A 115343-nucleotide genomic window follows, 5' to 3' on the forward strand; every position below is an offset into this window, starting at 1 on the left:
TAAAACCGATAGAGTCATTGTTAAATTGAAATTGAAAAACAGGCTGCAAGTTATCATTACAACAGAAGCAGTTGTGTTTGTCTTTAGAGACATCGATACCGATATAGAACATAAGAATACCACCTTTCAAAAAGAAAATATTGATACTGTAAAACCACAAACTCTTTGCGAATGTAACCTCGTTCTATATAAACCGTCAAGCGGTATCTAACTAATTAACAATTTAACAAAGAGACTGTGGCTAGAGCCTTTTTAAAACCATCAAGTGGTAGGAGGAGATTAACTAATCCACAGTATCTTAATAATAGTATATTACAAAATCCTTGAAGAGGGATGTAAAAAACTACAAATATATTATACGAGGAAGGTATTAAAATGTATATAAATCCAATTATTGAAGGAATTGAGATTTCTGATATTAGAAAAATTCATGAAAGACTAGTAAACTATAAAAATGTGATAAATATGACGATTGGGGAGCCTGATATTGATGTTCCGCAGGAAGTGAAGGAGGCTGTGGCTTATCACGCCTTAAATAGCAGAATAAAATATTCTCCTGTGGGAGGGATGCCTGAATTAAGAGAAAAGATTGCCAAATACTATAATGAGCAGTTTTTGGGAAATTACAATACTCAAAATGTTTTGGTCACAGTTGGTTCTACAGAAGGGCTTGCTTCGGTTTTGAAAACTATTTTAGCAAAAGATGATGAAGTGATTATTCCGACACCTGCGTATGTGGGATATGAGCCATTGATTACGATTTCTGAGGCGAAAACTAAATTTCTTGACTTGGAAGAAAATAATTTTGTTTTGACGAAAGAGATTTTGGAAGAAAATATTACTGATAAGACTAAATTGATAATTTTGACATATCCGAATAATCCATCTGGAATTACGCTTGCGGAAGAAGAAATGGTTAAAATTGTGAAATTTTTGAAAGATAAAAATATTTACTTGATAAGTGATGAAATTTATGCAGCAATTACTTTTGAAAAATTTACTTCCTTTGCAAAATTTTCTGATGAATTGAAGGAACAGCTTATTATAATTAATGGATTTTCAAAATCGCATTCAATGACAGGTTACAGACTAGGGTATATTATTGCTGATGAAAAATTACAGAATCAAGTGAAGAAAGTTAGCCAGTACAACGTAACAAGTGCATCAACATTGTCACAATATGGAGCGATTGTAGCCCTTGATAAATGTTCTGATACAACAAAAATTTCTGAAATTTATAAAAAAAGAGTGGAATATTTTGTAAATGGATTGGAAAAATTAGGTTTTGAATGTCTGAAACCTAAAGGGGCGTTTTATGTTTTTGCAACTTATAAAAATATTGAGAAGTTTAAAAATATGAAATCATTTGATTTTGTTCTTGATTTATTGGAAAAAACGGAACTTGCGATTGTACCTGGAATTACATTTCAAGTGGAGGGATACGTAAGATTTTCAATTGTGCATGATATTCCTGTATTGGAAGAGGCGATTGCAAGGTTGGGAAAATATATAAAAGAAAAGTAGAAATGATAATTTAAAAAAATGGAGAAATTGATGGAAAAAATGGAAAAGAAAAGTTTGAAAAAAGGGGACTTGATACAGTTAAAAATTGCGAATCTTGATACTAAGGGCAGAGCTTACGGATTTTTTGATGAAAATAAAATTTATGTGAATATTAATGCGGCAGAAAATCAAGTTGTTGAAGGAATTTTTGTAAAAAGACGGAGAAAGTATGAACTGATACATTGCAAAATTATTGACTTTGCTGGGAGACAAAATGTGATATATGATGATATTGCAAGACAAAATGGAGGCTGTAACTACCAGTATTACATGTATGATGAACAGCTTGAAATAAAGGCAGAGCATATAAAAAAAGAATTAGATAGAATTATTAAGTATGATTATATTTTTGAAGAGCCTGTTAGAAGTGTAAAGCCTGATAAATATAGAAATAAAATGGAATTTAGTTTTGGAAATGCTGCAAAAGGCGGGCCTATAATTTTAGGGCTTCATAAGCAGAATAGTTTTCACGACATTGTAGAAGTTGATGGGCTGAAATTAATGGATGATAATTTTAATAAAATTTATATTTTTTGTAACGAATTTTGTAAAAAAACAGGCTTTGATTTTTATCATAGGCTAGATCATATAGGTTTTTTTAGAAATCTTGTAATTAGAAAAGCAGAATTCACAAAACAGATTTTGGTAAATATTGTAACAACGACACAAATTAGTGAGATAGAAAAGAAAAAATTTCAAAAGGAATTTAAGGAAGGATTGTTAGCCTTAAATTTGGATGATGGTTTTAAAATTACTGGAATTTTACACACATTTAATGATAATTTTTCGGATATGGTTATTTCTGAAAGTGAAACGATTTTGTATGGAGAACGTGATTTGACAGAGGAAATTTTTGGATTAAAATTTAAAATCAGCCCATACAGTTTTTTTCAGACAAATTCCCAGACAGTAGAAAAATTATACGGAAAAGTCTTAACATATCTTGAAGAAATTGAAAATATTAAAATTGATGAAGCAACAGTTTTTGACTTATTCAGCGGTACTGGTACAATTGGACAAATTGTTTCAAAAAAGGCAAAGCAAGTTTATGGAATCGAATTAGTGCCAGAGGCGGTGGAAAAAGCTAATGAAAATGCAAAATTAAACAGTATCCAGAATGCACATTTTATCGCAGGAGATGTCTTTGCAAAATTAGATGAATTTGACAATGACGGAATCAAGCCAGATATTTTAATTTTGGATCCTCCACGAGCTGGAGTAGGTGAAAAAACTATCACAAAGCTGGTAAAATACAATACTAAAAATATAATTTATGTGTCTTGTAATCCAAAAACTTTGATGACAGATTTGATAAAGTTTGGGGAGTTTGGGTATAGGCTGGTTAGGTGTTCGGTGGTGGATATGTTCCCGGTAACCCAGCATTTGGAGGTTGTGTGTTTGCTGGAAAGGAGAAGTTTTGAATAAAAAAAAGGAATTAGAGAAATTATATTATGATTATTTAGGAAAAAGAAAAAAAACTAAGTTATATTGGTATAAAATAATAGCTAGCACATTTATTTTGACAACTCCTTTAATAATTTTTATTTTAACACAATTTGTTTTTAAACAAAAAGCAGAAGAATTAACGATTGAATGCTATAAATATATAATAGATAAATTAATTAAATTTTTTTCATTAAAAGAAGAATACACTAATGATGTACAAATAATAATAAAAATAATTTTAGAATTTTTTATTTATATAATACCAACTACAGTTGTTGCCATACTATTTATAATGTTTGATGAACAAGAAACAGAAGACATTTTTTCATTTTATATATACTTAAAGGAAAACAATAAAAATATTGAAAATATTTTAGAAGATATTGATAATAAAAACTCAAGTATAATAAAGGTAATGAATAAAGGAACAAAAAAAATTTTAGATGGTGGTATTATTCAAATGTTAATAAGAATTTTTAAATTATTAACATTTATGTTAGTTTTTTTATTTGGAATTGAAGAATTAAATACTGAGAAAATAAAATCTATTATAGATAAATTAATTAATCTTCAAAAAAATTGGAAAGTATTTTTTATTATTGGACTTTTATGGATTGTTATTATAGAAGGTGGAAAAAATATATTGAATATTAATTTTAGAAGAGAAAAAATGTATAATAAAAGAATTAGATGGATAGCAAATTATGAAAAATTAAATTCATACTTATCAAAAATTTTAGAATATGATTTGAATAATAAAAAATTTAAGTACAAGGATAGTATTTCCGTTGAATTAATAGAAGTTCCAGGAATCATAATCTGTAATAAAAATAATAAAAGAAGTATAATAATTACTACAAGTATTGAATATTTAAAATTATTTATGTTTCTAAAAGAGAAAGAAGAGAAAGATAAAATAAATGAAAAGATAGATTGGGAAACAATCATTGAAAATTACAAAAAGTTTGAAAAATCAGATGAAGATAAATTTAAAGATATAAATTATTCATATACAAATAAAGAAATTGCTATAGAAATAAAAATATAAAATTTCCGTTTTTTAATAAAATTAGTATTGAACAAAATATCGACTTATTAGTAAACTCTAACTTAATAAATCGATATTTTTTATTTTAATTAAAATGGATTTTAATCTTTTAGTAATTCCATCGCAGCCCCATAAATATGCTCTGCAGTCAACTCATATTCATTCATCAAAAAGTCCAACGAACCAACTTGTCCAAATCTTTCCTTTATTCCAATTCTTCTTAATTTTGCGTTTCCAGTTTCAGCAATTACCTCGGCAACTGCACTACCTAAACCATTGTGAATGCTGTGATTTTCGCAAGTTACTATTTTCCCTGTTTTTTGTGCATATTTTTTGATTAATTCCTTGTCTATTGGATTTAAAGTGAACATATCTATTACAGCAACACTTATTTTTTCTTTTTCTAATTTTTCTGATGCTTTTATGGCTTCTGATACCATAATCCCGTTAGCAATTAAAGTAATATCAGCCCCATCTTTTAACAAATTTCCTTTTCCAATTTCAAACGTTGAGCCTTTTTCATAAATTGTTGCTGCATTTTTTCTGATTGTTCTAATCCAGTAGAAACCATCTTTTGTGGCAATTTGTTCGAGAATATTTTCAAACATTACAGCATCTGTCATTTCCATCACAACAGTATCAGCAAGTCCTCTCATTATTCCCATGTCTTCAAAGGACATATGCGTACCACCATTGTAAACGGCAGTCACTCCAGCGTCGGAGGCAATTACTTTGATGTTGTTTTTTTGATATGCTCCAGACATAAAGAGCTGATCGAAGCATCTTCGACTTGCAAATGCTGTAAAAGTGTGAGCAAATGGATATTTCCCAGCGATAGACATTCCAGCCGCAATACCAATCATATTTGCTTCCATTATTCCACAATTTATTACTCTTTCAGGATACTCTTTCTGTATTTTGTCCGTTGTAATTGCGTTCATTAAATCAGCTTCAAGAGCTACAATTTCATTGTGTTTTCCCATTAATTCACCAAGTTTGGAAGAATAAACTTTTCGCATTTCTATTTCATCTTTTTTTGGAGTTCCATTATAGATTTTTAACATTTATTCCACCTCACTTTCTAATTTTTTTATCACTTTTTCAATTTCCTGCTTCATTTCATCAGTTAATCTCAAGTGATGAGAATTTTTCATATTTTCAATGTATTTGACACCTTGCCCTTTAATAGTGTCAAGTATTACAAATAGTGGTTTTTCATTGTTTTTACGAGGTACTTTCAAAATATCATACATTTTTTCAATATCATTTCCTTTTACAGTAACAGTATCAAAGCCGAATGTTTTCATTTTTTCCTCAAAAGAGAATGGTTTTATTATTTCATCCAAAGCACCATCTAGCTGCTTTTTGTTGTAATCGAGGAACACAGTTAAATTATTTAAATTATGATGAGCGATAAACTGAAATGCTTCCCAGCACTGTCCTTCATTTATTTCCCCATCTCCAACAATGCAGAATACCCTATTAGACTTTTTATCCATTTGCAAGGCTTTTGCAATTCCTGTAGCAATTGAGATTCCTTGTCCCAGAGAACCTGTTGTTGCGTCAACTCCTTTTGTTTTGAGTCTGTCGGGATGGCTTGGTAAATTTGTTCCATTCTGATTTAACGTATAAATCTCTTCAAGCGGAAAAAATCCTTTTAAGGCTAAAGTTGCGTATAATGCAGGGCCTGCGTGCCCTTTTGACAGCACAAAGTAATCTCTTTCTTCCCAATGTGGATTTTTAGGATTGATATTCATAATGCCGCCATACAGTACCGCCAATATTTCAACGATTGATAAACTTCCGCCATAATGCCCAAATCCTAGATTGGTAAGGGATTTTAATGTGTTTATTCTAATATTGGTAGCTAATTTTTTCATTTCTTTCACTTTTTCATTATAATCACTATTCATTTTTGGCTCCTTCCAAATGATAGTTTTTTTTTTAACATTAATTTATTCTGATTTTTTTGATGATACAAATCCGAAAGCTACTAAAATAGCAGTTATTCCAACAATTATTCCAGAAACTACTATTGGAGATACATATTTTGCCATATTTCCTAATACGATTCCAACTGTTACGAAATCTGCATCAGAGAATGTAGTATTTGCAAATCCTAAATTTCCTAATACTGGTAATAAAATTACAGGTAGGAATGTCAGTAATAGTCCGTTTGCAAAAGCTCCGATTGAAGCTCCTCTTCTACCACCAGTAGCATTTCCAAATACACCTGCTGTCGCTCCACAGAAGAAATGAGGTACAACTCCTGGTAAGATAAGAGTCCATTTTAACATACCAAGTATAAATAATCCAACAATTCCTCCTAAAAAGCTACATAAAAATCCGATTAATACGGCATTTGGTGCATAAGGGAATACAATTGGGCAATCTAATGCGGGTTTTGCATTTGGTACAAGTTTTTCAGAAAATCCAACAAAGGCAGGTACTATTTCTGCAAGGACAAGTCTAACACCTGATAAGATAATATAAACTCCCGCTGCGAATGTTATAGCTTGAATAACTGCAAATACCAAATAATTATCTCCGCCGCTTAGTTCCTTTTCAACATAGCCTTTTCCTGCAACTAATGCCAAGATCAAGTAAATCATCATCATAGTCAATGAGATTGAAATAGAGCTGTCTCTTAAAAAACTCAAGTTTTTAGGCAATTTCATTTCTTCTGTTGATTTTGAACCTTTTCCAACTAAAGAGCCAACAAATCCTGATAAAACATATCCTATTGTACTAAAATGTCCAAATCCAACATCATCGCTTCCAGTAATTTTTCTAACATAAGGTTGTGCCAATGCAGGAAATATTGCCATTACAAGTCCTAATGTCAATGAACCAATGATTACTAGTAAAGGTCCTTGAAATCCTCCAACTTTTAATATTATTCCAATCATACATGCCATATATAAAGTATGGTGTCCTGTCAGGAAAATATATTTTAATTTTGTAAATCTTGCGATAAATATGTTCCAGAACATTCCAAGTGCCATTATTAACGCTGTTATTGTTCCGTATTCTTTTAATGCCAATGAAACAATTGCTTCATTGTTAGGCACTATTCCTTGAACGTGGAATCCTTGTTCAAACATGCTTCCCATAGGTGCTAATGAGTTTACAACCAGTCCTGCTCCTCCACCTAATACCAAAAATCCTAAAATAGTTTTTATTGTACCTTTTACTATGTCTGTAAATGGTTTTTTCTGAACTAATAACCCAATCATTGCTATTAATCCGACTAAAATTGACGGGACTTTTAAAATGTCCACAATAAGAGTTAATAAGCCTTTCATTTTGTCCTCCTAAATTTTACATTTTATTTTTTTGTTTTACTTTTTGAAATAATCTGTTAATTTTTCTTCCAGTTCAGGCATACTTATAATGCTGTCTAAAACAATTAATTTATCAGCTGGAATTGTTGCACTTTCTGCAATATCCTTTCCCATTACAAATACATCTGCTGCTCCAGGAAGTGCTGATGCCAAGTCGGAATGCTCAACTTCAGCTTCTACACCAATTTTTTTAAGAACCTTTTTTATGTTCATTTCCACCATAAAGCTGCTTCCCAATCCTGATCCACAAACTGCCATAATTTTCATAAAAATCTCCTCCTAATTTTTTATTATTTGTTTTCCACTTTTTATCAATATTTTTTTATAATTTTTTCTATTTCTGCATAATTTTTTGAGTTTATAAGTTTTTCAATACTTTCATCATCTTGAAACAATTCAACTAACTTCATAAGTATTTCCATATGACTATCAGCATCCTTAGTTGCCAGCACAAACACCAGCTGAACTTTAGAATCACCATAATATACTGGTTTGTTAAGTTTCAAAAGGCTTACTCCAGTGCCTATTGCTCCTTCTTCGGGCCTTGCGTGTGGCATTGCCAGATTTTCTCTTAGAATGACGTAAAAACCTAGTTTTTCAATGCTTTCTATCATAGCTGTTATGTAATTTGCTGTTATTATATTTTTTTGTAGCAGAGGTTTTCCTGCGATTTTGATACTTTCTTTCCAGTCAGATACTGAATCTATTATTTGTATATTGCCATCAAGTATTTTTTCTAACATATGAGTTCCTTTCTGAAGTATTCTTCCAATTCTTCATATTCAGTTATTTTTGAGATTTTTTCAATAAATTTATATTTTGTAATTAATTCAAATAAGTCATTTAAAATGCCTAGATGCTCTGTCTTGTTGGCAGTTGCAAAACTTAAAAATATGTTTGCGCCTTTTCCATTTGGAAATAGAACTTTTTCTTTTACAACTAATAATGAAATCCCCGTTTTTAATACATTTTCTGAAATTGGTGCGTGCGGAATTGCAATCCCTTCTTCAATAATGATATAAGCGCCGTGCTTTTCAATCATTTTTATCATTTCGCTTATATAGTCATGTCGTATAATTTCATTTTCTTCAAGTATATTTCCTGCCTTAGTTATCGCTTCTCTCCAATCTTTAACTTTATTTATAAACTGAAAATTGTTTTTGTTAAGCATTTTTTTTAAAATAATTCCAACTTCTAATAAATCGTCGATAACTTTATTTCCAAGTTCATTTTTCAAATCATTAATAAGTTTATTTTTATCTATTATAGTTGTATTATTTTTTATTATCTCCATCAGCTGTTTTAGTGAAATTTTTGTTATATTTTTTCGTATTCCGTATTTTGATAAAAGAATAAAATCTTCCTCTTTAAGCAATGGATTTATTTTTACAACAGGAATATCGTAACTTTCTTCCAAGTCAATAGTAGACAAAATTAAATCAATATTCGCATAATTAGGCATTGAAGTTTTTATCAAGTAGTATGGCAAAACATCCACAATATCCAAGTCATAATTTTCCTTGAGGCTCTGCTCAAGCACCTTTGAACTGCCATAACCCAGTCCACAAATTAAAATTACTTTTTTAGTTTTTTCAGAAGTGTTTCTTTCAATGGAAGCCTTTATATGAAAGCCCATAAGAGCAATTTCATCTTCTGGAAACTTTACTTCAAAAAGTCCTTCAATTTCCTTTATAGCTTTATTTACTACATCCAAAATAGGATCTTTTTCTAAAATTAATTCCTGAAAAACCGAATTTGTAATTTGAATATTATTTTTTATTCTATACATAGCAGGCTTTATATGGTACAAAAGTCCGTTATATAGTATTTCATCACGTGTCAAGTCAGTTTTTACAATTTTGCTCACTTTGGAAATCATTTTTTTTATAATCAGTTCCTCGTTTATCCAGTCTTCAAACGAATTATTTTTTAAGCTATTTATATTTATCCCCATTATTAAATCTGTTATTTCAATCAATATCTCAGTCTTTATTTCATTTTTATTCAAAATATTTTTTAAAATTTTTTCAATTTTTTTGTATTCTTCCGTATTAATTAAAAATTTCTTTGCAGTCAAATCATTGCTGTTTTCATAAATTTTCTCAAAATTTAATAAAATTAACACATAAGAAAATATTTTATTATAGCTTTCCTCATTTATATTTAAAAACATCACTTTTTCAATTTCTACAATAAATTTTTTTGTATTTTCAATATTTTTTTGTTTGATATATTTGAAAAAATAACGATAAACCTGTGCCTTTATTACTTTTGAAGAATTTTTATCATTAAGGGAGTCAAATATTTTCTCCAAAAGTTCAATTTTTTTTATGAGAATGTCTCGAAAATTACCATTAAGGCGATAACCATTAGCATTTTTATAAACTAGCTCAATTCCCTGCATTTTAAATTCTTCTGACATTAATTTCAAATCTTTTTTTATTGTTGTTCTGGAAATTTCAAGCTCTTCACATATCTTTGTAATATTAAGTCCTTTTCCATCAAAAAATAATACTAACTTCAAAATATTTATTCTATCTTCTACAGATAACTTATGAATTTTTTCCAAAATCTCAAATAGATTTTTAAAATCCTGATTAGTATCAAGATAAATACTATTTTTAGCCTTTTTAGTAATTTTATAGTCAAGTAACCGTAAAATGCTGTCGATATTATTAATATAATATCTGGCTGCCCTGTCTGAAACTCCATATTTCTCAGATATTGACTTAAAATTATATTTTTTCCCTTTAATAAGGTTATTTAATATTTCAGTTTCCCTATAATTTAACATATTATTCACCTTTCTATAATAAGGATACCTCGAAAATTTGAATAATCAATCTAAATTACATTTCAAAGATATTTGAAAAAATGTTACCATCTGCAATTTTGTTTATAATTTTATTATTTTCTTATTTTTTTTAAGCTTATTAAAAATTACGGAAAAAACATTACTTTAAAAATTGACGTTATAACAAAAATGTGGTATAATAATATTGTGTTAAAAGGATATTTTGGATTTGAACATTACTTTAATCAAATAGGTAAAATGTCAAGAATTATATTTTCAGTGAAAATAAATGGAAGGAATGATAAATATGAAAAAAATATTAGTGTTAGCCATAATGGCTATAGGAATTAGTACAAATGTATTTGCTTGTTCTGGTAATAGTATGATTGAGGATATAATGGCTGATCGAATTATTCGTTCAAAAGAACTGGAAGACATAACAAAAAAAGAAATGAAACTTATTAAAAAATGTCGCCTGGAGGATTCGTTAGCATATAAAATTGCCAGTTCAAAAACTCCAGAAGAAATAACAGAAAAAGAGATGAAACTTATTAAGAAACATGGATATGAATTTTTGCTATCAGATGAATTTAGAAAACAAATAAAAAAAGAGATGAATAAAAATCTTGAAAAAAAGAAATGAGTAGATTTTTATAAGGATTAAAAGTAAAAAGGGTATTTTTTATGAATAAAATCTTTTAAATTTCTTCAAATGAAAAAATATCAAGGAAATTCACTTGACAAGTAAAAGGAAATGATATATAATTAACTAATATGAGCCTTTCCCACAAAGGACCGTTATTCTATAAAATAGAGAATAAAAACAGGAGGAAACAAAGTGAGTAAATACACTGTAATGCAAAAAAAAGAAGAAGTTGTAAGAAACTGGTATGAGATAGACGCAGAAGGAAAAGTGCTTGGAAAACTAGCTACTGAAATCGCAGTTAGATTAATGGGTAAACATAAGCCAAGCTACACACCGCACGTTGACGGAGGAGATTTTGTTATCGTATTAAACGCTGATAAAATTGCTGTAACGGGGAATAAATTATTAGACAAGAAATATTACAGACATAGTGGATATCCAGGTGGATTGAAAGTAAGAAATTTAGAAGAAATGTTACAAAAACAACCTACTGAAGTAATCAGAAAAGCTGTAGAAAGAATGTTGCCTAAAAACAAATTAGGAAGCCAAATGATTAACAGATTGAGATTATTCACAGGAACAGAACATACGCATACAGCGCAAAAACCAGAAAGAATAGAGTTATAGGAGGTAAATTTTCGTGGCAGAAAAAATTCAATATTTAGGAACTGGAAGAAGAAAAACTTCAGTAGCAAGAGTAAGATTAGTACCAGGTGAAACTGGAGTAACAATAAATGGAAAAGATATGAGAGAATATTTTGGTGGAAGAGAAATTTTGGCCAAAATAGTAGAACAACCATTAGAATTAACAGAAACTTTGAACAAATACGGAGTAAAAGTTAATGTAATCGGTGGAGGAAACACAGGGCAAGCAGGAGCAATCAGACATGGTGTTTCAAGAGCTTTATTAGTAGCTGACGCTGAATTAAGAGGAGCTTTAAAAGAAGCAGGATTCTTAACAAGAGATTCAAGAATGGTTGAAAGAAAGAAATACGGGAAAAAGAAAGCAAGAAGAAGCCCACAATTCTCAAAAAGATAATTGTATTATTTTATATGCCCTTGGAAACACTGGTTTTCAGGGGTTTTTATTTTGGAAAAAGTATGGAAAAGTATAGAAATGTATGGCTACAATATACAAGCAATATACAAAATTCTATATCTTTTACAATAAAACTAAATTTAAAAGTTTACTCAAACCCATTAGTATTTAATTAACAGTTTAATATTAAAGGAGTTTGAGTTTACTTTATAGTAATCCTTTTTTCTATTATTTTAATATATAATAATTATATTTTTAATATTTTAATGAAATAAATCAATATTTTCAAAAGGATGTCTTATTTTTTTCTTTAGTTCACTTTTACGTACATATCCATATGTGAAGTCAGGATATGTATTACGGTAATATACAAAAACCCATTCTCCAAAATCCTGTATTTCTCCTACAATATCATTTTGTCCAATTTTTTTTATAATTTTAGATTTTTCACTAGGTTTTTCCATAGTATTTGCAGAATTATTTGGAGATTTCACAGTGTATCCGACAGTAAAATGCCCATCCAATTTTGTATAATATTTTTCTTCCAAAGGCTGCTGGATTATCTGGAATAAAATACATTTTTATCAATCCAAGATAATCACAGTCATGGGAATCTTTCCATTCAATTTTTAATGTTCCTGTTGTTTCAAAAATATTATTCTCATTTCCGCTTGAAATTATGGTTACTTTAGAAGCATTTGAAATAGAGCAAGTTGTAAATAGAATAATAAACATTATTTTTGTCTTTAGAATATTCATAGTTGATCTCGTTAAAAGTCTTAGCATCTGCTCCTTTGATTATTTTGTCTTCAAAATAGACTTTATTATTTTTTATTGAATAATCGGAAAATAACTGTATTCCTGCTAAAATCATAACTACAAATAATAACATTTTTTTCATATTAAACTACCTTCTTTCTTCATTTATTTCTACAAATTTTCAACTTTTAATTCAACTTAATCTTTATTATAAATTACACCTTATATTTTATAAAAGTCTCGATTTTTCTTGGTTAAGAAATCAATTTTTTTATGCAGGAAATATAAGAAAAAGAAATATGTTTTGAAAATTTAAAAAAATGGGGTATAATTAATTTAAATAGATAACTTTAGGAGGACAGATGAAAAAAATAAAATTGTTATTTCTAGTTGTAATTTCAATGATAATTTTTACAGCTTGTGGAAATAAATATAGTGTTGAGAATTTGAAAAAAAATGACAAACTGTTGAAGGAAGCAGTTTTAAAATGTAAGGAAAAACGTGATGAAAAGATTTGTAAAAATGTTGAGCAGGCACAGAATGAGTTGGCATTAGAGGCTTGGAATAAGGTAAAATCTGAAATTAAAGCAAGACTTGATAAGGTTTCAAAAGCAATGGAAGCTGGAGATTTTATGGCGGGTATGAATGAAGTCCCAGAAAAATATTTGAAGTATCAGGCTGATAAGGCTTCAATATCAGTGGAACAATTAAAGGAAATGTCAAAAAAGCTGTTTAATAATTTGACAAAAGGAATGAAAGTTACGAAAAATAGCTATGATATTGAAAATGCAAAAGTTGGGAGAACTGAAACGGGAAGAAATTACGCTATTATTCCTACGACAGTTGCGATGGAAGTCAATGGACAGGTAGTAGAAACGAAAGGTAAATCAATGGCATTTGAAGATGAAAATAAATGGTACATTATTAATTTTGATAAAGATTTTATATTTTTTATCAAAGGCGTGTATCCCGATTTAGCAGAAGTAAAAGTAGATTAGTTAAAAATTTTAGACAATTTAATAAAAAAATACTGGGGAGCAATTTTGCTGAGAATTAAACCCATATAACCTGTACAGATAATGCTGTCGGAGGGAGTATTTTATATAAAATAAGAAATAATTTTAAAGTTGTTTTGCATACCTTTTCAAATTATTTTAGAAAATTTATAAAAATATAGAATCTCCTTGTGATAAGGGGATTTTTTTATACAAAGAAATTTTAAATAAAAAAACAGTTTTAAGGAAAGGGATGATGGATTATGGAAAAAAAAGAAATTAATGCGAGTATTGCAATTCAGGTATTGCCAAATGTTGTCGGAAATGAGGAAATTGTAAGAGTTGTTGATGAAGTTATTGAATTTATTAAAAGCAAAGGGTTAAAAATGAATGTTGCTCCATTTGAAACGACGATAGAAGGGAATTTTGACGAACTTATGGAAATTGTGAAGGAATGTCAAGTTGTGGCTGTGAAGGCAGGAGCTGATGGTGTAATGTCGTATGTAAAAATAAATTATAAACCGAAGGGAGACATTTTAAAGATTGATGAAAAAATTTCAAAATATAACAGATAAAATTGCACCAAGTATTATTATTGCTGTATTATTGATGATTTGGCAAATTTTGTCAATGGTGAACATTATACCAAAATTTATGTTGCCATCGCCATTTGAAGTTGTAAAAGCGTTTGTTTATGATTTTCCACTGCTTATGGAGCATACAAAAATTACTTTGCTTGAAGCATTTTTGGGACTTGGCCTGGGAATAATTCTTGGATTTGCCGTGGCGGTTATTATGGACAGGTTTGAATATGCATATAAAATGATTTATCCTGTTTTGATAATTAGTCAAACAATACCTACAGTTGCGATTGCACCGCTTTTGGTACTTTGGCTGGGATATGGAATATTGCCAAAGATTACGCTTATTGTTATGACTTCGTTTTTTCCGATAACTATTGGGCTTCTGGATGGATTTCGTTCGGCTGACAAGGATATGTTGAATTTATTAAAAACGATGGGAGCAACGCCACTTCAGAACTTTATTCATGTCAAATTGCCAGGCTCATTAGGATATTTTTTCGCAGGGCTTAGAATTTCTGTTTCATATTCTATTATTGGAGCAGTTGTGGCTGAATGGCTCGGTGGATTTAGCGGACTTGGAGTTTATATGACAAGAGTCAGAAAATCGTATTCATTTGATAAGATGTTTGCAGTAATTTTTCTTATTTCTGCAATAAGTCTGCTACTTATGTATCTTGTAAAAAAAATACAGAAATGGTGCATGGTTTGGGAAAAGTAAATTTTTAAATAAAAAAATTCAAAATAAAAAGTGAAAAGAGGTATAAAAAATGAAAAAAATTTCAAAAATCTTAATTTTATGTTTAATCTTGGTTTTGGCTGTTTCGTGTGGAAAATCTAAAAATAATCAGAAAATAAAAATTGTACTGGACTGGGTGCCAAATACTAATCATACAGGACTTTATGTGGCAAAAGACTTGGGATATTTCAAGGAGGAAGGACTGGATGTGGAAATTGTGCAGCCACCTGAAGGGAGTACAACGGCACTTATTGGAGCTGGAGGAGCAGAATTTGGAATAAGTTTTCAGGATACATTGGCAAAATCGTTTGCAAAGGAGAATCCTGTACCAGTAACGGCTGTTGCGGCAATTCTTCAACATAATACATCTGGAATTATTTCATTGAAGGAAAAAGGCATTGATTCGCCAAAAAAACTGGAAGGTAAAAAATATGCCACTTGGGAAGATAATATTGAGCAGGCTATTTTGAAAAAATTAGTAACAGATGATAAAGGTGATTTTTCTAAAGTAAAATTGATCCCTTATACTATAACAGATGTTGTAACTGGCTTAAAGACTGATGTTGATGCTGTCTGGGTTTATTATGCATGGGATGGAATTGCTACAGAAAGGGCAGGACTTCAGACAAATTTTCTAAAAATTCGTGACTATGGAGAGGAACTTGACTATTACAGCCCTGTAATTATCGCAAATAATGACTTTCTGAAAAAAAATCCTGAAATTGCAAAAAAAGTTTTGAAGGCAATAAAAAAAGGGTATGAATACGCAATGAAAAATCCAGAGGAATCAGCAAAAATTTTGGTAAAAAATTCTCCAGAACTAGACATAGACTTGGTAACAGCAAGCCAAAAATGGATTTCTAAAGAATATCAGTCTGATGCAAAGGAATGGGGAATAATTAATGCAAGCCGCTGGAACAGATTTTATGAATGGCTTTACAAAAATAAGGCTGTAGAGCGTGAAATACCAAAGAATTTTGGATATAGTAATGAGTATCTGAAATAGAAAATTTATTAAAAGGAGAAATATTAAGTGAAGAAAAACAAAAAGCTTGAAATAAAAGATATTTCCATTTCTTTTGAAAATAAAAAAGTTTTGGAAAATGTTTCGATTGATTTGTATGAAAATGAGCTGGTTTGTATTCTAGGAGTGAGTGGTGCCGGGAAAACAACGTTGTTTAACATTATTGCAGGACTTTTAAGGCCTGATGGCGGGAATGTGAAAATGAACGGAGAAGATATAACTGGAAAATCTGGAAAAATAAGTTACATGCTGCAAAAGGACTTGCTTTTACCTCATAAAAAAATTATTGACAATGTAGCACTTCCGCTTGTAATAAGAGGTGAAAATAAAAATAAGGCACGGGAAATTGCAAAGCCGTATTTTAAAGATTTTGGATTGGAAGGTACAGAAAATTTGTATCCAAGTAAACTATCAGGTGGAATGAAACAAAGGGCGGCATTGCTTAGAACATATTTATTTTCCAGCGAAGTTGCTCTTCTTGACGAGCCTTTCAGTGCATTGGATGCCATTACAAAGCATAAAATTCATAGCTGGTATCTGAACATAATGAACAAAATTAAGATGTCAACTTTGTTTATTACTCATGATATTGATGAGGCGATACTACTTTCTGACAGAATTTATATTTTGGCAGGAAGTCCAGGTAAAATTGCTGCACAAATAAATGTTGACTTGAAAAATAGTCAAGACAAGAGTTATAATAATGAAGAAGTTATAATGTCTGAAAAATTTATTCAATATAAACGTGAAATATTGAAATATTTGTAAACTTTTTAAATTTGATTTTGAAATGATTTTACTATATAATAAAATAAAATATTGAAAGGAAGTTTGAAAAAATGGAAATAAGACATGTAGTAAATGAAGGATTTTTTATATTTGGAGAAAATGGAGATGAACTTGCAAAATTGACTTATAGAAAAGAAGAGGAAAGGCTATACTTTGAATCGACAGTTGTATCGCCTGAGTTAAGAGGACAAGGGATTGCTGGGAAATTATTTGAAGCTGGTGTGAAGTATGCGAGGAAAAATGGGTATAAAATTGTTCCGATTTGTAGTTACATTGTGAAAAAGTTTGAAAGTGGGGAATATAATGATTTAAAAGCATAAAGTAGCGACTAATTTATCGAAAATATAAAAAAAGCCTTAAACTAAGAATTTTACAAAGAATAAATTATTTTCAAAAAGTAAAAATTTTATTTAAGGCATTTTTATTTCTTATGCATAATCAAGTATTTTCACATCGAATTTAAGTAGATATTCAAAACTTTTAAGTTTAGTTTAAAAGTGATTCTATTTTGAAAAATCATGTTTAATAAGTTCAATAAATGTAAATTTACCATCTTCATACTCATATTTGAAAATGGCACAGTTTGGAAGTCCTGTAAATGGAACATCTGGAGCATTTTTCAAAAAGAAATTATAGCATGCACCACCATGACTCACAGCAAGAACAGTATTATTTCCATCCTTTTCCATAATTTCAGTCAAAGTTTCCTGCATTCTTTTTTCAACTTCCTTATTACTTTCCCCACCAAAATTCACAAAAAAATCCCCATAAGTTCTTTCATTTGGATGTTTCGGATTCAAATCTTCACTTTCCCCCTCAAACAATCCAAAATTCCATTCCTTCAAACCTTTTAACCTCTCATATTTCATCTTATTATCAGTCACAATTTCAAGCGTATCACAAGCCCGTTCCTGAGTAGAAGAATAAGCTGCATCAAAAATAATCCCATTATCCGTAAAATATTTTCCAGCCACTTTAGCCTGTCTAATCCCCTCATCAGTCAGTGGAGAATCACAACTTCCTTGAATCTTTTTACGTAAATTGAATAAAGTCTGTCCATGTCGCATTAAATATAAAATTTTTTTCATAATTAACTCATTCCTTTCTATTTTTTGTAAATATTCTATTTTAGTTACTGTTTATTTTTAGTATTATTATACCATATTTTTTCATAAGTATTGAAAATTTAATAATGTTGATTTTAAGATATAAGTTTGGTATAATATGCTCAAATCCATTTAAAACTAAGTTAGATATGCCTAAAGTTAAAGTAAATTGTGATTTTTGAATCTAATTTTAAAGGGAAATTGGTACTAAAATATGTATAAAAAGGAGAAAATTTAGAAAATGAATAAAAATAAAATTGTAAAAATATTGCTGTTATTCGTTATTATATTGTTTGGGCTAGGAAAACTGTATTTAAGCAGAAATAACAGTATAAATGCAAAGGAAAATTCTTCAAAGGAATTTGTTACGCAAAATAAGAGAAATAGCAAAAAGAATGCTATTAAACAGAAAAATATAGAAAATAAAAATGGAAAACGTACTCAAAATACTTCAAATCAAGGAAATAGAAAATATCAAATTGATTATGATCATGTAATTGGTGGAGATGAAAATTCCCAAGGGAAAGTTACTGGTGGACATTCACTTTTGCGTGGAGATGTGAGAATTATGAAAAAAATTGGAAATCCAGCTAAAAATGGAGTGTATAGAGCAAGTATTGAAGTAAAGAAAAAAGATGGAACTTGGCAGGCAAAAACTTCTAATGGCGGTGTAAATACGATGTTTCCAGAAAACTGGGATGAAGCGAGAATTATTGATGAGATAAATTCAGCTTGGGAAAATAAAAAAGATTTAAAAGGCAGAGATAATAATATGTGGCAGGGAATCAGCAAAAGTGGAGTTTTGATTCGTGGCTACAAAAGTCCTAGAATAACAGCCTATCCAGTTTATGAAAATCGTTAAAAGCAAGTCGAGGAAAGGAGAAGTGTGATGATTATAAAATTTGGTTATTACGACGACGAAGATTTTGGATTGACTGCATTTCCAGAAATAGAGTCTAATGAAAATGAAATATTTGAAAATAAAAAAATAAATAAAATAAAAAACAAAGATTTTAAAAAAAAGAAAAAAGAATATACGAAATATTTAATAACTGGAATAATGGAAGACTTTCCAGATATAGAAATAATTGATATTTTTTTACCACAGCTAGAAAAAGTTGAAACTGGAAAATTGCAGGAAGCTGTTTGGGATGGACAGGCTTTTCAGCATAAGATTAATAAAGCAAAAGTGGAATTTGAACATACAATTTTTGGGGTTTGTGAGGAATATCCGCTGTGGGAATGTAAGTTTGAAGAATATAGAAAGGTTTTTGAGGGCTGGAAAAAGTTTTTGGGGATGGAAGTTGATTTGAAAAGTGAAGTTGTGTTGGTGATTTGAAAATAATAGAGGAGGAGAAATTTGATGAGAAGGAAAGGTAAACATATACATACAGTTTTTATAATTATACTTATTATTATTTCTGTTGTGATGTATTATTTAATTAGAAATGAAGAAAACAAGATAATAGCTGTTTTTTTCTTAGGGTATGGATTAAAGAACTTATTTAAAGAATGGATTGAAAAAGAAAGTAAAAAAATAGTGAGATATAGAAATAGTTCGTGTTATTTAATCTTATTATTTTTTGAGTTATTTTTAGTAAATTTATTTGAAGTATTACAATGGTTGTTTCTAAATAATAAGTTTTTTATAGGTGTAAATAAATATTTCTTTATTACTTCGATTATTATAAATATAGTATTTTTAGGTATAATATTCTTTAGAAATAAAAAAAATGTCAAACTGATTATTAAATTATTTTTTTTAACGTTTATTACAAATTCATTTATTTATTTAAAAAAAGATTTAGTATTCATCATGTCAACAATTATTTTAATAACCACTATTTTTATGTTAATGCTGTATGGTGTATTATATAATTTACATAAAGATAAAAAGAAAATATGGAAAGAATTTATGCAAAAGTCAATTTTTATTATTACTTTTATATTTGTTCCATTTATATTCTCAATAATATTTTTCTTTATAAGTAAAATTTTAACAGACGATGTAAAAAAAATAATTACTGACTTATTCAGTTTAAGTTTTTGTGCTGGGTTTTATACAGAAATTTTAAAATATTTTCTAGATAGTTTAAAAAAAAATCCAAAATCTTATGAAAAATAAATTCATAAGTTGTATGATATGTTATGACAAATTTAAAAAATAGAAGCTTAGAAAGGTAATTATGATAAAAAGAATAGATACGAAAAGCGGGAAAATAATTTCTTATGTGTATAATTTGAAGGATGAAGATTATAAAATTTTATCGGAAAGATTGGAAATTGAAGAGGAAAAGATAAAAAATGTTATTGATGAGGAAATTTTTACTCCAAGAATTTCAAAATCGGACTGGGAGATTTATAAACTGTATTATCCAGCTGTGAAAAAATCGACAAAAGATAAAGAATTTACATCTTATGAGATTAATCCGATTGTGATTTTTTTGAAGGAAGATAAAATTGTTATTTTAGATGATGATTATTATAGGGATTTTTACGAATTTGTTGAAGAGTATGCTGAGTTGAGGGATGAAGTTCTTGAAGAAAATCGTTTTTTTCTAAATATGCTTCATAAAATTTCTCAAAGCCTTTATAAATATGTGAGAATTTTAATTGGAGAACACGATAAGATAGAAACTGTTTTGAGGGAGCAGCAAAGTAATGAAAAATTAATTTCTCTTGCGGAAGTGGAACAAGGATTTTATGTTTATAATATTGCATTGAGAAATTTGGATTATGTTGTTGAGAATTTGAAAGAGGATGAACAGTTTGAACAATATGAAGATTATATGACGAGAATTTTGCAGGAGATAAATTTTACACTTGATTTATCGTCTTCATACTGTGAAATCTGTAAAACTACGAGAGAAACATATTCATCATACATTGGAAATAATATGAATATCACAATGAAATTTTTAGCTGCAGCAACAATATTAATTACAGTTCCAAATATGATTTTTGGATTTTATGGAATGAATGTGAAGTTACCGCTTCAAGATATGGGATTTTGGGCGTTAGTAATAATTTTTATAATAATGATGTTGCTAATGCTAGTTTTGTGGAGATATATGAAAAAGAAAGTTTTATAGTAAAACTGCTTTAAAACTAAACTCAAAAGTTATGACTATTTTACTCAAATCCTAAATTTATATAATTTTTAGTAGTTTAATTTTAAGTAGGTTTGAGTATATAATGTAAAAATAGAAATTATAGTAGTTTATTTTTGTTAAAATAAAAAAATCAAAATAAATATGTATAAATACAATTATACTTTTAAAGTAAATTTATGTATAATAAAAGACTATCTAAAAGAATATTTTTTCTAAAAGATAGTCTAATTTTTTGTTATTTATTTTTGTAAATTTTTGAAATTAAGGTTTTAATTTAGCTAATTCATCTAAATCAACATCAGCGTCATAATCCACATTATCAAAGTCAAATCCATTTAATTGCATAAATTCTTCTCTTGCTCCAGCGTAATCACTTATTTCCTTAAAGTTTTCCGGAGTAACTTTGTCCCAAAGAGCTTCTACTTCAGCTTGAACGTCTTCACGCATTTCCCAGTTATCTGGACGTAATCTTCTTTCTTCGTCAATAACAGGATTGTTTCCATAAACCATTTGAGTCAAAAGTCTGTGTTTTTGTTCTATTGTACCTTCGTGGATACCTTTTTCCTTCATTACTTTGTAAAGCAATGCTGCGTATAATGGGAAAATAGGGATAACTGCACTTGCTTTTGTCATTAATGCCTTACTTAATGAAACGTATGCTTCTCCATTGTATTTTTCTTTTAAAAAGTCATTTAAAACATCAGAAGTATGTTCCAAATCTCTTTTTGCAGCTCCAATTGTACCTTCTTTATAGATTCCATAAGTTACTTTTGGGCCTAAATATGAGTAAGCTACTGTTTTGAAGCCTTCCGAAAGAACTCCACCTTTATCAAGTGCTTCAATCCATAATTTCCAATCTTCTCCACCCATAACTTTTACAGTGCTTTTGATTTCTTCTGGAGTTGCGACACCCATTGTTGTTTCTTCCATGATTTCTTTTTCAAAGTTGATAGTTGGACCTGTGATGTCCTTTGTTGTAGATTTTAGGGCTGAACGGTAAGTTACACCGTCGATTGGATCAGTTCTGACTGCACTTGCTAAGCTGTAAATTAACAAGTCGATTTTTCCACCAAATTCTTCTTTAATAAATTTTATTACGTCATCTTTCATTTCCATTGAGAAAGCGTCACCGATGAAATTTTTAGAAACCAAACCTTCTTTTTCAGCAACTTCGTTAAAGGCAATTGTATTCCACCAACCGGCAGAACCTACTCTTTTTCCTTCCACACCTTTTTCAAATGCTACTCCGATAGTTTCAGCTCCAGCACCAAAGGCAAGTGAAATTCTTGTTGCAAGTCCATATCCAGATGAAGAACCGATAATTAGTACCTTTTTTGGCCCTTCATATTTATCTTGCGATTTTACATAGTCAATTTGCCTTTTTACAAATTCTTTTGCTCCAATTGGATGGTTTGTAAGTGCTAAACCACCCTTTAATCTAGGTTTTATAACCATTTTTTATTTTCCTCCTAAAAATTATTTATTATAATTATTTTTCTTTTTTAAAAAAGCTATACATTTAAAATGATACCATATTTTACGGCATTTTTTCAAGAAATATTTTAAATTAAAAGAAAATAAATAACTTTGATAATCAAAATAATTTTTAGAAAAAATTTTGTATAAAAATTGTAAATTATAATTGTGCTGTTGGATAAAGCGTGATTTCATTCATGCTTACCTCTTCAGGCAAATCAATAGCAAATTTTACAGCTTCGGCGACTATTATCGGATCTGCTCCAATTGTATCGTAAAGAAATTCAATTCTTTCCTTAATTGTTTTATTTGTGATACGTGTTGCAAGTTCAGTTCTGAATGCTCCTAGATATAGAGTTGTTGTACGGACATTCATTTTTTCGTTGGCACTTTCTTTTCTCAAAACTTCCATTAGTGCTTTTACACCATGTTTTGTAGCACAGTAAACTCCTGCTCCAAGATATGTATTTAGTCCAGCAACAGAAGATGTGCTAATAACGTGTCCAGATTTTTGCTTTGTAAAATGAGGAAGTACAGCTTCTATGCCGTTTAAGACACCTTTTAAATTTACATCAATCATTTCGTCCCATTCGCTATTTTTTAGTTCAGACAATGGTGCATTTGGCATTAATCCTGCATTATTGAATATAACATCTATTTTTCCGTATTCAGAAATTGCAAAATCAACCAATGCTTTTACTTCCTCTCTTTTTGATACGTCTGTCACTTTGTAAGTGGCTTCCCCTCCTTTTTCTTTTATCTCGGTAACAGCTTCCTGTAATTTGTCTTCATTTCTTGCAGCAAGTACAACTTTTGCCCCGCTTTCTCCTAATAATTTCGCAGTAGCCCTTCCAATTCCTGAAGAAGCTCCTGTAACAATAACGACTTTGTTTTTAACAGCCATTTTAATCATCTCCTTTAAATAATCAATTTTTATTACAAACAAATTATAGCACATCTTTTAAAAAAGTCAATAGATATATATAGATGTATTTTAAAATGATTAAGATATGTTGTAGTTGTTATTTTAAGTATTTTAAAGTATAATTATAATAAATTAACTTTAAAAGTTATGATTATTTTAAGTGAATTAGAGATATACGATATAATTTTGGAAAGGTAAAAAAATGAGTAAATATAAAGAAGTATATAACAATATAAAAAAACAAATTAAAGACGGGAAATTGGAACCAAAAGATTATTTGAAAAGGGAAGCAGATTTTGCCAAGGAGTATTCCTGCTCTGTGCTTACTGTTAGAAAAGCTCTTGCTTTGCTGGAATCAGAAGGATATATTCAAAAAATAAAAGGTAAAAGGTCAATTGTGGTTGAAAAAGGGGATTTGAAAAATATTTCGCTTACTTCAATACAGACATTTCAGGAATTGAATAAGATAAAAAATATAGATGTCAAGGCAAATTTAGTTAGTCTATATATAATACAAGGTGTCGAAGAACTGATGGAAAAATTTAATGTTTCTAAAACAGCTGATTTTTACAAGGTTGTCCGTACTTATTCCTTGGATGGCGAAACTGTGCAGTATGCTACATCTTATTTTGATAGAAAAATAGTCACTTATCTGAATGATGAAATAGCTAGCAAGTCTATTTATGAATATCTGGAAAATGAACTGAATTTAAAAATATCGTATTCAAGGCGGGAAATAAAGTTCAGAAGTGCGACAGATGAGGAAAGACGGCATATAAATCTTGAAAATATTGACAGAGTTGTAGTCATTGAAACTTACGCCTATTTATCCAACGGGAATCTTTTTCAATATGAAACAATAACGTACCATCCTGATAAATTTACTTTTACTGCAATTGCTAAAAGATAGTTGATAAAAATATAAAAAGTGGATATAATATAAGTAGACAAAAATATAAATAATAAATAAAGAAGGGAAATGGTAACAATGGAAGTAAACAAATTTATTGATCACACTATTTTGAAAGCGGCGGCTACAAAGGAAGATGTGAAAAAATTATGTGATGAGGCAAAAAAATATGGATTTTATTCAGTTTGTGTAAATGGGGCGAATGTTGAATATGCTTTTAGTCAAGTTAAGGATAGCGATGTGAAAGTTGCGGCAGTAGTTGGATTTCCTTTGGGAGCGATGGCGACAGATGTGAAGGTGTTTGAGGCGAAAAAGGCGATTGAAGATGGTGCTTCAGAAATTGATATGGTTATCAATGTCGGGGCATTGAAGGACAGGGATTATGATTTTGTGGAAAATGAAATTAGAAAAATAAAAAAAGCGATTGGAAACAATGTGTTGAAAGTTATAATTGAAACTTGCTATTTGACAGATGATGAAAAAGTGAAAGCATGTGAATTATCAGTTAATGCAAATGCTGATTTTGTAAAAACTTCGACAGGATTTGGAACAGGAGGAGCAACATTTGCTGATGTGGAACTTATGAAAAAAACTGTTGGGGATAAGGCACAGGTAAAAGCCAGTGGAGGAGTAAAAGACTTTGAAACTGCAAAAAAATACATCGAACTGGGAGCAACAAGACTTGGAACAAGCTCTGGAATTGCTATTGTAACAGGAATGAGTGGGAAAGCTGGATATTAAATTTTAGTAAAAAAGAGGGGGTAAATGAAAAGCTGTAAAAAAAATGAACTTAAAAATTATGATTATTTTTATTTAAATTTTAATATTATTTAGTTAAATCTTGGTACATTTATTTTTTTGCAAAAGAGGAGGATTGGTTATAATGAAACTTAAAAATTTTTTCTTTTGTTATTTTTTTCTATTAATTTCTATAATTTCTTTTGGACAAAATAAGAAATCTGATGAAATTATTTTGATAGATGACGGTGTAATTTTGGATTTGAAGGGAACATTTAAAATTAATTGGGATAAAAGTGATCCAGATGTACCATGTTCTGCAATAGAATATGGAGAAATGCTGTTTTATCCTGATAATAAGGACATTGTGAATGAAAAAGCTATAGTTTTGAAGCCTAGGGATTTTGATTATCATAACTGGGATGAAACCAGAAATGCTGAAAAGGAATTTGCTGATATGGAAAAGGCTAAAGTTGAAATATTAAAAAAAACTTTTCCAGAAGAAGTTAAAAAAATGGAGAAAATTCAAAAAGGGGAATTGCAGTCTCCGGTAAGAGTTAAAATAAAAAAAGTAACTCCATACACAGAATGTGATTTTACAACAGTTTATGCACAAGTTATTGAATTAAAGAAAATTGAAGGAGCGAAACCCAAAATTACAAAACTTAAAGTGAAAAAATCGGATGAATCAGATGATTTTGATGAGCCGCATCTAGATGAAGTGGGCTACCTGCAAGAATACGAAGTAAAAACAAAAGATGAATATGTAAATATGCGTGAAAAGCCAACTACAGATTCAAAAATTGTTTTGAAATTAAAAAATGATGAAACTGTTAAATATATTATGTCAGATGGAAATTGGTATTATGTTTATAAAGTTGTGTATCCGAGTAAAAATAATAAGGATTCTAAGATTAGGGAGTTTAGAGGATTTGTACATAAAAGTCAACTGAGAAAGATTAATTATTAAATTTGCTTTTGGATTATTTTCCTTTTGTGGAGTAAAAATAATACCTGAAGATACTTTGATTATTTTCGATGAAATTCAGGAAGTGCCAAAAGCAGTTTCAAGCCTTAAATATTTTTATGAAAACGCACAGCAATATCATATTATTTGTGCAGGTTCATTGCTTGGAGTCGCACTTCACAAAGGAACATCATTTCCAGTGGGGAAAATTGACTTTTTAAAATTGTATCCTCTGTCATTTAAAGAGTTTTTACTTGCTACAGGGAATGAAAATTTTTTGAAACTTATTGAAAATAATGATTATCAGATGTTAAAAGTTTTTAAACAAAAATTTATTGACATACTTAAACATTATTATTTTGTAGGTGGAATGCCTGAATGTGTACTTCATTTTTCAGAAAATAAAGATTTCAATGAAGTCAGAAGTATTCAGGAACGAATACTTTTAGCTTATGAACAGGATTTTTCAAAACATGCTCCAAATGAAATTGTACCTAGACTAAGAATGTTATGGAACAGTATTCCTTCGCAACTTGCTAAGGAGAACAAGAAATTTATTTACGGTTTAGTCAGAGAAGGTGCGAGAGCAAAAGAGTATGAAATGGCATTGATGTGGCTCATTGATTGTGGACTCGTTTATAAAGTGAATAGAGTTACCGCTCCTAAACTTCCGCTAAAAGCATATCGGAATTTAAAGGCGTTTAAATTGTTTCTGCTTGACATTGGACTTCTTACTTGCATGACAGGATTAAATCAGAGTACGCTTATTGATGGGAATGAGTTATTTGTAGAATTTAAGGGAGGGTTAACAGAGCAGTTTGTATTACAGCAATTTGTTACAATTAAAAACTTAGATACATATTATTACACAAATAATCGTGGCTCATGTGAAATTAATTTTCTAATAGATGATGGAGAAAATGTAATTCCTGTAGAAGTAAAAGCCGAAGTAAATTTAAAGGCGAAAAGCTTAAAAGTATACAAAGAAAAATATAATCCCAAAATATCAGTAAGAGTATCAATGAATGATTATAAGAGAGAAGAATGGTTATTAAATTTACCATTATACATGGTAGAAGAAACAGCAAATATAATAAAAAAAGAAAAAATGATACTAACTAATAATTAATTTGTTTTAATAGTATTTATAGTATTTGTTATTAAAATAGTTGGAAATTATAAAATGTATTCAAAGAAAGATAGGAAATAAAAAATGGAATTTAGAATAATGACTTACAATATTTTTGGTGCAAGACTTGCAGATGGGAAGAAACTGGCACAGAGCGTGAAAAAGTATAAGCCTGATTTTATAGCATTGCAGGAAGTTGATAAAAATACGAAAAGAAGTAACTTTCGTGATGTAACGCAGGATTTTGCACTTGAACTTGGGTATAATTATTATTATTTTCAAAAGGCGATGGATTTTGACAAGGGAGAATTTGGAATTGCGTTTGTTTCAAAATATGATGTGAAAAATATATATGTTCACGAGCTGCCGTCAGCTGGAAATGAAAAAAGACAGGTTTTGGCGGCACAAATTAACAGTTCAAAATATAAAAAACATATTTTGGTTATAAATACACATCTAGATTATGAGCCTATTGTAAAAAGCACTCAAATTGATAATTTGATGACAGTTGTAGATTATTTTAAGGGAGATGTGAAAATTTTGTGTGGAGATTTTAATCTTTTGCCAACAACAGAGTATTATCAGAAAATTATTGAAAACTGGAATGACACTTATTTTGAAGGCAAGGACTTGGAAAATGAATCAGATGTGGAAAACAGAAATCTTGAAACGCAGAGAATTGACTATGTAATGGTAAAAAAAGGTGGAGATTACAGAACTAAGGAGAGTTTTTTCGTAAATGATAATTCGCAGGAATGGACAAAGCTGTCGGATCATTTGCCGTATGTGGCGGTGTTGGAGATTGAGTGAGAAAAAATATAAAAAATAAAGGATAATTTAAAATATGGAAAAAGAATGTGATTATAATCCACCATTTGAAATTACAAATGAGATAATCGACCTTGTTGCTCAAATTAACGAATTAACAGGAATGATTATAGTTTCAGAAAAATTATCTTCAAATCCAGTTTTAAGAAGAGAAAATAGAATAAAAACAATTTATTCATCACTTGCGATAGAGCAAAATACACTAACATTTGAGCAGGTGACAGATGTGATTAATGGAAAAAGAATTTTAGCTCCGCCAAAGGATATAAAAGAAGTTAAGAATGCTTATGAAATCTATGAAAAATTGACTTTATTAAATCCATATTCGATTAAAGATTTATTGAAGGCACATAAAATTTTGACTGCTGATTTAATAAATGAAAGTGGCAGATTTCGTACAAAAGGAGCAGGAGTTTATCAGGGCAATCAACTGATTCATGCAGGAACACCACTTCAATATATTCCTAAATTAATTGACCAGCTTTTTTCGTGGTTAAAAAAAAGCAAAGTTCATCCACTGATAAAGGCTTGTGTATTTCATTATGAATTTGAATTTATTCACCCATTTCAAGATGGAAATGGAAGATTAGGACGACTTTGGCATACATTAATCCTATCAAAATGGAAAGAGTTTTTTGCTTGGCTTCCGATTGAAACTTTGATTCAGAAAAAACAGCAGAAGTATTATGAAGCTATAAATTTATCGAATAATATTGGAGAATCTACGCCATTTATTACATTTATTCTCGAAATCATAAAAGAAACTCTGGAAGAATTGCAAAAAAATGACTTAAAAATGACTGATATTTTGACTGATAAAATGACTGATAAAGAGTTACAAAGGCTGAAAATACTGGAAGAATATTTTGAGAAAAATAATTATATTGAAAATAGTGAGGCTCAAAAGATTTTGAATGTTTCGGATTCTACGGCGAGAAGATTTTTGAATAAACTTGTAAAAAATAGAATTTTGGAGACGGTTGGAGAGAAGAAAGGGAGAAAGTATCGGAAGAAATAAAATTTAAATTTTTAAATATTTAAGAATTATAAAAAATTATGATAATTCAAGAATAAATTAATTAATATAAACAGGATGAGATAAAATGGATGTAAGTATAATTACTTGGGATGAAAATTATTATGATTGTTGTTATGAGGATTATCTTCAAATTATGAAAAATAATGAAATTGTTTATTATGGATATTAGTATGAATTAATTTCTTATAATGAAAAAGCGCGATATAAGTTTGTGTTTGAATTTAATTATGGGAATATAAAAAATAAATGTGATACAGGCATAGTAAAATTTGAAAATAATTTTTTGATGGTTCCATATCGAGAAAAAATTTATCAATACAATTACAAATATTTACCTTTAAAATTTACTGAACAACAGTTATTGAGGTTAATCTCTAAAGAAGAAATAAGTTTAATAAATAAAATTTCTTGCTCAGATATTTTATTACAGTGGTTAGGATTGAGTAATTTTAAAGGATATTTTGATATATTTGAAGAATATAAAAAACAATTATTTTATGATATATATTTTGTTGATATAGATAAATTAGATGATAATATTGAAAATTTTTTTAAAGAAGTATCGAAACTAGAAAATAGAGAAATAGTAACAATTTTAAAAAATAGTTTTGAAATTGTTACGGTTTATTTGAATACAGGAAAAATTTGGGAAGCATTTTTGAAAAAGGATGATAAAATATATTTGAATACAGGACTGGATGTAAGCATAGATATAACAGATATTGCAAAGAAGTATTATAAAAAATTTTAAAATCAATTGCTTTTAAAACAGATAAAAAAGTAATAATTAATTATAAAAATACAAATTTTAATAGTGTAAAATTTAATTTTTATTATTTTCAGAATAATGTTATGCCTAAAAATTATAAAAAATATGATAATTAAAATTATAAAAATAATGATTTACAGGAATGAATAAAGTTATCAGATTATTTATCATTCATAGCGGTGTTGGAGATTGGTTAAAAATAAAATGAAGAAAAGAAGGAGAAATTTATGAAATATGTAGCAATTGATGAGCAAGATGAAAAAGGGTTTGAGGAATATATTGAAAGTTTGAAAAAAAGTGGAATGGAACTTTCAGAAGAAGAAATACAGGAAATAAAGAATGATATTAACGATCAAGTAGCCTTTTGTCTAATGAATAATGATAAAAAATTTGATGAAATTTTTGAAAAAGTATCTGAAATTAATGAAGAAGCCTATTTAAATGGCTATGGATGGGCAGCTTTAATTGAAAGTTATTTAGAGAATAATTATCCAGAACTTTATGAAGATTATGATTCTGATCCTGAAGCTGGGGAATATGTTGGACGCTATTTTGGAAATACTGAGGAAAACTGGGAAAAAATTCGGAAAGTGGCTGAAATAGTTGAGGATTTGATTGAAAATGAAGATAAAATTTATAAGTATATTGAAGAAAATGGAGATGACATTTTCTGGGATTCATTTTAGATGAAAATTGAAGTTAGGAAAAATGAAAATGGTATTTAAATAAATGATAATGGCGAAATTGAGGATTTTGAAGTTGATTGGCTTGGGAAAAAAGTGTATGTATCAATGGAAGAAGCTGAAATTTATGATAAGGAACTGGAAAAACAGATGTCTCTTATTCTTAATAATATAAAAGAATGGGATGCCAAAATAAAAAATAGCATTGTAAAAAAATATTTAGGTATGGCAAACAGCCGTTTAAAAGAGAATAAATTGTCTGTTCCACTGGAGAAGGTTATTCAAAAATTGGGAAATAGCTTAACTAAATACGATGTAGAAAATGCTAGAAATGGAATTATTACAGAAAACTTTTTTTTCCAAAATTTAACAATTGATGAAATAATGCCATATTCTAGTAGTCAATTTGGTGTGTGGGCTTACGATGAAGTACTTTTTGATGGATATATGTTTATAACTGATGCTGAAATTTATGAGAAAGTTGTTTTTGATGATTTGACAAATATTTATAAAAAATCATAATTTTGAAAAGGAATTATCACAATGAAGAATAGGGATTACATTGAAGGGTTTATTGAAGGTCTTTCAATGTGTTGGAATAATGGAATGAAGGTTTGTCCTGAATATACGGTAATATATATTGATACATTTTTTATTGACAATGATAAAAATAATGATTTGAATGAAATAATAAAGAAAAAATTATTGCAATATTATGAAAGTAGTTCATCTGAGAAAAAAGATGATAATACTAGAAAAAAATTGGAAAAATTGAATATTGTTTTCAAAAAAAATAGAAAATATGAAAAATTGATAAAACAAAATGAAACAAAAGCTGGTTACGATAGAATTTCTGAATTTATTAAATTGCAAACAGAATTTACTGTTGAGGAAATAATTGAAAATTTAGAAAATAAAGCAGATAAAAAGGAACAATACTGGAATGTAAGATGTTTTTTCAATCAAATAACACATTGGTTTGGTGAGCCTGTAAATTTTTATGTAGCGATAAAGAAATATGAAGCTATTTTAAGTGAATTTTATGCATACAATGTTTTTTCAGCAGGAATAATACGGTATAAAGAATATTTATTAATGATTGTTTATGGCTCTGATGAATAAAAAAAATCTTAAAATCAATTGCTTTTAAAACAGATAAAAGATATAATTAAATAAAAAAGAAAGGAAGATAAGAAAATGAAAAAAATAGAAAGAATAACAATAATAGTTTTAGACAGTGTTGGAGCAGGAGAATTGCCTGATGCAAATTTATTCGACGACTGCGGGTCAAATACTTTAGGAAATATGGCGAAAGCTTATGGGGGAATGAGCTTACCTAATATGGGGAAATTGGGACTCGGAAATATTACTGAGATTGAAGGGACTCCAGCTGTGGAAAAGGCTGAAGGGGCTTATGGAAGAGCGATTGAAGTATCACATGGAAAAGATTCTACAACTGGACACTGGGAAATTGCTGGTGTACCGCTAGAACGTCCATTTCCAAATTATAAAGATGGATTTTCAGATGAAGTTATAAAGGAATTTGAAGAAAAAACTGGAAGAAAAGTTATGTTAAATAAGCCACTTTCAGGAACTGTCGCAATTGATCAATATGGAGAAGAGCAAATAAAAACAGGTAACTGGATAGTTTACGGTTCAGCAGATCCTGTATTCCAGATTGCTGCAAATGAAGAAATTATACCATTGGAAGAACTTTACAAAGCGTGTGAAATTGCACTTGAAATTTGTAATGAGAAATCACCTGTTGCAAGGGTAATTGCAAGACCTTATGTTGGTAAGAAAGTTGGAGAATTTAAGAGAACTGCGAACAGACACGACTTTTCGATTGATCCGCCAAAGGAAAGTATGCTTGAAAGATTGGAAAAGGCTGGGTTTGATGTGATTGGAATTGGTAAGACGAGTGATCTATTCAATGGAAAAGGAATTACAGACAACAGAAAAGCTAATCAGGATAATTTGGATGGAATTAAGAAAACAATAGCTGCATTGAAGGAAGATACAAAAGGACTAATTTTTACAAATTTAGTTGACTTTGATGCAGTTTATGGGCATAGAAGAAATGTCGAAGGATATGTGAAGGCTCTAATCGAATTTGATAATTGGCTACCTGAAATTGAGAAAAACTTGAAAGATGATGAAATCTTGATTATCACAGCTGATCACGGAAACGATCCTACGTACAAAGGGACAGACCATACAAGAGAGTATATACCTATAATGATTTGTGGTAAAAATGTTAAGAAGAATGTAAATATTGGAACAAGAAAAACTTTTGCCGATATTGCGGCAACTGTTGAGGAAATTTTATTGGGAACTGAAAAAGAAGGAAGTTTTGCAAAAGAAATTTTGGAAGACTAAAAAATAGATAAATATGGGTTAATTGAGGTTGAAAATTAGATGAAGAGAGAGAGTTATGCTGAAAACACCTTTTGGAAATATACGAATGTTTTTGGATAAAAAAGAAGTTGAGTTTAATTTTTCTAAAATTCGAAATTCTAAATCTTTTTTGAAAACTGAAACATATTTATTGAAGTATGAATTTAAAAAGGAAAAAGTAGATAAAATAAACAAACATTTTTTAAAATGTATTTTAGAAATAGATTTTGGATGTAAAAGTTACATTGAGAGTGGAGAGAGACTGGAAGCAATTTCTTTTGAAATTAATAATGAGAAATTGACGATAGGGACAACTTCTGGATTGTCTATGGCAGAGTCTGATGGGAATAATAATGATTTTGATATTGAATATTTGGAAAATGGAATTGAAATTGTAATTTTTGAAAAAACAAGGAATCAAATTTTTAGTTTTGGAGTTTCGTTTCTAGAAAATATAAATTTAGAAAATGAAGTTCAAACATGGCTTGCAGCTGATTATGCAATAAATTTAAAAGAAAGGGTAAATAAATGCCAAAATTAATAATAAACAACCTGAACATAAAAGAAAAAAATGCCGATAAAAACGGAACAACTGGTTACAGAGTAAAAATAGATGGTGGAAATCCGATAGAATTTAGGAAAAAATATTTGGAGATTCAAGTTTCAAAAGGGGAGCATGAAGTTACAATATTTAGGACTGGACTTAAAAAGGTTGTGAAGAAAATTAAGGTAGCGGGGAAAGATGCCAAGGTTTCTGTAAGGATTGATGTTAGTTTGCCGATAATGACGGTAATACTTCAATTAATAATAAATAATTTTATTTTACCGAAACCATCTATTTTGAGAACAATTATTAGTGTTATTTTTTTAATTTTGTTTTTGTATTTGATGTTTATGAGGGAAGTAATAAAAGTGGATGTTGAAGAGTAGACAGCAAGAAATTTTAGCAGAGGATGATGATTTATGAAAGATGGAGAGACAAAAGATAGGGAGCAGGAAGAAGAAAAGTGGCTGAAATGGGCGATTGAACTGCAAAGTCTGGCTCAGGCGGGACTGGCTTATGGCAAGGATAAGTTTGATATTGAGCGGTTTGAGAGAATAAGGGAGATTTCAGCCGAGATGGTGTCTCATAAGACTGATATTTCGATAGAAAAAGTAAAAAATCTGTTTTGCAATGAAGTTGGATATCAGACTCCTAAGATTGATACAAGAGCTGCAATTTTTGAGAATAATAAAATTTTACTTATTCAGGAGAGCAATGGAAAATGGGCATTGCCAGGTGGCTGGGCAGATGTATTTCTTTCTGTTCGGGCAAATGTATTGAAGGAAGTTAAGGAAGAAGCTGGGATTGAAGCCGGTGCCGAAATGATTATAGCTTTGCTGGATGTAACGAAAAATCAGGAAAAGGAAATACCGTATGGTATAACAAAAATTTTTGTATTATGTAAATATATCAGTGGAAAATTTGAAAAGAATATAGAAACGATTGACAGCAGATATTTTGGAATTGATGAATTGCCAGAGCTTGCAACTAATAAAACTACAACTGAGCAGATACAGATGTGTTTTAAGGCGAATGAGAACAGGGATAATTGGAAAGTAATTTTTGATTAAATAAAAAATATAAAAAATAGATACTAGAGCTGTGGACTATATCTTTTAATTTTTATTAAGAGTAGTCCATTTTTAAAAATTTTTAATTTTCTTTAATTTTTAGAATTGTAAAAATCACGAAAAAATGGTATAATTATAAAAATTTTAAGAAGGTTTTTTGAGTAAGTAATTGTAAAGTTTTTTATCAAAAATGGATGAAAGATTTTACTATTATTTGCTCCCTTCTTAAAAAATAAAGAAATTTTAGGAGGAAAAATGTTTGAAGAGAAAATTTATGGTTTTAATTTAGGAAACCAGAAAATTAAAATAAGTACAGGAAAAATTGCACGTCAGGCTGGAGGTTCAGTTGTTGTTCAATGTGGGGGAACAATGCTGCTTGTTACGGCGACTAGAAGTAAGGACGTCAAGGAAGGGCAGGATTTTTTCCCGTTGACTGTTGATTATATTGAAAAATTTTATGCATCAGGGAAATTTCCAGGTGGATTTATAAAAAGGGAAACTAAGCCAGGAACTGATGAAGTCCTGATTTCAAGATTGATTGACAGGCCAATCAGGCCATTATTTCCAGAAGGATTTTTAAATTCTGTCCATATTGTAATTACAGTGCTTTCCTATGATGAAGTGAATTTTCCTGAAAATCTTGCTACAATCGGTGTTTCTGCCGCTTTGGGATTATCAGATATTCCGTTTGCGGGAACTGTGGCTGGAGTTACAGTTGGATACATTAACGGGGAATACATCTTAAATCCTACAGGGGAGCAGCTGTTAGAAAGTGAAATTCAATTATCAGTTGCAGGTACAAAAGATGCCGTAACAATGGTAGAGGCTGGAGCTAAGGAAGTTTCTGAGGAAGTAATGCTGGAAGCGATTATGTTTGGGCATGAGAGAATTAAGGAAATTTGTGCAGAACAGGATAAGTTCCTGGCACAGTTTGATGTACAGAAATATGAATTTGAGAAAAAGGAAGTAGAGCCTGAAATCAAGGAATTTATTGATGGCTTTGAAAGTGAAGTTGAAAATGCGATTATGACGCCAGGCAAACTGGAAAAATATGAGGCAATTGACAATTTGGAGATAGAACTTTTTGAAAGATATATTGAAAAACTTGAAAATGAAGAAAAGGAAATTGACGAAAACACTGAAAAAGAGTTTAAGAAATATTATAGAGATGTGGAAAAAAGACTTGTCAGAGATGCTATTTTGTACAAGCAATACCGTGCTGATGGGCGTCAAACTACTGAAATCCGTCCAATTGATGTGGAAATAGACACACTTCCAGTGCCACACGGTTCTGCATTATTCACACGTGGGGAAACTCAGGCATTGGTTGTTGCAACGCTTGGAAGTAAGGAAGATGAGCAAATTATTGATGGAATGGAAGATGAAACACGTAAAAAATTCTTCCTGCATTATAATTTCCCGCCATATTCAGTTGGAGAAGCTGGATTTATGCGTGCACCTGGGCGTCGTGAACTGGGACATGGAAACTTGGCTGAAAGAGCGTTAAAATACGTTATGCCGGAACAAGACAAATTCCCATACACAGTAAGACTTGTTTCTGAAATCACAGAATCAAACGGATCTTCATCCCAAGCTACAATTTGTGGAGGATCACTTGCATTAATGGCGGCTGGAGTGCCTATAAAGTCAACCGTTGCAGGAATTGCAATGGGACTTATAAAAGAAGGGGATACATTTACTGTTCTTACTGATATTCAGGGACTCGAAGATCATTTAGGAGATATGGACTTTAAAGTTGCAGGGACAAAGGATGGAATTACTGCGATTCAGATGGATATAAAAATTGAGGGAATTACAAGGGAAATAATGGAAATTGCTTTAAGACAGGCATTGGAAGGAAGATTGTTCATTATTGATAAAATGGAAGCTGTAATTAGTGAGCCAAGAGCGGAAGTTTCTGAAAATGCACCAAAAATTGAGATTCTTAAAATCAACCCTGATAAAATTGCTGGGCTTATTGGGCCAGGTGGAAAAGTTATCAGAGCGATTATTGATGAAACTGGAGTTTCAATAGATATCGAAGATGACGGAACTGTTTCGATTTTTGGAAAAGATTTGGAAAATATGAAAAAAGCATTGGAACTTGTAAAAAGACAGACACAATCCGTTGAGTTAAATGAGGTTTACGAAGGAAAAGTTACAAAATTGATGAAATTTGGTGCATTTGTAGAAGTGCTGCCAGGGAAAGAAGGGCTTTTACATATTTCTGAAATAAGTAACAAGAGAGTGGAAAAAACAGAAGATGCCTTAAAAGAAGGGCAAAATGTAAGAGTTAAAGTAATCTCGATGGAAAGTGAAGATAAATTTAACTTAAGTATGAAGACATTGTTATAATTAAATTCAGGATTTTACTATATATTCAAGGAGTGTGGGAAGAATGAAAATGAATTTACCTAATAAATTGGCAACATTAAGAATAATTCTAGTTATTCCGTTTGTAATTTTTTTGAGTTTGGCTCTGGAATTTTCTGAAAATACAGCGATTGCTGTAATAATGAGAATATTTGCAGCCATTATTTTTGTGGGAGCTGCCATTACAGACTATTATGATGGAAAAATTGCAAGAAAATACAATTTAATTACGAATTTAGGAAAACTGCTGGATCCATTAGCTGATAAAATTCTTGTTATTTCGGCTCTAGTAACACTTGCAAAATTTAATCAGATAAGCCTTTGGTTTGTAATAATAATAATTTTTAGGGAACTGCTCATAACTGGACTTCGTTCAATTGTAGCTGCTGAAGGTGTAATAATAGCTGCTGAAAGTCTTGGAAAATGGAAAACTGCAACTCAAATGGTTGCACTTACTTTAATAATTCTAATACCTTTCAGCTTTACAATAAACAACATACTACTGCTAATTCCGCTAATACTGACTATAGTTTCAGGAATTGAATATGTTTTAAAATGTAAAAATATTTTAAATAAATAATAAAAATCAAACCTTGGAATTGCTTTTCAAGGTTAAATTTTTTGGAGGTACAATTTTGGATATTATTGAAGTAATATTAAAAATGTTTAATTTATACACTATTCTTATTTTATTAAATATTTTAGGAACATGGATTGATCCGTATAATCAAATGGCACTTTTCCAATGGGTAAGAAAATTTACAGAACCTTACCTGAAACTATTTAAAATCGTAATTCCGATAGGAAATATGAATTTAGATATGTCTGGAATTATAGGACTAATTGTATTGGATGTTATAAAGGAAATATTTTTAAGAGCTTTTTCATTAGGAACATTTTAATACGGTTATTTAAAGTTGTCAAAGTTTATTAGTACAGCTTTTTAGATTAACCAAAACGAATACTAAACGCAATTTCGTTAAAGGAATAAAAAATATAAATAAAAAAACTGTTGTTAATAAAACTTGCAGGAACTAAGATTAAAAACAATAAGAATATCACCTTTTCTAAGATAAGAGGAGTAAAATAATTAACATTAAATTACTTAAATTAGACAATAGGAAATTTTATGAAAGAGGAGAATCTAAAATTATGAAATTAAAAAGAGTTTTAACTACATCGTTTATGGCGGCTGCTCTTACAGCAACAGCGGCAGTTTCTAAAGATACAGATATTTTGCATAACAAGCAAATTGTTCAAAATACGAATATAACAGGGGATATGTACAGTGCACAAAATGCGTTTTCGGCAGTTTACGAGAAGGCGAAGGATTCAGTTGTAAACATAAGAACTAAAAAAACAATTGTGGTGGAAACATATAATCCGCTTGAAGCGTTTTTATTTGGAACATCTGGAAGAAGACAGCAAAGACGTGAATCTGGAAGTTTGGGTTCTGGATTTATAATTTCGAGTGATGGATATATGATGACAAATAATCACGTTATTGACGGAGCTGATGAAATTTATGTAAAATTATCTGACGGACATGAATATTTGGCAAAATTAGTCGGGACATCACCAGAAGTGGATATTGCAATTTTAAAAGTAAATGCCAACAGAACGTTTAAACCATTGAAATTTGCTGATTCCGATAGTATAAAAATTGGACACTGGGCAATTGCATTTGGAAATCCGTTAGGGCTAAACAGTTCGATGACAGTGGGAGTAATTGGAGCCTCTGGAAGAAGTTCGTTAGGAATTGAGCAAGTTGAGAACTTTATTCAGACGGATGCTTCTATTAATCAAGGAAACAGTGGTGGCCCGCTTCTTAACATTAATGGGGATGTTATCGGTGTAAATACTGCGATTTATTCTACAAATGGAGGAAGTGTCGGATTAAGTTTTGCAATTCCATCAAACTTGGCTGAAAACGTAAGAGATTCCATAATAAAAAATGGTAGATATGAACGTCCATACATTGGAATTTCTGTACTTGATTTGACACAGGAAATTAAACGAGAGAGAAGAATTTCGTATTCAACAGGTATTTTAATACAACAAGTTTATCCAAATTCGCCGGCAGCAAAATACGGACTAAAAGCAAATGATTTGATCCTTGAAATCAATGGAAAACGTGTAACATCAGCAGGAGCATTCATTGGAGAGCTTGCAGCTAAGAAAATTGGAGAAACAGTTAATCTGAAAGTTGTATCAAATGGAAAAGAAAAAAATATTTCTATGAAGTTGGAATCATTTAATTATCAACAACAAAGACTTCAACAAAGAAGATAATAATTATTAGAAGTTATAAAAAAATAGGCTTTCCCGAAACATTTTTTGAGATAGCCTTTTTTAATTTTTTTTATATTTATTCATTTTCATAATCAATTTTTTTAAACAGCATTTTTATATCAAGTCCATCTTTTCTGTTTTCCAGATAAATTTCCCCGTCATTTAGTAAGATTATATCTTTCATAATTGAAAGCCCAAGTCCTGCACCTTTTTTAGTATTTTTACCTTGAAAATTACAATTAAACAATTTTTTCTTTTCCCAATTTTTGTCTTGTTTTTTTTATTGTGCTGTCGAGAAGGTTGTCGCTGGCTTCCCAACCCCATATTTTTTCAACAATTCTATCCCGTGAAACAATTTCCTCTTTATGTTCAATCAATAGCTTAACTAATTCAAATTCCGTCTTTGTCAATAAGATAGGTTTATCTTCCAAATAGACAGAATAATTTTCTGTATTTAATTTTAAAGTTTTGTAGACAATCTGGGAAACTTTCTCCTTTCTAATATTTATATCAATTCTTGTATCAAGCTCCAAAAAATCAAAAGGTTTTGTAACATAATCGCTCGCTCCTGATTTTAATAATTCAACTTTTTCTTCCGTATTATTTTTCGCAGAAACAACAATTATTGGAACTTTCGATATTTTTCTAACATTTTTACAAACTTCATTCCCTTCCATCGAAGGAAGTCCCAAATCCAGAAGCATCAAATCATAAAAGTCCCTTTTTTTGTCAATTTCATTTAATGCATCAATTCCATTTTCGATTATTGTTATTTCGTGATTTTTTCGTTCCAGCTGTAATTTTAAAATCCGTGATATTTTTTTATCATCTTCAACAATCAGTATTTTTCCCATTTTTATTTTATCTTTTTCCTTCCTAAAAATTTATTCAGTTTAAATTCATTTTTAAATTTATTTTTTGTGGTATTATTAATTATCAAAATATTATATCTAACATTTTACAACAAAAATAAGAAGATGTAAATTAAATAACTAATAATTTTTTCATTTAAAATAATAATCTTAAAAATAAAACTGGAACTTTTCATAAGTTTCTTTTTTATTTTTTTGAAGCAAAGAAAAAAAATAATAAATTTAAATATATTTGTATAAATAATTTCAGAGTGGTCATAGCCACTCTGTTTTCCTTGAAAAAAATTTTTTAAAATATACAAAAACAAAAATCACAAAAAATCTTTAAATTTTATAGCCTAATTCTATTACCATATTCTTATCTTTTTCTATTGTTGTTCCTGTAGTTGTTAAAAAATTTCCTGTAAGTGCAGAATTGATTCCACATTTTAAACCATCTTTTACATAATTTCCTAATTTAATTCTTCCTCCAGCATATCTTAAATGAATTTTGGGCATAATAAAACGGTAAATAGATATAGTCTTTAAAATTTCTAATGGCTCTACTGCTTTATTATTCTCAAATGGAGTTCCAGGAATTGGAGTTAAAATATTTATCGGAACAGAATTGACTTTCAATTCTTTCAAATCAAATGCCATATCAATCCTATCTTCAATAGTTTCCCCTAAACCAAATATTCCTCCACTACAAACATTTAACCCAATTGCTTTTGCATTTTTTATAGTATTAACTCTATCATCATAAGTGTGAGATGTACAGACATTAGGATAAAATCTTCTCGATGTTTCTAGATTGTGATGATACGTCGAAATACCTGCATTAGCCAATTTTTGTAATGCTTCTTTTGTACAGATACCGTGAGAAGCACAAAGGCTTAATTTATCAGTATGTTTTCGTAAAAATTCATAAATTTCAACTAATTTATCCAATTCTTTCTCATTTCCATTAAATCCTCTACCGCTTGTTACAAGTGAAAATCTATGAGCACCTTCATTTTCATTTCTTTTAGCTTCACAAAGTGCTATTTCCTTTGAAATAAGTCCATAGACGTCTACTGCTGTTTTAAAATGAACTGACTGTGCACAGTATTTGCAGTTTTCGGAGCACTTTCCAGATTTTGCATTAATAATGGTGCATAAATCAAAATTTTTTCCACAGAATGTTTCTCTAATTTGATTTGCTGCTTCAAAAAGTATGTTTAAAGTTTCCATATCATTGTTAGGAATTTGTGATAAAGAAATTGCCTCTTTACGAGTTATCTCGTATTTTTCATTTATAATTTTATTTTTTAAATTTGATATAAATTTAACTAGGTCAATTTGATTATTATTATTTTTTGACATTTCTTTTTTTCCTTTCTTTGTATTCAAAAAATTGTATTAATCGAAGATACAATAATATAAATAAAAAATCTCCTAAAATTTTTATAAAGGAGATTTTTCGTTCAACAAATAAAATAACTTAATTTTTATTTTTTTTTATAAATTTCCATAATCTTGGAAATAAAAGAGTTGCAGCAACTGCTTTTAGCATATCTCCAGGAATAAAAGGAAGTACACCGGCCATAAATACATTTTTAATAGGCACAAATAACATCAATACTAATGCACCTAATATCAAAATAATGACACTTACAAGTAATAGTGAAAGAAATGTCTTCACATAAGATTTTGCAATACCTTTATCAGATAAAAATCCTAAAATTACTGTAGCTGCAATATATCCTAAAATATATCCTCCTGTTGGTGAAAACAACGAACCTGCTTTAAATCCAGCAAAAATTGGAGCTCCTAAACTACCTGCTGCAACATAGGAAAGCACAGTTGCTGTTCCCAATTTTCTACCATATAATAACGCTATTAATATTATTCCAAGCGATCCTAGTGAAATAGGTACAGGAGTAAAATAAAGCGGTATTATAAGTTGCGACATTATTGATAAAAATATAACTCCGCTCAATACCAAAAAGATACTTTTTAAAAATTCTTTTTCTTTTGTTTTAATTTTTATGCTGTTACTTAAAATATTTTGTTTCATAAAAATACCTCCATTATTTTAATTTTATAATATTATAGCACATGTTATTTATATAATTATAACACCTGTTATATAAAAAGTCAACAAATTTTTTTAACGAACACTTTAATATTACTAAATAATATATTAATAACCCAAGTGCAACAAAAATCAAGAATTTTTTATTCAGTTTAAATTCATTTAAATGTTAATGTTACTTATCTTAAAAATATTATATCAAAAATGTTTAAAAATAAAGGAGAAATTGTAAAAACAAGTTTTGTTCCATTTTATAGAAAATTTAATATTGGAATTTTTAAAAGAAAAGTTGCCTAATTAAAATACATTTTACTAACTTTCTCAAATTATAAAGAACTGTTAAGAAAATAAATTTTTCAAACGGTTCTTTTTTTCTTAAAATTTTATTAAATAATATTTTTTAAATCAATTTATTTGGCATTCAAACGAAAAAAATTTAGATTAAAAATATGATTTTAAATGTATAATAAAGGTGTATTTATTAAATTACTTAGAATTATTTATAATATATATGTAATTATATAAAAAATATATATTATATATCGTTGACACAATTAACGATTAGTAATATAATTGAAGTATGATTGAAAAGTTATGTTAGGAGGACAACAATATGTCTATGAGTAAAAATTTGAACTCTAATAATATGAGTTTAACGTATAAGATTTTGGCTAAAAATCTTTTGAAGGGTGAATTAAAGGCGGGGAATGAAATTGCGGTTAGAGTTCATCAGACACTTACACAGGATTCCACGGGAACGATGGCTTATTTACAGTTAAATGCGATGAATGTTGATAAAGTTGCAACTGAGATTTCTGTGGCTTATGTTGATCACAATATGTTGCAGTCAAGTTTTGAGAATGCAGATGATCATGAATTTATTAAAACGTCGGCTGAAAAGCATAACATTGTTTTTTCAAAACCAGGAAATGGGATTTGTCACAGATTGCATCTGGAGAGATTTGGAAAGCCAGGGAAAATATTAATTGGTTCAGATAGTCATACTCCCACTGGGGGAGGACTTGGAATGCTTGCGATTGGAGCAGGAGGGCTTGATGTTGCGATTGGAATGGCACGGGGACTTTATTATTTGAAAGTGCCGAAAGTTTATAATATCGAGCTGAAAGGGAAATTGCAGCCCTGGGTGTCGGCAAAAGATGTTATTTTATACGTCTTGAAACAGCTTACAGTAAAAGGTGGAGTAGGATATGTAATGGAATATACTGGTGATGGGATTAAATCTTTATCAGTTGAGGACAGGGCGACAATTACCAATATGGGAGCTGAATTAGGAGCGACAACATCAATTTTTCCAAGTGATGAATATACAAGGACTTTTTTGGAAAAACAGTCACGTGGAGAAGATTTTACAGAATTACTGCCTGATGAGAATGCGTTTTATGATGATAAGCTAGTTGTCAATTTGGATGAATTGGTGCCACTTGCGGCTTTTCCTCATAGTCCTGACAATGTGCATGAAATTTCAAAGTATAAGAAACTAAAAGTCGATCAGATTGCAATTGGTTCATGTACAAATTCGTCTTATTCTGATTTTATGAAACTTGCGGCAATTTTAGACGGGAAAAAAGTTCATCCGGATGTGAGCCTTGTATTATCACCTGGTTCAAGCAATATTATGAAAATGATTTCTGAAAATAATGCGTTGGCAAAATTTATTGCAGCTGGGGCAAGATTACTGGAAGCTGCGTGCGGGCCTTGTATTGGAATGGGGCAGGCACCAAAGACGGATGGAATTTCGCTTAGAACGTTTAACAGAAATTTTAAGGGAAGATGTGGAACAATGAGTGCAGGAGTTTATTTAGTGAGTACAGAAACAGCGGCTGCGTCAGCAATTACAGGATATTTGACAGATCCTAGGGAATTGGGGGCAGAAATCATTGTAGAAGAGCCTGAAAAATTTGAAATATCAGATAACTATTTTATTTTCCCAAATCCAAATGAAGAGGAAGCAAAAAGAGAAAGGGAAGCAGTGAAAATTGTAATGGGGCCTAACATTAAGCCGTTTCCGATTGGGGAAGCATTACAGGACAGTATCACACGAAAAGTTATCTTAAAGACAGGAGATAACATCACGACAGATGATATTTGTCCATCAAATGCCGCATTATTACCATTCCGTTCAAATATTCCAAAATTATCTGAACATTGCTTTGAAACAATAATTCCTGATTTTAAGGAAAGAGCTGAAAAAAATAATGGTGGAATAGTTGTGGGTGGAGAAAATTATGGGCAAGGTTCAAGTAGAGAGCACGCCGCATTGTTACCGCTTTATCTTGGTATAAAGGCAGTTATCGCAAAATCATTCGCAAGAATCCACAAGGCAAACTTAATAAACAGTGGAATTATACCGCTAGAATTTGAAAATGCGGAAGATTACGACAAAATTGACGAATACGACGAATTACAGTTGTCAGATATTCCAAATTCATTAATAAATGGAAGATTTATTGTAAAAAATATTACTAAAAATGTTGAATTTCCTGCAAAATTTAATGGTTCAGAAAGAGAGCTTAAAATATTAAAATTTGGTGGATATTTGAAATTTGCGACAAGTGACGAGTTTTTGAGTTAGTATTTCAAAATAATTAAAATATAATTTTTTTAAAATAAACAAAAAATATTATTAAACAAAATAATTTAACACTAAATCCTATTGGAAAATGGAACATTCACTGTTTAAATGGGATTTAGTTTGTATAAAATTTGAAAAAAGAAAGAGTGGTTTATTATGAAGAAAGTGACATTAATACCAGGGGATGGGATTGGATATGAAATATCTGAAAGTTTAGTGGAAATTTTTAAGGCTGCGAAAGTTCCTGTGGAATTTGAAACTGAAAATGCGGGGACAGATATTTATGAAAAAACTGGAGAATTGATTCCTGATAGCCTTTATGAAAGTGTTGAAAGAAATAAAATCGCTATAAAGGGGCCGATTACTACGCCAATTGGGAAAGGATTTAGAAGTATAAATGTGTATCTTAGAAAAAAATACGATTTATATACAAATTTTAGGCCATCAAGAAATTTGCCAGGAATTAAGACTCGGTATGAAAATATTGATTTGGCAATTTTTAGGGAAAATACGGAAGGGATTTATATTGGTGAGGAAAAGTATGAAAATGACGAAAAGACAAGTGCGATTGCTATAAAAAGAATTACGAAGAAAGGTAGTGAACGTATTGTCAGAAGTGCATTTGAATATGCAAAAAATAACGGGATTTCCAAAGTTACAGCTGTGCATAAGGCAAATATACTGAAATTTACTGATGGAATGTTTTTGGAAATTGCAAGGGAAGTTGCAAAAAACTATGAAGGAATTGAGCTGGAAGAGCTTATTGTTGACAATATGTGTATGCAGCTTGTTACAAATCCAGAAAGATTTAAAGTAATTGTTACGATGAATTTATACGGAGATATTTTATCGGACTTAGTGGCTGGGCTTGTGGGAGGACTTGGAGTTGCTCCTGGAGCAAATATTGGAGATGATATTGCCATTTTTGAAGCGGTACACGGCTCTGCACCTGATATTGCAGGACAAAATAAGGCAAACCCGCTTGCACTATTGCTTTCGTCACTAGAAATGCTAAAATATTTAAAGCTGAATGACTTTGCAAAAAATATAGAAAATGCTATTTTAAAGACACTGGAAGAAGGATGTAAAACAAAAGATTTAGGTGGAAATGCTACAACGACTGAATTTACAAAAAAAATTATTGAAAATTTAGGATAGGAGGGCATTATGAAAAGTGATTTTATAAATGAACTCGGTGTTTTATTTAATCAGAATAATTCAATTTCAGATGATATTTACAATAGACTGGACGTAAAAAGAGGGCTTAGGAATAAAAATGGAACGGGAGTTTTAGTCGGGCTGACAAAAATTGGTTCAGTTCTGGGATATTCAGTGAATGAGGAAGGAAAAAAAATTCCAGCGGAAGGTAAACTTTATTATCGGGGAATTTCAATTGATGAACTTGTTGAGCAATTTGAGGAGGAGAGGACATTTTGCTTTGAAAAAACGATGTTTTTGCTGCTTTTTGGAAAAGTTCCGTCTAACTTTGAATTAAAGATGTTTTTAAGTACATTGAAGGAATATAGGCACTTGCCTGATGAATTTATAGAGGATTTTATCTTGCGAAAACCGAGTGCAGATATAATGAATCAGCTACAAAGAGCGGTTTTATGCCTTTATACATTGGACGAGAATCCAGATGATGTGAGTCTGTCAAATTTGATTGATCAGTCCTTGAATTTAATTGCAAAATTTCCGAGTTTGCTGGTTTACTGTTATCAGGCCTGTAATTATAAACATTTTAACAAGAGTTTGATAATTCATAATCCAGTCGAGGAATACAGCATTGCTGAAAATATTCTACATATGCTTAGAAATGACAGCCAATTCACAAAACTGGAATCTGAAATATTGGATTTAATTTTAGTTATACACGCAGAACATGGTGGAGGAAACAATTCAACATTCACTTCGCACGTAATTTCTTCCACAAGGACAGACACATATTCTTCAATTTCCGCTTCAATTGGTTCATTGAAAGGGCCTATGCACGGTGGAGCAAATTCAATGGTTACTAAAATGATAGAAAACATAAAAAAAAATACAAATCCTTATGACGAGATAAAACTTAAAGAATATTTAAGACAGATATTTGAAGGAAAAGTATTTGACAAAACAGGGCGAATTTATGGTATGGGGCACGCAGTTTATACAATTTCGGATCCACGTGCCGAGATTTTGAAAAAAAAGGCTTACGAACTGGCAAAAGAAAAAAATGCATTTGAAGAATTTGAGCTTTTTTCAAATGTTGAAAAATTTGCTAAGGAAATTGGGAAAGAGATAAAAGGTGGAGATTTTGAAATTTGTGCAAATGTTGACTTGTATTCGGGGTTTGTATATAAACTTCTGAATATTCCACAAAATATATTTACACCATTATTTGCATTGTCGAGAATAGCAAGCTGGAATGCACACAGGATGGAGCAGATTCTTGTTGATAAGAAATTAATCCGTCCAGCATACAAGGCAATTGATGAAGATGGAAATATATTTTTATAATTTTTTTAGGACAGGGAGAAAATTTTATTCTCCTTGTTTTTTATATACTTTCGCCATTGTCATTTTGGAATTTTTGGGATATAATAAATTGATGTTTCTTGAAAGGAGATATGTCGTGAGCAAATATAAAGAAGTTTATAATGATATAAAGGAAAAAATAACAAATGGGACATTTAAGGCCAGGGAATTTTTGAAAAGTGAATCGGAACTGGCACGTAAGTATGCGTATTCTAAAGACACTATAAGAAAAGCACTTTCTATGCTTGAACTGGATGGATATATTCAAAAGATAAAAGGTAAAAATTCAATGGTTCTTGAAAATGGGCGGTTTAAAAACAGCTTATCAAACTTAAGAACTTCAAAGGAGCTTAATAAAATTGAAAATATTGATATTAATACTAATCTGGTTGAATTGAATATTGTTAATGGAATTAGCGAGATTATGGATATTTTTGAAGTGTCTGAGGATGTTTCATTTTATAGGGTTTCACGTACACGTGTGCTGGATGGGGAGGCTCTTGAATATGAAATTACCTATTTTGACAAAAGAGTTGTACCATTTTTGGACAAAAATATTGTCGAAAGCTCAATTTATGATTATCTGGAAAAAAAACTACATTTAAAAATATCACATTCACGACGGGAAATAAAATTTAGATATGCCACTGAAAATGAAAAAAAATATATGGATTTAAAAAATTTTGATTCTGTTGTTGTAATAGAAAGTCATACATACTTATCCAATGGGACACTATTTCAATATGGCGTAAATTCATACAGGCCTGACAAATTTGCATTTTCAACAGTAGCAAAAAGATAAGACTAGGACTGTTAGAAAAACTTGTAAGGAGGTTCTTTTGAAAAATGAGAATTTTAGTAATTGAAGATGAAAAAAATTTAAACGATATAATTACAAAAAAATTAAAGATGGAAAAATATGGGGTTGATAGCTGTTTTGATGGGACAGATGCCCTTGATTATATTTTTTCGGCTGAATATGATGTTATTGTTTCTGATATTATGCTGCCAGGAATAGACGGATTTGAGATTTTGAGAACAATACGTGAAAGAGGGATAAAAACACCTGTTTTACTGCTTACTGCGAGAGATGGGATAGAAGACAGGGTAAAAGGGCTTGATTATGGAGCGGATGACTATCTTGTAAAACCATTTGCCTTTGACGAGCTTATGGCAAGAATAAGGGTGCTTTTACGTAGAAATCCAGCAACTAGCAATTCAAATGCAAGCAATGTCTTTACAATCGCAAATTTAACTGTTAATTGTAATTCACACGATGTTTTCCGTGATAAGATTCCGATAAAACTGTCAACAAGGGAATTTACAATTTTGGAATATATGATTAGAAATAAGGAACGGGTATTATCAAGAGAACAAATTGAACAGCATATCTGGAATTACGATTATGAGGGAGGAACAAATGTGATTGATGTTTATATTCGGTATTTACGGCGAAAAATTGATAAAGATTTTGAACCAAAGCTGATTCATACAATTCGTGGGGTTGGATATGTGTTAAAAGCTGAATAGGCTTTGAATTTAAATAAAATAAGGAATAAAAAATAATGAAAAGATTTTTTAATAACAGTTCGATAAAGCTGAAAATTGGTTTATGGTATATGGGAATAATGATACTGCTTGTATTTTCATCACTGGCTATAGTTTTTTATATAAGTGAAAACATTATCCATTCAAGTGTTCGTACTTACTTAAAAGATGTTGTCAATCATAGACTTGATTATTTAACGATAAAAAATGGGGAAATTATTATTGACAGCAATTTTGATACAATGATTCAGAATGTGGAAATTGCCATTTATGACAAGGATTTTAAGTTTCTTTATGGAAATTCGCCAAATGGCTTTGAGATGGATAATAGTAAATCTAAAGACGATAAAATTATGATAATTAGAAGCAGTAATCAGAAATGGTATGTCTATAACAAAACGATTAAACTGGATAATTATGGAAAAGTATGGATTAGAGGGGTAATGCCTAATATTGGACAGTCAAGTGCGATTGAGACAGTCATTCAGATTTCTATTATAATTTTACCATTTTTCCTTATACTTTCAGCAATTGGTGGTTATGTCATTACAAGAAATGCCTTTAGGCCAATTGAACAAATTAGAAGAATAGCGGAAAAAATTAACGAAGGAAATGACTTATCACAACGGATTAATTTAAAAAAAGGTGATGATGAGCTTCATACACTTGCAAACACCTTTGATGTAATGTTTGACAGGCTTCAGACGTCCTTTGAAAATGAAGTACAGTTTACTTCTGATGTTTCGCATGAGCTTAGAACTCCAATTACAGTTATCCTAACACAGGCAGAATATGGAAAAGGCTATATAAATTCAGTTGAAGAAGCCAAGAAGTCCTTTGGAATTATAGAAAAGGAAGGGCAGAAAATGTCAAAACTGGTGTCGCAGCTATTAACTTTGGCAAGGATGGAACGTGGAAAGCAGAAGTTAAATTTGGAACATATTGATTTAAGTGAATTGATTGAAATGACGGTAGAAACACAAATTTCAAGTGCAAAAGCGAAAAATATAAAATTTATTACAAAAATCGCTCCTGCAATTTATGCAAATATTGACGAAATGATGATGATGCGTGTCTTTACAAATTTAATTTCAAATGCAATCTGCTATGGAAAGCAGAACGGGACAGTAACGATAGAACTGTTTTCTGAAAATGATAAAATTATCAGCAAAATTTCTGATGATGGAATAGGAATTGAAAAAGATAAGCTGGATAAAATCTGGTTACGGTTTTACCAGGTGGATTCTTCCAAAAGCGGTGATAATTCCGGACTTGGACTTTCGATGGTGAAAAAAATTATAGAGTTACATAATGGAGAAATTTTTGTAGAAAGTGAATTTGGAAAAGGTACAACTTTTACAATAATTTTAGAAAAAATTTTATAAAAGTAACTGAATAAAAACAACACTATAATTAATTACTTAAATTTACTGGAAAATTATACTATAACTAGACTTTTAATATAAAATAATATACAAAAACTCAAAAATTTTCAAAAAATGAAAAAAATTTAGAAGTTCTCATTTTTCTTTAATGTTTATATGGTATTATAAATTTGTCAGAAAGAGTGGTACATTAGCTCAATATTAGTACCAAATTATTACTCGAGTAAAAATGGGCATTTTATAAAAATTGCTTATGTGAAAAATGAAAAAATTAGATTTAGAGGAAAGGAGAAAATTTATTAAGTAATTGTATATTTTGAAGAAAAAAGTCAAATTATAGATAATAATAGACATAATTACAAGGAAAGGGATGATAAGCTATGAAGAGGAAATTTCTTAAGATGACATTATTCGGAATGTTAATCATCAGTTCATTAATTTTTTCAGGTAATAAGGAAAGAAAAAAAATAACTTCAATTAAAGCAAAGCAAATAGCCTTAGCTAAAGTCCCTGGAGCAACATTTGCAAATGTTCTGGAGTTTGATTCAGAAAATACTAATCTTTATAAAGGACAAATTAGTTATAGAGGTGTTGCTTATAACTTTGAAATTGATGTTTATACTGGGAAAATAATTAATTGGAGTGAAGAAAATAAATAAAAATTAAAAAATGAGTTATGGAGAAAAATTATGATAAATAAAATTAAAAAAAGAGGATTTAATAATACAATTACTTTAATAATATTTCTTCTTTCCATCAATTTGATGGCAAAAGAAATTAGTGGAACTGCTAGAGATACAAGGTTAGCACCAATGGTAAGCATAAAAACTTCTGACGCACAAATAACACCAAATAAAGCAAAGGAAATTGCACTGTCACACGCTGGTGTCGCAGAATCGACTGCCAATTTTAAACAGATAAAGCTGGATAATAAAAATGGGAAAGCTGTTTATGTGATAGAATTTATTGCAAATAAACTTAGATATGAATTTGATATTGACGCAAGTAGCGGTTCAATCATAAAATTTGAAAAAAGATAAAAATGAAAAATAAAGACTATATAAGAAACTGATAATTTATATAGTCTTTTTTTGTAAATTCCATTTGATTAAAAATTACATCATTCCAAGATAAGCGGCACCTAAAATTCCTGCGTCATTTCCAAGAGTTGCTGTAACAATTTTTAGATTTTCCAAAGTAGATGGGAATGCTACGTCTTTTAATTTTTCTTTTACACGATCGAATAGAATATCCCCGGCAAGAGCAACTCCACCACCAACTACAACGATTTCAGGATCCAATATGCTAAGCAAGTTTCCAATCCCGAATGCTAATTTTTCTGCTTCATAATCTACAATATCAAGCGAAAATTCATCACCTTTTTTAGCGGCATCAAACACATCCTTTGCTTCTAAATCTCTACCTTTTGTCATTTCATAAAGTAAATTTTGCTTATTTACTGCAAGACGGCTGTTTGCTTCACGGATTATCCCTGTAGCAGAGGCATAGGCTTCCCAGCATCCTTTTTGCCCGCATCCACATAATTTACCATTTGGTTCAATTTTAATGTGTCCAACTTCTCCGCCTGCACCATGTTCTCCACTGACAAGTTTTCCATCAACGATGATTCCTCCACCGATTCCAGTTCCAACAGCAAGTCCTAGCACATTTTTATATCCCTGTGCAGCACCTTTCCACATTTCTCCAAGTGTAATTACATTTACATCATTGTCAACCTTTACTGGTTTTCCTAAATTTTTCTCAAATTCCAATGCCAAATCCACTCCATTTTTCCAGGGAAAATTCGCCCAGAACTTAACAACTCTGGAATTTAACACAGGCCCTGGTACTCCAACACCGACTGATACAACATTATCAAAATTAACATTACTTCCTTCAATTTGAGTAATTAAAATTTTTGATAATCTTTGGATTGTTTCAGAAAAACCTTCCATTGAATCAGTTTTCACAATAGTTGTAAAAATAATATTCCCTTTTTCATCCACAAGTCCAATCTTTGTATTAGTTCCTCCCAAGTCAATTCCTACATAATATTTCATATTTCCTCCTAATTATAATTTTTATTTTATTTTCATAACACATAGTAAAACATCTTTAAAATTAATTTTTATATCAATATTAGTTTACCTTATTTCTTGTATTTTTTCAATATTTTACAAAATTTTTTTTTAATGATATAATGTAAATATGTTTTTTAAAGAGAAAATCTAATTTTTAAATTGAATACTTGTGAATAGGTAGTGGTATTTTAAAAAATTATAGAATAAAAATTAAGTTATTAGACAAATTTAATAAGAAAATTATGGAGGTTTTTATGAGAAGTTTATCGGGAATACAGCCCAGCGGAATTTTACATATTGGAAATTATTTTGGGGCTATTAAGCAGTTTGTGGAATTGCAGGATGAATATGAAGGTTTTTATTTTTTAGCAAATTATCATGCTTTGACGTCTTCACCGAAAGGGGAGGATTTGAAGGCTAATACGATTAATGTGATTTTGGATTATTTAGCTTTGGGATTGGATCCTGAGAAGTCAACGTTGTTTTTGCAGTCGGATGTACCTGAACATGCCGAATTATCTTGGATTTTATCAAATATTTCCCCAATGGGGCTACTGGAAAGGGCTCATTCATACAAGGACAAAGTTGCGAAGGGAATTAAGCCAAATGTGGGGTTGTTCACTTATCCAATACTTATGGCGGCTGATATTTTGATGTACTCGCCAGATATTGTGCCTGTTGGGAAGGATCAGAAGCAACATGTGGAAATGACTCGTGATATTGCAACTAAATTTAATGAAACTTACGGCAAGGAAGTGTTTAAATTACCAAAAGAAAAAATTGTTGAAAATGTAGCAACTGTGCCGGGAACAGATGGAGATAAAATGAGCAAATCTTACGGAAATGTAATAAATATGTTTGGCTCAAAGAAAGCATTGAAAAAACAGATAATGAGCATTGTAACAGATTCAACACCTTTAGAGGAGCCAAAAAATCCTGACAACAACATCACAAAATTATATGCTCTTTTTGCAACAGAAGCAGAAGTAGAAGCATTGAAGAAAAAATTTAGAGCTGGAAACTTTGGTTATGGACATGCCAAAAATGAATTGTTTGACAAATTCATGGATTATTTTTCTCCATTCCAGAAAAAACGTGAAGAATTGGAAAACAATATGGATTATGTATATGGAATTTTGCGTAAAGGTGCAAATAAAGCTAGAAGCATTGCAACTGAGAAGATGGATGAAGTTAGGGATGTAGTGGGGCTTTTGAAGAAAAATTATTAAAAGATTAGTGATTTTATTTGAATAATTTTATTTTAATTGTAAAGAAAAGGCACATTTAAGTGTCTTTTTTGGCTTTAAAAATTTTACTATGATATTTATAAAAATAAGAGGTAGGATCAAATGAAGAGAATAACAAATTTAGAGGATAAAACAAAAAAAGATATTTTTCTAATTTTATTTATAATTTATATATTTCACCTGCTATTTATGATTCCTTTACACAACGATACAGTATTTACCGAGAATAAAATATTTAAATATGTGTATATGTTTAGAATACATAGATGGATACTTAGTTTTCCAATAATTTATTATTTTGTAAAAACTTATAAAAAATATGAATATTTTAAAACGAATGAAAAATTAAAGGCGAAAGACTTTAGTATTTATTTTGCATTAGCCTTTTGGGTAGGTAATTTTTTTAGTTTTTTAATTGTATTAATGAGCAGTCATAAGGGACGAACACCTGTGGTAGCGATATACGAACCTTTGTATATAGATATGATAATGACAGTTTGTGTGGCACCAATATTAGAAGAAATAGTATTTCGGGGAGTTATAATGAATAATTTAAAAAAATATGGAATAAAAACAGCAATAGTTATTAATTCAGTCTTTTTTGCATTATCTCATTATAATATAGATATGATTATCCCGGCATTCTTTACAGGAATTATTTTTTCCTATGTTGCATATAAGTATTCAATAAAATATTCTATTTTAATACATTTTTTTATAAATGCAATAACGAAAACATCTCAGGTTTTAATTCTTTTAAGAATTGAGATACTTCTAATTCTAGTTGGTTTGTTTTCTGCCTTTTTGATTATCTTTTTATTAGTATTTGTTATAATTGGATTGTTGGAAGGGAAGTACAAAGAGGTACTTTCGATTTTTGAATTAAATGTTGAAGATAGGGAAAATGTGATTGTGTTTTTAAAAAATAATGTTTTATATTTGCTGGTAATATTTGCAATCGTAGTTTCTAATTTAGTGTTTAATTATAGGATAGTTTGACGAAATGGGGAGTTTCTTTTCAGGGAAACTCCTTTTAAATTCAAATTATATTTTATTTATAAAGTTTTTATTTACTTATTCGATACTTATAAGACTGGTATTTTGGTATATTATTACTGATTCTCTGTGAGAATCTAAAAATCCTAATAATAGTATAACAAAACTATAGACTTTCTTTTTTGTTTTGTTTCTCTTGTCTTTTTCTCCAGTTTCTAATAGCCAATCCCACTATCAGATAAAGAATTGTCGGAATTATACCTACTGAAAGTGAAAAAAGAAACGCCTGATTTTTTTCTACAGACACAATTCCTAAAAGAAGCAACGGATTTATCACTGCATCTTCCATAGTATGCATAATAACTAATGGCCACATAGATTCAGTAACTCTAAAAATTTCTGTATACATCACCGTCCAGCACGTTACTACTATTGTTCCAATAAGGAAAAAAGTCAGTCTTCCAACTGGTAAAGTATTTTGTATTTCACTTTCGGACAAAAATATCATAATATAGGGCAAGTGCCAAATCCACCAGATAAATCCGATAAGTAAGTATAATTTCAAATCGGATAATTTTAATTTTAACAATTGATTTGTAAGATAGCCTCTCCAGACTGACTCTTCAAATATATTTTTTATAAATTGAGTGGCAATTTGTGCAGACAAGATCCCAATATAGGCTGCAATTCCAATATTTACATTGGAAAATTTGACACCTTTCGTTATTAATCCCAGTAGTATAACAATTAAAGTAACAGTAGGATATATCAAAAAACCAATCAAATAAAACTTTTTATTATTTTTAAAGTTAATAGAAACACCCGAATTTTTCCACCCGTCTCCTCCAAAAGTACGAAGAAGAATTGTACAAATTAATGGAGATACTAACCAGATAAGCATTCCAAAGGGTTCTTCTCCTGCCATTGTTCCAACATTTTCATAATGAGCTTGACTGAACAACTTATCGACAAGATATCCTATCCAACCACAAGCGGTACTAAAAATCGTAAAAATAATTATGTTTCGTTTAACCCTATTTGTATTATTCATCTTATCTCACCTTTCTTTCTATATTCTTTTCTTCAATTTTTTAAACCATTCCATGTTAAAAGCAGTAATATCAATTCCATAATCTAAAGTAGCCACTGTAAATTTACTGATTTCTTTAATGTTTTCAGATATATCGTTTCCTTTATTTAGATTTTTAATTCTCTCCTGATATTCTGTATCTATAAGTAAATAGTTTTTAAGTGCTGCTCTTTCATCTTCGATATGTATTGATTCCCTTAATTTTTTTAGTGCTGTATATTCCTCCTCTAAAGAATGAATGATTTTATCAATCAGATTTTTCTGTTCATTTTCTGAAACATATCCCATAAAAAGAAGTTTTCCGATATCTAAATTTTTTGTCTTTGAAATATCAATGGGAATTCTTATCCATTCTATCAATGCTTTTTGTCCAATATCAGTTATTGCGTATCTTTTTTTATTTACTCCTTTTTCAACAAGCTCTTCAAAAGTAACCATTTCCGACATAAGCAATTTTTTGAGAGCTGCCTGAATACTGCCGAGACTATCACTACACATAGATTTAAAATTATTTCTGATGACATTTCGAAGTTCATATGCAGTCATTCTGTGTAACATTAAAATTCCTAAAATTATTTTATCCATAACACACCTCCTATTATACCTTATAGTAACATACCTTTTAGGTATTGTAAAGAGTTTATTTTGAAATTTTTAGCATTTCATTTTTTCCATTTTTGTCATTTCAGCTTCATTGTTGTCAAGGTACAAAGTCATTTTCCCAAATTTATTGCTCCTAAGAGAATATAAAAACGTCAATGATAAAATAAAAAAAGACAGCCTTTAGACTGTCCTTATACAAACTACAATTTATATATCTTTCATTTTCAAGTATTTCTTATAAACTTTCTTAAATTCCAAATCTTCATCAATATTTTCTAACTTTTTTTCAAACAAATCCATTCTATTCTTCATAGTTTTCTCAATTGAGTGAAACTGCCTATATTCATCAATTTTAGCGTGATTGCCACTTCGTAATACTTCTGGAACAGTATAGCCATCAATTTCTACAGGTCTTGTATATTGGGGAAATCCAAGAAGTCCGTTGTAAAATGAGTCTGTTTCAAAAGATTCTTTTTTTATTACACCTTCCTTTATACGAATTACAGAGTCCATAATTACAAGGGAAGGCAAGTCGCCACTGCTTAGGACATAATCTCCAATGGAAATTTCTTCATCTACAAATTTATCAATTACCCTTTGATCTAGCCCTTCGTAACGTCCTGAAAATTGTAAAATTCGTAGTTTTCGTAAAAGAAGTTCCAGTAGGCTTCTGGCTTTAAAACCATTCCAGCACCGCCTCCAAAAGGGATGTCGTCCATCTGGCTGTGCTTATTTCTGGCGTAATCCCTTATGTTTACGATGTTAAAGTCGATAATATCCTTGTCGCTTGCTACTTAATTATAAGTTGTTTTAGGGTAAATAGGGAGTTTTTAGGAACTCTTTATTTTTTTTTTAGGAAAGTGAATTTATTTTTAAATTTTGAAAAAGAAAAATTTATTAAAGATGCGATATTAAAGAAATTTTAAACAAGAAATTAAACTTTTTTTGATTTTTGATTATAATTTTAAACTATTTAAAAATTAAATAAAAATTAACTTGACAAAATATGGGGGGGGGGGTATAATACACACATTAATAATTAAAAAAAATTATTAAAATTAAAAAATTTAGAGGTGATAAAAATGAAAATTGTAGAACTAAATGAAATGGAACTAATGACAATCGATGGCGGAAGCATTAGAGACAGAAGCAGATCACATGGACACGGAGGTAATTCAAAAAGTAACCGTAGTAATAGTAGAGGAAGTAGTCGTAGTGGGGGGCATAGAAGAGACTGTAGTTGGAGCAACAGAGACTTCAGTAGAGAAGTAGTTAAAGGTGGTGTTACTGGAGCTGTTGGAGGAGCTATTGGAGGCTCTTTTGCAGGAGGAGTAGGTGCTGGACCTGGAGCTGCTGCAGGAGGATTAGGTGGAGCAGCAGCGGGAGGAGTAGGATATGCTTTTGATAGAGGAGCTTGCAAATTAGGATGGTAATCAAAATTTTTAAGGAAGTAAAATTATGAATAAGAAATATCAAAATATGATAGTTATAATAGCTTCAATATCGTCAGCCATAATTGGAGGTAGAATAATTGATGAATATGGATGGGTTATAGGTTTAATAACAGCTGCAATTACAGGTGCTGTTATTGGATTGCTTGGAAAAATTATATTAAAGTTTCTTAAAATTAATAGATAGATTAAATAAATACGTATTTATTATAAGATTATAGTCCTTAACCTAATCCTAATAAAACTTTTAGTTAAATAGAGAGTTTCTAGTCTTTAGAAACTCTTTATTTTTAAGAAAGAGAGGTGGAAAAAGATTTTTTCGATGTTTAAAAGATATTGCTGTGTTTTACAAAAGGATGAGAAGGATTGCGGACCTGCCTGTATACTAACAATAGCTAAGCAATATAATTCAAATTTTTCAATTGCCAAGTTACGCCAAATATCAGGAACAGATAGAAACGGAACTAATCTTGCGGGAATGATAAAAGGACTGGATTATTTAGGATTTGAATCAAAAGCTGTGAAAGTTGAGGATAAAAAAATTGATAACAGTGTATCTTTTCCAATAATAGCACATATTCAGTCTAAAAATAATTTTTTGCATTATGTAGTTGTTCATGACGTAAGCAATAAAAGAATTATTATTTCTGATCCTGAAAGTGGAATAAAAAAACTTTCTCACAAAGAGTTTTCTGAAATATGGACTGGAATCTTGCTTTTAATTGAGCCTAAAAAAGATTTTCAGAAGAGAAACGAAAAGGATAATTCTTTGACCAGGTTTTTTTATGTTTTAAAAAATCAAAAAAGTCTTTTGTTTAATATATTTCTAGCCTCAATACTTTATACTGTGCTTGGCATAGTAACTTCATTCAGTTCTAAATTTCTAATAGACTATATTTTAAAAGATAAGCTTATGACTACATTAACTGTAATGGTTGTGGGAATGGTAATACTTGAAATAATTCAAATGCTGCTTAGCATATTTAGGGGATATTTACTAATATTTTTAGGACAGAGAATAGATATAGCAATATTGCTAGGATATTATAATCATGTAATAAAATTGCCAATGAATTTTTTTTCAACAAGAAAAACAGGAGAAATAACATCGAGATTTTCTGATGCTGATAATATAAATGATGCGGTAGCTGAGACGGTACTAACATTAATGCTAGATGTTATAACAGCTGTTACAGGTGGAATAATTGTTTATATCCAAAATCAGTATTTATTTTTTGTTTCAATAGTTATATTACTGCTTTATATTGTGATTGTATTTTCATTTAAAGAAATTTTAAAAAAAATAAACAATGAAGTTTTGGAAAATAATTCTCAGCTAACTTCTTATATAATTCAAAGTATAAATGGTATAGAAACTATAAAAGCATATAATCTTGAAAAAAATATACAAGATGAAACAGAATTTAAATATTTAAAAGTTATAAAATCATCTTTTAAGAGAAGCAAAATTTATAATTTACTAACTTTTTTATCGGGTGTTGTAGAACTAATAGGGAATACTTTGATAATGTGGGTAGGTGCAATCCAAGTTATAAATGGAAAATTAACATTGGGAGAAATGATGGTATTTAATACTTTGCTGGGATATTTTACAAATCCAGTAAAAAATTTGATAAGTTTACAGCCAACTATTCAGACTGCAACAGTATCAGCAGATAGACTCGGAGAAATAATAGATTTAGATATAGAACAAAGTGATGAAAAAATGATTCCTCAAAATTTAAAAGGAGATATTGAGATAAAAGGCTTAAATTTTAGATATGGAACAAGAGAGTTAATTTTAAAAAATATTAATATGGAAATAAAGCAAGGCGAAAAAATAGCATTGGTAGGTGAATCGGGAAGCGGAAAAACAACTTTGGCTAAATTAATTCTTAAATTTTACGATTTTGAAAAAGGTGACATTAATATTAATGATTTTAATTTAAAAGATATAGACAATACTTTTTTAAGAAATAAAATATCTTATATTTCACAGGATATGTTTTTGTTCAACAAAACAATAAAAGAAAACCTTATGTTAAGTGATGAAATAGAAATTGATGATGTTATAGAATTATCTAAAAAAGTGAATGCCTATGAATTTATAAATGAATTGCCACAAAGATTTGACTATATGATAGAGGAAAATGGAACAAATTTATCGACAGGGCAAAAACAGAGGTTGTCTATTCTAAGAGCACTACTTAAAAAACCTGATATCTTAATAATGGATGAAGCTACAAGTAATCTTGATTCAATAACAGAGAGTGCTATTCAAAAAACACTAAACAATCCTGAATTTAATATGACTACAATAATAATTGCCCATCGTTTAAGTACTATTCGATTATGTGACAGAATTTATGTTCTTGATAAAGGAGAAATAATAGAAACAGGTACTCATGAGGAGTTGATAGAATTAAAGAATAAGTATTATGCACTATGGAAAGAGCAGGAAAATATTCATGAAAATTAAAGTTTACAAGTATGATGAAATAGAAACGGTCAAAGAATTATCAAATAAAAAAATCAATTCATTTTACGTGATATTAGTATATTTTATATTAACTATTATCATTTCATTCTTAATTTGGAGTTATTTTGGAAAAATAGATTTAAAGATAAAAGGGACAGGAACATTAGAAACAAAGCTAGATAGCAGTGTTGTAGTTAATGTTATGACTGGAAAAGTTAAAAATAATAATATAAGCCAAGGGAAAAAAGTAAATAAAGGGGACTTGTTGTATGAAATAGAAAATAATTCTCTTTCCATTGAAAAGAATTATTTAGAAAAAAGCCTAGCAGAAAAGAAAAATCTTTATAACGCAATTTCAAGTGGAAAATACAATAAAGATGTGTCTGTTTCAAATTATCTTTCGAAAAGACAAGCGCACCAATCAGAATTAGATTCATTAAATATTGAAATAGGAGAGCAGGAAAGAGTAGTGTATACTAATTCAGAATTATATAAAGTAGGTGGACTTTCAAGATTTGATTATGAAAAAAGCCAAAATCAATTGTCAATTCTAAAAGAGAGAAAGAAAAAATTAGAAATAGAATATCAGATATCAAAAAATAGTGAAAAAATAACGCTTAATAATGAGATAAAAGAATTAGAAATGAAAATAAAATCAATGAATGACAGTATTAAAGGGACAAAAGTTGTTGCTTCTATTTCAGGATATTTGGAGGTTATGACACCGATTAATAACGGAGATACTGTGGCTTCTGATATAAATGTAGCCAAAATTATTCCTTCTGAAAACGATTATAAAATTAATATTTATGTTGAAGAAAAGGATATAACAAAAATAAAAAAAGGAAATAATATAAATTATCATCTTAATTTTCCTGATGAAAAGAAAAACATATCTTTAAAAGGGAAAATTGAGTTAATTTCAAGAGATAGTATTACGAGAGAGGATGGTAATAAATATTATCTAGTAGTCGGAAATATAGATGCTAAAAATGTAAATACCTTAAATTTAAAAAAAGGGATGACACTGGAAAGCAATATAATTTATACGAAAAAGCGTATAATAGATTATATACTTGAAATTTTAAGTTTTAAAGTAAAAACATTAGAGTAAAAAAGAAAATGTTTTTTCAAATTTATATATAAATGTAAATAATAAAAAAAGACAACCTTTAGGTCGTCTTTAAATAATAATACTTTATGATTTTTTAAATATTCTCTTTTTTCAAAGTTTTAGCAAACAATTTTCCATTTTTTACATAATGGTCAGCATTTTTTTGAATATGTTCTATTTCTTCATTAGTCAATTTTCTCACTATTTTAGCAGGACTTCCTAAAATGAGAACACCTTTCTCATAAGGAATTTTATGAGTAACTAAAGAACCTGCACCTATAAGACAGTTAGGAGCGATTTTTGTCCCGTTTAAAACTGTGCTGCCCATTCCTACTATCACATTATCTCCTATTTCACAGCTATGAAGTATCACATTATGACCTACAGTAACATTTTCTCCCACGATACAGGGAAGTCCAAAATCAGTATGTAATGTCGAATTATCCTGAACATTGCTATTTTTCCCTATAATTATTTTCTCCACATCTCCTCTTAGTACCGCACCGAACCATATATTTACCCCGTCATTCAGTTCTACATTTCCCATAACATCAGCACTTTCAGCAATAAATACCTCTCCCGATATTTTAGGTTTTATCCCGTCCAATTCATAAATCATCCTGAATACACTCTCCTAACTACTTGTCTTTCTTTTTCAAGTATTTCTTATAAACCTTCTTAAATTCCAAATCTTCATCAATATTTTCTAACTTTTTTTTAAACAAATCCATTCTATTCTTCATAGTTTTCTCAATTGAGTGAAACTGCCTATATTCATCAATTTTAGCGTGATTTCCACTTCGCAGGACTTCTGGAACGGTGTAACCGTCAATCTCTACGGGCCTTGTGTATTGTGGAAAGCCTAAGAGTCCGTTGTAAAATGAGTCGGTTTCAAAGGATTCTTTCTTAATTACGCCTTCTTTTATCCGAATTACAGAATCCATAATTACAAGGGAAGGCAAGTCGCCACTGCTTAGGACATAATCTCCAATGGAAATTTCTTCATCCACAAATTTATCAATTACCCTTTGATCTAGCCCTTCGTAACGTCCTGAAATAAGTACGATTTCATCTTTTTCTGAAAGTTCTGTAACTTTGTTGTGGGTTAGCTGTTTTCCTTGTGGGGATAAAAAAATTACGTAAGGTTTTTTTGAATTTTCGTTATTGTAAAATTCGTAGTTTTCGTAAAAGAAGTTCCAGTAGGCTTCTGGTTTTAAAACCATTCCGGCACCGCCACCAAAAGGGATGTCGTCCATCTGGCTGTGTTTATTTCTGGCGTAATCCCTTATGTTTACGATGTTAAAATCGATAATATCCTTGTCGCTTGCTCTTTTTAGGATTGTTTGTGATAAATATTGCTCAAATAATTCTGGAAATAGTGTGAGTACATTAAATTTCATTGATTTTACCTCTTGTATTTATTTTCAAATTCTATTTATCTATTCTCGCATTCCGTCGATTAGGCTTACTTCAATTCTGTTGTTTGGGAAGTCGATCTTTGTTACAAATTCGTCAATTAATGGAACCATTATCTCTTTTTCTGTTTCAATATCTTCAATAATTAAGATATTGTGGGCAGCAGTTTCCATTACATCAATAATTTCGCCAATTTTTTCATTTTCAGAAAACACTTCTATTCCAAACAAATCTTTTACGTAAAATTCATCTTCGTTTCTTTCAGGCAGTAAATCACGTCGAATTTTGATTTTATAGCCATTCAGCTCTTTTGCAGCATCAATATTGTCAATTCCTTCAAAGTCTAAAATTGCTTTTTTGTCATTTAGCCTTTTTACATTTTTTACGACAAGCAATTTCTTTTTGTCATTTTTTTCAAGAAGAACACGCTCATTTTCGATAAGTTCAATATTTTCAAAAATTGAGGTAATTTTAACGCTGCCACGTAAATGATGTGTTCCAACGATTGTTCCTATATTTACTAAGTTTTCCATTATTTATTATTATTTCTCTCTTTCTTAAATCTTTTTCTAAATATCTTTTTTTAATTTTGTGAATTTTCTGCTATCTTCAGCGATCATTTTCAATTCATCCAAATCAATCCCGTCAAAGTTGGCTGCAACTGCCGAAATTATTCCTTCCACCAATGGGGCATCTGCAATTTTTGCCTTAACTTGGCCTTCCAGCTCCTTTATTGCCTTAGCTGCATTAAATACAGAACTTCCCATATCTACAAAAACAAGCACTCCAGCACCGTTATCTGCACGAACGATTGCTTCCTTCACATTCTCAACATTCGTTCCGTAAACTTCTCTTTTTACATTTCCCCCATTTTCCAATGCAAATTCTTCTTGCTTAAATACCTTCACAAAGTTAATGATCTCCTGTGCAAGTGTGTTACTGTGGCTAACTACCACGATTCCTACTAATTTATGATTATTTTCCTTCATTTTTTTATTTTTGTCCTTTCATATTATGTTTGTGTTTTTATTTTTTGTTATTTTGATTTTTAATTTTCTCCCAATAATCTGTCTAAAATTATTGAAACGGCACTTCTGACACATAAATGATTGTATCTAGTCTTTCCTCTAATTGGCTCCAAAATTTTATAGGATAAATCCATAATTTCATTTGTAAGCCCCCAGCCTGTTCCAAACAAGATTAGATATGGTGAATCATCTTCAACCATTTCCTTGCCTAAATCAGCATATCCAACAGTATTTGGGAAAATTTTTGCCGAAGTTGTAATAATCTTTGGTTTTTTTCCTTCAATTTTTTCAATTGTTTCTATTGCACTTTGTACAGAGTCTTCAAGTTCTGTATTTTCAAAGGCTTCATTTCTATTTTTGTTAAATTCTATTCCATTTCCTTCAGTCCAGTAGCCAATAATTCTTCCTGTCAACTCTTTCTGGGCATCAACTGGAGTTATGATGAAATATTTTTTTATATCATAAGTCCTGCAAGTTCTGGAAATATCGTGTATATCAAAGTTTGTGACAGAAGTTGCCACAACTACATTATTTCTGTTGTATACAGGATAGTGGACAAGTCCCACATATATGTTATCTCTCATTTTTTGTATTCCTCTCAGATTTTTTATTTATTTCGTTTCTGCCTGTAGCCACGTATCTGCTCATTTTGTTCTTTATAGGCTAGAGCCATAATAAACAGTATTACAGTTTGTACCCAGAAAATTGCAAAATCGGTAAAGTTATGTACCACAATTCCAGCAATCAGAGCAATTTTTAACACATTATTTCTGTCATTTCTCAAAATATCGTATAAATAACGTAAAAATACGGCAAGTAAAGCTATTGTTCCAATTAGTCCGTAACTTAAAAGCAGTTCTACAAGTGCATTATGCGAATGCGGATACACGTAATTTGTAAATTTGTAGTAAAAAAAGTTTCCATGTCCGTATAGAATATTTGTTTTCTTAAAAATTCTGAATGCCATATCAATAATTTCAATTCTTAGCCAAAAATATTCTATAAGTGTGCTTTCCCGCAAAAATGGGAAGATTCCTGAAATTACTCCTAGAATATATGACAAAAGCATTAAAATACATCCCACAAAATATCTTCTTCGTAAAAAGTAGAAAAATAATACAAATATCCCAAGAACTACGGCGATTAGTGAAGATCTTGAGCCAGTTAGCAGGATTGTTAAAATATTCATGAAAAATATTGCAAAATTGATTTTTGATTTTTTTTCAAAAACAAAATATAAATTTATAATTGCTGACATCATCATAATGCTTCCCAAATAATTTGGATTAAGATATCCAAAATAGCCAATTCTATTATGTGTGAATAAAAATTCTCCAATTCCGACAAAAAGTGATATTCCAGAAAATTTTGCCATCCACTCCAAATTATATTTTTTAAATTCCACATCTACAATCAGTGTATAATAACGCCCAACTACAATACACAAAAATATCGGAATTGCGATTAATCCTAAAATATTTTTATAAAAGGCGGAAGTTATAAGTGAAAATCCTAAAACAATTCCCACCGTAATTAGCGACTTGTCCTTAAATATTTTTTTATATTCTCCAGTTGTAAAAATATTTACCAATATTAAAATGCTAAATAAAATAACTAAAACATAATGTATAAAAATTGATGCACCCAAAAGTAAATACAATTTTTCCAAATATTTCTGATTTTTTGTTTCCAAGTTTCCTCCTTATAGTTATAATAAGATAGTAAAACATCTTTAAAATTATAGCCAATCCATTTAAAAATTGGAGTAAAAATATGTAAAAAGCAATGGACATAGATACAGCCAACTTTCTGCTCTCGTTTTAAACTAGACTATATATTCAAAATTTTTTATAAAACTCCCTGCTCAAAGGCATAAGGAGTGTATTTTCCACTTTTTGTATCAATACTTTTAATAATCTGTTTCACTTCATCTGCCTTTTCAAACGTAAAGTCCAGCCTTAATTCATCCAAATTCAGCTCATAAATATCATCCAACCTTGGTATCAGATTCATCGGCTTATCCAAATAAAGTTCAATATTATCAAGTTCATTTCTTACAATCTTGTACTTATCATAAAATTCTCCTTCCAGCTCCTTGTATTCCTTATCAAAAATTTTATGCTCGATGTACATTCCTTTTAGATGGCCATAAATTACAAGCCCTTTTTTCAACTTGTCAGATTTTATGTTTTTTAGTTGCCGATAACTTAATTCTGGCGATAAAAATACAGTTTCAAGATTTTTAAAGCTGGAAAACATCTCAATTGCATGATTGTTGAAAACATTTAAGTTCCAGTCCAGCGTTTGCCCTTTTACTCCAGTTTTTTCTCCCATAATTGCCTGATAAAGATTGGAGGCTAAATTTGTACCTATTTTTATTTTATTTGTTTTAGACAAATTCTTTTCCTTTGCAACGTCAAACTGTTTTCTGTAAACTTTTGTTATCCCCATTTCACGACAGACATTTTCCTGTTCGTCATTTGTAACAAGTGCAGAAACGATAGGCTTTTTGCTATTTTTATCTTTCCCACTTTCCATATTTTCAGAATTTTTATTTGTTTCAAAATCGTATTTTTTTCGCTCAATAGCCGTTCTTTTGTAAGATTCAAGCAATTTTTCCAAAAGTTCCGAAACACATTCCCTTTTCAGAGTTTTCAGCTCACTAAATGGAATAAATGAAGTCCCATCATAATCAATCTGAATTTTCCCAAGCTCAAATGTCGTATCTCCAAGTTCCCCAATTTTTTCAGCAATTTGCTCTTTTGTAATCAATTTTTTTGCATCTTGCTCAATAATATTTCCTTTTTTTGTAACAGAAATTATTTCATTTTTCAAATTTTCAATTTCCAGCGTAAGCTCGATTTTATGCCCTTTTTTTGCAAGTAATGTCGCATTAACAGCGGCATACCTTTTGGAAATTTTTATATTATGAATAATTCTGTCATTAATTTCTTTGGAATAATTTTTGTAAATATATCTTGTCCCTTTTGGTAATTTTCCAATGGAAATAATATCGAATCTGTCAGCTTTTGAGATTTTTTCTATATTCTCGCTTTTTCCATTCTGTTTTTTATTTTTCTTTTCAGAATTTCCATTTTTTCCAGTTTCAATAATCCGAATTTTATTTACATATTCTCCGCCAATCTGCTCAAAATTTTCATCCACAAATTGAACTCCATCTCCTAAAATAAGTTCATCATCAATTTTAAAATTATTCGATTCACCAATTCTCGCTCCAAGAAAATATCCAAAATTTGAGGAATATTTAAAGTTCATAAGCTTGTTATCCAAATAAAAATATCCTTTTGAATAACCACGGTTAAACAATTTGTAACTTTCTGTCGGACGTGGAGTGCCTTTTAGAATATTGTCATAATAGCTTACAGTTTCATAAACATACTCGCTCGATTTTTTTCGTCCCTCAACCTTTATCGCATCAATCCCAATATCCTTTAACATATTTATTTCCTTTTCCTGCAATAACTGATCGTTTGGGCTTAAAAAATAAGCATTTTCTCCATTTTCATCTGTAAACTTCTTACGGCAGGAATATGCACAAAGTCCACGGTTTCCGCTTCGCCCTCCGATAAAGCTGCTTATATAGCAGTTTCCAGAATAGGAAATGCAAAGTGAGCCTGAAACAAATATTTCCAGTTCAATGTCAGTTTTTTCACGAATGCTTTTTATTTCTTCAAAAGAAAGTTCTCTTGCAAGGCAGACACGGGTAAGTCCTAATTCCTTTAGTTTATTGGCTTCCACGTGATTTGCCACAGTCATCTGGGTACTTCCATGAATCTTTAAATCTGGAAAATTCTCCTTCAAAAACTTCACAAATCCCAAGTCCTGCACAATAACAGCATCAATCCCGTGTTCATAAACTCTTTTGACATTGTTATACATGCTGTTAATCTCGCTGTCCTTCAAAATCGTATTCAAAGTCATAAGCGTCTTTACCCCACGTGAATGAGCGTAGTCAATCCCATCAAACACTTCCTGCATAGCCAGATTTTCATTATTCCTTCTCGCTCCAAACCCTTTCAGCCCGAAAAATACCTCATTAGCCCCAGCTTTCACAGCTGCAACCAGCTTTTCATAATTACCGGCCGGTGCCAAAATATTCATTTTTCTTTTTTTATCAAAATCTATTGCTTCTTCCAATTTAAATTTCTCTCCATTTTATCCAAATTTTTCATCTTTGTATATTATATCAAATTTGTTATTTTTTTCCAATTTATTTTTTAAAATAAAATCTCAATCCTATAAGTATTCAAATTAATGATTTTTATTTAAAGTTGTTAATAAAAATAACCTATAATACTAAACTTCTATTTAAAAAATAGAAATAAAATTCTATAACAATTAATTTGATAACCTTATAAAAAAAATCAAATCTAATTTTTAAGTATCCATCTTAAGGACTTTTATAATTTTATTTAATAAGTTATGATTAATAATAGTTTTTTTATATGTTTATTCATTTTTTTAACGTAAGGGCATCAGACGCCATGCCTTTTTTCACAATAACAGTTATTTTAACCTGTATAACTGACTACTGCTTAGAGATAATGTCGAAACGTTCTACGAACTACCCCGCTTTACGCAAAACTTTCTTATTTAATATTTTCCAAATTTAAGAATTTAAATATAATAATCTTTATAATTTAATAAAGAATGTAGTGATTTTTTTGGAATGAAAACGACTAAACACATTTATGTGCTTCTTTCGCCAGAACCTTTATAACAAATATGTTTTATAGAGTTTTTCTAATCTTTAATTTGCGAAAGTGAGTGTTAGCGAGTTTCGTTTTCGTAGTAATTCAGGTTTATCCAAATAATAAATGTTTTGACTACTTTCCCAAATAAAATTTGGGAATATTTCAAAAAATGCTTAGACGAGCCAGGGATAGTGCGTAGCACTTTCACTATTCTCTTTAGTATGACATTATTTAAATATACTAAAATAACTATTATTGCGAAATAAAGGGAAATGGCGACTGATTTCCCTTGCTTGTATAAAAAGAAAAAACATAGAATATATGAAAAACATTTATTAATAATAAGCAGTTTTTCAAATTCTGAATAAGAATCCCTTATATGGATACTTAATGATTAAATTTAATTAAAGTATATTTAGAAATTTAAATTATTTTCTTATAAAAACCTTTATTTTATGAGAAAAAGATGATATTATTATGATAAATAAATTATGGAGAAAGGAGAGAATGTTAAAAATATGGAATTTTATAATTTTACTTATTTAGAGAATAAAAGACTTGTAACTGATAAATTTTTTCTTGTTATGATTATTTTTGTAATTGCATTTGTATTATTTGCGTTTTGGAAATGGTTTAAAGGAAGTATTTCTTTAAGAGATAAGCAGCTTAGTTTGCTTGGATTGATGTTTATTTTTTTATTTAGCTTGTATCATTTTGAAAATTATAGAGCTAAAAATAATCAGGAAAAAGTTTATAAAAATTCGGCAAGCGTTATTAAAAAATTGGCTGAAAAATTTAAAGTTGGAGAAAATGAAATTTTTATAAATACTCCTGAAATAACAGAACATACAGTTTATAAAATAAGAGATAAGTTTTATCAGATTCATTGGGTAGACAATAATATTCTGGTTGAACAGATGACAGTACCTTATGTGGATGAAATTAAGACATTTAAGGAATAGTGGCATTTTTTATTTTTAAAGCAAAAAATAGTAAAGAAAGTGAGATGATGTAATTTGGATTTTATAATTCCTGTGGCGATAAAACTTACAATTGGATTTATTGCCTTGGTAGTATTTATGAATTTGAATGGACGAAGCCAGCTGGCACCAACTTCAACAGAAGATCAGATAGGTAACTATGTTCTTGGGGGAATCATCGGTGGTGTAATTTACAATCCAAGCATAACAATAGTCCAGTTCCTAATAGTCCTTTTAATATGGGGAGTGTTAATGACAACGATAGATTTTCTAAAGAATTCAAACAAGAATGTAAAAAAAATGATAGACGGACAAATTGTATACTTAATAAAAGGTGGAAAAATGTTAACAGAAAATTTTGCTCAGGCAACTCTTTCTATCCCTGATTTCTACACAAAATTACGGACAAAAGGCATTTTCAAAATATCAGACATTGAAGATGCATTTATGGAATCAAACGGACAACTAATTGTCATACAAAAGAATGATGAAAATTATTCAAACTTATTAATTTCAGAAGGAAAAATCTTGGAAGAAAACTTGGAGCATATTGGAAAAGATGACAAGTGGCTGCAGGAAGAACTAGAAAAATACAATATTTCTGATATTAATGACATTTTTCTGGTTGAATACAGTAACGATGATAAACTTTTTATTGTGAAGAAGTAAAAAAAGTTTAATTAAGAAAAAATACTCGAATAGTAGTGTAAATTATTGTTTGGGTATTTTTTATTACAAATATGTGATTTTTTGTGTTTGAAAAAAATTAATGAAATTTACTAATGAATATGCTATAATTAAGACAATTATTGAGTATATTCTTAATTTTAAACTATTGAAATTATTGGTATATGGTATATTAAGTAAATTTTAATCGTAATCTTTAAATATTATTGAATTTTTGCCTCAATAAAGTTTAGAAAATATTTGAACTGCTGAGAAAGGATGAAAAATTATGGAAAAAGAGGAGATGGAAGAAAAAGGGAAAGTTAATTTTGAAGTTAAGGGTAATAATGATAAAATTGATGAAATATTAGAAAATATTGGAAGTATTAATGATAAATTGAATGGAATGAATGAATTGTTTCTGAAAAAGATTCAGAGTACGAGTTTTGAAAAGGAAATTGCAGATAAACTTCACGAGGAGATTCAGGAATATAGGAATGATTTACATTTTCAGCTTGTAAAACCGCTTATATTGGATTTTATAAATATGAGAGAAAGTATGAAAAAAGGTGTGGGGAATTTTCGTAAAAAGACAGATGAGGAAAAGTTGAAATTACTTCAAAGTTATATTGAGGAAATTGAGATTATTCTTGAAAATAATGATATAGAAATTTATGAAACAGAGAATGGGAAAAATATAGAATTTGATGCAAAAAGGCAGAAAATAATGAAAAAAATTAAAACTTCGGATGAAGAGCTGCATGGGAAAATTTATACTATTTCAAGCAGTGGGTATATGCACAAAGGAAAAGTGATTTTGCCTGAAAAAGTGGAAGTTTATATCCATAAAAAAGATGAAGAAAAGGATGAAGTGAAGGGAGAATAAAAAATGTCAAAATATGTTTTTGGAATTGATTTGGGAACAACGTATTCATGTATAGCACGTGTAGATGATACGGCAAGAGCTGAAGTAATAAAAAATAATGATGGGGACAATATAACTCCATCTGTAGTTGCATTTGAAGGGGATAATGTTATTGTCGGGGCTGATGCAAAGGCTGAAGCAGTGTTAAATCCTGAAACAACAGTTATGCTTGTGAAAACATTGATGGGGAAAACGGATTTTGCGATTAATTATAATGGGGAAGACAAGACTCCCGAGGAAATATCAGCATTTATCTTGAGAAAATTGACTCAGGACGCTTCTGAGCAGCTTGGAGTGGAAGTCAAGGATGTTGTGATAACTTGTCCAGCCTATTTTGGCACAGCAGAACGTACAGCCACAAAAAATGCAGGTAAAATAGCGGGACTGAATGTGCTGGAAATTATAAGCGAACCAACAGCGGCGGCACTGTATTATGGATGTGCAAAGGAACAGGATGAGAAAACTATTTTGATTTATGATCTTGGTGGTGGAACATTCGATGTGACGATTATGCGGATAAGTGCTGATAAAATTGAGGTTATCTGTTCGGATGGAGATCATGATTTAGGTGGAAAAAACTGGGATGAGGTACTTATAGGGTATCTGGCTAACCAGTTTGTTGAAAAAATAGGCTATGATATTGAATTTGACGAATATGCAAAACAGGATCTGCGGTTGAAGGCGGAAAAGATAAAAAAACAATTAACTTCGAGAAGTCAGGCTGGAGATATGCTAGAAGTTATGGGAAACAGGGAAAAAGTGACTGTAACTAGAGATGAATTTGATGAAATAACATCCACTTTGTTAAATGAAACTTTGAAAAAGACAAAGGAAGCCATTGAAGTTGCGAAAAATAAAGGTTATGATGTAATTGATGAAATTCTTTTAGTTGGTGGTTCTACAAGAATGCCTCAAGTTAGGAAGGCACTTGCCAAAAATTTTGGACAAATTGAAATCAAGATTCTTGAACCAGATGAAGCTGTGGCAAAAGGGGCGGCAATTCATGCCGTGAATGTCTATGTGAATAATCAGAAAAGCCTTACAGCAAAGGATTTTGAGTCAAATGGGGAAGTAAAAGTTACAGTCAATGGGAACGAGAAGGAACTGAAGGCACAGGATTACAAGGAAGAATTAACGTTTTCGCCTGAAATGATGAGCATTGGTGGAAATACGAGAGAGATTGTGATAGCGACTACAAAAAGTTTTGCGGTAAAAGTGGAAAATAAGGAAGGAATCAAAAGCTGCTTTAATATGATTATAAAAAACGAGGCAATGCCTAGTGGATTTTTGGAAGTATCGGGGAATTTCAGCACGCTCTATGATAATCAGGCGACAGTTGATATTGAAATATATGAAAATGATTATATGGATAAATATTTTGAAGTTGACGAGGACTTAAAAATAGGAGATGCAGTGTTGGAATTGCCAAAAAATACACCTGTCGGCTCACCAGTTGAAATTACACTTAAATTAAACAAGGAAGGAATTTTGGAAGTTAAGGGGCTGGATAAAACTGGAAGTAAGCAAGTTAATGTGAAATTTGAAACAAAAGGTGTAATGACAAAGGAAGAATTGGAAAGATTGACGCAAAAATCACAGGGGATAGCCGTATTGTAATAAAATTCACATAAAAAATACTTAAATTCCCTCAAAAATTAAATAAGCAAAAAATTAAATAAGTTTAGAATTTTGGTAACATAATTATAATTTAGATTTTAAAATTTTTACTATGAAAGGAGGTAGAATCTAAAAAAATGGCAGAAGAGAGCAAAGAATTGGCAAAAATACAAAATAACTGGTATGAAATACTTGAATTGGAATATTATCCAGTTCCCGAAGAAAATGAAAAAAGGATAGAAGCCAGAATTGAAGAAAAAAAGCGGCATTGGCTGGCAAAAGAGAGCGATCCTTTTGATGGGGAAAAATATAAAAAATATAATAATTTGGTAAAAAGTGGGATTATACGGGAAGAAATGCTAAATGAATCCAGAAGGAAAGAGCTTATAAAGGATGCTCAGCAAAGATTGTTTAAACCGATAGATGATTTTTTGAAATATCTTGACGAAGTTACAATTACTGAGGAAATAGTGAAAGAAATTGCACAAAAGACTCGACGGAAAGAAAATCTTGTACGGGAACGGATAGAAAAAAGTGGGCGAAAAATAGAGCCAAAAGAATATGATGAAAAAATATACGAAAAATTTTTGAAATATGTTCATATGAAAATTGATGAGTTTTACGAGTTTTCAGTGTTTGAAAAATATCTGGAAGTATTGAGTAAGGATAATTTATATGATTTTTTGATTTCTGAAGGGCTGGACATAAAAACTTTGACACAAAAAGAAATAGATGATAATAGGAAAAAATTGATTAAATTTGATAATGAAACTTCTGCCAGAAAGAAGCTGTACAGCGCTTGTGAACTGATATTAAATCATAAAGATAAAATAAAAAAATATGATGATTATTTAAAACATTTGAAATATTTGAAAGTACATAAGGAATTAGAAAAAATAGAGCAGGTTTATAATCTGACAAAAAATAAAGTTCCTGCTGATAAATTTACCAGAGAAATTGAAAAAATACTGAAAAGCAGAAATGAGGCACAAAGTATTGTAATTGAATTTTGCAAGGAAAAAAAAATACCGTATATGGCAGGAAATAATTCTGTCACATTAGATGAAAAGGCTGATTCTGAGAAAATAACAAGACGGAGCAGGTATGCTGAAAAATCGGAGGACTTGTGTATTGAGGCATTGAGGGCTATAAAAAAATCAAAATTTGCAGAAGCACAGAAATATCTGAATGATGCGAGATTATACTGGGCTGAAAATTCTTCAATTACTGTATTACAGGAAAAATTGGATGAAGTCAGGCGGGAAAGGCGACAGGAGAACAAAAATAATAATACGGCAAGACAGGCAAAGAAAAATACAAGGACTGTCAAAAGCAATGAGATAAGTACATATACACGAAATAATAATAAAAATGGTATAAATGTTATTTTTTTAATAATTTTAGGAATATTATTTTGTATTGTAATTTATTTGGCAATAAAAGCGTTATCTTCCTCTGATACTCAGCAAAGTCAGGGAAATACAGTATCAAATAACGAAAATGTAGTTTCGACTGAGGGAAAAGATAAAAAAATATCTTTAAAACCATCCGCTAATTTTTCTGTCACAACAAACAATCTCTATTACAGCGGAAAGACAGACACATATTTAGAACAGACAGTAGTAACAGGAAATAGCAGCATAGGGAATTATACTTCATTAGTTATAGAAAAATTCCCTAGGGAAAGATACAATGTGCTACTGGAAAATGGAGTAAAGGACAGAGTTTTTAAATTTAAATGTGGAGTTAAGTTAAAAGCCAGGGGCACAACATTATTTGTTCAGAATGCTGAAGATGTTGTAAGTTTTAAAAATGAAAAGAGTGCGGATGAAGATATACATATTAGGGAAAATAAAGGATGTTTTACTGATTTTGCAAAAATTAATGAAAATAAATAAAACGAAAAATTATTTAAATTTATATATGAATAAAAAAGAATTATCTTATAGTATTCCATATTTTTTTATGGTATAATACTTACAGAAGTAGCATAGTAATGCCATTTTAAAACTGAACGTAAAAGTAATAGCTATCTTACTGGAATCCCAAGTTCAATTAATTTTAGCAGTTTGATTTTGAAAGGGTTTGAGTATGATTAGAAAAAGGAAGTGAAAAAATGAAATTAGGGGATAATGTAGATATAATAGCACCGTTAAACGTAAAAACAGCAGATTCAAAAACTGGTTATCTTTTACTAAATCCAACACTTGTAAATAATGGAAAGATAGAAAGTTTTGAAAATGCGGAAGTTCCAGAAAGATATAAAAATGGAAAAAATAAAATAAATGAAAAATATTTTGTAAGAAAGAATGATGTATTATTTCAGGCAAAGGGAAGTAAAATAGAAGTCATATATGTTGACAAAGATTATGAAAATGTCCTGCCAGCCACGCTTTACTTTATTTTAAGAGCAAATGAAAAGGTAAATCCAAAATATTTGCAATGGCTTTTAAAGACAGAATTGCTGTTGCTTTACTTTGAGAAAAAATATAAGACAATGAGTGCTGTAAGGGCAGTTAATAAGACGGATATAGTGGAACTTGATATAGATTTGCCTGAAAGAGAAGTACAGGATAGAATGGTGGAAATAATAAATAATTTTGAAACGGAAGAAGAAAGTACACTGGAATATTTACAGCTTAAAAAGAAATATATTGAGGAAAAGATTCTGTCAGAAAATAAGGTGATAATAAATGAAGAATAAATTTTTTGAACTTGTAATAGAGGAGTTGGAAAATAATAAAAATCATCAAAAATTAGAAATTCTTAAAATGTCGCTTCTTTTGTACATTATTTCTGTAAGTAAAGTTGTGAGTGAAGAATTGGAAGATTTACGTGATGATAACTATTTATTTTTGGAATATTTAAATGATCTGGGATTTGAATACGATGCAAAAAGCACATATTTGGAAAATATAGAAAAATTATTGGTTAAAATAGATATGTTTGCTGGAATACATGGTTTTAGAGTTAATTTTCCCAATTTGGAAGAATTTATTGAAACTTTGAAACAGTCGGAAATGGACTTAAAACTAAATATTTTAAGGGGAAGATATGTAAAGATAGTCAAAAATTATACAGACGGTGTAATTAATATGTCTATTATGCACGATGAAAGTATTAACCAGTTATCTGTAGAGTTTTTAAATATTCAGAAAAATGAAATTTTATATAACAATGATTTTTTTGAAAATAATAACTTTTATGGTGAAAAGATAAGTAAAAATGAAAAAAATACAATTATCGAAATTCTAAATGCGATGGCAAATTTGGAAAATTCAAAAAACACAGTAAAAATTCTGACAAACGAAGAAAATTCAGAAAAATCAGTATATGAATTTTTAATAAATAATAAAAAAGGAATGGTTGAAAAAGATGCCTTTTATCTAATGAAACCTGAAAAAATAGAAGAAATTATAAAAATGGATAAAATAAAGTGCGTTGTTTCTATGCCTTTTAACAATATATTAAAAAATCAGGTAATAATTTTTAACGATGATAAGACAAATAGAAATAACATATTATTTATACAGGCACAAAATTTCTTTGAAAAGGGAAGTGAGAAAATAAAACCTGAAAATTATAAGCAATTAGTGGAAATTTTTAGAAATAAACAGGAAATAAATGGTATTTCAAGATTAATCTCAAATGAAACTGTATTAAAAAAAGGTTGTAATTTGGATATATTAGGTTATGTTTTTAAGACAAAGGAATATGTTGACTTGGAAGAATTAAAAAGCGAAAAGGACAAAATTTATAACTTGATGACTGAAAATAGAAAAAAATGCGATAATTTTATAGAAAAATATTTAGAACAAAAATAAAATTTATAAATTTAAAATATATTAAGGAGTACAATTATGAAATTACTAACAATTAATGTCCATGCGTGGCTGGAAGAAAATCAAATGGAAAAAATTGATATTTTGGCAAGAGATATTGCTGAAAAGCAGTATGATGTGATAGCAATGCAGGAAGTGAATCAGCTTATGAATAATCCTGTAATCTTTGATGACATAAGACAGGAAAATTATGGATGGGTACTTCTGGAAAAATTACAGGAGTATACAGATACGGACTATTATTATCACTGGAGTAACTCACACATTGGATTTGGAAAATATAATGAAGGTGTGGCAATAATAACAAGACATAAAATTAGTGCTGAAGATGAATTTTACTGTACTTTTGCACAATCAGTAAGAACAATATCGGCAAGAAGGATTGTAAGCATTACAATTGATTATAAGGGACAGGATATTGAATTTTACAGCTGCCATATGAATTTGCCAACTTGTGAAACAGAAGATATGGGAGAAAATTTACAAAGCATTCTAAAAAGATCTAAAACTGATAATTTAAAAATATTAATGGGAGATTTTAATACGGATGCCAATGGAAATCCAAAAGACTATCAAAATATTGTAAATCAAGGTTTATATGATACATATACCATGGCTGAGAAAAAAGATAGCGGGATAACTGTTGATAAAGGGATTCACGGATGGGATCAAGATAAATCTAAAAAGAGAATAGATTATATATTTAGTAATAAACAAATAAAAGTAAAAGAAAGCAAAGTTATCTTTGATGGTAAAAATAAAGGTGTAGTATCGGATCATTTCGGAATAGAAGTAGAAATAGAAATTTAATTTTTGATTAAAAAATAATAATTTTAAAATGAAATCATAATTTTTAAATAATCAAAAAACCAGTAATAATCACTGTTTTTTAATATGGTGATTATTTTTTTGAAAAAAAAATTGAAAAAAGATATACGTAAATGTATTGACAATTTAAAAAAGTGTGGTATATTTAAAATAAGGAAAAAATAAATCAAATATATAAAATTTTTAGGAGGTATTCAACTATGATGAAAAAAATTCAACGATTTGGTGGAGCAATGATGGCACCAGTTCTATTATTCGCATTCACAGGGATAGTCGTAGGATTAGCTTCTGTATTTACTAATACACAAGTTGTAGGAAAAATTGCTGAAGAAGGTACACTATGGTACAATTTCTGGTATGTGGTATCAGAAGGTGGTTGGACAGTATTTAGACAAATGCCAATATTATTTGCGATAGGGTTACCAATCAGTTTGGCAACAAAAACAAATGCGAGAGCATGTATGGAAACATTTGCGTTATACACTACATTTAATTATTTTGTAGCAGCAATATTAAAAGTATTCTATGGAATAGATGCAGCGGAACAAATAGCTAACAAAGTAACAGGGTATGCTGCAATAGGTGGAGTTCCAACATTAGATACAAATTTATTTGGTGGTATCTTAATAGCAGCATTAGTAGTATATCTACATAATAAATACTTTGACAAAAAGTTACCTGATTTCTTAGGAGTATTCCAAGGTTCAGTATTTGTATATATAGTAGGGTTTGTAGTTATGATTCCTTGTGCATTCCTAACAGTATTAATTTGGCCTAAAATTCAAATGGGAATTAGTGCAATGCAAGGATTTATGAAAGTTTCAGGAGTATTTGGAGTATGGATTTACACATTCTTGGAAAGAATATTAATCCCAACAGGATTACATCACTTTGTTTATACACCGTTTGTATTCGGGCCAGCAGCAGTTCCTAACGGAATTCAAGTTTACTGGGTTGAACATATAAAAGAATTTGCTCAAAGCACACAAGCGTTAAAAACTTTATTCCCACAAGGTGGATTTGCATTACACGGAAATTCAAAAATATTTGGTGCAACAGGAATAGCACTTGCTATGTACGCTACTGCAAAACCTGAGAAAAAGAAAACTGTTGCAGCATTATTGATACCAATAGTATTTACAGCCGTAGTTTCAGGTATAACAGAACCATTAGAATTTACATTCTTATTTATAGCTCCTGTATTGTTTGCAGTTCATGCTTTCTTGGCAGCAACAATGGCAGCAACAATGTATGCTTTCGGAGTAGTTGGAAATATGGGTGGAGGATTACTTGATTTCCTATTCTTAAACTGGATACCAATGTTTAAAAATCACTCTGGAACAGTAATTACTCAGATAGTGATAGGGTTAATATTTACAGCAATATATTTCTTTGTATTTAGATTCTTAATTCAAAAAATGGATTTAAAGACTCCAGGTAGAGAAGATGAAGATGAAGAAATGAAACTTTACACTAAAGCTGATTATAAAGCTAAACATGGTGAAGGTGGAGCAGCTTCTGGTTCTTCAGATGATCAATATATGGATCAGGCAATAATAATTCTTGAAGCATTAGGTGGAAAAGAAAACATTGAAGAATTAAATAATTGTGCAACTAGACTTAGAGTAAGTGTAAAAGATGAAGCAAAATTAGCAAAAGATGCAGCATTTAAAGCTGGTGGAGCTCATGGTGTAGTTAGAAAAGGTAAAGCAATTCAAGTAATCATAGGTTTAACAGTACCTCAAGTAAGAGAAAGAATTGAAAACTTAATCAAATAAACATAAAAATAAGAAAGAATTTTCAAAAGTCACCAATTAAAGGTAATAGGGCTTACGAAAGTTCTTTCTTTTTATATAAATTATCTTTTAGCGATAGCTGTGAAAGTAAATTTTTCAGGATGATGAATAATGGTTTCATATTGAAAAAGGGTGCCATTAGATAGATAAGCATGAGTTTCAATAACGACAACCATATTTATATCCTTTAATTTAAGATACTTTTGTTCTTCAGGAGTAATTTTTCTAAAGTTAATATCTCTACGTGAATAGGCTATTTTTAACTTTAGTTCGTTTTCTAGATATTCGTATATTGATTTTTTAGCTATTTTTTCATTTAGAAAAGGTACTATCCTTCTATCAAAATAGCTAGTAGAATAATCTAAAACCTCTCCATCTAAAGAAGTCGTACGTACAACTTTATAAAAGTCAGCATTTTCAGAAACTTGAAATTCTTCCATTAACTTTTTCACTCCTTGAACAATATACAAACTGATTAAATCAGTTTTAAGATTAATATTTTGGATTTTATTAATTTCTTGGACAGTTTGAATGGAAGTCAGAGAAATATTTTCCAGATCTTTTTTTTCTAGTACAACTGATCTTTTTCCTTTTACTTTTTGAATATAGCCTTCTGCTTCCAGCATAGAAAGAGCCTTTCTTACAGTAAGTTTAGAAAAATTATAATCCATTGCCAAATCATCTTCTTTTTTTAGAAAATCTCCTGGTTTCAGAGTTCCATTTTTTATTTGTTCTTTTATATCGTGATATACTTTTTCATATTTATTCATTTGTTTATATAAACCTTTCGTATAATTTTTAAGTTTGATTTTAAATGTTATTACTAAGATTATACAATAAATAAGGATAAATAGCAATAAAAAAAGGTTTATATAACTCTTTAAAAAAATTCAAAAAGATTTATATAAAAGTGTTGACTTTTTTAAAAAATGTGATATAATAAATAATGTAAATAGGAAATAAAAATTAATAAAATATAGAAATGGAGATGATCATTTATGAAAAAATTTTCAATTGTAGTAGCTGGTGGAGGTAGTACATTCACTCCAGGAATTGTGTTGATGTTACTTGAAAATTTAGATAAATTTCCGATTAGACAAATAAAATTTTATGATAACGATGCAGAAAGACAAGAAGTTATAGCAAAGGCTTGTGATATTATTATAAAGGAAAAAGCACCTGATATTAACTTTGTTTACACAACAGACCCTGAAACAGCATTTACAGATGTTGACTTTGTTATGGCACATATAAGAGTTGGAAAATATGCAATGCGTGAAAAAGATGAAAAAATACCTTTAAGACATGGAGTATTAGGACAAGAAACTTGTGGGCCTGGAGGAATTTCTTATGGAATGCGTTCAATCGGTGGAGTTATCGAATTAGTTGATTATATGGAAAAATATTCACCAAATGCGTGGATGTTAAACTATTCAAATCCTGCGGCAATCGTGGCAGAAGCAACTAGAAGATTACGTCCAAACTCTAAGATATTAAATATTTGCGATATGCCAATTGGAATTGAAATAAGAATGGCTGAAATGCTTGGACTTGAATCAAGAAAAGATATGGTAATCAGATACTTTGGATTAAATCACTTTGGATGGTGGACAGATATTAGAGATAAAAAGGGAAATGACTTGATGCCTGCATTGAGAGAAAAAGTTGCAAAAGTTGGATATAATGTGGAAATTGAAGGAGAAAATACAGAAGCAAGCTGGAGTGACACATTTACAAAAGCAAGAGATGTATTTGCAATTGATCCAACAACAATGCCAAATACTTATCTGAAATATTACTTCTTCCCTGATTATGTAGTAGAACACTCAAATCCTAACCATACAAGAGCAAATGAAGTAATGGAAGGAAGAGAAAAATTTGTATTCGGAGAATGTAGAGCAATCGCTGAAAAAGGAACAGCAAAAGATAGCAAACTTCATGTGGATGATCACGCTTCATATATAGTTGACTTGGCAAGAGCAATCGCTTATGATACAAAGGAAAGAATGTTATTAATTGTAGAAAATGACGGTGCAATCTCAAACTTTGATCCAACTGCAATGGTTGAAGTACCTTGTATAGTAGGTTCAAATGGGCCTGAAAAAATCGTTCAAGGTAAAATTCCTCAATTCCAGAAAGGATTAATGGAACAACAAGTATCAGTTGAAAAATTGACAGTAGAAGCATGGATAGAAGGTTCATACCAAAAACTTTGGCAAGCAATCACATTGTCAAGAACAGTACCAAGTGCCTCTGTTGCAAAAGCAATATTAGATGATTTAATTGAAGCAAATAAAGACTTCTGGCCAGTATTGAAATAGATTACATCTGAATAATTTTAAAATGAAAATAAATTTTTAGTGCTTGAAATGTTAATTAGTTTATGATATAATTATTCAAAGAAAAAAAAACCAATTGTTTCGTTTGGAAATAAAAAATTTGCAGAAGAAAAGGCACTATTCTTTATTGAATGGGGTCTTTTTTTATGATATAATTACCAAGTTAGTTCTGCAAAACTAACAACCAAATGGGACAGTTGGGAGGTGGTAAAAATGAATTGGGATTTTACTATTTTATAGCTATAGTCATTTTGTTTTTGATTATTAAAAAAAAATAGTTAAAATTCATCATCGGCATCACCTTAATGCCTGTCAATCCGTATATTTAGATTGGCAGGTTTAAAAAAATGACTTTATTGAATATGAAGGAGAAAAATATGGATACAAAAAAATTAGATAAAAAATGGTGGAAAAAAGAAGTTGGGTATCAAATTTATCCAAGAAGTTTTTATGATAGTAATAACGATGGAATTGGAGATTTGAATGGGATTACAGAAAAGTTGGATTATTTGAAGGATTTAGGAATAACGCTTATTTGGGTTTGTCCAATTTTTAAGTCGCCAATGGATGATAATGGGTATGATATTTCAGATTATTACGATGTGAATCCTGAGTTTGGAACAAAGGAAGATTTAGAGAGATTGATTGCGGAGGCTGAAAAAAGAGGGATAAAAATAATTCTAGATTTGGTAATTAATCATACTTCTGATGAGCATGAGTGGTTTTTGGAAGCATTAAGAAATCCTGAAAGCAAGTATAGAAATTATTATATTTTCAAAAGAGGAGAAAACGGATTGCCACCGACAAACTGGAGAAGCCATTTTGGTGGTTCTGCCTGGGAAAAAGTTGAAGGTGAAGCTGATGAAAATGGGAATGAAATGTACTATTTACATTTATTCTCAAAAAAACAGCCTGACTTAAACTGGGAAAATCCTGAAGTCAGGGAAGAACTTTATAAAATGGTAAATTACTGGCTGGAAAAAGGAATTGCAGGTTTCAGGGTAGATGCTATAAATTCAATAAAAAAAGACAAAGATTATCTAGACTTGCCTGTTGATGGAGCGGATGGTTTTGCATTTAGCATAAAATATACGTTAAATCAGCCAGGAATTGAGGAATTTTTAGGAGAACTGGCAGAAAAAACATTTAAGAAGTACAACTGCATGACTGTAGCTGAAACACCTTTACTGGAATACGAAAGATATAATGATTTTATTGGTGAAGATGGATTTTTTTCAATGATTTTTGATTTTAGTTATTCTGATTTGGATATGGCAAAGGAAGGATTTTATTATTCAGTACAGGATGTGAAAGTGAGAGAATTAAGAAACAAAATTTTTGAGAGTCAGTTGACGCAGCAGAAATATGGATGGGGAGCACCATTTTTGGAAAATCATGACTTACCTAGAAGTTTGAATAAATTTTTAGGGAAGAAAGCAAATGAAATAAATGCAAAATTACTTGCAACATTGTTTTTCTTTTTACGTGGGACACCGTTTATTTATCAGGGACAGGAAATAGGAATGGACAATTTTGAAAGAACTGATATAGCACAGTTTGATGACATTGCCAGCAAGGATCAGTATCAGCGTGCATTGGGAGAAGGATGTTCTCCTAAAGAAGCCTTGCAATTTATAAATAAACGAAGCCGTGATAATTCGAGAACACCGATGCAATGGGATAGCACTAAAAATGCTGGATTTTCAAAAGATGAAAATGTAAAAGCATGGATAGAATTGACTGGAAGCCATGAAAAAGTAAATGTAGAATCTCAAATAAATAATGAAAATTCAATTTTTGCCCATTATAAAAAAATGATAGATTTGCGACAAAATGGGAAATATTCAGATTGCTTGACTTTTGGTGATTTTATTTCTGTTCCGTTGGAGAATGAAAAAATTATTGCTTATGTGAGAAAATATGGAAATCAGAAAGTTCTTTGTATTAATAATTTTTCTTGCGAAAAACAGGAAGTGAAATTAAGTGAAATTGCGAGAAGCATTAATGAAGCTGAAATCAAGTTAGGGGATGTTCTGATTAATAATTATGAGAATGTTGAAAATGATGGCAAAGTGTTGATTTTTGAAGGATATCAAAGTTTATTAGTTCAAATTTAACCGTAAAGTTTATATGTAGAAAGCCTTTTTTTAGAAATTGAAGAGAAACAAAAAAATAAAATTGAAAATAATATTTTTAAAATGATTAGTATTTTTTGATTATTAGGAGGAAAAATGAAAATAAAGGGAGTATTATTTGATTTTAATGGGACGATGCTTTTTGACAGTGAATTACAGGAAGATGTATGGAGAAAATTTTTGAAAAATAAGATAAATAGGGAAATTTCAAATGAAGAAATTCATAAGTACATTCATGGTGGAAATAATAAAACAGTCCTTTCACATTTTTTTAACAGAGATTTTTCAAATGAGGAAGCTGAAAAATTGGGAGAAGAAAAGGAAAGCATGTATCGGGATATGTGCTTAAAAGATGAGAAAATGTTCAAATTAGTAAAAGGATTGCCAGAATTTCTTGATAAGTTAAAAGAAGATGGTATTCCAGTTACGATAGCAACGGGTGCTCCTCTAAGCAATGTAAAATTTTATTTTGAATATCTTGATTTGGGAAAATGGTTTGACATAAATAAAGTTGTTTATACTGACGGGAGCTTTAAAGGGAAGCCTGAACCTGACATTTTTTTGAAGGCGGCAAAAAATATAGATGTGGATATTGAGGATTGTGCGGTGTATGAAGATGCGATACTTGGGATAGAAGCGGCAAAACGGGCAAATGCTGCAAAAATTATAGCTGTTTCTTCGACTCTTGAGAACAATAAATTATCATCAATTGATGGAATTTCGTATGTTATAAAAGATTTTACGGAAATATCAATAGATAATTTATAATTTGAAAAAATAAATAAAAAAACTGTCTTTTATTCTTAAAAAAGGAATATTGGACAGTTTTTTTTATATGGTTTAATGAGATTAAATTTCATTTTCCAGTTTCATTTTTTCAATAATGTTGCTTGGAAGATATATTTCAATAGTGGACTTTTTGTCAGAATAGTATTTTACAAAAATTCTGATATATTTATTTGAAAATTCAAAAGAGTCATTATCTTTAAAATAGCTAATGGAATCAATATTCTTTAATTTGAAGTTACGCATAAGTTCCTCGATTTTTGGATAATGTCTTTTAATTTTGTTAAGTTTCCTTGTAAGAGTGTAAAATAGAACTATTGGAGATTTGACTGTTTTTAGTTCATTTACATAAAGTTTTAGCTTGTTCGAAGCTAGATTAAGCATAAGAGCTTTTTTTAAATTTTTTTCAAAATCTTCAGGAAAAGAGTTTTTTGCATAATTTATATTGTCATAGACGTATTTATATCCTCTCTTTGCCACATAAAGTACAAATAAATGGTAAATTTCCTCAGGATTGGAAATTTTTTTCTTGATAAGTCCCAGCATTTTATAAATTTTGTTATCATAAGGCTTGTAAGATTGTTTTGATTTATTTATGGAAAAGTTTATTGAGATAATTTTATTTGTTGCTTTTTTGCATTCTTTTATCTTTTCATATTCAACTGAGAAATCCGTAAAAGTGTTTATATCTAGTACAGCTTTTTTTAAAATATGCTTTTCAAAATCAAAAAACCTTTCATATTTATCATCTGCGTTGAGATATGTCTTTACTAATGAAACAGGTAAAGTGACTTCATTTTTGTCTTTAAAATTTTTAATAATATTGTTATAAAAACTGAATGAGAAGGAATCTGTCATAAAAATAAATTTTTCAATCTCAAGAAGAGAAAAAAAGTTTTTTTTGAGAGAAAAGCAGTTTTTAAATTCTTCAGTGAAAAATATTTGGCAATAATCAGAATACAAAATGAAAGATGAAATAATTCCAAAGGAACCTGAAAGTTGGGTATCTGTAGAAAAAAGTATATGTTTTTCTGACAAAGTATTAAAAAATGGTGTGAAATCATTGATTGAAGAAAATTCAAGTGTGGAAAGCAATTCTTCAAATCTGATTTCAGCTTTTTCTAAAAATGAAGAATCTGAAACAATTCTAAAGAATAGCAATTTGAGAAATATTTTTTCATTTTTTGTTATTTTTTTTGAAAATTCAAGTTTAATATTGCTTTGAAAATTTGTAAATTTTTCTGAAAAATAGATATTCATTTTTATTCTCCTAACTAACGAAAAAAAATTTGAAAATTTCGTTTAATTTTTATATTAAATTTTATTATTTATAAATTATATTTATTTTGACGAAAAAACAATATAAATTTTCGTCCTTTTGTAATTATACTTTAAATAAAGGAAAAAATCAACTAAATAAAAATAAATGATATAAAAAATATTAAATTAATAATTAAAAATTTTTTTTGACAAAATGAAAAATGTGGGGTATAACGATAGTGAAAAATAAAAGAATTTAAAGATAGAGTTAAAATTGGAGGAAGAAAAGATGGGAAAAAGGTTATTAAGCTGTTTTACCAGTGATTTCAATAAAATGTCGGGGCAGGATTTAAAAAATGCAATAAAGGCAAGTGAAGGCAGAACAGTGTTGTCAGAAAATGTTGCAGGAAGAAGAAGCGTTACAGGTGATGTTACAAATAGTGAACTGGCAAGAGCGTTTGGGGCAGATCTTATACTGCTGAATGGGCTGGATGTTTATAATCCAGTTATAGCGGCTTTGCCTGAAAGCGATGAGCCGATAAAACTTTTAAAAAAACTTACAGGTAGGCCAGTAGGGCTAAATCTTGAGCCTGTGGACTTGAATGCAGATATGATGGAGGAAATAGAGATTATTCCTGAAGGAAGAATGTGCTCTGAGGCGACACTGAAAAAAATAGAAGAAATGGGATTTGACTTTGTATGTCTTACAGGGAATCCTGGGACAGGAGTTACAAATAATCGAATTTCAGAAGGGATAAAACAGGCTAAAAAATATTTTAGTGGAATGGTAATAGCGGGGAAAATGCACTCAGCAGGAGTAGATGAGCCTGTTGCAGATTTGAAAGCTGTAAAAGAGTTTATAGAAAGTGGGGCAGATGTTATTATGCTTCCAGCTGTGGGAACAGTGCCTGGTTTTACTCAGGATGAAATGATAAAGGCTGTGAAATTTATTAAGGAAAACGGAGCATTGTCAATGTCAGCGATAGGAACGAGTCAGGAAAGTTCTACAAGGGAAACAATAAGGGAAATAGCGATAATGAATAAAATTGCAGGAGTTGATATTCAGCATATTGGAGATGCGGGATATTCAGGAGTTGCAAATTATGAGAATATAATGGAACTGTCAATAGCCATAAGAGGTGTAAGACATACAATTAGAATGATTGCTGCTTCAAATGACAGATAAATAAAAAGAAAAATATAATAAATAAAAAAATATAGCGATTCTAGTTTAAGACGAGAGTAGAAGGTTAGGCTGTATCTATAGCGAATCCATTGATTTTATATATTTTTACTCCAATTTTTAAGTGGATTGACTATATATGATAGAGGAGGATTTTATGAAAAGAATATATTTGTTTTGTGCTGCGGGAATGTCTACAAGTTTGGTTGCCAAAAAAATGCAGGAAGTGGCAGATAAGCATAATTTACCTGTTGAAGTAAAGGCTTTTCCTGACAGCAAAATAGATGTTACTGTTGAAGAATTTCATCCAGATATAATATTGCTGGGGCCTCAAGTAAAATTTAAATTTGAAGAGACGGCTTCAAAATATGAGCCGAAAGGAATCCCTGTGGCAGTAATTGATCTGGAAGATTACGGGAAAGTTGATGGAGAACGTATTTTAAAAAGAGCAATAAAAATATTAAAAGAAAAGGCGGTAAAAGAAGATGTTTGATAAATTAGAGAAAATTTTAGGGCCTTTGGCTACTAAATTAAGCAGCAATAAAGTTTTAACAGCAATCCGTGATGGATTTTTAGTAGGTACACCATTAATTATAGTGGCTTCAATATTTTTAGTTATCGGGAACTTTCCAATTCCTGGATATACAGATTTTGTAGCGAAATTTTTAGGAAAAGGGTGGGATGGATATCTTGATGCGGTTATTGGTTCCACATTTGGTATAATAGCTCTTCTTGGAGTTATTGGTATTGGTTATTATTATGGAAAAGCAAAAGGAATAGAAGGAATAGCGGGAGCAGCAGTTTCATTAGTTGCATTCCTGATTCTAAGCCCTCAGACACATCCACTTTTTGTAGATAAGGAAGGAAAGGCTTTTAGCGGATTTGCATCAGGAAATTTAGGGACAAAAGGTTTATTCTTGGCAATGATTACAGCATTAATCTCTGTAACAATATTTACTGCGATTAAAAATAAGGGATGGACTATAAAATTACCAGATGGAGTGCCACCTGCAGTAATGAATTCGTTTGCAGCATTAATTCCAAGTATGTTTGTTATGTTTACCTTTTTTATAATAAGACTTGTATTTCTGTTTTTGACTAAGGAAGGATATGCACATGATTTTATCTATAAAATATTACAGGCACCTTTAATGGGATTCGGACAAAGTCTTATATTTGAGCCTATTTACCAGTTCCTGTCAACATTATTCTGGTTCTTTGGTATAAATGGGCCAGCAGTTACAAATACTATTTTCAACCCTATACATCTGGCATTAACTGCTGAAAATCTGACTGCATTCAATGCACATCAGCCGCTACCTAACATATTTACAGGGCCATTTGGAGATTTCTTCAGTAACTTTGGTGGTGGTGGAAGTACACTATCACTTGTATTGCTGATGATATTTAAAGGTAAATCAGAACGTATGAAAAAATTAGGGAAATTATCTATTGTACCAGGAATCTTCGGAATAAATGAAATGGTTATCTTCGGACTTCCAGTTGTGTTGAATCCAATTATTGCAATACCATTTTTATTGGTACCGCTTGTTAATACAATTTTGGCAACAGCTGCTACTTTATTGCATATTATACCTCGTACAACAGGAGTTTTATTACCTTGGACAACACCAATGTTCTTTTCAGGATGGTTGGCTACAGGAAGTGTAATTGCAGGTATTTTCCAAATAATATTGGTTATAATTGGATGCCTTATTTACTATCCATTTTTCAAAGTATTGGATAATCAGTATCTGGAAGAAGAAACAAAACCTATAGAAAAAAATGAAAAAGATGATTTAGAAGACATTTCACTTGATGATATATCATTCTAATAAAATAAATTTATGTTGAATAAGGCTGTTTCAAAATTAATTATAAAATTTGATTTTGGGGCAGTTTTATTCGTTATTGAAGACTATTTAAGAGAAAAAAGTATTATTGTTAATAAATATGAGAAAAAATGAAAGCAGAATTTTGACAGAAAAGAGGAAAGACAATGAAAATAGTTTTATTTTTTGATCAGATTCAATCTGGAACAGGCGGAAAAGAAGGAGCTAATGTAGAACTTGCACTGGAAAAAGGTGGAATGGGTTCATACATGATGTTTTCAGAATATATAAAAAATATAGGTGGAACAGTGCTTGCAACAACATATTGCAGCGATAGTTATTTTAAGGGAAATCAGGAACTTGTACTTGAAAAAATGATAGGACTTCTAAATAAAGTTAAGGCGGATATTCTTTTGTGCGGGCCGTGCTTTAACTATTACAACTATGCAGAAATGTCCTCCATTTTAGCAGAACACGTAAAAAAGAAAACAGACTGTAAACCTGTAGTTGTATGTTCAGAAGAAAATAAGGAAATAATAGATAAATATAAAAATAATCTGGTAATGATAAAAATGCCAAAAAAAGGTGGAGTAGGATTACGTGAATCACTGCAGAATATGGCAAAAGTAATTAAAAAAGTTTATGATGGAGAAGATTTATCTGAAGTAAATGATTACATATATAAATAAAGGAAATGGAGTAGGTATGAGACTAAAGGAATTATGTCAATTAAGGGGAGTTTCAGGGGATGAAAAGGAAGTACATGATTTTTTATATGATGAATATAAAAAAAGAAATCTTTCAATAATAAAGGACAGACTAGGGTCGGTTTTTGGCATTAAGAAAGGAAATGATTCGTCATATAAAATAATGATAAGTTCAAACATGGATGAAAGTGGAGGAATGATTTCAGACATCAGAGAAGATGGGCTGATGGAATTTTTAACAATAGGACTTTATGAAAAAAGTCTGTTTGAAGAGAGAACAGTAAAAGTGCTTAACAGAAGACATGAAGAATATACAGGATTTATAGTAAAAAATGAAAATGAACTTTTACTTGATACAGGATATGGAAGTAAAGAGGAAGTTTTAAAAGCAAGAATTCAGATTGGAGATATTTTTTTACTTGATGTTCCAACTTTATGCCTTTCGGAAGGAGAAATACTTTCTAAAAATCTTTCTAACAGGGCAGGGCTTGAAGTTGGTCTTACAGTTCTGGATAAACTGGAAGAAGGTAGGGAAAATCTTTTATTTGATGTGGCAGTAGGCGGAATATCCCATTCAGTAACAGGTCAGCGTGGAGCAATAACGGCAACGACTGCTGTAAAACCTGATATAGCAATTGTCATTGATGCAGCATATGTAAAAGAACCCAAAGAAAATGCCATATATATTCGTAGTTTTGATAAGTCAATGCTTCCAAATCAAATGTTAAAACAGGAATTTTATGAAGCTGCACAGAAAAAAGGATATATTCCTGAAGGACATGTTCAACTGGAAGCAACAGACGGTTCTTTTATCCATAAGTCATTGGAGGGAACTCCGACAGTTGTACTTGTACTGCCTTTAAAACATAGACAGGCTCTTTTAAATTCGTTAAAAGTAAAGCACATAAATAATCTTAGTGATGTAATCATAGAGTTTATTAAGGGACTGACTGCTGAAAAAATAGAAAAATTCGGATTTAAAGGGTGAGAAAAATGAATTTTGATATAAGATGGAAAGTTTTGAAGGAGCTGACAGAAACTTATGCAATTTCAGGATTTGAAGAGGATATTGTCGATATATTGAAAAAGCATATCAATCTTCCATTTTCTCAGGATGGACTTGGATCCTGCCTTTTTACAAAGGAAGGAGATGGGATTTCCATAATGATAGCCACTCATATGGATGAAGTAGGATTTGTCGTAAAGGAAATAGATGAGCAGGGATACCTGTATTTTCAGAATGTAGGAAATATGTGGTCGCATGTTCTGCTCAATCAGAAGGTGGCAGTTATAAATGAAAAAAAGAATATTTATTATGGTGTTATTGGTGGACCTGCAGTCCATTCAATAAAGGAAAAGGAAAGAGAAAAGGTATTGCCAATTGATAAACTGTATATTGATATGGGAGTCAGCAGTAAAAAAAGGATTGAGGAGCTGGGAATAAAAGTAGGAGATATGATATGTCCGTATGGAGAAATGATAGAGCTAAATGAAGAAGGATACTTTGCAGGAAAAGCCTTTGATAATCGTGTAAGTGTAGCGACAGGAATATGGCTTATGAATATGCTGAAAAAAGAAAATATAGGTAATAAGGTTACGCTCGCGGCAACGGTACAGGAGGAAGTGGGACTTAGGGGTGCAAGAACAACAGCACATAAAGTATTTCCTGACCTGGCAATAGCTGTGGATACTACTTTGGCAGGGGATACTCCCTTGAATAAAAACAATATAAAGCTTGGAAAAGGAGTAGCTATTAATGTTATTGATTCAATGACCATAATGAACAGGGGACTGCTTATTTATATTGAAAATCTATGCAGAAAGAATGAAATTCCTTATCAGCTGAGCTGTTTTACAGATGGTGGGACTGATGCAGGAAATATTCATAAGTCAGGAACTGGAATACCTGCAACAACTTTATCTATACCTATGAGATACATGCATACTCATCTTGGAGTCGTACATAAGGATGATATTATTGCGACATTGAAACTGCTGAAACTGATAGTAGAAGATCTGACTCCTGAAAAGTATGACAAAATACTGAAGGAAAACTATAATTACAGTGAATAAGATGAAAAAACTTGAGGAGGTAAGAAGATGTGGGGAATAATTGCAACATGGTGCATGGCACATGATGGTGTCAAAGAAGCTGCAAAAATACTGAAAAATGATGGAAAAGCGGGAGAAGCAATAGAAACTGCAATAAAAAACGTTGAAGATTTTCCTTTTTATAAATCTGTAGGTTACGGTGGACTTCCAAATGAAGAAATGGAAGTCGAACTGGATGCGGCATACATGGATGGAAGCAACTTTGATTTTGGTGCAGTATGTGCTATTAAAGATTTTGCCAATCCTATATCTGTTGCCAGAGATTTGAGTCATTTAAATGAAAATAGCATGTTAGTAAGTGAAGGCGCAGAAAAATATGCGCATAAAAGAGGTTTTGAAAGAAAAAATATGCTTACAGAAAGGGCAAAAATACATTACAGAAACAGATTGAAGGATATGGCACATATAAAAGAAATAGAAATAAAGCCCTATTCAGGACATGATACGGTTGGTATGGTGTGCCTTGATAAAGAAGAAAATATAGTTGCAGGAACTTCTACAAGTGGACTTTTCATGAAAAAGAAAGGAAGAGTGGGAGATTCGCCTGTAATCGGTTCAGGACTCTATGCTGACAGTGAGATTGGAGGAGCAAGTGCGACAGGACTTGGAGAAGATATAATGAAGGGAATAATTTCATATGAGATAGTAAAACTTATGGAAAGTGGTCTTTCTCCTCAGAAAGCATGTGAAAAAGCTGTCTTCACTTTTGAGAAGAAATTGATAAGAAAAAGAGGAAAAGCAGGAGATATTTCTGTAATTGCCATGAATAACGAAGGAGAATGGGGAGTAGCTACAAATATTGAAAATTTTTCCTTTGTTGCAGGAAATGAAAAAACTCCTGTAAAAGTATACAGGACAAAAAGAAAAGGCGATGAAATGGTACATGAAGAAGCGACTGAAGAGTGGCTTCAGGAGTATATCAATGAAAGAACGAAACCTCTTATAGAAAAGTAAGGCAGGTAGAAAATGGATAAAAATACGGATAATAATAAAAAATATGATAAAAACAGGAATATTTTCGATGAGGAAATAATATTAAAAATAAAAGAAGAAGTGAAAAAAATACAACCTGAATTAATAGAGAAAATACGTGAATTAGTTTCAATTTACAGTATTCAGACGGAAGCTGAAGAAAATGCCCCATTTGGAAAGGGGCCTGCTGAGGCACTGGATAAAGCTCTGGAAATATCAGAAAAACTGGGATTTAATACAGTGAATATAGATAATAAAATAGGTTATGCAGAATATGTACCGGAAGAAATAAGGGATTATGACGAATATATAGGGATTTTTGGACATGTAGATGTTGTTCCTCTTGGTGAAGGGTGGAAGTATCCTCCATTAGGTGGAAAAATAGAAAATAATCGCATATATGGAAGAGGTGTTCTGGATAATAAAGGTCCCATTCTGTCAAATCTTTTTGCACTCCATATTCTGAAAAAATTAGGAATAAAATTTGATGTTCCTGTAAGAATAGTTTTCGGAACAAATGAAGAAACAGGATTTGCATGTGTAAAACATTATCTGACAAAGGAAAAAGTCCCTATTTTTGGCTGGACTCCTGATTGTAAATGGCCAGTTGTATACGGAGAAAGGGGAAGGCTTAAGGTAAGAATATATTCTGAAATGAAAGATTTAGAGAAATTATATGAATTTGTAAATGGATATATTTTATCAGCACCTAGTAACGGTGTAAAATTAAAAATAAATTTTAAGGATGATGATTTCGGAGAAATGATATTAAGAGGGTACAGATTTGGAATTGCTGAAAACAGACATTTTTTTGAATTTGTAATGAGCTATCCTGCAATATGTAAAAAAGATCAGCTTATGGATTTAATCAGAAGTAATTTGACGGAAGGAATAGAGCTGGAAGAAATTTCCAACTGGAATCCAGTCCTATATGATAAAAGTTCTGAATATGTGCAGACTTTACAGAAAGTATATAATTATGTTACAGGTTTTAATGCAGAACCTGTCACAACAACAGGAGGAACTTATGCAAAGATAATTCCTAATATTATTGCATATGGCCCAAGTTTTCCAGGTCAGAAGGATATAGCGCATTTACCTGATGAGTGGCTTGATTTATCAGATTTAGAGAAAATAACAGAAATTTATGCACTTTCATTATATGAAATAAGTAAATTGAAAAATAGAAAAGAATAACTTGAAATAAAAAACTGCCTTTTATTCTTAAAAATAGAGTATCAGACAGTTTTTATCATTTTCAATTCTCAATTAACCCAATAAATTTAGAAATAATTCTAAATATAAATTTTATCCCTTTTATCTATTTGAACAATTAAAATGACTAATTCATCCTTTTCAATTTTTGCAATAATCCTATAATTTTCAACTCTATATCTCCAAAATCCTTCTTATACTAACCTCTATTTAAAAATCGTAATTAAAATTTTATAATAATTAGTTTGATAGTCTTGTTAAAAAAGTCAAATTCTAATTTTTAAGTATCCATCTTAAAGACTTTTGTAATTTTATTTATAAATATTATGATTAATAAATGCTTTTTCTTATTTCATTTATATGTTTTTTTAACGTAAGGGCATCAGACGCCATGCCCTTACAACCCCGCTTTACGCAAAACTTTCTTATAAAGAAAAAATAAAACTCGCTTCGTAAAAACTACGCTCAGACAGTTATTTTTCCTTTAACGAAATTTTGCTTATTTAATTGTTTTTCAGCTTTTTGTCTGATGATAACTTTATATTTCATTTTCCAACCCTAATTTTTTTATTAAATCTTCGTGACTAATCCAATTTTCTCTGTTGTCTTTTTCTTCTTCATAAGCTTCAACAGCCAATTTGTAGTCCTCTTCATCTTCGATTTTTTCAAGAATTAAATCTAACATTACTTGGTTTAAATTGATATTGTTTTCCTTAACATAGTTGTTTATTTTGTCTTCTATGTCAGGATGAGCATTTATAGAAACGGTTATCATAAAATTCACACCCTTTCTTGTTATTTTTGTTAATAAAATTTTAACATAAAAAATAATAAAAAGCAACGAAAATATTTTATTAACTGCAATTTGTATCAAAAAAAATTCCTACAGAGGAAATTGCTCTATATGGGCATGAAATTGTCCCTATTAGAATAGAAAACATCATTCATACAGAAAACAATGAAAGAAGTGAATAACATAAGACAAAATAGATGGCTTTATAAAAAATATATATCAAACAGATGATTAGTTAATGTTATTAATGTCAAAAACAAGATTGATTTTCATCAGAAAATTAATGAAGAAATAGAACTGGGATAGAATAGAAATAAAATATTTATTCAAAAGAAAAAAGACAGGAAAACATTCCCCTGTATAGGAAGCCCTGCCTTAAATATATATTTTCTTTTTCCTGATCATCATTATCGCTCTGTATATTTACATATAGCTTAATACCTGTTTCCATATCTGTCTTCACAGTAGACATATCCATTTTCATTTTCGTAACATTTTACACCTCTTTCCTTTCTTTCCTGTTTAGCTTCTTTCCAGAGAGCCATATCATGTGCAGTACACCCCACGACAGACATAGCAAGTATAACCAAGAGTAAAATTTTCTTAAACATTGCATATCATCTCCTTACATTTTAAATATCCATATCAAATATATTTCTTCCATTTTATTTATTGATCATTTGAGTTCTTTTTATATTTTTATTATACAATATTTTAAGTTGAAATATAAAATTACATATAGCTAGTATGTTCTATTTCCATATTTGTCCTTGCAATAGAATGTTCCGCTAGCCCTTCTATAACATTTTTCTCCACTTTCTCTTCTCTCCTGTTTAGCTTCTTTCCAGAGAGCCATATCATGTGCAGTACAACCTACGACAGCCATAGTAAGCACAACCATCAATAAAATTTTCTTAAGCATTGCATATCATCTCCTTACGTTTAAATTATCTATTTATGTTAAATATATTTATTCCATTTTATGTATTGGCTATTTGTGTTCTTTTTATATTTTTATTATACAATGTTTTAAATTGGAATACAAATTGTTTTTTATATTTCTTCATAAAATTTAATAAAAAATAAAATTATACCTAAATTATAATGTAATTTTCTTAAATTATTTTATTTCAATGCCTTCCAGTTCCAATAAAAACTCTTTTATATGAAGTCCTCCACCATATCCGACTAACTTTCCATCCGCACCAATTACACGATGGCAAGGAATGAAAATTGAGATTTTATTTCGATTGTTTGCCATTCCGACTGCACGGACTGCTTTTTCGTTATTAATTGCAACTGCGATGTCCTTGTAGGAACGGGTTTCGCCGTAAGGGATTGTTTCAAGAGTGTTCCAGACGGAAATTTGAAAAGGAGTTCCTTCTTTTAGAAGTGGCAAGTCAAAATTTTTTCGCTTTTTGGAAAAATACTCAAATAACTGATTTTTTGCCTTTTTTATTAACTTGGTTTCTTTAATTTGAAAATTATCATCATTTTTAAATTTTTCAATTTCATAACTCCAGATTACATCAGTAATATGAGAATCATTTTCTGTTGTAGCAAGTCCAATTTTTCCAATTGGAGTATCAGTTTCATAAAAATAGACATTTTTTTTCATTATTTCAGCCTTTCAATTTTTGAATATTTCATACTTAAAGTTTGTTGATAAAATTAGTTTTGATTATAATAAACTATTAAATTTTTTTATTATAGAAATATTATAGTATGATTGCATAGAAAAGTAAATATGGCATAATAAATTTTATTATAATTTTTTTATTGCTTCTAGTTTTTTTGAATAATATGTGGTATAATAATAACGTAAAAAGAATTAATTTTATTTTTTACAGATTTTTAAAAACTGTTATTTTATAATTGCATTAAATATAACAAATAAAAAATACAGTTAATAAAAAATGTTAAAGGAGTTGAAACTTATGAGAAAATGTAGAAAGTTAATGTTAATGGCAATATTTTTGGCATTTTGCAGTTTAGGATTTTCTAAAGAAGTTACTGAAATGAGTTCAAATAATAAAATTGAGTCTGAAAAAAGTTCTCAAAATGTGGGAAATAACAATGTTATACAAGAAATAATAAACAGTATTCCAAGCTCAAAAGCAAATAAAAGAAAATCAGATTACGAAGCCAAATTAATTTCAAAAATGAAAATTGTCGAAAAACGAATACAAGATAAAATGGACAACAGCTCATCATCTCTTGAAGTAAAAGAAGCTATTGGAGAATTAGATAAAAAATGGGATGATGAATTAAACAAAGTTTATAAACTTGTTATGGCAAAATTACCTGCAAATTTAAAAACCAAACTTCGTAACAGCCAAAGGGAGTGGATACAGTACAGAGATAAAGAAGCAGAGGAAGAATCTAGAGAAACAGGCTCTGTGGAGGCTTATGGAGATATAACAACAAAATTGACAAAGGAAAAAACAATTCAATTGGCAAAACTTTATGACAGTTTGAAAAATTAATAAAAATACAGGTAGAAAAAATTTAAAGAAATAACAAATTAAAAGATAAAGAAAGGAAGATGTGAAATGAGAAAATTATTATTAATGTCAATTTTATTAGGAGTTTCGAGTTTAGGATTTTCTAAAACGTTTTTTCAGGTATATTTAAATGATGCATCATTAGCTAATCTTAGGGAAAAGCCCTCAAGCAGTTCAAAAATATTAGCTGGATTGGATATGTTTGAGGAAGGCGAATTAATTAGAAAGGAAGGTAACTGGTATTACATAAAATATAGAACAGAATCGGGAAAAATTCTATACGGGTATATCCATAAAAGCCAAGGCTACCTGATGGAGACTTATGTCGTTTCTTCAAAGGACGGATATGCAAATATAAGATGGGAACCTTCTTCAAGTGCAAAAATAGCTGGAAAAGAAAAAAATGGAAAAGTATTAGAAGTTTATGAAGAAAAAGGAGATTGGCTGTATATTACATACGGAGATTCTCCGCATATACCAGTAGCATACGTGCATAGAAGTCAAGTTAAGAAAGAGAAATAATATATTATAAAATTTAAGATAGGATGATTTGTAATGAGAATATCAAAAAAATTATTAACAATAACAGGAGCATTAATTTTAGTTGCAGTCGTAGCAGTAGCTACAGAGAATAATATGATGAAAAAGACTACAAAAAAGATAGTGGCAGAAGATACTATGAAAAAAGAGCCGTTGGTAAAAATGGAAGAAAAATTCAACAATTACGCAAGATATGAAAAATATGAAGAACTTTTTGAGTATTTTTTTGAAACATTTTATCCTGAAATGAAAAAACAAAATTATTCTAAATTACAACATTTTATAGAAGTAACTTTTTTTATAAATGATCAGCTGAAGGATGAAAATGAAAAACTGTATAATAAAAACGTAAAAAGATTTAAAAAAGCAGGACTAGATTATGCATATTCTTCAAAACATAAAGAAATGAAGGATTAAGGAGTGCTGAATTTAAGACTTAACTAGAAAAATTTCTAATTTGAGCATTGAACAGAAATGTTTAAACATAATTTTGAAACAATAAATTATAAAAATAAAGAGAGGAAGATTAAAATGAAAATATCAAAAAGATTATTAATGGTTACGGTAATATCAATTTTTACTGGAATTGCAGGAAATGCTATGGCAAATGGAAGAATATGTTCCGGAGTTCTTTCAAATGGAGATTATTCGGGAAGATTCAGAGTGACTGCAAATGGAGGTTTAAGTTATTATACTGAATATTTGGAAATAGAGAATGGAGAAATAAGAATTTATCCGACTTTCAACTTTCAGACAAGGGAACTGGCTTTTGATATAAGGGATGATAATGTAAGAGTTTCATGTGAGTAATAAAAACCCCACTAAAGAAGAAAATTTGAAATGAGAACTTTGATATTTTCAGAGTTCTTTTTTTGTGATATAATGGGAAATAAATTAATCGAGGTTTTGCTATGCTTGATAAATTGCTGTGGGGAAATAAAATATTTAGGGATAGCTTTCTTTTAAAAAAATTTATGAGTAAAAAATTAAAATTGTGGCTGTATAATCAATATAAAAAAGAAGAAACAGATAGTGGAGAAGAAGAGGTAATAATTAAGGAAAATTTAAATTATGAATTACTTTGTGACATTTTAAACAATACAGAAAAATATGTAAAAGTCAAAAATGGAAATTTTGAAAATAAATTTTTGATTTATAATGAAGAAGCAAAGGATGGAGAGCCATTTATTATTGCAATATTTAGAGATATGTATGCTTTTTGCGTGTTTTTTTATATAAGTAAAAAAGAAGGAAAGTATATTGTTAAGAATAAATGGTTTGATGAAATTGAAATAGGGAATACTGAGGAGTTTTTAAATAATTTGCAGGAATACAACGTAAATCTTGATGTTCCTGAATTTGTAAATTTAAAAAAATATTATTGGGATGAATTGACGTTAATTGAAAAAATCTTAAAGAGATATTTTGGTACAGGGAAAATTGAAGTCAAACTAGATGAAAATATTAAAATTAACCGTAAATACAGTGGAATAAAATTAGGAGATCACATTAAAAAAGTAATTTCTGCATCAGAGAAAAGAAATCTAAAAAAATATTATCAGTATTTGCTGTATGAAGACAAGGAACAGAAATATTCATTATTTGCAAATCCAAAAACTGGAAAAATTGTAAAGATTGATATAAAAGATGGGAAATATTTTCCAGCAGAAGATTTGAAAATTGGTGATTACTTAACCGAAGAGAAAATGGAGAAATATGAAATTTATTACGATGAAGATGATGAAGATGTGTGGCTTAGTGAAGTAGTAAAAGAATTGGCAATGGTAACAGAACTTGTTGGGGAGTATCCTAATCAGAAAGAAAAAATACTGTGGTATGTCTGGTTTGATTATAAAGAGTACAGTTTTTAAGTGAAATAAATCATACTTAAAATTATAAACATTGATTTACAAAAATTCAAAAAAATTTAAAATATAGTGGAGGTTTTCATGGAAAATTTTGAAAAGAAAGTGGAAAGAGATTTTTTTGATGTTTTTTTAGGAATATTAAAAATAACAGGAATATTTATTTCTACATGGATTGTGTTATTAGTACAAAGAGCAATCTTTAATTATTATTACTATATCAATGTATTAAAGTTGAATTATGGCAATGAAAATGCTGGGATGATTCCAACGTTAGTAGAGGTGGTATTTAGTTTTACTGTTTTGATTATACTAACTGTTATTTTTATAAAAATGATGAAAGTAAGATTTGGTGCAAATAATTTGATAAAAATAATGCTGTGTACTTTTGCTATGATGGTTATAATAATTTTCTTGCTTGGAGGAGGTTTTGCTTTTTCTGTGTCAAAGAATTCTGAAATAATAGATTTGAATTATATGATTTTAATATTTTTAAAAAAAGGAATTTTAAATGGAATAATGGGAACAGAATTAGTTGGAATCTTGCTGACAATATCCTTATTTTCTATCAAAGTATATGAAAAAAATAATGGGAAAAGTATATTTTCAATTATTTATACAGCTATAAATTCAATAATCTTAATTATAATGTATTATTTTATCTCTATTTTTATGGATATATATATGTACCAAACTATAGCAGGTACAGAGAATGATTATATTTGGAAATTTATAATAGAAATAATAAAGAGTACAGATCTATCTAAAGCAATCTTTAATTATTTTTTTTATGTGGTAGTTTTGATTATTGTAATTTTTACAACTATATTAGTTTTAAACGTTTTTTCAGATAATAAAAAATCGGAATTAAAAATAAATAACACTAAATAGAAATTAAAAAAAGGAAATATAAAAAAATGAATTTATTTGACGAAGTATATGAAGATAAGAAGCCACTAGCATTTAGGTATCGTCCAAAAAGTCTTGATGATTTTTATGGGCAGAAGAGATTGGTTGGGGAAAATGGGATTTTGAGGAAGATTATTGAACGTGGAAACTTTATGAATGCGATTTTCTGGGGAGCACCGGGAACAGGGAAAACTACGCTTGCAGAAATAATCGCTGATAAAATGAATTACCATTACGAATATTTGAATGCTATAAAAGCCTCTGTAACGGATATAAAGAATATTTCTGATAAAGCACATAGCAGTTTTCACACAAATGGACAGCAGACATTACTATTTTTAGATGAAATTCATAGATTTAACAAGTTGCAGCAGGACTCGTTACTTGAAGATTTGGAAAATGGAAATATTATTTTAATTGGGGCGACTACTGAAAATCCTTATTATAACTTGAATAACGCATTATTATCACGATGTATGGCGTTTGAATTTAAGAAACTGAGTGAGGATGATTTACTTAAAATATTGAAAAATATTAATGAAAAGGAGAATTTTGGGATTTCAGATGATATTTTAGGATATATTTCGGAAATAATCGAAGGAGATGCAAGGCAGGCTATAAACATTTTGGAACTGATAACAAATGTTGGAGTGGAGTTTACGCTGGAAGAAGTAAAGGAAATTTTGAATACAAAAAAATCATACCACAGAACAGAAGACAAGTACAATACAATTTCAGCAATGATAAAAAGTATTCGTGGAAGCGACCCTGATGCGGCTGTCTACTGGATGGCGAAAATGCTATCTGGCGGAGAAGATATTTTATATATTGCAAGAAGACTTGTAATTTTGGCTTCTGAAGACATTGGGCTTGCAAATCCCCAGGCGTTACCAGTTGCTGTGGCAGGGCTTAATGCGATAAAGGAAATTGGAATGCCCGAAGCTAGAATCATTTTATCTGAAGTGGCAATCTATCTTGCAATTTCTCCCAAGAGCAATTCAGCCTATAATGCTATAAATTCAGCATTAAGCCACATTGAAAATGAAAAAATTCAGGAAGTGCCAGTTCATCTCACAAAAGTTGGAGCAAAAGACTACAAATACCCACACAATTATGAAAATCATTATGTAGACCAAATTTATATGAATGAAAAAATCAAATTTTATGAACATGGGGAAAATAAATTTGAAAAGGCGGCAGATGAGTGGTTGAAGAAGATTAAGAAGAATGGAAAATAAATTTGTCTGTTGAATTTGGGAAAATAGTTGATATAAAAAATACTCAAACAATGGTGTGATTGGTTGTCTGAGTATTTTTTTGAATATTTAATAGCAAGCTGAAGGATCATAACCTTGTACAAAATTTCTTGCTGTGTCACGCTCACAGTCGTACCTTACTGCTGAATCGTGTCCAGATAACTTGTAATCTATTAATACTTTATTTAAATTAAAGCTATATATATCTGAACCAGGACGATGAAGAATTAAGCCATATTCCATTTCGACTCCGTTATTAACGCCAGTTGCAGCCCAAGTGCTCCCAATTAATTTTCTTAAAGAAGAACTGCTTATATTTTTAAAACCTTTTAAATTAATATATCCTTTTTTATTTTTATTTTTTCCTTCCAAAACACGCACTAACACTTTATTTCCATCTCTTACACCTTTAATTTCCACAAGAGTATCATTCATATCAGAAGCTGTAAATCTTCTTTCATATGGATCGACTTCTTTAGTTTCAGTCTTAGTTTCGTTGGTTTTGGTTTCACTTTTTTTGTTGTCTTCTTTAGCCTGAGTTTGTACTGAAGCCATCATTTGATTTTCCAACTGTCGTTTTTCTTGTTCCTTTTGAACTTTTTCCATCTCGCTTATTTTATTTTTCATACTTACAAATTGGTAAATACCACCACCTATGATGATAAATCCTATAACCAGAACAAGAGCAATTATTATTCCAATTAGAATTTTTACTAAATTTTTATTTTCAACATTATTATTTTCCATTTATATTTCTCCTAAATTTTAAATTTAAAATGTTTAATACTATTTCTTTTTCAAATATTTCCAATTAATGTATCCAAATTTATGTTGTCCTAAAACTTCAACATATACTCCTTCAACATCAAAAGGACTTATATCAATTGGATCTATGACTACAATTGTTCCATTTTTTATTTTATCACGAATAGTCGAATTATCATACGCTTTTCTAGTAAGATTGGCATAACCATTTGGAGATTTTACTATGAATTTTTCTTTTTTACAATTTTCTTCACTAATACTTTTACTTGCACATACAGGAATATCATCTTCTTCATAATCTTCGCCTATTATTACTTTTTTATAATCATTTCTTTTTTCAACGTCAACTATATTTCCATAAATTTCAATATCCTGAACTTCTTGATTAAATGAAATTCCCACAGGATTTCCGTTAATATCTGCATCTTTAGAAATTTTACAAAATTGATGATTTTTATCAAGACACGAATTATAATCTATTTTTATGTCTTGATTATTATTATATACACCATCCATCATTTCAGCATACATCGCATTGATAAATAAACCATGTTCAATATGAAATTCTGTTATTTTGGGATCAAGAATACAATTATTTAAAATCCTATTTTCATCAAAGTGAATTGCCTGTACTTTATTAGCATTTTTACCAAGTTTTATCATAATTGTTCCATCTTTTTTGTTTTGTCCGAAATAACTTCCATTTAAATCATTTACACTAATTTCATAGATTGTTTTAGGATTACATTTCTCATAAGCCAACCCAACAATATTTATAACGAACAAACTTAAAATTAACAACAATTTTCTCATAATTCTTCTCCAATCTTTTAAAAATTTATTTTTACCAAGTAATATCATTTAATTTTTCCGCAATTTCTAAAGTTGATGAATTTTCTATATTTTCAATATTTAAAAGGGATTTTAATTCATAGTATTTATTTTTTCTTAATCCTCTTGAAGTTAATTTTTTAAATTTTGTTGGACAAAAATCATTATCATCAAATAAAAAGAAGATATGTCCTTTTGAAATATCGCCATAGCCATAAATTTCTGGGAATGCCCTTATTGTATTGATAATTCTATTTTCCTCCTCGCTAGTAATTTCCCCATTGCCTGAAATTTTTTTAGTAATTAATTTTCCTTCTTCTGTAAGTTCAGCCAAAAAAACTTTGTTTATTTTTCCAATATATTTCACTTCTTTTGCAGTATATATTCCAGTAAATTGATGGTTTGAATATCCTCTGGATTCAGGTTGGAAGTATAAATGATATTTTTCGTTTAGTTCAAAACTTTTATTGCATGGAACGATTCTGAATACGTTTTTTATTAGATCCATTGAACTGCAATAATAATAAAAATCTTTGGATAAACGGTATAGTTCTTCATTAAAAGGATATTCGTCCGCAATTTCCTGAAGAGAAGAAATTAATTCGGAAAAAGTTATTGAAACAAAATTAAAATTATAAATTCCAATTTTTTGATTTATAGATTTTATGGTAGTTTCATCAAAGGTAGAATCACTTATGTGAATTAATATATTTGTTTCAGTTAAATTTTCGTTTTTGCAGTAATTAATAAGTTTTTTTGTATTATCTAATCCTGTAATTTTGGTTTCAATAATGATTTTTGTTGCTTTTGTCTGAATATGCCCGTCGATAATCCCTCCTTCCTTTTGTGATTTTTGTTGTGTAAAAACAGGGATAACCTCATAATTGATATTTTCTGGAAGAACACTGTTTATAAATAATTCATAAATTTTTGGATTTATTCTATATAAATTTGATAGAAGTAATAGAATATTATTTGTAATAGTATTCTCTCCTTTAGAGTAAATTTGAAATGGATTAATAAATCCCATAAAAAAACCTCCTTATTTGTTTTAAAGTTATATTTTCCTTTTAATTATACTATTTTTTTTTTTTGCTTATAAGGGAATTAAATTGTAGTTAATTTTATAGATTATTGTATAATAATTTTAAATTTACAATTTTAAAAAAGTTAATAATTACACAACCTTGATAAATACAAGGGTTTGTGATAAAATAAATTAACAAAATATATTGGAGGAATGATGCCGAATGAAAAAAAGAGCTTTGATTAGTGTTTTTGATAAGACTGGGATATTGGAATTTGCACAGTTTTTGAATCAAAAAGGTGTGGAAATTATTTCTACTGGAGGGACTTACAAGTTTTTGAAGGAAAATGGGCTTTCCGTGATAGATGTTTCGGAAGTTACAAAGTTTAAGGAAATGCTGGATGGTAGGGTAAAAACATTACATCCGAATATTCATGGTGGAATTTTGGCGATTAGGGACAATAAGGAACATATGGATACGATTGCAAAAGAAGGAATAGAAACAATTGATTATGTTGTTGTTAATCTTTATCCATTTTTCAGGGAAGTTCAGACAGATAAGACTTTTGATGAAAAAATCGAATTTATCGATATAGGCGGGCCTACAATGCTTCGTTCGGCTGCAAAATCATTCAAGGACGTTACAGTTATCTGTGAAACAGAAGATTATGCGAAAGTTATGGAAGAAATTGAAAATAATGGGGAAGTTTCATTTGAAACGAAAAAAAGACTGGCTGGGAAGGTGTTTAACTTGACATCGGCTTATGATGCGGCTATTTCTAATTTCTTGATGGAAGAGGAGTATCCGAAATACTTGAATGTTTCGTATGAAAAAAAATTTGACTTGAGATATGGGGAAAATCCTCACCAGTCGGCTGCATACTATGTTTCAATTACCGAAAATGGAAGCATGAAGGATTTTGTCCAGTTAAATGGAAAAGAATTGTCGTTTAATAATATCAGGGATATGGATATTGCTTGGAAAGTGGCAAATGAATTTGATGAAATTGCCTGCTGTGCTGTAAAACACTCGACTCCTTGCGGTGTGGCAGTTGCAGATGATGTTTTCATGGCTTACAAAAAAGCTCATGATTGTGATCCAGTATCAATTTTTGGCGGAATCGTTGCGATTAATAGAGAAATTGATGCAAAAACTGCACAGGAACTGCACAAAATTTTCCTAGAAATCGTAATTGCCCCAGCATTTACTGATGAAGCTCTTGAAATATTAAAATCCAAGAAAAATTTGAGAGTAATAAAATGCGAAGTTGCAAAACCGCAGGATAAAGTGGAATATGTAAAAGTTGATGGCGGAATATTAGTTCAGCAGACAAATCAGAAGATGATTGACAATATGGAAGTTGTAACAAAAAAACAGCCAACAGAGCAAGAATTAAAAGATATGGAACTTGGAATGAAAGTCGTAAAACACGTAAAATCAAATGCAATTGTGGTCGTAAAAGATGGAGCGGCAACAGGAGTTGGAACAGGGCAGACAAACAGAATTTGGGCAACTCAGCACGCACTTGAACATGCCAAAGGGGACTTGGATTCACTAGAAGGAGCAGTTTTGGCATCAGACGCATTTTTCCCATTCAGAGATTGTGTAGACGAAGCTGCAAAATACGGTATCAAAGCATTAGTACAGCCAGGTGGCTCAATTAGAGATAAAGAGTCAATCGAAGCTGCCGATGAACACGGAATGACAATGGTATTTACTGGAATTAGACATTTTAAACATTAAGACTGGTATATTTAGGACATGTAGATGAAGGAAAGTAATAAGAAAGATAGTGAAATTTACTATTACAATTTACCAAGATTTGGCTTGACATTCTGCGAACGAAAGAGTATAATTTTTTTAGATTTGTATCATGCTAAAATACAGGAAACTGTATGATGCAAAACTATAGGGACTGTAGAATGCTAGTAAGTTGAAGTATTGATTATTAGACACAGTCTTTCACCAAATCAAAGGGAGAGATTGTGTCTTTTTTGTATCAGTGAGGTAAATTATGAACAGATATTTAAAAATATTAGAGATTTAAGAAAAATGGGAAATTAAGGAACGAAGAACCGATACTTTGTATTTAGAAGGGGATATAGAAGGGAAAATTAAGTTTGAGAATATCTAGTCAATCCTGGAAGATGCACAAAAATTAAAAGATGAAAGAATAAAAAAAGAAAGTGTATAAAAGAAAAATAACCTTGCAAAAAATGGAGATGAAAAGATGAAAGTTGAAGCCGTATTTCGATTATTAGGTAAGTATTTTAATTATTGTATTGGTAACGGAGATGAGAAAATTGGTCGATTGATACAGATAAAGATTGATAGTAATGAACGAATAATGGTAGGAATTGATGAGGATGGATTTATCGAAGAATACGAGATTTCAGATATAATCATAAAAAATAATACAGAAGGAAATATAGGACTTGTAAGACAAATAATCAAACAGGTCAATAAGAATATTAATGCTTTCAAGTTTGATCTGGCTGAATATAGAAGGGATGATTTTCTGAGAATACTTCAAGAAATAGAAGATGAAAATATAAGAAGAGAAATAGCGGATGCGTTTAATTTAGGAGCAGCTTTGAATGTATATGATGAAGTGATTGACAAAATTCTAAATATTAACAATGTCTCTGATGAGGATAAGGATTTATTATGTGGTATGATAGCCTATAAACAACATGATAATTCATCAGCATATAAAATATTTAGTAAAAGATGGCTAAAAAAAAGAAACGATCCAGATATATGCAGAGATTTTATTCTTGTGGCAGACGAATTTGATAATGATGTACTCTGTTTCTATTTACTTAAAGATTTTTTTAGAAAAAATAGGAGGTATGTGGATGACAGATATTATATTACGTTGTGGTGGAAGTATCTTTTTTATGCTGTAAAATACAATAATTTTGATTTGTTAATGGAAATGAATATTTCAGAATGGAATGTTAGACATTTGCTGGATTCTTATATTTATATCTTTAATATGTATAATATGGGACATTTGGCAATAAGATTAGTTGGTTTATTTGTAAATGGAAATAACACGATTTTGCAAGGAAATAATGAGGACTTAGGTAATGTACAAAACACAATTGATGAAATAAATCTTCTTAAAAATTATTTACCAGATACTGTTGAAAGTTACTATTTGAGATTTGAATCATGTATGAAAAGAATTTTGCAATGCTATACAGAAAATAAAAAGGGTGATTCTGAAGAAGAAAAGTCTGGCTACATATATGAATATGTAGAGTCTAGAAATTATGGATTCATTATTGGTATAGATTTTCAAAAATATTTTTATCATCGGGATTATTTATCATTAAACTTGAGAAAAAGGGTGATGGATAATATTTATTCTAAAAATAGTGTTGAAACGGAAGATAAATTATTTGTTCAATTCAGAAGTGAACGAAGTAATAAAAAAATTCAAGCAATAGATATTATTTAATTGGAGGAGGTTAGTAATGGGAGAAAGAAGTAGAAATGAGAAAAATTTTGTTGCAGATAGAATGTTAAAAATATATGGGATTTCAGATGAAGAAAAAGGTTTGTTCTATTTACAAGTCGATTGGCTTTTAGAAAATGCTGTTTATCCTTCAGAAAGTGGTTATGCTGAGAATCTTAGCGATTTATGGAATGTATATATGCCGAGTTATCATTTTGATAAAATAGTGCTTGAGTATTCTAAAAAATATCACCCTGTATTAAGATATGTACATGATGGAGAAATACAAAAATTCAATTCGGTTAAATATATGCAGGACACTGCAGTAAAGAATTATATTAAAACTCGAATATCACAGGGAATAACTAACAGAATGGTTCTAGTAAAAGAATGTTTTGAAATATTTAAGGACATAAGCGATAGAACAAAGCTTTATGATGTGATTAATAAGTGTTTAGAGATATATTTTGTAAATGGTGAGTTAGAACAGCAATCAATATCTTTTCTTAAAAGATTTCAGGATAGTGATATTCAACCATATTCCGAAATTGTAGAGAGATTATCAGATATTAACGAACAAAAAAAAATGGCTTTATCAGCTAGAAAAAATCTGTTTAATAGTCTAAATATTACAAAAATTACAGAAACAGAATATATGGCTCTGATAGATATTTTACTCTGTAAATTGGCGATAACTGATACTGAAAAGAGATTCTCAGATGTTTTGGAGAATACATGGAATGAAACTTTTGAAGGCGTGCCGTATTCAGATAAAGTTTATTCTTTTATTGAAAAAAATGAAAAACCATATATGAGTGCTGCATGTTTTAGTATAAAAAACATAAAAGATGGTAAGGTCGTGCGTCAGTTGTACAAGGATGCAGTCATATTAATAGCAGCAATAGAGAATACTGAAAAAGGTAATTTTAAATTCGGATTAAGAGAAGTAAATGATGTGTGGAAAAGAGAGGGTATGAAATTTGCCAATGGATATTTTTTTGATGATGAATTTGAAAGGATGAAGGATGGACTGGAATCTCCTATATTATTGAACAATAAAAATATAGTTGAAGAATTTCATAGAGTGTTACTTGAAAAAATCGAAACAGCAGATTTTTCAAGTCGAAATTCTGGAGGAAAAAAATATCATTCATCAGAAATGGAACACGTCGCATTAAATGAAAAAGAAAGACAGATAGATGAATTACAAGAAAAAATAGTTGAACTAGAGGAGAGGGTTGAAATTACTGAAAAGGAAGTGCTTTCTCAATTTATTTCTTTGCTTGATAGCAAAAAATATGATCATGTTTTGGGGAAACTTTATAGAATAGCATATTCGAATGATGAAATGAAAACAGAAGATATAAAACGTATCCTTAAAAACTTATTTGAAATAATGAATATTAGTGGAATTGATATTGTTGGAGAAATAGATACGGAAGCTAATGATGTGGATTTAAAAAAGGGTAAATACAGATTGGATAAAGAAGTATCTGGAAAAGCAGAAATAAGGTATCCAGGATATAGAGTAGGAAATTCTGTGATATTACATCCATTAGCTGAGGAGGTGTAACTATGGCAGGAAGAAAGGCGTTTTATGGTATTGATTTGGGTACAACCCATACTGTTGTTGTAAAAGCAACAAAAGAAGGAGGAGAATGGAAATATGTAAAACTTAAATTAGTTAATATGCCCATAAGTGAGTTAGATGATATTAAAGAAACTGAACTACTACCGTCAGCAGTTTATTTTGCTAAAGATGGAAGGATAATAGTAGGTGAATATGCAAAGGAAGCAATTCATTTTGATCCAGAAAGAGTTTACATTAATGCAAAAATAGATTTAGGAGGTAGTTTAAGAAAGGATCAATACAATGAACATACTCCACAAGAGGTGTCTAAAGAAATATTAAAGGTTTGCTTTGCAAAAATTGTAGAAGATGGAGGATCAAACGCAAGTGTTAGAATATCTGTTCCGGCTGCATTTAGTCAGGATAAACGTAGCGATACTGAAAACGCAGCAAAACAAGCACTTTTTGAATTAGGTTATAAAGATTTGAAATTGGTGAGAACAACGGAGGAACCTTTTGCAGCACTTGTTAATCTTGTTGTAAACGAAAATCAATTTATTAATATGGTTCAAAGCAATAAAAATACTATTATGCTAATTGATATTGGTGGAGGAACTATGGACATAATTATTAGTGATATTTCACAAGATAAAGCTAATAATGTTTTAAAAGCTAGTACTCCATATGAGCCAGCTAAACATGATGAATTCGCAGGGGCAAAATTTGATTATGAGATGATGAAGAAATTTATGGCTGATTTTCTGAACCACTATGAATTATATGAACATGAAGTTCCAGAACAAGATTTAATAATACTAGAAAAAAGAATGCTTCTTATTACGGAAGATGCAAAGAAATTTTTGTGCAATAAAGAGAATGCGTCAAGAACATACGAGTTTACATGTGATTTTGAGGGATTGAGAATAGATTTATCCCAAAAAGAGCCATTTAAAATTTCGATTTCAAAGAAACAGATGGATATTGCGTTAGACGGATTACTTAACAGTAAGGAAGAATATGGAACAAATCAGTCGATTAAAAGAATTATAAGAAAAACCTTATCAGATAATGGTTTATCTCCTAAGGATATTGACTGTATTTATTTGACGGGTGGAATGGCAAATTATGATCAGATTTCCAATACGATTAAATCTGTAATACAAAAACCAGTAATTGTGGCAAAAGAACCACTATATTGTACTGCAATAGGTGTAGCACTCTCTTTGGTAATTCAGACTCCAGAAGGTACTGCTGAAATATCTAAGGCATTGCAGAAGAAAATGAGTACAAGAAATAATGACGAGGAAACTGAAATAATAACAAGAGAATTTGAAACAGAAAAACAGGAAGAGATTATAAGCGGAGCAAACATTGATATATCAGAAACAAAAAGAATGGGGATGTCTTATTATATCGATGTAGAGGATAAAATGCCAGTTGAGATAATTTCAAAAGATGAAAGCTATCCTTGTTTGCTAAAAAACTCAAATGTAAAATTAAAGACATCATCACAAAGTCGAATGAATTTAGTGTTATATGAAGGTCGTAGCGTTTATGATTGTGGAATGCGTTTGCTAAGAAAAAAGACAGTAGAATTCAGCGAGATGGTAAATATCGGAACAACTATAGATATTTCATATAAAATAGATGCAAATAAGCTTATTACAATTTATGCGTCTGTAGATGGTGAGGCACCATTCGAGTTTAATACAGAGGAGGATTGATGATGGCAATAAGAATAAGTCAATTGCCTTTTAAGGATCAATTGAAATTTGGTCTATTAAGTAAAGCGGATCAAGTGGATATACTTAATTGTAAAACACCAGCGGAAGCATCTGCAATGCTGGAAAATAAAAAAGAGACAGTTCATTTAAATATGGGAACATATGAGCCCAAACTTCAAGTTTCTGGCTCATCTGTAAAATATAGAACAAAGAATTTGTTTACTGAGATATTTGATGAAAAAGATGTGCAAGACTTTATGATGTTAGTAGAAATGTCTTCGTCTTTGGAGGATGAAGTTATTTTAGGTGAGTTGAAACGTAAAATGACTGTTATGTCTAAAAAAGGAAAACAGCCACTTCAATGCTTTGTATATGCAACAAAAAATAATGAAAAAAGTTTTTATAACAATGAAAAAAAAGTTGCAATTTGGGCACAGGCAATAGCTGATGCTGTTAATGGTAACCAAGAGTATATTCTTAGCATGAACCATATGTTAGTCAATTGGAATATGTGGAAATATCAGATTGTTTTGCTAATATCAGCGTGTGCACATATTAGACAGAATGAAAAATTAGATGAAGTTATTAGAGATTTGTATATTGACTATGATGATGACAAGGTAAGATTTACTGTAATGAAACGTTTGCTTTATGGCTCAAATTCTGAAAACTATCAGAGTGCATTTTCGATGTTAAAAAAATCAGATTTTATAGGTTCAGATACAGATAGAAAGTATTTTAATGCGGTTAAGAAAAAGGTGGAAAATGCACCAGAGAAAGAACGTAGAAAATTGTATGAGGCCTTTAGGGGGATACAAGGTTTTAATGGAGCAAAGAGAAAGAGGATAGAAAGATTATTTATAGAAAAAGAGGATAATGGAATAGCAAAAAGAATAAATGAATCTACTCCAGAACAAAAAGATTCTATTTTGAAGGAAGTACATAGTAAAATTTATGGTTCTCAGAAAGATTACCGTGAAATTTCTCTTCAATCAAAGGATATAAAACTGTATAGACTAGAGATACAAAATATGTTTATGAAAAAACTAGGAAATACAAGTGTAAGTTTAGAAGATATTAAAATATATGGACTAGCAATAGGAAATCTTGATTCAAATGGTAGTGCAATTCCGTTTCTTATAGAACGGATGTCAATGTGTTCAGATGAAACTCAAAAACTTATGTATGCTTATGTGCTTGCGATTATATCAGATGAACATATCGATATGTTTATCAATAAAGTATTGAAGTATGATGGAAATAGTGTACATTCAATATTAAGTTCAGTTAGAAACCTAAACCGGACAGGAAAAAATCAAATTGTAAGAAAGTATTTGTACGAAAACTGTATTAAAATAAAAGATAAATATGGTATTGTATCAAATGAACTTAAAACATGTTTAAGAAATATAGGAGAATTTATTCAAGTCGGTCATACAGTAGCGATATATGATGTGAAGTTTGATCAATTGCTTTTTGACTTCCTTGGATATGACAAGATGACTGAGACATTTGAAAAAACAAAATGTACGGCTAGGAATACATCACTTGTTCTTCAAATATTGGAAAGTGTTATGGATAAGAATAATTACGAAAGGCGATATATGAAGTTCATGTGGAACCTATTCGTTGAATTTAAAAACACCAATATGGATTTGTCAAATAGAATTGATAATGTGGTAAGTCGCTTGACGGGACAAGGAATACCGTTAATGCAGGAGGGAAACTTGCATGGATAGAATTACAAAGGAATTGGATGATTTGATTATCCAATATGATTTTGAAGATAGAAATACGGATGTTGCTTGTTATAACAAAATTAAAATGGATTATTATCTTATACTCACTATAGCTGTGACATGGGATATAAAATATTTATCAATGAGTGAGGATAAGATTAATACGGTTATTACGTGTTTACAAAGACCTGAAACTGGGAAATTAATTAAGATACTAAATGCTGGATTGGGATTAAATAAAAATATTGTAGATATTTTCAATTTATATAAAGAAGGTAGAAACCTCAGATTTGGTCATACAACATTTGATAAATACGAGGCAAACAATTTAAATTCTGAATGTAATCATTGTTATAGTGAATTGATGAAAATCGGTGCTATAGATGATTTTTGTAGTGAAGTGGTACGCAAATTATATCAGGAAGAGAATGATTTCTTTTATATAGCTAGTATGAAACAGAATGGTGAAATGTTGGTAAAACAGTTTGGTAATAAAAATGGAATTATGAAAATTTCAGAACTGCAAATGAAATCAAGAATGATTAATAAACAAAATGATATAAGAGAAGGTGATTTGTTTATTATGATTGATGATACTTTTATTAAGGTGTCACCATTTATTACATATAGCGATAAGGAACAGTTATTTCTAATGTTAATGGATATAGAAACATCACCACTTGCTTTTAAAATGGCATATGTGTATAGAACTAAATATGCTAGTGATTCGGTAAAATATCTTGATGAATTTCCTAAAGAATTGATAAGTTATTTTCCTAAAGAAAATAGAAAGATTGGAAAAAATGGAATCACGTTAAATAGGTTTTCACAATATGAATTGTTTGAGCAGGATTATTATCCTTCGATTCATGAGTCGGTTCAGAAACAACTGGATGATTTTATTGTTGGGAATATGGCATATGGAGCAGTTAGAGGTGTTGGAGGTGTTGGTAAAACTAGTGCTGTATTCATGTGGATGAATAGAGTTCTTAATAATGAAGATGGCATATTAGATAGAATTAGGGAACGTTTTGAACTTAAGAGAATTATTTTTTTATCTGCTAAAACAAAAATTTATTCAAGAAGTATAAATGCAGAAAATTACAGCAATTTTAATGATATTAAAAGTGATGTAAGCAATTATGATGAAATTGTGAGTTGCATTTATGCAGCTTTTCATTCACAAGAAAAGGAAGGGCTGCCTTTTGAGGAAAAGGAAGAGTATATCAAGAACTATTCTAATCAAGCACATGCGATATTGGTCATTATAGATGATTATGAGAGTTTGCCAACAAAATCCAGAGAAAAAATTCAAAAATTAAAAGATTCGTTAAATCCGAATTTGATTAAGTTTTTGATAACTACAAGATTTACATCAAAAGAGTCAAAGGATATCATAGTTGAACAATTAAATGAAATGGAATGCACTGAAATGACAAATTATATTTTTGGAGATGAAAAATGGAATGGAGAAATATCTGCTACAGAAATGCATAATCTAACTAATGGTTTGCCATTGTTAATTTGGTATGCGAAAGCATACTATCAAATAGGTCAGCTATCAAGTAAAAAACTAAAGTTTTCAGGTCCAGCAGAAGGACTGGGAGGATATCTGTATGATAATTTTGTACAATGTTTTGAAGATGAGTTTACAAAGAATTTTTTGATGATGGCAACTAGATATTATGAAATACATAATGTTTTACAAATATCAAAGAAAACTGCTGTTTTCTTGTCTATGAAGGAACCAAAGGAATATAAGGCAGAGAATGAAGAATTTTATTTTCAAGAGTTGTCGGATTTGAAACTTATAAGGGTAAACCAAAGCACCAATGCTATCGATTACTCACCATTAATGACTTATATGGATAAAGCATCTAAAAAGCAAGAACCACAAAATCAATATCAAGAAGACAACTTAAAAGTACTAGAACATTTAGACGAGGAAAAATATAAAGATATCAGAGCAATAATAAAGTCAGTAGAATATTTAGAAAATGAAACTAAAAGTAGGATTCTGTTTAGGATTGTTGAATTTTCACATTTTGATGAAGATATAAAAATACTTGCCCTGAATAGGTTATTTGATTTATCATCAGAAAAGATTAATCTCTATAAGAATAATATTACGGATTTTCAGAGCAACACAGAGTTGATTAAATCAATGTTTGAATATTTGCTAGAGTGCAATGAAGATTTGTCAGAAAATTATGAAATGATTAGAGATTTTATTTACTCTATTTCGGTTCGCTTTGATAATGAGGATGTTAAGGAGCATATTGTTGTAAAAGCCCTATCATTAATTAATAAAGTTTTAGAGATGACATTAAATGCTAGGGAATCTGATACAATTACAAATCCAGAATTGATTAAACGTGCAAGTCTTTTACGAGAAATGGCAGAAAAATTCATAAGAAAGATTCAATTAACAAATGAAGTAAAGAATGTGATAGAACAAATTAATGTTGTAATTGATGATATATCAGTATATTGCTCGATAGATTCTTTGAGTATATAATAAGTTAAAAGAATTCAGTCACAATTTTGACAGAAGTCTTCGGTATTTTATAAAGAGTATAGTTTCAATCTCTTTCATGAGAAATCTTTAAATATTTGGGACTGATTATTTCTACGTTAGCAATGAATGAGAAGAAGTAATTGAATATTTCTTATTGTGTGTGATTAAAAACATAAATATCATTATAGGAAAGTGATTCTATTTTTTTGAGACGTGAATAAAGCTTTGATTGGTAGGATTACTTTCCCTTTTTTGTTAATTGTACACTTATCTGTTCTGCTTTGTCTATTAAATATGCTGGAAAATAGTTTGTTATTTGTGTTTAT

118 protein-coding genes, 2 pseudogenes and 1 riboswitch are annotated in these 115343 nt (G+C 29.9%); of the genes and pseudogenes, 83 read left to right on the forward strand and 37 right to left on the reverse strand.

What is annotated here, in order from left to right; all coding sequences use genetic code 11:
• The 4 genes from K324_RS16200 to K324_RS0102945 all read left to right on the forward strand — a co-directional run.
• Positions 1-211: hypothetical protein (locus K324_RS16200; protein ID WP_036095055.1), on the forward strand; the 211-nt coding region annotated here is incomplete at its 5' end.
• A gap of 164 nt (positions 212-375) precedes the next feature.
• Entirely contained in the window at positions 376-1524 is a 1149-nt protein-coding gene (locus K324_RS0102935; protein WP_026747835.1) for a pyridoxal phosphate-dependent aminotransferase, read from the forward strand.
• Between the two features lie 30 nt (positions 1525-1554).
• The gene (gene rlmD, locus K324_RS0102940; RefSeq protein ID WP_026747836.1) at positions 1555-2988 is read left to right on the forward strand and encodes a 23S rRNA (uracil(1939)-C(5))-methyltransferase RlmD; all 1434 of its coding nucleotides are present in this window, start codon (positions 1555-1557) and stop codon (positions 2986-2988) included.
• The gene (locus tag K324_RS0102945; protein WP_026747837.1) at positions 2981-4057 is read left to right on the forward strand and encodes a hypothetical protein; all 1077 of its coding nucleotides are present in this window, start codon (positions 2981-2983) and stop codon (positions 4055-4057) included. Before rlmD ends, K324_RS0102945 begins: the two co-directional genes overlap by 8 nt.
• 101 nt (positions 4058-4158) lie before the next feature.
• Here the strand turns inward: K324_RS0102945 and K324_RS0102950 are convergent, their stop codons facing one another.
• The 6 genes from K324_RS0102950 to K324_RS0102975 are packed head-to-tail and all read right to left on the reverse strand — an operon-like array spanning position 4159 to position 10195.
• On the reverse strand, positions 4159-5121 hold the full coding sequence (locus tag K324_RS0102950; RefSeq protein WP_026747838.1) for a transketolase family protein: 963 nt from the start codon (positions 5119-5121) through the stop codon (positions 4159-4161).
• Positions 5122-5970 (reverse strand): transketolase, encoded by an 849-nt coding sequence (locus tag K324_RS0102955; protein ID WP_026747839.1) that lies wholly within the window; start codon positions 5968-5970, stop codon positions 5122-5124.
• 42 nt (positions 5971-6012) lie between these two features.
• Entirely contained in the window at positions 6013-7362 is a 1350-nt protein-coding gene (gene ulaA, locus K324_RS0102960) for a PTS ascorbate transporter subunit IIC (protein ID WP_026747840.1), read from the reverse strand.
• Positions 7363-7398: 36 nt separating this feature from the next.
• Positions 7399-7668, reverse strand: coding sequence for a PTS sugar transporter subunit IIB (locus K324_RS0102965; RefSeq protein WP_026747841.1), 270 nt, complete (start codon positions 7666-7668; stop codon positions 7399-7401).
• Positions 7669-7712: 44 nt separating this feature from the next.
• Positions 7713-8144 carry a PTS sugar transporter subunit IIA gene (locus K324_RS0102970; RefSeq protein WP_026747842.1) on the reverse strand — a complete coding sequence of 144 codons (432 nt, stop codon included), beginning with the start codon at positions 8142-8144 and terminating at the stop codon, positions 7713-7715.
• The gene (locus K324_RS0102975; protein ID WP_026747843.1) at positions 8138-10195 is read right to left on the reverse strand and encodes a BglG family transcription antiterminator; all 2058 of its coding nucleotides are present in this window, start codon (positions 10193-10195) and stop codon (positions 8138-8140) included. Before K324_RS0102975 ends, K324_RS0102970 begins: the two co-directional genes overlap by 7 nt.
• A 307-nt stretch (positions 10196-10502) precedes the next feature.
• On the opposite strand from K324_RS0102975, the gene K324_RS0102980 reads away from it, so the two are divergent.
• The 3 genes from K324_RS0102980 to rpsI all read left to right on the forward strand — a co-directional run bounded on the left by K324_RS0102980 (position 10503) and on the right by rpsI (position 11880).
• Positions 10503-10838: a hypothetical protein gene (locus K324_RS0102980; RefSeq protein ID WP_026747844.1), complete on the forward strand. Its 336-nt coding sequence runs from the start codon at positions 10503-10505 to the stop codon at positions 10836-10838.
• 195 nt (positions 10839-11033) lie between these two features.
• Entirely contained in the window at positions 11034-11468 is a 435-nt protein-coding gene (rplM, locus tag K324_RS0102985) for a 50S ribosomal protein L13 (RefSeq protein ID WP_015769248.1), read from the forward strand.
• 13 nt (positions 11469-11481) lie between these two features.
• Positions 11482-11880 (forward strand): 30S ribosomal protein S9, encoded by a 399-nt coding sequence (gene rpsI / locus K324_RS0102990; protein ID WP_015769247.1) that lies wholly within the window; start codon positions 11482-11484, stop codon positions 11878-11880.
• A 263-nt stretch (positions 11881-12143) separates the two neighbouring features.
• Here the strand turns inward: rpsI and K324_RS0102995 are convergent, their stop codons facing one another.
• Genes K324_RS0102995 through K324_RS16585 form a run of 3 tightly spaced genes read right to left on the reverse strand, consistent with a single transcriptional unit; the run spans position 12144 to position 12781 of the window.
• Positions 12144-12344 carry a hypothetical protein gene (locus tag K324_RS0102995; protein WP_155282929.1) on the reverse strand — a complete coding sequence of 67 codons (201 nt, stop codon included), beginning with the start codon at positions 12342-12344 and terminating at the stop codon, positions 12144-12146.
• 13 nt (positions 12345-12357) lie between these two features.
• A complete protein-coding gene (locus tag K324_RS15950; protein ID WP_169720561.1) occupies positions 12358-12666 on the reverse strand; it encodes a hypothetical protein in 309 nt (102 codons plus the stop codon).
• A complete protein-coding gene (locus K324_RS16585) occupies positions 12569-12781 on the reverse strand; it encodes a DKNYY domain-containing protein (RefSeq protein ID WP_084533536.1) in 213 nt (70 codons plus the stop codon). The genes K324_RS15950 and K324_RS16585 overlap by 98 nt, the downstream gene beginning before the upstream one ends.
• A 220-nt stretch (positions 12782-13001) precedes the next feature.
• On the opposite strand from K324_RS16585, the gene K324_RS0103005 reads away from it, so the two are divergent.
• The 6 genes from K324_RS0103005 (at position 13002) to K324_RS0103030 (ending at position 17087) form a co-directional block, all read left to right on the forward strand.
• Entirely contained in the window at positions 13002-13637 is a 636-nt protein-coding gene (locus tag K324_RS0103005) for an EexN family lipoprotein (RefSeq protein WP_026747847.1), read from the forward strand.
• 23 nt (positions 13638-13660) lie between these two features.
• A riboswitch (TPP riboswitch) is annotated at positions 13661-13750 on the forward strand.
• A 147-nt stretch (positions 13751-13897) separates the two neighbouring features.
• Positions 13898-14209: a thiamine-binding protein gene (locus tag K324_RS0103010; RefSeq protein WP_026747848.1), complete on the forward strand. Its 312-nt coding sequence runs from the start codon at positions 13898-13900 to the stop codon at positions 14207-14209.
• Entirely contained in the window at positions 14181-14936 is a 756-nt protein-coding gene (locus tag K324_RS0103015) for an ABC transporter permease (protein ID WP_026747849.1), read from the forward strand. The genes K324_RS0103010 and K324_RS0103015 overlap by 29 nt, the downstream gene beginning before the upstream one ends.
• A 49-nt stretch (positions 14937-14985) precedes the next feature.
• Positions 14986-15960, forward strand: coding sequence for an ABC transporter substrate-binding protein (locus tag K324_RS0103020; RefSeq protein WP_026747850.1), 975 nt, complete (start codon positions 14986-14988; stop codon positions 15958-15960).
• Positions 15961-15987: 27 nt separating this feature from the next.
• Entirely contained in the window at positions 15988-16746 is a 759-nt protein-coding gene (locus tag K324_RS0103025) for an ABC transporter ATP-binding protein (RefSeq protein ID WP_026747851.1), read from the forward strand.
• A 71-nt stretch (positions 16747-16817) separates the two neighbouring features.
• Complete coding sequence (locus K324_RS0103030) at positions 16818-17087, forward strand: GNAT family N-acetyltransferase (RefSeq protein ID WP_026747852.1); 270 nt, start codon at positions 16818-16820, stop codon at positions 17085-17087.
• Positions 17088-17270: 183 nt separating this feature from the next.
• On the opposite strand, the gene K324_RS0103035 is transcribed toward K324_RS0103030, so the two are convergent.
• Entirely contained in the window at positions 17271-17855 is a 585-nt protein-coding gene (locus K324_RS0103035; RefSeq protein WP_026747853.1) for a histidine phosphatase family protein, read from the reverse strand.
• A 259-nt stretch (positions 17856-18114) separates the two neighbouring features.
• On the opposite strand from K324_RS0103035, the gene K324_RS0103040 reads away from it, so the two are divergent.
• From K324_RS0103040 to K324_RS0103055, 3 genes are all read left to right on the forward strand, one after another.
• Entirely contained in the window at positions 18115-18735 is a 621-nt protein-coding gene (locus K324_RS0103040; RefSeq protein ID WP_026747854.1) for an EndoU domain-containing protein, read from the forward strand.
• A gap of 27 nt (positions 18736-18762) precedes the next feature.
• On the forward strand, positions 18763-19212 hold the full coding sequence (locus K324_RS0103045) for a hypothetical protein (RefSeq protein WP_026747855.1): 450 nt from the start codon (positions 18763-18765) through the stop codon (positions 19210-19212).
• A gap of 847 nt (positions 19213-20059) precedes the next feature.
• Positions 20060-20965 carry a magnesium transporter CorA family protein gene (locus K324_RS0103055; RefSeq protein WP_026747857.1) on the forward strand — a complete coding sequence of 302 codons (906 nt, stop codon included), beginning with the start codon at positions 20060-20062 and terminating at the stop codon, positions 20963-20965.
• A 282-nt stretch (positions 20966-21247) separates the two neighbouring features.
• Here K324_RS0103055 and fabV read toward each other — a convergent pair whose 3' ends face one another.
• Complete coding sequence (gene fabV / locus K324_RS0103060; protein ID WP_026747858.1) at positions 21248-22441, reverse strand: enoyl-ACP reductase FabV; 1194 nt, start codon at positions 22439-22441, stop codon at positions 21248-21250.
• 181 nt (positions 22442-22622) lie between these two features.
• Entirely contained in the window at positions 22623-23366 is a 744-nt protein-coding gene (locus K324_RS0103065) for an SDR family oxidoreductase (protein ID WP_026747859.1), read from the reverse strand.
• 223 nt (positions 23367-23589) lie between these two features.
• Here K324_RS0103065 and K324_RS0103070 point away from each other — a divergent pair, with 223 nt between their 5' ends.
• The 18 genes from K324_RS0103070 to K324_RS0103155 all read left to right on the forward strand — a co-directional run bounded on the left by K324_RS0103070 (position 23590) and on the right by K324_RS0103155 (position 39126).
• Complete coding sequence (locus K324_RS0103070; RefSeq protein ID WP_026747860.1) at positions 23590-24297, forward strand: GntR family transcriptional regulator; 708 nt, start codon at positions 23590-23592, stop codon at positions 24295-24297.
• A gap of 78 nt (positions 24298-24375) precedes the next feature.
• Positions 24376-25038: a deoxyribose-phosphate aldolase gene (deoC, locus tag K324_RS0103075; protein ID WP_036095074.1), complete on the forward strand. Its 663-nt coding sequence runs from the start codon at positions 24376-24378 to the stop codon at positions 25036-25038.
• 142 nt (positions 25039-25180) lie between these two features.
• Positions 25181-26005 carry an SH3 domain-containing protein gene (locus K324_RS15685; protein ID WP_026747862.1) on the forward strand — a complete coding sequence of 275 codons (825 nt, stop codon included), beginning with the start codon at positions 25181-25183 and terminating at the stop codon, positions 26003-26005.
• Between the two features lie 40 nt (positions 26006-26045).
• Positions 26046-27131 carry an ATP-binding protein gene (locus K324_RS14195; protein ID WP_487042746.1) on the forward strand — a complete coding sequence of 362 codons (1086 nt, stop codon included), beginning with the start codon at positions 26046-26048 and terminating at the stop codon, positions 27129-27131.
• 84 nt (positions 27132-27215) lie between these two features.
• Positions 27216-27941, forward strand: coding sequence for an endonuclease/exonuclease/phosphatase family protein (locus K324_RS0103090; RefSeq protein WP_026747863.1), 726 nt, complete (start codon positions 27216-27218; stop codon positions 27939-27941).
• Positions 27942-27975: 34 nt separating this feature from the next.
• Complete coding sequence (locus K324_RS0103095) at positions 27976-28977, forward strand: Fic family protein (RefSeq protein ID WP_026747864.1); 1002 nt, start codon at positions 27976-27978, stop codon at positions 28975-28977.
• A 460-nt stretch (positions 28978-29437) separates the two neighbouring features.
• Positions 29438-29749: a hypothetical protein gene (locus K324_RS16300; RefSeq protein ID WP_248615332.1), complete on the forward strand. Its 312-nt coding sequence runs from the start codon at positions 29438-29440 to the stop codon at positions 29747-29749.
• A 245-nt stretch (positions 29750-29994) separates the two neighbouring features.
• Complete coding sequence (locus tag K324_RS0103105; protein WP_026747865.1) at positions 29995-30453, forward strand: immunity 51 family protein; 459 nt, start codon at positions 29995-29997, stop codon at positions 30451-30453.
• Between the two features lie 93 nt (positions 30454-30546).
• Entirely contained in the window at positions 30547-30972 is a 426-nt protein-coding gene (locus K324_RS0103110) for a DUF2262 domain-containing protein (protein ID WP_248615334.1), read from the forward strand.
• 21 nt (positions 30973-30993) lie between these two features.
• Positions 30994-31572: a hypothetical protein gene (locus K324_RS0103115; protein ID WP_026747867.1), complete on the forward strand. Its 579-nt coding sequence runs from the start codon at positions 30994-30996 to the stop codon at positions 31570-31572.
• A 75-nt stretch (positions 31573-31647) separates the two neighbouring features.
• Positions 31648-32829, forward strand: a complete 1182-nt coding sequence (locus K324_RS0103120; RefSeq protein ID WP_026747868.1) for a phosphopentomutase — start codon at positions 31648-31650, stop codon at positions 32827-32829.
• 55 nt (positions 32830-32884) lie between these two features.
• Positions 32885-33388: a hypothetical protein gene (locus K324_RS0103125; RefSeq protein WP_026747869.1), complete on the forward strand. Its 504-nt coding sequence runs from the start codon at positions 32885-32887 to the stop codon at positions 33386-33388.
• Entirely contained in the window at positions 33376-33777 is a 402-nt protein-coding gene (locus K324_RS0103130) for a hypothetical protein (protein ID WP_026747870.1), read from the forward strand. Before K324_RS0103125 ends, K324_RS0103130 begins: the two co-directional genes overlap by 13 nt.
• A gap of 33 nt (positions 33778-33810) precedes the next feature.
• Positions 33811-34461: an NUDIX hydrolase gene (locus tag K324_RS0103135; RefSeq protein ID WP_036095061.1), complete on the forward strand. Its 651-nt coding sequence runs from the start codon at positions 33811-33813 to the stop codon at positions 34459-34461.
• A 255-nt stretch (positions 34462-34716) separates the two neighbouring features.
• The gene (gene pnp, locus K324_RS0103140; protein WP_026747872.1) at positions 34717-36816 is read left to right on the forward strand and encodes a polyribonucleotide nucleotidyltransferase; all 2100 of its coding nucleotides are present in this window, start codon (positions 34717-34719) and stop codon (positions 36814-36816) included.
• Positions 36817-36865: 49 nt separating this feature from the next.
• Positions 36866-37414 carry a CDP-diacylglycerol--glycerol-3-phosphate 3-phosphatidyltransferase gene (gene pgsA / locus K324_RS0103145; protein ID WP_026747873.1) on the forward strand — a complete coding sequence of 183 codons (549 nt, stop codon included), beginning with the start codon at positions 36866-36868 and terminating at the stop codon, positions 37412-37414.
• A 55-nt stretch (positions 37415-37469) separates the two neighbouring features.
• On the forward strand, positions 37470-37736 hold the full coding sequence (locus tag K324_RS0103150) for a YggT family protein (protein WP_026747874.1): 267 nt from the start codon (positions 37470-37472) through the stop codon (positions 37734-37736).
• A 250-nt stretch (positions 37737-37986) separates the two neighbouring features.
• The gene (locus tag K324_RS0103155; protein ID WP_026747875.1) at positions 37987-39126 is read left to right on the forward strand and encodes a S1C family serine protease; all 1140 of its coding nucleotides are present in this window, start codon (positions 37987-37989) and stop codon (positions 39124-39126) included.
• Positions 39127-39202: 76 nt separating this feature from the next.
• Here K324_RS0103155 and K324_RS15410 read toward each other — a convergent pair whose 3' ends face one another.
• From K324_RS15410 to K324_RS0103175, 4 genes are all read right to left on the reverse strand, one after another.
• Positions 39203-39373 (reverse strand): hypothetical protein, encoded by a 171-nt coding sequence (locus K324_RS15410; protein WP_232056019.1) that lies wholly within the window; start codon positions 39371-39373, stop codon positions 39203-39205.
• Positions 39366-39980 carry a response regulator transcription factor gene (locus tag K324_RS0103165; protein WP_026747876.1) on the reverse strand — a complete coding sequence of 205 codons (615 nt, stop codon included), beginning with the start codon at positions 39978-39980 and terminating at the stop codon, positions 39366-39368. The genes K324_RS15410 and K324_RS0103165 overlap by 8 nt, the downstream gene beginning before the upstream one ends.
• A gap of 342 nt (positions 39981-40322) precedes the next feature.
• Positions 40323-41342, reverse strand: a complete 1020-nt coding sequence (gene bioB / locus K324_RS0103170) for a biotin synthase BioB (protein ID WP_036095064.1) — start codon at positions 41340-41342, stop codon at positions 40323-40325.
• A 118-nt stretch (positions 41343-41460) separates the two neighbouring features.
• Positions 41461-42036 carry a biotin transporter BioY gene (locus K324_RS0103175; protein WP_026747878.1) on the reverse strand — a complete coding sequence of 192 codons (576 nt, stop codon included), beginning with the start codon at positions 42034-42036 and terminating at the stop codon, positions 41461-41463.
• A 631-nt stretch (positions 42037-42667) separates the two neighbouring features.
• Between K324_RS0103175 and K324_RS0103180 the strand changes: the two genes are divergently transcribed.
• The 8 genes from K324_RS0103180 (at position 42668) to K324_RS0103215 (ending at position 51137) form a co-directional block, all read left to right on the forward strand.
• Complete coding sequence (locus tag K324_RS0103180) at positions 42668-44647, forward strand: aconitate hydratase (RefSeq protein WP_211231543.1); 1980 nt, start codon at positions 42668-42670, stop codon at positions 44645-44647.
• A 156-nt stretch (positions 44648-44803) separates the two neighbouring features.
• Positions 44804-45805, forward strand: coding sequence for an isocitrate/isopropylmalate dehydrogenase family protein (locus K324_RS0103185; protein ID WP_026747880.1), 1002 nt, complete (start codon positions 44804-44806; stop codon positions 45803-45805).
• A gap of 9 nt (positions 45806-45814) precedes the next feature.
• Positions 45815-47146 (forward strand): citrate/2-methylcitrate synthase, encoded by a 1332-nt coding sequence (locus tag K324_RS0103190; RefSeq protein WP_026747881.1) that lies wholly within the window; start codon positions 45815-45817, stop codon positions 47144-47146.
• 115 nt (positions 47147-47261) lie between these two features.
• On the forward strand, positions 47262-47966 hold the full coding sequence (locus tag K324_RS0103195; RefSeq protein ID WP_026747882.1) for a UTRA domain-containing protein: 705 nt from the start codon (positions 47262-47264) through the stop codon (positions 47964-47966).
• A gap of 44 nt (positions 47967-48010) precedes the next feature.
• Complete coding sequence (locus tag K324_RS0103200) at positions 48011-48694, forward strand: response regulator transcription factor (protein ID WP_026747883.1); 684 nt, start codon at positions 48011-48013, stop codon at positions 48692-48694.
• 35 nt (positions 48695-48729) lie between these two features.
• Entirely contained in the window at positions 48730-50097 is a 1368-nt protein-coding gene (locus K324_RS0103205; RefSeq protein ID WP_026747884.1) for a sensor histidine kinase, read from the forward strand.
• 380 nt (positions 50098-50477) lie between these two features.
• Positions 50478-50756, forward strand: a complete 279-nt coding sequence (locus K324_RS0103210) for a PepSY domain-containing protein (protein ID WP_026747885.1) — start codon at positions 50478-50480, stop codon at positions 50754-50756.
• 30 nt (positions 50757-50786) lie between these two features.
• The gene (locus K324_RS0103215) at positions 50787-51137 is read left to right on the forward strand and encodes a PepSY domain-containing protein (RefSeq protein WP_026747886.1); all 351 of its coding nucleotides are present in this window, start codon (positions 50787-50789) and stop codon (positions 51135-51137) included.
• A gap of 75 nt (positions 51138-51212) precedes the next feature.
• Here K324_RS0103215 and K324_RS0103220 read toward each other — a convergent pair whose 3' ends face one another.
• A complete protein-coding gene (locus K324_RS0103220) occupies positions 51213-52157 on the reverse strand; it encodes an ROK family protein (RefSeq protein WP_026747887.1) in 945 nt (314 codons plus the stop codon).
• 275 nt (positions 52158-52432) lie between these two features.
• Between K324_RS0103220 and trpS the strand changes: the two genes are divergently transcribed.
• On the forward strand, positions 52433-53407 hold the full coding sequence (gene trpS, locus K324_RS0103225) for a tryptophan--tRNA ligase (RefSeq protein ID WP_026747888.1): 975 nt from the start codon (positions 52433-52435) through the stop codon (positions 53405-53407).
• Between the two features lie 120 nt (positions 53408-53527).
• Positions 53528-54424 carry a CPBP family intramembrane glutamic endopeptidase gene (locus tag K324_RS0103230; protein WP_026747889.1) on the forward strand — a complete coding sequence of 299 codons (897 nt, stop codon included), beginning with the start codon at positions 53528-53530 and terminating at the stop codon, positions 54422-54424.
• Between the two features lie 163 nt (positions 54425-54587).
• Here the strand turns inward: K324_RS0103230 and K324_RS0103235 are convergent, their stop codons facing one another.
• From K324_RS0103235 to trmD (K324_RS14205), 3 genes and pseudogenes are all read right to left on the reverse strand, one after another.
• Positions 54588-55472: a CPBP family glutamic-type intramembrane protease gene (locus K324_RS0103235; RefSeq protein ID WP_026747890.1), complete on the reverse strand. Its 885-nt coding sequence runs from the start codon at positions 55470-55472 to the stop codon at positions 54588-54590.
• Positions 55473-55490: 18 nt separating this feature from the next.
• Positions 55491-56096 carry a PadR family transcriptional regulator gene (locus tag K324_RS0103240; protein WP_026747891.1) on the reverse strand — a complete coding sequence of 202 codons (606 nt, stop codon included), beginning with the start codon at positions 56094-56096 and terminating at the stop codon, positions 55491-55493.
• A 225-nt stretch (positions 56097-56321) separates the two neighbouring features.
• Positions 56322-56905, reverse strand: a pseudogene (trmD, locus tag K324_RS14205) (tRNA (guanine(37)-N(1))-methyltransferase); the annotation flags it as partial.
• A 291-nt stretch (positions 56906-57196) separates the two neighbouring features.
• On the opposite strand from trmD (K324_RS14205), the gene K324_RS15125 reads away from it, so the two are divergent.
• The 4 genes from K324_RS15125 (at position 57197) to K324_RS0103265 (ending at position 61158) form a co-directional block, all read left to right on the forward strand.
• Positions 57197-57547: a hypothetical protein gene (locus tag K324_RS15125; protein ID WP_026747892.1), complete on the forward strand. Its 351-nt coding sequence runs from the start codon at positions 57197-57199 to the stop codon at positions 57545-57547.
• A 25-nt stretch (positions 57548-57572) separates the two neighbouring features.
• Positions 57573-57752 carry a hypothetical protein gene (locus K324_RS0103255; RefSeq protein WP_026747893.1) on the forward strand — a complete coding sequence of 60 codons (180 nt, stop codon included), beginning with the start codon at positions 57573-57575 and terminating at the stop codon, positions 57750-57752.
• A gap of 135 nt (positions 57753-57887) precedes the next feature.
• A complete protein-coding gene (locus K324_RS0103260; RefSeq protein WP_173020664.1) occupies positions 57888-60044 on the forward strand; it encodes a peptidase domain-containing ABC transporter in 2157 nt (718 codons plus the stop codon).
• A complete protein-coding gene (locus K324_RS0103265) occupies positions 60034-61158 on the forward strand; it encodes an HlyD family secretion protein (RefSeq protein ID WP_026747895.1) in 1125 nt (374 codons plus the stop codon). The genes K324_RS0103260 and K324_RS0103265 overlap by 11 nt, the downstream gene beginning before the upstream one ends.
• A gap of 94 nt (positions 61159-61252) precedes the next feature.
• Here the strand turns inward: K324_RS0103265 and K324_RS0103270 are convergent, their stop codons facing one another.
• The 7 genes from K324_RS0103270 to K324_RS0103300 all read right to left on the reverse strand — a co-directional run bounded on the left by K324_RS0103270 (position 61253) and on the right by K324_RS0103300 (position 67760).
• The gene (locus K324_RS0103270) at positions 61253-61777 is read right to left on the reverse strand and encodes a gamma carbonic anhydrase family protein (protein WP_026747896.1); all 525 of its coding nucleotides are present in this window, start codon (positions 61775-61777) and stop codon (positions 61253-61255) included.
• 19 nt (positions 61778-61796) lie between these two features.
• Positions 61797-62558 carry a tRNA (guanosine(37)-N1)-methyltransferase TrmD gene (gene trmD, locus K324_RS0103275; protein ID WP_026747897.1) on the reverse strand — a complete coding sequence of 254 codons (762 nt, stop codon included), beginning with the start codon at positions 62556-62558 and terminating at the stop codon, positions 61797-61799.
• 39 nt (positions 62559-62597) lie between these two features.
• A complete protein-coding gene (rimM, locus tag K324_RS0103280; RefSeq protein ID WP_026747898.1) occupies positions 62598-63107 on the reverse strand; it encodes a ribosome maturation factor RimM in 510 nt (169 codons plus the stop codon).
• Between the two features lie 36 nt (positions 63108-63143).
• Positions 63144-63563: a PTS-dependent dihydroxyacetone kinase phosphotransferase subunit DhaM gene (locus tag K324_RS0103285; protein WP_026747899.1), complete on the reverse strand. Its 420-nt coding sequence runs from the start codon at positions 63561-63563 to the stop codon at positions 63144-63146.
• 59 nt (positions 63564-63622) lie between these two features.
• Positions 63623-64186, reverse strand: a complete 564-nt coding sequence (locus K324_RS0103290; protein WP_026747900.1) for an RNA methyltransferase — start codon at positions 64184-64186, stop codon at positions 63623-63625.
• A 23-nt stretch (positions 64187-64209) separates the two neighbouring features.
• Positions 64210-65295, reverse strand: coding sequence for an O-antigen ligase family protein (locus K324_RS0103295; RefSeq protein ID WP_026747901.1), 1086 nt, complete (start codon positions 65293-65295; stop codon positions 64210-64212).
• A gap of 155 nt (positions 65296-65450) precedes the next feature.
• Entirely contained in the window at positions 65451-67760 is a 2310-nt protein-coding gene (locus K324_RS0103300) for a peptidase U32 family protein (RefSeq protein WP_084533540.1), read from the reverse strand.
• A 1075-nt stretch (positions 67761-68835) separates the two neighbouring features.
• Here K324_RS0103300 and K324_RS0103305 point away from each other — a divergent pair.
• The 9 genes from K324_RS0103305 (at position 68836) to K324_RS0103345 (ending at position 78953) form a co-directional block, all read left to right on the forward strand.
• Positions 68836-69279 carry a DUF3290 family protein gene (locus tag K324_RS0103305; RefSeq protein WP_026747903.1) on the forward strand — a complete coding sequence of 148 codons (444 nt, stop codon included), beginning with the start codon at positions 68836-68838 and terminating at the stop codon, positions 69277-69279.
• A 54-nt stretch (positions 69280-69333) separates the two neighbouring features.
• Positions 69334-69966, forward strand: a complete 633-nt coding sequence (locus K324_RS0103310; RefSeq protein WP_026747904.1) for a DUF421 domain-containing protein — start codon at positions 69334-69336, stop codon at positions 69964-69966.
• A gap of 286 nt (positions 69967-70252) precedes the next feature.
• On the forward strand, positions 70253-70849 hold the full coding sequence (grpE, locus tag K324_RS0103315; RefSeq protein WP_026747905.1) for a nucleotide exchange factor GrpE: 597 nt from the start codon (positions 70253-70255) through the stop codon (positions 70847-70849).
• 3 nt (positions 70850-70852) lie between these two features.
• A complete protein-coding gene (locus K324_RS0103320) occupies positions 70853-72505 on the forward strand; it encodes an Hsp70 family protein (RefSeq protein ID WP_026747906.1) in 1653 nt (550 codons plus the stop codon).
• 137 nt (positions 72506-72642) lie between these two features.
• Positions 72643-74403: a hypothetical protein gene (locus K324_RS0103325; RefSeq protein WP_026747907.1), complete on the forward strand. Its 1761-nt coding sequence runs from the start codon at positions 72643-72645 to the stop codon at positions 74401-74403.
• 218 nt (positions 74404-74621) lie between these two features.
• The gene (locus K324_RS0103330; RefSeq protein WP_026747908.1) at positions 74622-75209 is read left to right on the forward strand and encodes a restriction endonuclease subunit S; all 588 of its coding nucleotides are present in this window, start codon (positions 74622-74624) and stop codon (positions 75207-75209) included.
• On the forward strand, positions 75199-76329 hold the full coding sequence (locus K324_RS0103335; protein WP_026747909.1) for an N-6 DNA methylase family protein: 1131 nt from the start codon (positions 75199-75201) through the stop codon (positions 76327-76329). The genes K324_RS0103330 and K324_RS0103335 overlap by 11 nt, the downstream gene beginning before the upstream one ends.
• 36 nt (positions 76330-76365) lie before the next feature.
• A complete protein-coding gene (locus K324_RS0103340; RefSeq protein ID WP_026747910.1) occupies positions 76366-77157 on the forward strand; it encodes an endonuclease/exonuclease/phosphatase family protein in 792 nt (263 codons plus the stop codon).
• Positions 77158-77375: 218 nt separating this feature from the next.
• Entirely contained in the window at positions 77376-78953 is a 1578-nt protein-coding gene (locus K324_RS0103345; RefSeq protein ID WP_026747911.1) for an alpha-glucoside-specific PTS transporter subunit IIBC, read from the forward strand.
• A gap of 80 nt (positions 78954-79033) precedes the next feature.
• On the opposite strand, the gene K324_RS0103350 is transcribed toward K324_RS0103345, so the two are convergent.
• Positions 79034-79741 carry a GntR family transcriptional regulator gene (locus K324_RS0103350; RefSeq protein WP_026747912.1) on the reverse strand — a complete coding sequence of 236 codons (708 nt, stop codon included), beginning with the start codon at positions 79739-79741 and terminating at the stop codon, positions 79034-79036.
• 228 nt (positions 79742-79969) lie between these two features.
• On the opposite strand from K324_RS0103350, the gene pagL reads away from it, so the two are divergent.
• From pagL to K324_RS0103365, 3 genes are all read left to right on the forward strand, one after another.
• On the forward strand, positions 79970-81292 hold the full coding sequence (gene pagL, locus K324_RS0103355; protein WP_026747913.1) for a 6-phospho-alpha-glucosidase PagL: 1323 nt from the start codon (positions 79970-79972) through the stop codon (positions 81290-81292).
• A 365-nt stretch (positions 81293-81657) separates the two neighbouring features.
• Positions 81658-83427 carry a glycoside hydrolase family 13 protein gene (locus K324_RS0103360; RefSeq protein ID WP_248615336.1) on the forward strand — a complete coding sequence of 590 codons (1770 nt, stop codon included), beginning with the start codon at positions 81658-81660 and terminating at the stop codon, positions 83425-83427.
• 114 nt (positions 83428-83541) lie between these two features.
• Positions 83542-84213, forward strand: a complete 672-nt coding sequence (locus K324_RS0103365; RefSeq protein WP_026747915.1) for an HAD family hydrolase — start codon at positions 83542-83544, stop codon at positions 84211-84213.
• An 81-nt stretch (positions 84214-84294) separates the two neighbouring features.
• On the opposite strand, the gene K324_RS0103370 is transcribed toward K324_RS0103365, so the two are convergent.
• Positions 84295-85089, reverse strand: a complete 795-nt coding sequence (locus K324_RS0103370) for a replication initiation protein (protein WP_345940144.1) — start codon at positions 85087-85089, stop codon at positions 84295-84297.
• A 106-nt stretch (positions 85090-85195) separates the two neighbouring features.
• On the opposite strand from K324_RS0103370, the gene K324_RS16595 reads away from it, so the two are divergent.
• The 9 genes from K324_RS16595 (at position 85196) to K324_RS0103420 (ending at position 93494) form a co-directional block, all read left to right on the forward strand.
• Positions 85196-85456, forward strand: coding sequence for a hypothetical protein (locus tag K324_RS16595; RefSeq protein WP_345940145.1), 261 nt, complete (start codon positions 85196-85198; stop codon positions 85454-85456).
• A gap of 324 nt (positions 85457-85780) precedes the next feature.
• The gene (locus K324_RS0103375; protein ID WP_026747917.1) at positions 85781-86677 is read left to right on the forward strand and encodes a DUF7916 family protein; all 897 of its coding nucleotides are present in this window, start codon (positions 85781-85783) and stop codon (positions 86675-86677) included.
• 154 nt (positions 86678-86831) lie between these two features.
• On the forward strand, positions 86832-87167 hold the full coding sequence (locus K324_RS0103380) for a PTS sugar transporter subunit IIB (protein ID WP_026747918.1): 336 nt from the start codon (positions 86832-86834) through the stop codon (positions 87165-87167).
• Positions 87160-88509, forward strand: a complete 1350-nt coding sequence (locus K324_RS0103385) for a PTS sugar transporter subunit IIC (RefSeq protein ID WP_026747919.1) — start codon at positions 87160-87162, stop codon at positions 88507-88509. Before K324_RS0103380 ends, K324_RS0103385 begins: the two co-directional genes overlap by 8 nt.
• Positions 88510-88673: 164 nt before the next feature.
• Positions 88674-89195 (forward strand): GrdB-related putative oxidoreductase, encoded by a 522-nt coding sequence (locus K324_RS0103400; protein ID WP_026747920.1) that lies wholly within the window; start codon positions 88674-88676, stop codon positions 89193-89195.
• Between the two features lie 16 nt (positions 89196-89211).
• Entirely contained in the window at positions 89212-90201 is a 990-nt protein-coding gene (locus K324_RS0103405; protein ID WP_169720562.1) for a hypothetical protein, read from the forward strand.
• A 5-nt stretch (positions 90202-90206) separates the two neighbouring features.
• The gene (locus tag K324_RS0103410; protein ID WP_026747922.1) at positions 90207-91286 is read left to right on the forward strand and encodes a M42 family metallopeptidase; all 1080 of its coding nucleotides are present in this window, start codon (positions 90207-90209) and stop codon (positions 91284-91286) included.
• Positions 91287-91313: 27 nt separating this feature from the next.
• Positions 91314-92279 (forward strand): glycosylasparaginase, encoded by a 966-nt coding sequence (locus K324_RS0103415; RefSeq protein WP_026747923.1) that lies wholly within the window; start codon positions 91314-91316, stop codon positions 92277-92279.
• Positions 92280-92291: 12 nt separating this feature from the next.
• On the forward strand, positions 92292-93494 hold the full coding sequence (locus tag K324_RS0103420) for a Sapep family Mn(2+)-dependent dipeptidase (RefSeq protein WP_084533542.1): 1203 nt from the start codon (positions 92292-92294) through the stop codon (positions 93492-93494).
• A gap of 98 nt (positions 93495-93592) precedes the next feature.
• Here K324_RS0103420 and K324_RS16510 read toward each other — a convergent pair.
• From K324_RS16510 to K324_RS0103445, 5 genes and pseudogenes are all read right to left on the reverse strand, one after another.
• Positions 93593-93691, reverse strand: a pseudogene (locus tag K324_RS16510) (type II toxin-antitoxin system RelE family toxin); the annotation flags it as partial.
• Between the two features lie 359 nt (positions 93692-94050).
• Complete coding sequence (locus tag K324_RS0103425; protein ID WP_026747925.1) at positions 94051-94287, reverse strand: DUF6290 family protein; 237 nt, start codon at positions 94285-94287, stop codon at positions 94051-94053.
• A gap of 452 nt (positions 94288-94739) precedes the next feature.
• Complete coding sequence (locus K324_RS15955; protein WP_026747926.1) at positions 94740-94916, reverse strand: hypothetical protein; 177 nt, start codon at positions 94914-94916, stop codon at positions 94740-94742.
• A gap of 131 nt (positions 94917-95047) precedes the next feature.
• The gene (locus K324_RS0103440; protein ID WP_026747927.1) at positions 95048-95227 is read right to left on the reverse strand and encodes a hypothetical protein; all 180 of its coding nucleotides are present in this window, start codon (positions 95225-95227) and stop codon (positions 95048-95050) included.
• A 198-nt stretch (positions 95228-95425) separates the two neighbouring features.
• The gene (locus K324_RS0103445; protein WP_026747928.1) at positions 95426-95923 is read right to left on the reverse strand and encodes a methylated-DNA--[protein]-cysteine S-methyltransferase; all 498 of its coding nucleotides are present in this window, start codon (positions 95921-95923) and stop codon (positions 95426-95428) included.
• Positions 95924-96242: 319 nt separating this feature from the next.
• Between K324_RS0103445 and K324_RS15130 the strand changes: the two genes are divergently transcribed.
• The 7 genes from K324_RS15130 to K324_RS0103480 all read left to right on the forward strand — a co-directional run bounded on the left by K324_RS15130 (position 96243) and on the right by K324_RS0103480 (position 101361).
• Positions 96243-96791 (forward strand): lysozyme inhibitor LprI family protein, encoded by a 549-nt coding sequence (locus K324_RS15130; RefSeq protein WP_051354381.1) that lies wholly within the window; start codon positions 96243-96245, stop codon positions 96789-96791.
• 66 nt (positions 96792-96857) lie between these two features.
• The gene (locus K324_RS0103455; protein ID WP_026747929.1) at positions 96858-97331 is read left to right on the forward strand and encodes an SH3 domain-containing protein; all 474 of its coding nucleotides are present in this window, start codon (positions 96858-96860) and stop codon (positions 97329-97331) included.
• Positions 97332-97364: 33 nt separating this feature from the next.
• Positions 97365-97766: a hypothetical protein gene (locus K324_RS0103460; protein ID WP_026747930.1), complete on the forward strand. Its 402-nt coding sequence runs from the start codon at positions 97365-97367 to the stop codon at positions 97764-97766.
• Positions 97767-97880: 114 nt separating this feature from the next.
• Positions 97881-98159 carry a hypothetical protein gene (locus tag K324_RS0103465; RefSeq protein ID WP_026747931.1) on the forward strand — a complete coding sequence of 93 codons (279 nt, stop codon included), beginning with the start codon at positions 97881-97883 and terminating at the stop codon, positions 98157-98159.
• A gap of 101 nt (positions 98160-98260) precedes the next feature.
• Complete coding sequence (locus K324_RS16305) at positions 98261-99220, forward strand: hypothetical protein (protein ID WP_232051165.1); 960 nt, start codon at positions 98261-98263, stop codon at positions 99218-99220.
• 78 nt (positions 99221-99298) lie between these two features.
• Entirely contained in the window at positions 99299-100105 is an 807-nt protein-coding gene (locus K324_RS0103475) for a hypothetical protein (protein WP_026747933.1), read from the forward strand.
• A gap of 26 nt (positions 100106-100131) precedes the next feature.
• Positions 100132-101361, forward strand: a complete 1230-nt coding sequence (locus tag K324_RS0103480; protein ID WP_026747934.1) for a replication-associated recombination protein A — start codon at positions 100132-100134, stop codon at positions 101359-101361.
• A gap of 87 nt (positions 101362-101448) precedes the next feature.
• Here K324_RS0103480 and K324_RS0103485 read toward each other — a convergent pair whose 3' ends face one another.
• The 3 genes from K324_RS0103485 to K324_RS0103495 are packed head-to-tail and all read right to left on the reverse strand — an operon-like array spanning position 101449 to position 104005.
• Positions 101449-102126, reverse strand: a complete 678-nt coding sequence (locus K324_RS0103485; protein ID WP_026747935.1) for a hypothetical protein — start codon at positions 102124-102126, stop codon at positions 101449-101451.
• 39 nt (positions 102127-102165) lie between these two features.
• Positions 102166-102957: a hypothetical protein gene (locus K324_RS0103490; RefSeq protein ID WP_026747936.1), complete on the reverse strand. Its 792-nt coding sequence runs from the start codon at positions 102955-102957 to the stop codon at positions 102166-102168.
• Positions 102958-102988: 31 nt separating this feature from the next.
• A complete protein-coding gene (locus K324_RS0103495; RefSeq protein ID WP_026747937.1) occupies positions 102989-104005 on the reverse strand; it encodes a hypothetical protein in 1017 nt (338 codons plus the stop codon).
• Positions 104006-104225: 220 nt separating this feature from the next.
• Between K324_RS0103495 and purH the strand changes: the two genes are divergently transcribed.
• The 7 genes from purH (at position 104226) to K324_RS0103525 (ending at position 115017) form a co-directional block, all read left to right on the forward strand.
• Entirely contained in the window at positions 104226-105746 is a 1521-nt protein-coding gene (purH, locus tag K324_RS0103500) for a bifunctional phosphoribosylaminoimidazolecarboxamide formyltransferase/IMP cyclohydrolase (protein WP_026747938.1), read from the forward strand.
• A 24-nt stretch (positions 105747-105770) separates the two neighbouring features.
• Positions 105771-105902, forward strand: a complete 132-nt coding sequence (locus K324_RS16515; protein ID WP_269472631.1) for a hypothetical protein — start codon at positions 105771-105773, stop codon at positions 105900-105902.
• A 331-nt stretch (positions 105903-106233) separates the two neighbouring features.
• The gene (locus K324_RS0103505) at positions 106234-107469 is read left to right on the forward strand and encodes a hypothetical protein (protein WP_026747939.1); all 1236 of its coding nucleotides are present in this window, start codon (positions 106234-106236) and stop codon (positions 107467-107469) included.
• 16 nt (positions 107470-107485) lie between these two features.
• On the forward strand, positions 107486-109039 hold the full coding sequence (locus K324_RS0103510) for a hypothetical protein (RefSeq protein ID WP_026747940.1): 1554 nt from the start codon (positions 107486-107488) through the stop codon (positions 109037-109039).
• Positions 109040-109041: 2 nt separating this feature from the next.
• Positions 109042-110760 carry an Hsp70 family protein gene (locus K324_RS0103515; RefSeq protein ID WP_026747941.1) on the forward strand — a complete coding sequence of 573 codons (1719 nt, stop codon included), beginning with the start codon at positions 109042-109044 and terminating at the stop codon, positions 110758-110760.
• Positions 110760-112499 (forward strand): hypothetical protein, encoded by a 1740-nt coding sequence (locus K324_RS0103520; RefSeq protein ID WP_026747942.1) that lies wholly within the window; start codon positions 110760-110762, stop codon positions 112497-112499. Before K324_RS0103515 ends, K324_RS0103520 begins: the two co-directional genes overlap by 1 nt.
• Positions 112492-115017: a hypothetical protein gene (locus K324_RS0103525; protein WP_026747943.1), complete on the forward strand. Its 2526-nt coding sequence runs from the start codon at positions 112492-112494 to the stop codon at positions 115015-115017. The genes K324_RS0103520 and K324_RS0103525 overlap by 8 nt, the downstream gene beginning before the upstream one ends.
• Positions 115018-115343 lie beyond the last annotated feature (326 nt).

Source organism: Leptotrichia trevisanii DSM 22070, from assembly GCF_000482505.1.
Lineage (GTDB): Bacteria > Fusobacteriota > Fusobacteriia > Fusobacteriales > Leptotrichiaceae > Leptotrichia > Leptotrichia trevisanii.

Coding starts and splice junctions, on each gene's coding strand:
- K324_RS0102935 (WP_026747835.1), top strand. CDS start 376: ATGTATATAAATCCAATTATTGAAGGAATTGAGATTTCTGATATTAGA.
- rlmD (WP_026747836.1), top strand. CDS start 1,555: ATGGAAAAAATGGAAAAGAAAAGTTTGAAAAAAGGGGACTTGATACAG.
- K324_RS0102950 (WP_026747838.1), bottom strand. CDS start 5,121: ATGTTAAAAATCTATAATGGAACTCCAAAAAAAGATGAAATAGAAATG.
- K324_RS0102955 (WP_026747839.1), bottom strand. CDS start 5,970: ATGAATAGTGATTATAATGAAAAAGTGAAAGAAATGAAAAAATTAGCT.
- ulaA (WP_026747840.1), bottom strand. CDS start 7,362: ATGAAAGGCTTATTAACTCTTATTGTGGACATTTTAAAAGTCCCGTCA.
- K324_RS0102965 (WP_026747841.1), bottom strand. CDS start 7,668: ATGAAAATTATGGCAGTTTGTGGATCAGGATTGGGAAGCAGCTTTATG.
- K324_RS0102970 (WP_026747842.1), bottom strand. CDS start 8,144: ATGTTAGAAAAAATACTTGATGGCAATATACAAATAATAGATTCAGTA.
- K324_RS0102975 (WP_026747843.1), bottom strand. CDS start 10,195: ATGTTAAATTATAGGGAAACTGAAATATTAAATAACCTTATTAAAGGG.
- K324_RS0102980 (WP_026747844.1), top strand. CDS start 10,503: ATGAAAAAAATATTAGTGTTAGCCATAATGGCTATAGGAATTAGTACA.
- K324_RS0102995 (WP_155282929.1), bottom strand. CDS start 12,344: ATGGAAAAACCTAGTGAAAAATCTAAAATTATAAAAAAAATTGGACAA.
- K324_RS15950 (WP_169720561.1), bottom strand. CDS start 12,666: ATGCTAAGACTTTTAACGAGATCAACTATGAATATTCTAAAGACAAAA.
- K324_RS16585 (WP_084533536.1), bottom strand. CDS start 12,781: ATGAAAAAAATGTTATTATTTGTAGTTATGATTTTAGCAGGAATACAG.
- K324_RS0103005 (WP_026747847.1), top strand. CDS start 13,002: ATGAAAAAAATAAAATTGTTATTTCTAGTTGTAATTTCAATGATAATT.
- K324_RS0103010 (WP_026747848.1), top strand. CDS start 13,898: ATGGAAAAAAAAGAAATTAATGCGAGTATTGCAATTCAGGTATTGCCA.
- K324_RS0103015 (WP_026747849.1), top strand. CDS start 14,181: ATGAAAAAATTTCAAAATATAACAGATAAAATTGCACCAAGTATTATT.
- K324_RS0103020 (WP_026747850.1), top strand. CDS start 14,986: ATGAAAAAAATTTCAAAAATCTTAATTTTATGTTTAATCTTGGTTTTG.
- K324_RS0103030 (WP_026747852.1), top strand. CDS start 16,818: ATGGAAATAAGACATGTAGTAAATGAAGGATTTTTTATATTTGGAGAA.
- K324_RS0103035 (WP_026747853.1), bottom strand. CDS start 17,855: ATGAAAAAAATTTTATATTTAATGCGACATGGACAGACTTTATTCAAT.
- K324_RS0103040 (WP_026747854.1), top strand. CDS start 18,115: ATGAATAAAAATAAAATTGTAAAAATATTGCTGTTATTCGTTATTATA.
- K324_RS0103045 (WP_026747855.1), top strand. CDS start 18,763: ATGATTATAAAATTTGGTTATTACGACGACGAAGATTTTGGATTGACT.
- K324_RS0103055 (WP_026747857.1), top strand. CDS start 20,060: ATGATAAAAAGAATAGATACGAAAAGCGGGAAAATAATTTCTTATGTG.
- fabV (WP_026747858.1), bottom strand. CDS start 22,441: ATGGTTATAAAACCTAGATTAAAGGGTGGTTTAGCACTTACAAACCAT.
- K324_RS0103065 (WP_026747859.1), bottom strand. CDS start 23,366: ATGGCTGTTAAAAACAAAGTCGTTATTGTTACAGGAGCTTCTTCAGGA.
- K324_RS0103070 (WP_026747860.1), top strand. CDS start 23,590: ATGAGTAAATATAAAGAAGTATATAACAATATAAAAAAACAAATTAAA.
- deoC (WP_036095074.1), top strand. CDS start 24,376: ATGGAAGTAAACAAATTTATTGATCACACTATTTTGAAAGCGGCGGCT.
- K324_RS15685 (WP_026747862.1), top strand. CDS start 25,181: ATGAAACTTAAAAATTTTTTCTTTTGTTATTTTTTTCTATTAATTTCT.
- K324_RS0103090 (WP_026747863.1), top strand. CDS start 27,216: ATGGAATTTAGAATAATGACTTACAATATTTTTGGTGCAAGACTTGCA.
- K324_RS0103095 (WP_026747864.1), top strand. CDS start 27,976: ATGGAAAAAGAATGTGATTATAATCCACCATTTGAAATTACAAATGAG.
- K324_RS0103105 (WP_026747865.1), top strand. CDS start 29,995: ATGAAATATGTAGCAATTGATGAGCAAGATGAAAAAGGGTTTGAGGAA.
- K324_RS0103115 (WP_026747867.1), top strand. CDS start 30,994: ATGAAGAATAGGGATTACATTGAAGGGTTTATTGAAGGTCTTTCAATG.
- K324_RS0103120 (WP_026747868.1), top strand. CDS start 31,648: ATGAAAAAAATAGAAAGAATAACAATAATAGTTTTAGACAGTGTTGGA.
- K324_RS0103125 (WP_026747869.1), top strand. CDS start 32,885: ATGCTGAAAACACCTTTTGGAAATATACGAATGTTTTTGGATAAAAAA.
- K324_RS0103130 (WP_026747870.1), top strand. CDS start 33,376: ATGCCAAAATTAATAATAAACAACCTGAACATAAAAGAAAAAAATGCC.
- K324_RS0103135 (WP_036095061.1), top strand. CDS start 33,811: ATGAAAGATGGAGAGACAAAAGATAGGGAGCAGGAAGAAGAAAAGTGG.
- pnp (WP_026747872.1), top strand. CDS start 34,717: ATGTTTGAAGAGAAAATTTATGGTTTTAATTTAGGAAACCAGAAAATT.
- pgsA (WP_026747873.1), top strand. CDS start 36,866: ATGAATTTACCTAATAAATTGGCAACATTAAGAATAATTCTAGTTATT.
- K324_RS0103155 (WP_026747875.1), top strand. CDS start 37,987: ATGAAATTAAAAAGAGTTTTAACTACATCGTTTATGGCGGCTGCTCTT.
- K324_RS0103165 (WP_026747876.1), bottom strand. CDS start 39,980: ATGGGAAAAATACTGATTGTTGAAGATGATAAAAAAATATCACGGATT.
- bioB (WP_036095064.1), bottom strand. CDS start 41,342: ATGTCAAAAAATAATAATAATCAAATTGACCTAGTTAAATTTATATCA.
- K324_RS0103175 (WP_026747878.1), bottom strand. CDS start 42,036: ATGAAACAAAATATTTTAAGTAACAGCATAAAAATTAAAACAAAAGAA.
- K324_RS0103180 (WP_211231543.1), top strand. CDS start 42,668: ATGTCTATGAGTAAAAATTTGAACTCTAATAATATGAGTTTAACGTAT.
- K324_RS0103185 (WP_026747880.1), top strand. CDS start 44,804: ATGAAGAAAGTGACATTAATACCAGGGGATGGGATTGGATATGAAATA.
- K324_RS0103190 (WP_026747881.1), top strand. CDS start 45,815: ATGAAAAGTGATTTTATAAATGAACTCGGTGTTTTATTTAATCAGAAT.
- K324_RS0103200 (WP_026747883.1), top strand. CDS start 48,011: ATGAGAATTTTAGTAATTGAAGATGAAAAAAATTTAAACGATATAATT.
- K324_RS0103205 (WP_026747884.1), top strand. CDS start 48,730: ATGAAAAGATTTTTTAATAACAGTTCGATAAAGCTGAAAATTGGTTTA.
- K324_RS0103210 (WP_026747885.1), top strand. CDS start 50,478: ATGAAGAGGAAATTTCTTAAGATGACATTATTCGGAATGTTAATCATC.
- K324_RS0103215 (WP_026747886.1), top strand. CDS start 50,787: ATGATAAATAAAATTAAAAAAAGAGGATTTAATAATACAATTACTTTA.
- K324_RS0103220 (WP_026747887.1), bottom strand. CDS start 52,157: ATGAAATATTATGTAGGAATTGACTTGGGAGGAACTAATACAAAGATT.
- trpS (WP_026747888.1), top strand. CDS start 52,433: ATGAGAAGTTTATCGGGAATACAGCCCAGCGGAATTTTACATATTGGA.
- K324_RS0103230 (WP_026747889.1), top strand. CDS start 53,528: ATGAAGAGAATAACAAATTTAGAGGATAAAACAAAAAAAGATATTTTT.
- K324_RS0103235 (WP_026747890.1), bottom strand. CDS start 55,472: ATGAATAATACAAATAGGGTTAAACGAAACATAATTATTTTTACGATT.
- K324_RS0103240 (WP_026747891.1), bottom strand. CDS start 56,096: ATGGATAAAATAATTTTAGGAATTTTAATGTTACACAGAATGACTGCA.
- K324_RS15125 (WP_026747892.1), top strand. CDS start 57,197: ATGAAAATTGTAGAACTAAATGAAATGGAACTAATGACAATCGATGGC.
- K324_RS0103255 (WP_026747893.1), top strand. CDS start 57,573: ATGAATAAGAAATATCAAAATATGATAGTTATAATAGCTTCAATATCG.
- K324_RS0103260 (WP_173020664.1), top strand. CDS start 57,888: ATGTTTAAAAGATATTGCTGTGTTTTACAAAAGGATGAGAAGGATTGC.
- K324_RS0103265 (WP_026747895.1), top strand. CDS start 60,034: ATGAAAATTAAAGTTTACAAGTATGATGAAATAGAAACGGTCAAAGAA.
- K324_RS0103270 (WP_026747896.1), bottom strand. CDS start 61,777: ATGATTTATGAATTGGACGGGATAAAACCTAAAATATCGGGAGAGGTA.
- trmD (WP_026747897.1), bottom strand. CDS start 62,558: ATGAAATTTAATGTACTCACACTATTTCCAGAATTATTTGAGCAATAT.
- rimM (WP_026747898.1), bottom strand. CDS start 63,107: ATGGAAAACTTAGTAAATATAGGAACAATCGTTGGAACACATCATTTA.
- K324_RS0103285 (WP_026747899.1), bottom strand. CDS start 63,563: ATGAAGGAAAATAATCATAAATTAGTAGGAATCGTGGTAGTTAGCCAC.
- K324_RS0103290 (WP_026747900.1), bottom strand. CDS start 64,186: ATGAGAGATAACATATATGTGGGACTTGTCCACTATCCTGTATACAAC.
- K324_RS0103305 (WP_026747903.1), top strand. CDS start 68,836: ATGGAATTTTATAATTTTACTTATTTAGAGAATAAAAGACTTGTAACT.
- grpE (WP_026747905.1), top strand. CDS start 70,253: ATGGAAAAAGAGGAGATGGAAGAAAAAGGGAAAGTTAATTTTGAAGTT.
- K324_RS0103320 (WP_026747906.1), top strand. CDS start 70,853: ATGTCAAAATATGTTTTTGGAATTGATTTGGGAACAACGTATTCATGT.
- K324_RS0103325 (WP_026747907.1), top strand. CDS start 72,643: ATGGCAGAAGAGAGCAAAGAATTGGCAAAAATACAAAATAACTGGTAT.
- K324_RS0103330 (WP_026747908.1), top strand. CDS start 74,622: ATGAAATTAGGGGATAATGTAGATATAATAGCACCGTTAAACGTAAAA.
- K324_RS0103335 (WP_026747909.1), top strand. CDS start 75,199: ATGAAGAATAAATTTTTTGAACTTGTAATAGAGGAGTTGGAAAATAAT.
- K324_RS0103340 (WP_026747910.1), top strand. CDS start 76,366: ATGAAATTACTAACAATTAATGTCCATGCGTGGCTGGAAGAAAATCAA.
- K324_RS0103345 (WP_026747911.1), top strand. CDS start 77,376: ATGATGAAAAAAATTCAACGATTTGGTGGAGCAATGATGGCACCAGTT.
- K324_RS0103350 (WP_026747912.1), bottom strand. CDS start 79,741: ATGAATAAATATGAAAAAGTATATCACGATATAAAAGAACAAATAAAA.
- pagL (WP_026747913.1), top strand. CDS start 79,970: ATGAAAAAATTTTCAATTGTAGTAGCTGGTGGAGGTAGTACATTCACT.
- K324_RS0103360 (WP_248615336.1), top strand. CDS start 81,658: ATGACTTTATTGAATATGAAGGAGAAAAATATGGATACAAAAAAATTA.
- K324_RS0103365 (WP_026747915.1), top strand. CDS start 83,542: ATGAAAATAAAGGGAGTATTATTTGATTTTAATGGGACGATGCTTTTT.
- K324_RS0103370 (WP_345940144.1), bottom strand. CDS start 85,089: ATGACAGATTCCTTCTCATTCAGTTTTTATAACAATATTATTAAAAAT.
- K324_RS16595 (WP_345940145.1), top strand. CDS start 85,196: ATGAAAGATGAAATAATTCCAAAGGAACCTGAAAGTTGGGTATCTGTA.
- K324_RS0103375 (WP_026747917.1), top strand. CDS start 85,781: ATGGGAAAAAGGTTATTAAGCTGTTTTACCAGTGATTTCAATAAAATG.
- K324_RS0103380 (WP_026747918.1), top strand. CDS start 86,832: ATGAAAAGAATATATTTGTTTTGTGCTGCGGGAATGTCTACAAGTTTG.
- K324_RS0103385 (WP_026747919.1), top strand. CDS start 87,160: ATGTTTGATAAATTAGAGAAAATTTTAGGGCCTTTGGCTACTAAATTA.
- K324_RS0103400 (WP_026747920.1), top strand. CDS start 88,674: ATGAAAATAGTTTTATTTTTTGATCAGATTCAATCTGGAACAGGCGGA.
- K324_RS0103405 (WP_169720562.1), top strand. CDS start 89,212: ATGAGACTAAAGGAATTATGTCAATTAAGGGGAGTTTCAGGGGATGAA.
- K324_RS0103410 (WP_026747922.1), top strand. CDS start 90,207: ATGAATTTTGATATAAGATGGAAAGTTTTGAAGGAGCTGACAGAAACT.
- K324_RS0103415 (WP_026747923.1), top strand. CDS start 91,314: ATGTGGGGAATAATTGCAACATGGTGCATGGCACATGATGGTGTCAAA.
- K324_RS0103420 (WP_084533542.1), top strand. CDS start 92,292: ATGGATAAAAATACGGATAATAATAAAAAATATGATAAAAACAGGAAT.
- K324_RS0103425 (WP_026747925.1), bottom strand. CDS start 94,287: ATGATAACCGTTTCTATAAATGCTCATCCTGACATAGAAGACAAAATA.
- K324_RS15955 (WP_026747926.1), bottom strand. CDS start 94,916: ATGTTTAAGAAAATTTTACTCTTGGTTATACTTGCTATGTCTGTCGTG.
- K324_RS0103440 (WP_026747927.1), bottom strand. CDS start 95,227: ATGCTTAAGAAAATTTTATTGATGGTTGTGCTTACTATGGCTGTCGTA.
- K324_RS0103445 (WP_026747928.1), bottom strand. CDS start 95,923: ATGAAAAAAAATGTCTATTTTTATGAAACTGATACTCCAATTGGAAAA.
- K324_RS15130 (WP_051354381.1), top strand. CDS start 96,243: ATGAGAAAATGTAGAAAGTTAATGTTAATGGCAATATTTTTGGCATTT.
- K324_RS0103455 (WP_026747929.1), top strand. CDS start 96,858: ATGAGAAAATTATTATTAATGTCAATTTTATTAGGAGTTTCGAGTTTA.
- K324_RS0103460 (WP_026747930.1), top strand. CDS start 97,365: ATGAGAATATCAAAAAAATTATTAACAATAACAGGAGCATTAATTTTA.
- K324_RS0103465 (WP_026747931.1), top strand. CDS start 97,881: ATGAAAATATCAAAAAGATTATTAATGGTTACGGTAATATCAATTTTT.
- K324_RS16305 (WP_232051165.1), top strand. CDS start 98,261: ATGCTTGATAAATTGCTGTGGGGAAATAAAATATTTAGGGATAGCTTT.
- K324_RS0103475 (WP_026747933.1), top strand. CDS start 99,299: ATGGAAAATTTTGAAAAGAAAGTGGAAAGAGATTTTTTTGATGTTTTT.
- K324_RS0103480 (WP_026747934.1), top strand. CDS start 100,132: ATGAATTTATTTGACGAAGTATATGAAGATAAGAAGCCACTAGCATTT.
- K324_RS0103485 (WP_026747935.1), bottom strand. CDS start 102,126: ATGGAAAATAATAATGTTGAAAATAAAAATTTAGTAAAAATTCTAATT.
- K324_RS0103490 (WP_026747936.1), bottom strand. CDS start 102,957: ATGAGAAAATTGTTGTTAATTTTAAGTTTGTTCGTTATAAATATTGTT.
- K324_RS0103495 (WP_026747937.1), bottom strand. CDS start 104,005: ATGGGATTTATTAATCCATTTCAAATTTACTCTAAAGGAGAGAATACT.
- purH (WP_026747938.1), top strand. CDS start 104,226: ATGAAAAAAAGAGCTTTGATTAGTGTTTTTGATAAGACTGGGATATTG.
- K324_RS16515 (WP_269472631.1), top strand. CDS start 105,771: ATGAAGGAAAGTAATAAGAAAGATAGTGAAATTTACTATTACAATTTA.
- K324_RS0103505 (WP_026747939.1), top strand. CDS start 106,234: ATGAAAGTTGAAGCCGTATTTCGATTATTAGGTAAGTATTTTAATTAT.
- K324_RS0103510 (WP_026747940.1), top strand. CDS start 107,486: ATGGGAGAAAGAAGTAGAAATGAGAAAAATTTTGTTGCAGATAGAATG.
- K324_RS0103515 (WP_026747941.1), top strand. CDS start 109,042: ATGGCAGGAAGAAAGGCGTTTTATGGTATTGATTTGGGTACAACCCAT.
- K324_RS0103520 (WP_026747942.1), top strand. CDS start 110,760: ATGATGGCAATAAGAATAAGTCAATTGCCTTTTAAGGATCAATTGAAA.
- K324_RS0103525 (WP_026747943.1), top strand. CDS start 112,492: ATGGATAGAATTACAAAGGAATTGGATGATTTGATTATCCAATATGAT.